Source organism: Bacillus sp. FSL K6-0073, from assembly GCF_038006085.1.
GTDB classification, from domain to species: Bacteria; Bacillota; Bacilli; order Bacillales; family Bacillaceae_G; genus Bacillus_A; species Bacillus_A cereus.
This window is the reverse complement of the sequence record NZ_JBBOUN010000001.1, coordinates 3,908,707-4,024,049: the sequence shown is the minus strand read 5'-3', so window position 1 is coordinate 4,024,049 and position 115,343 is coordinate 3,908,707. Positions and strand designations below refer to the sequence as shown.

The following is a 115,343-nucleotide window of genomic DNA, read 5'->3' as shown; positions in this document are numbered from 1 at the left end:
CAGTGAAAGCGTTTCAGAATATGGTTCAAGAGAGGAAGAGGTGAACGGAATGGGTACTAAAACAAAAAAGACCCTATTTAATGTTGATGAGCAAATGAAAGCTATCGCAGCTCAATTTGAAACATTACAAATTTTAAATGAAAACGGTGAAGTTGTGAATGAAGCAGCTATGCCTGAATTATCTGATGACCAATTAAAAGAATTAATGCGTCGTATGGTGTATACTCGCGTATTAGATCAACGTTCTATTTCTTTAAACCGTCAAGGACGTTTAGGTTTCTACGCACCTACAGCTGGACAAGAAGCTTCTCAATTAGCAAGTCATTTCGCACTTGAAGCAGAAGACTTCATCTTACCAGGATACCGTGATGTACCACAATTAGTATGGCACGGATTACCATTATACCAAGCATTCTTATTCTCTCGTGGACACTTCATGGGTAACCAAATGCCTGAGAATGTAAATGCATTAGCTCCACAGATCATTATCGGTGCGCAAATCATCCAAACTGCTGGTGTTGCGTTAGGTATGAAACTACGTGGTAAAAAATCTGTTGCAATTACTTACACTGGTGACGGTGGTGCTTCACAAGGTGACTTCTACGAAGGTATGAACTTTGCAGGTGCATTCAAAGCTCCAGCAATCTTCGTTGTTCAAAACAACCGTTATGCAATCTCTACTCCAGTAGAAAAGCAATCTGCAGCTAAAACTGTAGCACAAAAAGCAGTAGCAGCAGGTATTTACGGAATTCAAGTAGACGGTATGGATCCATTAGCTGTATACGCAGCAACTGCTTTCGCTCGTGAGCGCGCAGTAAATGGCGAAGGCCCTACTTTAATCGAGACTTTAACATTCCGTTACGGTCCACATACAATGGCTGGTGATGACCCAACTCGTTACCGTACAAAAGATATCGAAAACGAATGGGAACAAAAAGACCCAATCGTACGCTTCCGTAAGTTCTTAGAAGCTAAAGGACTATGGTCTCAAGAAGTTGAAGAGACAGTAATCGAAGAAGCAAAAGAAGATATCAAACAAGCAATTGCTAAGGCTGACCAAGCTCCAAAACAAAAAGTAACTGATTTAATGGAAATCATGTACGAAAAAATGCCTTACAACTTAGCTGAACAATATGAAATCTACAAAGAAAAGGAGTCGAAGTAAGCCATGGCTCAAATGACAATGATTCAAGCAATCACTGATGCTTTACGCGTTGAAATGAAAAATGACCCTAACGTACTTGTATTTGGTGAAGACGTTGGTGTAAACGGCGGTGTATTCCGTGCTACTGAAGGTTTACAAGCTGAATTTGGTGAAGATCGTGTAATGGATACTCCACTTGCAGAGTCTGGTATTGGTGGACTTGCAGTTGGTCTTGCACTTGAAGGATTCCGTCCAGTTCCAGAAATCCAATTCTTCGGTTTCGTTTATGAAGTAATGGATTCAATTTCTGGTCAATTAGCTCGTATGCGTTACCGTTCTGGTGGACGTTGGACTGCTCCAGTAACAGTTCGTTCTCCATTCGGTGGTGGTGTTCATACTCCTGAACTACATGCTGATAGCTTAGAAGGATTAGTGGCTCAACAACCTGGTCTAAAAGTTGTTATTCCATCTACTCCATACGATGCTAAAGGTCTTTTAATCTCTGCGATTCGTGACAACGATCCAGTTATCTACTTAGAGCATATGAAATTGTACCGTTCATTCCGTCAAGAGGTACCAGAAGGTGATTACACAATTGATTTAGGTAAAGCTGATATCAAACGTGAAGGTACAGATGTATCAGTTATCGCTTACGGTGCTATGGTTCACGCTGCATTAAAAGCTGCTGAAGAACTTGAAAAAGAAGGTATCTCTTTAGAGGTTGTTGACTTACGTACAGTTCAACCATTAGATATCGAAACAATCATCGCTTCTGTTGAAAAAACAGGTCGCGTAGTTGTAGTTCAAGAAGCTCAAAAACAAGCTGGTATTGCAGCTAACGTTGTAGCGGAAATTAACGACCGTGCAATCTTAAACTTAGAAGCTCCAGTTGTACGTGTTGCAGCTGCTGATACAGTATTCCCATTCTCTCAAGCAGAGAGCGTATGGTTACCAAACCACAAAGATATTGTTGAAGCTGTAAACAAAGTAATGAACTTCTAATTTTTAGCTTTTCATGTGCAAAAGAAATCAGCACATGCTGGTTTCTTTTGTACATATTCCATAATAATGAAATGAATCAGGGGGCTGAATTCCGTGGCATTTGAATTTAAACTACCAGATATCGGTGAAGGTATCCACGAAGGTGAAATCGTAAAATGGTTTATTAAACCAGGCGATGAAGTAAACGAAGACGATGTACTTCTTGAAGTACAAAATGATAAAGCAGTAGTAGAAATCCCTTCTCCTGTTAAAGGTAAAGTACTTGAAGTACTTGTAGAAGAAGGAACAGTTGCAATCGTAGGAGATACATTAATTAAATTTGATGCTCCTGGATACGAAAACCTTAAATTTAAAGGTGACGATCATGATGAAGCTCCAAAAGCTGAAGAAGCAGCAGTAGAAGCTCCAGCAGCGGAAGCTACTCCAGCAGCAACTGCAGAAGTAGTAAATGAGCGCGTAATCGCTATGCCATCTGTTCGTAAATACGCTCGTGAAAAGGGTGTAGACATTCATAAAGTAGCTGGTACTGGTAAGAATGGCCGTATCGTAAAAGCTGACATCGATGCATTTGCAAATGGTGGACAAACTGTAGCAGCAACTGAGGCTCCAGCAGCAGTAGAAGCTACTCCAGCAGCAGCGAAAGAAGAAGCACCAAAAGCACAACCAATCCCAGCTGGTGAATATCCAGAAACTCGTGAGAAAATGAGTGGTATCCGTAAAGCGATTGCGAAAGCAATGGTTAACTCTAAACACACAGCTCCTCACGTAACATTAATGGACGAAGTAGATGTAACAGAACTTGTTGCTCACCGTAAGAAGTTCAAAGCAGTAGCAGCTGACAAAGGTATTAAATTAACTTACCTTCCGTACGTTGTTAAAGCTTTAACATCTGCATTACGTGAATACCCAATGTTAAACACTTCTTTAGACGATGCATCTCAAGAAGTAGTTCATAAACATTACTTCAACATCGGTATCGCAGCTGATACAGACAAAGGTCTATTAGTACCAGTTGTTAAAGATACAGATCGTAAGTCTATCTTCACAATCTCTAACGAGATCAATGATCTTGCTGGTAAAGCACGTGAAGGTCGTCTAGCTCCAGCTGAAATGAAAGGTGCTTCTTGCACAATTACAAACATTGGTTCTGCAGGTGGACAATGGTTCACTCCAGTTATCAACCACCCAGAAGTAGCAATCCTTGGTATCGGCCGTATCGCTGAAAAACCAGTTGTGAAAAACGGTGAGATCGTTGCAGCTCCAGTATTAGCATTATCTCTAAGCTTTGACCATCGTTTAATTGACGGTGCAACTGCTCAAAAAGCGTTAAACCAAATTAAACGTCTATTGAATGACCCACAATTATTAGTAATGGAGGCGTAATAACAATGGTAGTAGGAGATTTCCCAATTGAATTAGATACAGTCGTTGTTGGTGCAGGTCCTGGTGGATACGTTGCGGCAATTCGTGCAGCACAATTAGGTCAAAAGGTAGCAATCATTGAAAAAGCTAACCTTGGTGGCGTATGCTTAAACGTTGGATGTATTCCTTCAAAAGCGTTAATCAATGCAGGTCATCGTTATGAGAATGCAATGCATTCTGATGACATGGGTATTACTGCAGAAAACGTAAAAGTTGACTTTACAAAAGTTCAAGAATGGAAAAACGGCGTAGTTAAGAAATTAACTGGCGGTGTTGAAGGCCTTCTTAAAGGTAACAAAGTTGAAATCATTCGCGGTGAAGCTTACTTCGTAGATGCTAATACATTACGCGTTATGACTGAAGATGCAGCTCAAACTTATACGTTTAAAAATGCTGTTCTTGCAACTGGTTCTACACCAATCGAAATTCCAGGATTCAAATACTCTAAACGTGTTATCAACTCTACAGGTGCTTTAAGCTTACCTGAAATTCCTAAAAAACTTGTTGTAATCGGCGGCGGTTACATCGGTATGGAATTAGGTACTGCATATGCTAACTTCGGTACAGAAGTTACTGTAGTAGAAGCTGGCGACGAAATCTTAGCTGGTTTCGAAAAAGCTATGAGCTCTGTTGTTAAACGTGCTCTACAGAAAAAAGGTAACGTAAATATCCATACAAAAGCTATGGCTAAAGGCGTTGAAGAAACAGAAACTGGCGTAAAAGTTAGCTTTGAAGTTAAAGGTGAAATCCAAACTGTAGAAGCAGATTACGTATTAGTAACTGTAGGTCGTCGTCCAAACACTCAAGAGATCGGTCTTGAGCAAGTTGGAGTTAAAATGACTGACCGCGGCATCATCGAAATCGATGAGCAATGTCGTACAAATGTACCAAACATCTATGCGATCGGTGATATCGTTCCTGGACCACCATTAGCTCACAAAGCTTCTTACGAAGGTAAAGTAGCTGTAGAAGCAATTAGTGGCCATGCATCAGCTATCGATTACATCGGAATTCCTGCAGTATGCTTCACTGATCCAGAACTAGCATCTGTTGGTTACACTAAAAAACAAGCTGAAGAAGCTGGAATGACTGTAACTGTATCTAAGTTCCCATTCGCTGCTAACGGTCGTGCATTATCATTAAACAGCACTGACGGTTTCCTACAACTTGTAACACGTAAAGAAGATGGTCTTCTTGTAGGTGCTCAAGTTGCAGGTGCAGGTGCTTCTGATATTATTTCTGAGATTGGTTTAGCTATCGAAGCTGGAATGACAGCTGAAGATATCGCTCAAACAATCCATGCTCACCCAACATTAGGTGAAATCACAATGGAAGCAGCTGAAGTTGCTCTTGGAATGCCAATTCACATTGTAAAATAATTTAAGTAATGTAAATAGCCCTTCTCTTATTGTAAGAGAGGGGCTATTTTTATTTTCATCAAATGACTTGCAAGGTCTTTAAACGTACTTGTCGAATGAATATATAATACTTTAACAAATGATTCCGGCTTAACTTACTTCAAAGGTAATATATATCATCCTATAATATGTAATTGATTCAAACTTAACCCCATATATTAATAAAATAGAGCATGTCAAAGGAGAAGGTTCCATGAAAATATTACATGTTATATTTTATCATTTACTACTATGGAGTGGCTTTTCCACTGTATTAACATTATCGAATGGTGATAAGTTTCATTATAAAGTTATTCTTTTTTTCGTATTTCTATATTTAGCCTATGTAATAGCATATTTTGTATTGCACGTAAGAAAGCAAGCTTTATTTCTTACATGTTCGAATTGTATATTATTTTTAATCATATTATCTATTTTTTAAATTAGCGTTTATAAAAATACATTGTTCTTCCATTAAATAATTGTAACTCTCCTTCTAATTTCTTCGCTAAAAAACGGCAAAATTCATTTGCTTTCCCTTTGTCACCAAATGTTGCATTAGGTGGTAAAGAAACTTGGATGAAAGATTGTTCATTTTCTATACCAACACCAATATAAATTGAGTCATACCGGTCGTGAGTGGATTGAAGTTTTAATGTTGTTGTAGATGTATCTAAAATTTCATAAGGAAAAGCGGTATTTGTATACGTGTAATTAATTTGGGCACCAGTTTTAGAAGTAACTATTTTATAATAATGAAAAAGTTGTTTTATATCATCTATTGAAACTGATTGTTGGTTGGATTTCGGTACAAGCGTAATAAAGGCGTGTTGCATATAAGTTCCCCCTAACTTAGTAGAATACTATCATTCTACATCCTACTGAATTTTTTGACAATTAAAAGGAGTATGACATGTTTTGTTTAATATACTATTAATGAAACGTGATGTAGAAAGGTGGAAACCAATGTTTGAAAAATTGTATGATGAGCATGAAAGTGTGAAGGTACGATTTTTAGGGTTTATGACACATGATACACGTTATGATTTTGGTGTTATTTATACAAATATGTTTTTTGGAAAGCCGCTCATTGTTTGTATGCAAACAGGAAGGTCTACTTTACTCGGACGAGATGATGTAGAGAATATTCAATATATACAGGAGATTTTTAAATTAGGATCAGAAGAGGAAGCAAAGGAGTTAGCTCAGTTTTTCAAATTTCTAGTTCCGTCAACTTCTTTACATGCGGAATATGAAGAATAATTATTTTGAAACAGTCGTACTTATAAATATGGCTGTTTTTTATTTGAATATCGCATACTAATTTAAATTAAAAATATTTAATGTGTTATACTGAAAACCTATTGACGTAAAAAGTATAACATATTAAAATGAAGACAGAAAGTTAAGCGGTTACAAAAAGTTTTTGGGATTATAAACTTAGGGGGAAATGAAAAATGGGAACAATCGTATGTCAAGATTGTGAAGGTACAATTGCACACTTCGAAGATGAGAAAGTAACGGTACTTTACGGGAAATGTGGATCTTGCGGATGTGATCACACAGAGCATACAAAAGCCCAATAATTGATAGGAAATGGACAGCTAAAAGTTTTTAGGACCATAAACTTAGGGGGAAATGAAAAATGGGAACAATCGTATGCCAAGTATGTGAAGGAACAATCGGACATTTTGAAGATGAGAAAACGACGGTACTTTACGGAAAATGTGGAACAAATTGTGACTGTGCTAGAAAAGATAATGCGAAAGCTTAATGATAAATAAATAGATTACTATTAAAACTCAGGGGGAAATGAAAATGGGAACAATCGTATGCCAAGTATGTGAAGGAACAATTGGACATTTTGAAGATGAAAAATCAACAGTACTATACGGGAAATGTGGATCTCATTGCGAATGTGACCATAAAGAACATACAAAAGCTTAATAATAAGAAAAAGCGCCTACATGTGTAGGCGCTTTTTTAATAAATTGTAGTTGTATGACCAACTGTTGCAACGATTGCATCATCTCTAATTGGAATAAAACTTATGGATGTCTGTGGTGTACTAGAAGAAGCGTATTGGCTCATTATACGGCTATCGATACGGGTAATAGTATCAGTCAAGAAAGCTGAAATAAAAGCGTAAGGGACTCTTCGTTCATTTAATGAATAAATAATTTCTTCTTTTGTTTTTACACCCACGCCATGTCCGTAAAAAAAGAAATTTCCTAAATAGATTGTGTTTTCTCCTTGCCACTCAATCGTAGCTGGATTCACTTGTGGGTTTTTAAAGTAAACGAGGTCACCTGGAACAAGATCGCCACCGTTTTTTGTTATGAGCCTTAGATCTTGATCGTAGTCCCATGTATAAAGTAAAAGGTTTGCAAATAGACGATTGAAAGTTTCTTCCTCATACAATGATAGTAAAGCTTTATAAAAAATAATGATCATAGCGGTTGCGCATTCAGTTCCATATAGTTTTCCGTTTTTGAAAATATCCTGTATGGCAATAGAAGGTGGTATGTTTGGAAGAAGCTCGAATCCTCCAAGAGACGTTCTTTTCCAATACTGGGGGTTGCAAAAGGATTGTTGAAATGTACGAAACTGAAATCCACTTTGAAAAAGCTCTAGTGCAGAGATAATAATATTAACTCGTAAATTGAGATCAAAGCTGAGTTCATCAGCTGTTCGGAAGGAATAAACTTCTTGATTTCCTGCCATTATTGATAAAATTTGTTGTTTCTCTGCTGCAAATGGCTCATATTCATTTGTAATATAAGGATGTACAATAGAACGGCCTATTACAATCATAATAGTATCCCCACCTATACGTTACATTCTTAAGTATCGTATGAAGAAAAGGAAAAAAGGTGAAAAAAAAAGCCTATCAACTGATAGGCTTGTACTCTTTAATAACACGTAATGTTTGTAATGTCATATCTTCAGGACCTTGTACAGGTAAACCTGCTTCTAAGTTTTTACGAATATACTCTAAATTTTCTTGTGTAATAATTTCCCCCGGAGTAAAGATTGGAATCCCTGGCGGATAAACCATAACAAAATCAGCTATAATACGACCCGCTGCATTTTCAAATGGAATGACTTCTGTTTCCGAATAAAAAGCATCTCGAGGAGAAAGTGCTAGCACTGGAATTTCTGGAATCTCTACTTGTACTTGAACACCTTTATCTGCCCTATTTCTAAATGTTGCTGCTAAATCGTGTAAAGCTGCAATAAGTGTATTTGTATCACTTTCTGTATCTCCCAAAGTGATAAGACATAGTATGTTGTATAGATCTGAGAGTTCTACTTCAATGTTATATTGCTCTCTAAGCCATACTTCAGCTTGGTGGCCGGTAATACCTAAATCTTTTACAGATACAATTATCTTTGTAGGATCATAGTTAAAGGTAGCATCTGTACCTAACATTTCTTTTCCAGGACAGTAAAGATGCTCAATAGAATTTATAGCATCACGAACATGTTCAGCTAATTGTATTGTTTGTTCTATGAGTGCTGTTCCTTCTGTAGCAAGACGTTTTCTCGCAACATCAAGGGATGCTAACAAGATGTAAGAAGTTGATGTAGTCGTAAGCATGCTAATAATAGATTGGACATGCTTTACATTCACTAAGCCTTCTTTCACATTAAGAATAGAACTTTGAGTTAAAGAGCCTCCTAATTTGTGAACACTTGTTGCTGCCATATCTGCACCAGCTTGCATCGCTGACATGGGTAATTCATCGTGAAAATGAATATGAACACCATGAGCCTCGTCGACTAGTACAGGGATGTCATAAGAATGTGATAATTGTACAATCTGTTCTAAGTCTGCAGCAAACCCAAAGTACGTTGGGTTAATAACAAGTAAGCCCTTTGCATCTGAGTGCTCTTCAAGTGCTTTTTTGACAGATTGAATTGTGATTCCATGAGAAATACCGAGCTTCGGATCGATTTCAGGATGCATGAAAATCGGTTTTGCGCCTGAGAAAATAATAGCTGACATTACTGACTTATGCACGTTTCGTGGTACTAGGATTTTGTCACCAGGACCGCAAACGCTCATCACCATTGTCATAATAGCACCACTTGTACCTTGAATAGAAAAGAAAGTATGATCTGCACCGAATGCAGCGGCTGCTAAATCCTGTGCTTCTTTAATCATACCTTTGGGATGATGTAAATCATCGAGTGGCGCAATATTAATTAAATCAATTGCTAATGCATTATGCCCAATAAATTCGCGAAATGTAGGATCCATGCCCTGTCCTTTTTTATGACCAGGAATATGGAATTGAATTGGATTTCGCTTACTGTGCTCAACTAAAGCGGTAAACAATGGTGTTTCGTATTGGGACAATCTATACACCCCTTCTTCTTCATAATATTTAGTGTAATTTGTTTTATATAATCCTGCTCTAAAAAAGTTTAGTCTTTTTTAGAATAAGGCTTGTTTTTCTGCCATTCAAAAAATCGTTTTTGAGATGGTAGCTTCACTTTATTTTCTATAAAACAAAAGCATTATATCACCAATAATTATAGATGTATAGAAAAAAATGTTTTTAAGGTGAGTATGTTTAATAGTTAGCCTCAACTAATGAATAGAGGAAGACAATTCCATTAAAATGAATAAATAGTGTATAATGCAGAGTGGCTATAATGAAGAATAAAATATTCTCTTTAAGATAGCATAATGAAACAAGAAGAAATGATAAATGAGGTGCGAAATGGAATATCAATATCCGTTAGATTATGATTGGTCAAATGAGGAAATGGTTAAAATTGTTAAGTTTTATGAAGCGATTGAGAAAGCTTATGAAAAAGGGATTATAAGAGAAGAATTAATGGGTTTATATCGTCGTTTTAAAGAGATTGTTCCATCGAAAGCAGAAGAAAAGAAAATTGATAAAGAATTTGAAGAAGTAAGTGGATACTCTATATATCGTGCTATTCAAAGGGCAAAAGAAGTCGAAGAACAAAAGCTTGTAAAAATATAAAAAATATTTTGAAAAATAAAAACTGAAGTGATATAATGTGATAACAACTAAAAACGGACAATATAAATTGTCCGTTTTCTACTATCGATTACAAAGTGCATATAAAGGAAGGAGTGATTGCATCGTAGATTCAATCTTAGCAAGGAATTGTTCGTTGGTCATTGCTGAAAACTCCTCTGGTGATATATGAATACCAACTAATAATTCTGCCTTTTTTACAGTAGCTAATCGTTCAATCATCTTTTGTAAGTCTTCGGTTTCAAGTGTTTTATGTAATTTCACACTTGGTTTAGTATGGTCAATGGACCAAACGAAGTCATTTGGAATATTTGTTTTTAAATCATTTAAATGTTCTAAGAAGGCATGAGCCGTCTCAACTTTTTGTGGACACTCATAGATTAAACCAAAGTATATGAAGGCATGAGTACCCCATAAGCCGATTTGGAAATGCGGTAGCATTTTATATCCTCGTTTATTTGTTGAAAAAGCAACCCAAGTATCGTTTGGTGGATTGACTTTGCGGCGTGCGTGTTTTGCAACATGATAAAAAAAGTTCTCATCAGTTTGTTTGGATAAGTATTCTGCAAATTGTTCCCCTAAAGCTTCTAGCTTAGGATGAATGTTCGTTTTAATTGCACTCATTCGTTCTTCGAGACCATCAACTGTAAAGACATCAAAATCAGTTGACTTGAATGTTTGTATTGTCATGATTGTTCCTCCAACTCCTATTTTGCTTTTATTTTAGCATAGCTTGTACTATTCATAAAAAAAACAGCACAAAAAAAATTTAAATAAAAAAATATAATTTTGTTGCATAGATGATTTATCCAACATAGTATAGTATAAAACAAAAAATCAGAAAATTGAATTAATTCTAGTCCGAGGGCAGACGAATATTGGGAGGAGGCAAATAATATGAGACAGGTGATTAATGCGTTAAAGAGAACAGATGCTGAAAAGAGAATACCGGTGCTACGTTTGGAGCTAGATTATGAATTAGCAACTTTATATGATGCGATGATGGAAGATGATAAACAGAAAAAAGAAGAGTGTGTACAAAAGTTAGAAGTGTTAAGACTTGAAATGATTCGTTTAGAAGCGTAATAATAGTATATGTATAAAAAATTAGTTGGTGCGAACCTTATAAAGGGTTCGTTTTTTCTGTGAACAGTATAGATCGGAGTGTTTAAACATGCAAGAAGTATGGAAAGACATTGATGCACACGCCAAACGGTGGATTCGGGATGCAGGAGAGCATTTAATGGCATCAATGAAAAAAGCACTTATTATAGAAACAAAATCAAATGCAGCTGACTTAGTTACAAATATGGACCGAGAGATAGAACAGTTTTTAATTGGGAAAATTAAAGAAACATTCCCGAATCATAATATTTTAGGAGAAGAGGGTTATGGAGACGAGATAACGTCTTCTGACGGGGTTGTTTGGTTAATTGATCCAATTGACGGCACGATGAACTTTGTTCATCAAAAAAGAAATTTTGCGATTTCAATTGGGATTTATGAGAACGGTATCGGAAAGATTGGACTTATATATGATCCAGTGCATGATGAACTATATCATGCAGTCAAGGGATCTGGAGCTTTTTGTAATGATATATCAATTCCTCCATTGAAAAAAGGAACTGTAGAGCAAGGTATTGTAGCTTTAAATGCGATATGGCTTACAGATAATCCATTGCTTAATATGGAAAGTATGATGGCACTTGTTAAGAAAGCAAGGGGCACAAGATCATATGGCTGTGCAGCGTTAGAGATGGTATACGTTGCAACAGGAAGAATAGATGCATATGTAACGCCGAGATTATCACCATGGGATTTTGGCGGAGGACAGATAATTGTAGAAGAAGTTGGAGGTAAGGTGACGACATTCTCTGGAGCGCCACTTTCTATCATAGAGAAGAGCAGTGTGTTAGTTGCAAAACCAGGAGTGTATGAAGAAGTGTTATCGTTTATATGAGAGCAACAAAAAAAGTAAGAGGCTGTGTATAAGCTTCTTACTTTTTAGCGTTATTGTGATTTGCGCATTTTTCTTTTTGTTACAAAACCGTATCCAACTGTAACAAATGTGCCGATAATGCAAATAATAATACCGATTGGACTATTTTCAGCAATCATAATGCCGATACCGATTAAGAAAATAACACCGATAATTGCAGTTAATAAAAAGCGATATTGAATGTGTTCCATTTCTTCACCCTCCAATCTCATTTTACTTTCACAAAAGTAAGAATACAACTATATTTTCATTCTTGCTTTTATTTTAATTGCTATTGTATCCCCTTCGCTCTTATAATAGAGAAGGATTAAAAAGACATTAGGAGTTGGACATGTTGAAAAAACGACAAGATTTACGTAATATAGCAATTATTGCCCACGTTGACCATGGTAAAACAACACTTGTTGACCAGTTATTACGTCAAGCGGGGACTTTCCGTGCGAACGAACACGTTGAAGAACGCGCAATGGATTCAAATGATCTAGAAAGAGAACGCGGTATTACAATTTTAGCGAAAAATACAGCGATTCACTATGAAGATAAAAGAATTAACATTTTAGATACACCTGGTCACGCTGACTTCGGTGGAGAAGTAGAACGTATCATGAAAATGGTTGATGGTGTTTTACTTGTTGTTGATGCATATGAAGGTTGTATGCCACAAACACGATTTGTTTTAAAGAAAGCTCTTGAGCAAAACTTAACTCCAATCGTAGTTGTAAACAAAATTGACCGTGACTTCGCTCGTCCAGATGAAGTAGTTGATGAAGTAATCGACTTATTCATTGAGCTTGGTGCAAACGAAGATCAATTAGAGTTCCCAGTTGTATTTGCATCAGCAATGAACGGAACAGCAAGCTTAGATTCAAACCCAGCAAATCAAGAAGAGAATATGAAATCATTATTCGATACAATTATCGAACATATTCCAGCACCAATTGATAACAGCGAAGAGCCACTTCAATTCCAAGTAGCACTTCTTGATTACAACGACTACGTTGGACGTATTGGAGTTGGTCGTGTATTCCGCGGTACAATGAAAGTAGGACAACAAGTTGCTTTAATGAAAGTTGATGGAAGTGTAAAACAATTCCGTGTAACAAAATTATTTGGTTACATTGGATTAAAACGTCAAGAAATTGAAGAAGCAAAAGCTGGTGACTTAGTAGCTGTTTCTGGTATGGAAGACATCAACGTTGGTGAAACAGTATGTCCAGTTGAGCATGAAGATGCGTTACCATTATTACGTATTGATGAGCCAACACTACAAATGACGTTCCTTGTAAATAACAGCCCATTTGCAGGTCGTGAAGGTAAATACATTACATCTCGTAAAATTGAAGAGCGTCTTCGTTCACAATTAGAAACAGATGTAAGTTTACGTGTAGATAATACAGATTCTCCTGATGCGTGGATCGTATCTGGACGTGGGGAACTACATTTATCTATCTTAATTGAAAACATGCGTCGTGAAGGTTATGAATTACAAGTATCTAAGCCAGAAGTAATCATTAAAGAAGTTGATGGCGTAAGATGTGAGCCTGTAGAGCGTGTACAAATCGATGTACCTGAAGAATACACTGGTTCTATTATGGAATCTATGGGTGCACGTAAAGGTGAAATGTTAGATATGGTGAATAACGGAAACGGTCAAGTTCGCCTTACTTTCATGGTTCCAGCACGTGGTTTAATTGGTTACACAACAGAATTCTTAACATTAACTCGTGGTTACGGTATTTTAAACCATACATTCGATTGCTACCAACCAGTACACGCTGGACAAGTTGGTGGACGTCGTCAAGGTGTTCTAGTTTCACTTGAAACAGGAAAAGCATCACAATACGGTATTATGCAAGTTGAAGACCGTGGTGTAATCTTCGTTGAACCAGGTACAGAAGTATATGCTGGTATGATTGTAGGAGAACACACTCGTGAGAACGACTTAACAGTTAACGTTGTGAAAATGAAACAACAAACTAACATTCGTTCTGCGACGAAAGATCAAACTTCAACAATGAAGAAACCACGCCTAATGACTTTAGAAGAATCATTAGAGTACTTAAACGATGACGAGTTCTGTGAAGTAACTCCAGAATCAATTCGTCTACGTAAAAAGATTCTTGATAAGAGTGAGCGCGAAAGAGCTGCTAAGAAAAAGAAATCTGTTGAAGCGTAAAAATAAAAAAACAACGCCCTTTATAAAGGGCGTTGTTTTTTTATTTTGTTTATTTTTTAGAATATTTACTCATTTTTGTGGACAGTATTTTTTTTGCGAGTTACTCTTGTATTAAGTGTATAAAGAAAATTGCATTTTACTGCTAGGGGGGAAGAGTGTGTTAGAAAGGATGTCTTTTTTTGCAAAATTGTGTAAGGTAGATGAAAATCCAGAGTTAGGAATGTGGTTACTTTATGGGACGATTATTATATTAAGTGCTCTCGTTTATAATTTAGGATTTGCTAGAAAGTTGTCTGTACTAAAAAATATTGTGATATACATATCATTAGCAATTGGATGCACAGTATTAACCTTTTTTGCTGTGTTTTTACCTGTTGGAGAAGGACTTGTTGTAGCGGCAATTGTACTTGGAATTTATAGATTGCGTTTGCGTCAAGCGAAACAACAAAAAGCAGGATAAGGAAGGGGAGTTTTCATGCGTTCAGTACAAGATGCACTATATAATTGGTTAACAATTAAAACAGTTGCGGAAGCACGTCCAGATGATAGTGCTGCAAAAGAAACATATTTGTTATTTCAAAATATGATATATGAAGAACATAAATTAAGAAATGTGGAAGTCGAAAAGAACGAGGAAATGTATTTAATTACATATGAAATGAATGGAGAACGGAAATCTGCAAGGTTTCCGTTAGAAGCCATTGATTGTTTTTTGGATCAGATGAATCGTGAACCAGAAAAATATAAATAAGTCCTTATCTATATGAGTAAGGACTTATTTACATTTTACCAATCATCTTCGATTTTTTTATCACGATATAATCGGAAATTACCACTTGCATGACGTTCCATTGTACGCTCTGCAATTCGTTCCGAACATTCCATGCACATATATGTATGAATAGGGCGATTACGCAGTTTTTTTGCCATAGGATTTTCATCATCTAACATATCTTTTTTATCACAAATCATACATTTGACTCTCATTTCGTCACCTCAATACGAATTCTATCAGTATAAGTATATCATGGAAGTATAATGTTTTTGAATAATAGCGGGAAAAAATAATATTTTCGCAATTCAAAAAATAAGTTATGATAAGGATATACCAAGTATGTTTGGAGGTGAAAATATGGCGAATGTAGTAGAGCCTACCTTAACAGAGGATTTAGTACAAACGTTGCGTAAAGAATGTATCGTTATGATAGCAACGACAGATTTCGAAAAACAAGTTCCTAACGTAAGTGCTATTTCTTGGGTGTATGCAGTGAGTAAAACTAGTATTCGATTTGCAGTAGATCAACGTTCACGTATTGTGGAAAATATACAGCATAATACAGGTGTGGTATTGACTATAATGGCGAATGAATCCGTATTTTCTATAAGTGGTGCAGGTGAAATTTTGACAGATAGAATGGAAGGTATTTCTCTAAAATTAACTGTAATAGAAGTAAATGTGCAAGAAGTGCGTGATGTTATGTTTTATGGAGCGAAACTTGCAATTGAACCAACATATGAAAAAACATATGATCTTCGGGCAGCGAAAAAGCTGGATAATGAAGTGTTAGTAGGGATAAGAGAATTATAAAGATGCTAAATAGGAAATTTGTTTATTCACTTTTGTAATCGGTTATTGTGATTTAACGTTAATAATTATAATAAAAAGTAATATATTGAATAGAAATGAATAAAGAATAAATAAAAGGTTTAATGACTATGATTTTCGATTCTACCTCGTTTACACGGTACATATAATTATAACAATGGTTCGTCCATATTTTATGGATGAAACCCTTGTTCTACAAATTTAAAAGTGGAGTCAGGGGGTAACAGGTTGGATAAAATTTATGTGTTAGATACGAATGTACTTTTGCAGGATCCTTTATCTATTTTTTCATTTGAAACCAATGAAGTAGTGATTCCAGCAGTTGTATTAGAAGAGGTTGATTCGAAAAAACGTTATATGGATGAAGTAGGACGAAACGCTCGTTATGTATCTAAGTTAATAGATAAATTTCGTGAAATAGGAAAGCTGCATGAAAGTATCCCGCTAGAAAACGGCGGAACATTTCGTATTGAATTGAACCATCGTTCATTTGTGCAACTACAAGATATTTTTGTAGAAAAAACAAATGATAATCGAATTTTAGCTGTAGCAAAAAATCTATCTTTAGAAGAACAGGAAAAAGAGGACGGGAAGTCTGTTATTTTAGTAAGTAAAGATGTACTCGTAAGAGTAAAAGCTGATGCAATTGGTTTGAAGGCTGAAGATTATTTAAGTGATCGCGTAATTGAAGTAGAAAATATATATTCTGGTTTTTTAGAAGGATATATATCAAAAGAACAATTGGATTATTTTTATGAGAAAGGTGAATTGCCTCTATCTGAAATTGCGAATCATCCTTTTTATCCAAATCAATTTGTAGTGATGAAAGATGCATTAGGGGGCTCTAGTTCTGCTCTTGGCATTGTGGATCACTTAGGTAAGAAGGTAAAGAAACTTATTTTTCACAATGAACAAGTGTGGGGGATACGACCACGAAACGTGCAGCAAATTATGGGATTAGAATTGTTGCTTCGTGAAGATATTCCGCTTGTAACGTTAACGGGGAAAGCCGGCACAGGAAAAACGTTACTTGCGTTAGCTTCGGGACTTATGCAAACAGAAGACTTAGGGTTATATAAAAAATTACTTGTGGCAAGACCAATTGTTCCAGTCGGAAAAGATATCGGTTATTTACCAGGAGAAAAAGAAGAAAAGTTAAGACCATGGATGCAGCCAATTTTTGATAACCTAGAGTATTTATTTAATACGAAAAAGCCAGGAGAGTTAGATGCTATTTTAGCTGGAATGGGTTCGATTGAAGTAGAGGCCCTTACTTATATACGCGGGAGAAGTATTCCAGATCAGTTCATTATCATTGACGAAGCACAAAATTTAACAAAGCATGAAGTGAAGACGATATTAACTAGGGTAGGGGAAAAGAGTAAGATTGTATTGATGGGAGATCCTCAGCAAATTGATCACCCATATTTAGATGAATATAATAATGGCTTAACATATGTTGTAGAGAAGTTTAAAGAACAGCGTATTAGTGGTCATGTGAAGTTTGTTAAAGGGGAGCGATCTAATTTAGCTCAACTAGCAGCAGATTTATTGTAAAAAGGAGTGAGCTTAAGCTCACTCCTTTTCTTTAAATAATTGTAAATTTACGGATGTTACGGATTGGATTTTGTTGATTAGATCCATCATTGAAATAGAGATGAACAGGCCCGTCTTCTTTTAATGGTTTTCCTTCTTTTGAAAAGCCTAGTATAGCATTTTTGACAGTTTCTAATGGAAGTGTCATTGTATGATCTACCGTTTCAATTTCAACTTGCGTAGCGTCCTCTAAAATTTCAGCGTTAGCAAGAAATGGATGAAATGGTATACCAAATGTTCCAGTAATCAGCTGTTCTTTTTTATATTTCTTCACACTTTGTTGTATTGGAGGAAAAGCGGCACCATCACGGATTTCGCGATCCCAATGTTCTGAAGTGTTTTTTAAATAAGTTTCTAGTTCAGACGTGTTTTCTCTAGTTTCATCAAAGTAAGTTGTCAAATCTACTTTTCGATCATCAAAGATCCAAACAGTTGGATCAATAGTGATTGGAAAACGTACTTTTCCGTTAATAAATAAAATTTCGCTCATTGTTGTTCCCCCATTTGTGTTATACTCCCACTTTTCAGTATAATAGTATTAGACACTGTTGTCACAAAAAATGTTTCTATTGCAATTTATTAAAACTATCGCTAATATTAATAGATAGGATAGAGGAGAGTAGGACGGAAACGGAGGGAATCAATTTGGCGTCTGAGACAGTAGCAAATCATCAGGAAAAGGCACTAGCCCTTCTACAAGCGGATGCAGAGAAGATTTTAAGACTTATTAAGGTGCAAATGGACCATCTTACAATGCCGCAATGTCCATTATATGAAGAAGTGTTAGACACACAAATGTTTGGACTATCCCGCGAGGTCGATTTTGCGGTTCGCCTTGGTCTTATTGCAGAAGAACAAGGGAAAGCAATGTTAGGTGAGCTCGAACGTGAGTTATCTGCACTTCATGAAGCATTTACAAACAAACAACAATAACGGGTTCAAATAAGGGGGCTCAAACTAAATTAGTTTGAGCTTTTTATTTGTATAATAAAGCAGGAAGAATCAATGTACATATGGAATACAACAATAATTAAATTGAAACAGAAAGAGGAAATGAAATGAAAAAAGTATGGAAATCAATGGATTATTCATTGTTACTTCCTCTTGTTATTTTATGTGTGCTGGGGGTAATAATGGTATATAGTTCGAGTTCCATTGTTGCGATTTCGAGATTTGATAAACCAGCAAATTTCTTTTTTAAAAGACAATTAATTACTTTAGTTGTTGGGACAATGGTATTAATAATTATTGCTACTATCCCATATAAAGTTTGGAGAAAACGAATTTTTTTGTTGGGGAGTTACGGTGCTAGTGTTGCCTTATTAGCTGCAGCTGCCTTTTTCACTAAGAAAGTAAACGGTGCAAACGGGTGGATATTTGGAATACAGCCTGCAGAATTTGTTAAGATAACAGTTATTCTCGTCTTAGCTCATTTTTTTGCGAAAAGACAAGAAACGAATACACCTGTTTTCAAAGGGTCAGGTCCAGTACTTATTGGTGTTGGAATAATCATGTTTTTAATATTAAAGCAAAATGATTTAGGTACTGATTTGTTAATTGCAGGAACAGTAGGAATTATGTTTCTTTGTTCGGGAGTACAGGTTAACTTATGGATTAAACGAATTGCTTTAACTTCTATAGTATGGATTCCGGCACTATATCTTCTTGGTAATTATGCATTAAATCCATATCAAAAGGCACGTTTTTCTGTTTTCCTTGATCCGTTTAATGATCCTCAAAAGGATGGGTTTCAATTAGTGAATTCATTTATTGGAATCGCTTCTGGAGGGCTTAATGGTAGAGGATTAGGGAATAGTGTACAAAAATATGGTTATTTACCAGAACCGCAAACGGATTTTATAATGGCAATTATATCTGAAGAACTTGGTTTTATAGGTGTAGCTATCATTTTAATCTGTTTATTACTTATTATTATTCGGTCATTTAGAGTTGCGCAAAAGTGTACAGATCCATTTGGAAGTTTAATAGCTATCGGAATTGCAAGCTTGTTTGGAGTTCAAACGTTTATCAATGTCGGTGGTATGTCTGGAGTAATACCACTTACAGGAGTACCATTACCGTTTGTTAGTTACGGCGGAAGTTCTTTATTAGCTAATCTACTTGCAATGGGAATACTACTCAATATTGCTAGTCACGTGAAACGACAAGAGAAACAACAGAATGGTCTAATGAAAGAAAGAGAACAAAATGGACCACATCTTGTAGTTGTAAAATAAAAACACATTGTGCTTTAGAGCATGATGTGTTTTTTATTTTTAAGTAGTTCCAAATATGATGTACTAATTTCTTTTTCAGTTAAAAGATATATCACATTAAGTTAAATGTGATATACAATTAAGTTGTTAGAAAAGGAAGAGGTATGCTATACTATTTTTGTGAAACAAATTGCACAGAAAACTTATCATTTGTTAGAAAATAAGGTATGATGGATAAAAATAAAGTGAAGCTTTCTAAGTATAATATAATGTGGAAAGTGAAGAACTTCACGCTTTTTAAGGTGTGTATATATTTTATCTCTAGAGTGGTAGGAAAGTAGAGGGGGAAAATCATGACAAAGCTGCAACGTATTCAAAAAGTATTGGTAGCTAACCGTGGAGAGATTGCAATTCGTGTGTTTCGAGCTTGTTCGGAACTTGGATTAAAAACAGTTGCAATCTATTCTAAAGAGGATAGTGGTTCTTATCATCGCTATAAAGCCGATGAGTCCTATTTAGTTGGGGAAGGAAAAAAACCAATTGATGCTTATCTAGATATTGAAGGCATTATTGAGATTGCAAAAAGTAATCATGTAGATGCAATCCACCCTGGATATGGTTTCTTGTCAGAAAATATTCAATTCGCTAAACGTTGTGAAGAAGAAGGAATTATCTTTATCGGTCCGAAAAGTAAGCATTTAGATATGTTTGGAGATAAAGTGAAAGCAAGAACACAAGCGCAGCTAGCACAAATTCCAGTTATACCTGGTAGTGATGGTCCAGTAAATTCATTAGAAGAAGTCGAAAAATTTGCTGAAAAGTATGATTACCCGATTATTATTAAAGCATCCCTTGGGGGTGGCGGTCGTGGTATGCGTATTGTGCGTACTAGTGAGGAATTAGGAGAATCATATAATCGAGCGAAATCAGAAGCGAAAGCAGCTTTTGGTAATGATGAAGTTTACGTCGAAAAATTTGTTGAAAAACCTAAACATATAGAAGTACAAATTTTAGCAGATGAAGAAGGCAATGTTGTTCATTTATACGAGCGTGACTGTTCTGTACAACGTCGTCATCAAAAAGTTGTAGAAATTGCACCGAGTGTATCACTTTCAGATGATCTGCGTCAGCGTATTTGTGATGCTGCTGTGAAGTTAACGAAAAATGTAAACTATTTAAATGCAGGAACAGTAGAATTCCTTGTAAAAGATGATGAGTTTTACTTTATTGAAGTAAATCCACGTGTTCAAGTAGAACATACGATTACAGAAATGATTACGGGAGTAGATATTGTTCAATCACAAATTTTAATAGCGGATGGACATTCATTACATAGCAAAATGGTAGGTGTTCCGAAGCAAGAGGAAGTAGTTGTACATGGATTTGCAATTCAATCTCGTGTAACAACTGAAGATCCGCTAAATAATTTTATGCCGGATACAGGAAAAATTATGGCGTATCGATCAGGTGGTGGTTTTGGTGTGCGTCTTGATACAGGAAATAGCTTCCAAGGTGCAGTTATTACACCGTACTACGATTCTTTACTTGTAAAAGTTACAACTTGGGCACTTACTTTTGAGCAAGCTGCTGCAAAAATGGAACGTAACTTAAAAGAATTCCGTATTCGTGGTATTAAAACAAATATTCCATTCCTAGAGAATGTAGTAAAGCATAAAAACTTCTTATCAGGAGAATATGATACTTCATTTATCGATGCGTCACCTGAATTGTTCTTGTTCCCGAAACGTAAAGACCGTGGAACGAAAATGTTAAATTACATTGGTACAGTAACAGTAAATGGTTTCCCAGGAGTAGGGAAAAAAGAAAAACCAATATTCCCAGATGCTCGTATTCCATGTTTAAAACATTCAGAGCCAATCCAAAATGGAACGAAACAAATTTTGGACGAGCGTGGAGCGGACGGATTAGTAAAATGGGTACAGGATCAAAAACGTGTACTTTTAACGGATACAACATTCCGTGATGCACACCAGTCATTACTTGCAACTCGTATTCGTACAAAAGATTTACATCAAATTGCGGAGCCAACAGCGAGAATGTTACCGAACCTATTCTCAGCAGAAATGTGGGGCGGTGCAACGTTTGATGTTGCGTATCGTTTCTTAAAAGAAGATCCATGGGAACGATTACTAGATCTTCGTGAAAAAATGCCGAATGTGTTATTCCAAATGTTACTTCGTTCTTCAAACGCAGTTGGATACAAAAACTATCCAGATAATTTAATTCAAAAATTTGTGGAATGTTCTGCTCAAGCAGGCATTGATGTATTCCGTATTTTTGATAGTTTAAACTGGGTGGAAGGCATGAGAGTTGCAATTGACGCTGTACGAGACACTGGTAAAATTGCAGAAGCAACAATGTGCTACACAGGGGATATTCATGATCCACTGCGTAGTAAATATGATTTAAATTATTATAAAAATTTAGCAAAAGAGTTAGAAGCATCAGGAGCTCACATTTTAGGTATTAAAGATATGGCGGGCTTACTAAAACCAAATGCAGCATATGATTTAGTTTCTGCATTAAAAGAGACAGTGTCGATTCCAATTCATCTGCACACGCACGATACGAGTGGAAATGGTATATTAACGTATACGAAGGCAATTGAAGCAGGTGTTGATATCGTCGATGTAGCAGTGAGTTCTATGGCTGGTCAAACGTCACAACCAAGTGCGAACACGCTATACTATGCGTTAGGCGGAAACGAAAGACAACCAGATGTTAATATAGATTCTTTAGAAAAACTATCTCACTATTGGGAAGATGTACGCAAATACTATGCACCATTTGAAAGTGGTATGAATGCGCCTCATACAGAGGTATATATGCATGAAATGCCGGGTGGGCAGTATAGTAATCTTCAGCAACAAGCGAAGGCGGTTGGTTTAGGAGATCGCTTCGATGAAGTGAAAGTAATGTACCGCCGTGTGAATGACATGTTTGGAGATATTGTAAAAGTAACACCATCATCAAAAGTTGTTGGTGATATGGCATTATTTATGGTTCAAAACCATCTGACAGAACAAGATGTTTTAGAGCGTGGACATGCGATGGACTTCCCAGGGTCTGTTGTTGAAATGTTCTCTGGTGATTTAGGTCAACCGTACGGTGGTTTCCCGAAAGAATTACAAAAGATTATTTTAAAAGGGAAAGAGCCATTAACAGTAAGACCAGGTGAATTACTAGAGCCAGTAGATTTCGAAGCGTTAAAAGAAGAATTATTCCATAAACTTGGACGCGAAGTAACGATTTTTGATGTAGTAGCATATGCTTTATATCCAAAAGTATTTATGGATTATGAAAAAGTTGCTGAGCTTTATGGAAATGTATCTGTACTTGATACACCGACGTTCTTCTATGGTATGAGACTAGGTGAAGAAATTGATGTAGAAATTGAACAGGGTAAAACATTGATGGTTAAACTAGTATCAATTGGAGAACCTCAGCCGGATGGAAATCGTGTTCTTTACTTGGAATTTAACGGTCAACCACGTGAAATTATCGTGAAAGACGAGAGTGTAAAAGCAACAGTTGCACAACGTGTGAAAGGGAACCGTGAGAATCCAAATCATATTAGTGCAACGATGCCAGGAACGGTAATTAAAGTAGTTGTAAAAGAAGGCGACGAAGTGAAAAAAGGCGATTCTATGGCAATTACAGAAGCGATGAAAATGGAAACGACAGTTCAAGCGCCGTTCAATGGTAAAGTGAAGAAAGTATATGTTAACGATGGTGATGCAATTCAAACGGGTGATTTACTTATTGAATTAGATCACTAAAATAAGAAAAGAGCTGTGTAAATACAGCTCTTTTTTATTGCAAAAAATCCCTTGTCGAATTGGCAAGGGATTTTAGTTTTAAATTATTTTGTTTGTTTAGAAGTTGATTCGGCTTCTTTGGCATTCACTTTACTTCTTGTTCCTAACATAACTAAATAGCATAGTACGGCAAACAAGCAAGAAATGAATAGAGAATGTAACAATGCCATCGCTAAACTAGCGTTTGTAAATACAACTAAAACTCCTACTACAGCTTGAAGTGTAACGAGGATAAATGAAATGATCCATCCCCAATATACTACAGGTTGCTGCTTGTAATGGCGAATAGCGAGAATCATGGCGTATAGTATCCAAGCGAAAATTAACATCGCTGCAACTCTATGGCCCATTTGAACCCATTCATGTAGTTGAGTTGGCATAGGTCTGTTTTTGCTACATAAAGGAAAGTCTGGACAGGCTAAGCTAGCTCGTTCGTGACGTACTAAAGCACCTGTGTAGACGACAATATAACTGTAAATTGTTACACCATAAATATGAAATTTCATTTTTTTGTCCATAATAAGTGAACGTGCATCAAATTTTTGGTCAATTTCAAAGATAAGACACGTTAATAAAATGACAGAAGCAAATGAAATTAAGGAAATACCGAAATGGATAGCAAGTACAGCTGGCATTTGTCCCCAAACAACTGCTGCTGCTCCCATTAATGCTTGTGCAACTAAAAATACGAAGGATAAAATTGCTAACGTTTTTGTTTCACGCACATGTTTATAATATTTCCAGGACAAAATACAAAGGAGAGTGACAAGAATTCCAGCTGATCCTGATGTTAATCGGTGGCTAAGTTCAATAATAGTTTCCATTGATAAATTAGATGGAACAAATTCACCGTTACAAAGTGGCCATGATTTACCACAACCTTGACCAGAACCTGTTTTTGTAACTAAAGCGCCTCCTAATAAAACTATTAATAAATCAAGGCTTGTAATGACTGCTAACCATTTAATAAAGCGTTGCAATCTCTTTCACCATCTTTCTGCTATGAAGTTATTGCGAAATATTTTCATTCCATTATGTATAGAATAAAACGCGCTAGTTCCTATGATATATAAAAAATAATAAAATAGCAAAGAAATGGAGGGGGAAGGAAAGGGAGAGAAAATAGGTGTAAAAACAGGGTTTGAAAGGAAAAAATTAGGTGAAAAATAGGCTGTTTTGAAAAGAAATGGGGAGAATACGTGTTAAATAGGACAAAATAGTTTATTATAGAAGGTAACATCATGTTATGATAAGGACAAGTCAGAATGAAGTTTTTTATATCCGACACAAAAAGTTCATGTTTTCTTCACAAAATGTTCGGGAAATATGATTTAATATATTGGAGTATGGGCGTAGATTAGTAGTAGAATGGGTTAACAATGTTTCTACTGTAATAATATTGCTATATAGAAGCGAATTATTTCATTTGAAATAAGCGCAAAAAGAAAGATGAAAGTTTTAAGAGGGGGTTAGAGTGATGAACCATGCAACAAGTGAGCTGCATGATGAGTCCGCTGTTACAAGTGTACCGGAAACAACTCGGTTACAAGATTTATCAGCACTCGTTAAAATGGGGATTGTAAACTCAAATACACTTACTGTATTTACAGGATTTTGGTTGGCGTTACACTTTAATGGATTAAGTGTGATGGACAATCTGGATAAGCTATTTTTTACAATCGTTGGTTCAGGATTAATTATGGCGGGGGTATGTTGTTTAAATAACTACATCGATAGAGACATCGATCCGTTAATGGAAAGAACAAAGACTCGTCCAACGGTTACTGGAAAGTATAAACCAGGATTTGCACTTACATTTGGACTAGTTATATTACTTCTTGGATTTGTATTCTTATTATTAACAACACCAATGGCAGTTTTAATGGGATTTATTGGTGCTTTCACATATGTTGTCCTATATACTTTATGGACAAAGAGAAAGTATACACTAAATACTGTTGTAGGTAGTATATCTGGAGCAGTTCCACCTTTAATTGGATGGGCAGCAATCGATCCATCTTTAGGTCATCCAATTGCTTGGATGTTATTTTTAATTATGTTTATTTGGCAAATCCCACATTTCCTTGCATTAGCGATGAAACGTGTTGATGAATATCGAAATGCAGGAGTTCCAATGCTTCCTGTAGTTCATGGATTTGAAATTACGAAACGCCAAATTATGATTTGGACAGTATGTTTATTACCACTCCCATTTTATATGAGTGGACTAGGGATAACATTTATGGTAATTGCAACACTGCTTAACATCGGATGGATCGTTTTAGGATTTTATGGCTTCCGTAAGAAAGATGACATCAAATGGTCCGTGCAAATGTTTGTTTATTCCCTAAATTATTTAACAATCTTATTTGTATCAATGATTGTAGTTACATTCTTCTAAGACAACGACATAATTGGATTTCTTTACGTTGAGATTTACTTTACTTAACTATAAAGTACAATCTAATTCACAAGGAAAGTGGGGGTTGTTTGTATGAAGAAACAGTGGCGACTGCTTTCGTTCGTTTCACTGCTGGCTTTACTGTTAGGGGGATGCGGTAAAGCCTTTCAATCTACTTTAATTCCGCAAGGAGAAGTAGCAAAAATGCAATATGATTTACTTCTACTGGCTAGTGCAATCATGGTAGGAGTAGTACTAGTAGTTACTATTATTTTCTTGTATGTAATTGTGCGTTTCCGACAAAAGAAAGGTCAGGAAGATTATATTCCAGAGCAAGTTGAAGGGAATCACAAGCTAGAAATTATATGGACAGTTATTCCGATTATTCTTTTACTAATCTTAGCTGTTCCAACGGTTACATATACATTCAAACTTGCTGATGTAAGTGCGATGGAGAAAAAGAATATTGATAAAGATACTATCGTTGTTGATGTAACAGCGAATCTTTATTGGTGGGAATTTTCTTATAAATCAGAAAAGATAGTAACTTCGCAAGATTTGGTCATCCCCACAGGTAAGAAAGTGTATTTAAATTTGAAGGGTGCCGATATTAAACACTCATTTTGGGTTCCATCTTTAGCAGGGAAAATGGATACAAATACAGACAATGTGAACAAAATGTGGTTAAAGGCAGATAAATCGGGCACTTATAATGGTTTTTGTACAGAATTTTGCGGTCCATCACATTCTTTAATGCAATTTAAAGTGAAAGCTTTAGATGAAAGCGAGTACAAAAAATGGCTTGCTGATATGAAGAAGATTGATGGAAAAAAAGAAGTAGCTTCAACAAAGGCGCAAGAGGGCCAAGAAATATTTAATAAAAGCTGTATTGGTTGTCACGCAGTTGGATCTAATGATAGTAGACCACCTTCCGCTCGTATCGCACCAAACTTAGCAAACTTTGCGGATCGCGATATGGTTGCCGGTATTGCCGAAAACAATGAAGAAAACTTAAAAAAATGGCTGAAGGATCCTGAAAATATGAAGCCAGGAAACAAAATGACTGGCAAATATGGCAACTTAACGGATGATCAAATTGATGCATTAAATGCATACTTACAAACGTTAAAAGTTGAAAAGTAAAGAGGGATTATTCGCGAAGGGGAGGTTGAAAACGTGAGTTCTGTAGCAAAAAAACAGGGGATGGGTGCTGTCATATGGGATTATTTAACGACAGTAGACCATAAAAAGATTGCCATTCTCTATTTAATTGCAGGTGGATTGTTTTTTGTAATAGGCGGAATAGAAGCTCTATTTATTCGCCTTCAATTAGCAATTCCTAACAACGCTTTTCTTGTTGGGGATGCTTATAATCAAGTATTAACGATGCACGGTACAACAATGATTTTCCTCGCAGCTATGCCACTCGTGTTTGCATTTATGAACGCCGCTGTACCACTTCAAATTGGTGCACGTGATGTAGCGTTCCCGTTTTTGAATTCACTCGGATTTTGGTTATTTTTCTTTGGTGGAGTATTTTTAAATTTAAGTTGGTTTTTAGGTGGAGCACCTGATGCAGGATGGACATCTTATGCATCTTTAGCTTTAGCCTCTAAAGGTCATGGTGTTGATTTCTATGTACTCGGCTTGCAAATCTCAGGTATTGGTACATTAATTGGAGGAATTAACTTCCTTGTAACCATTATTAATATGCGCGCGCCAGGAATGACGTATATGCGTATGCCGATGTTTACATGGACAACATTTGTAACATCTTCGCTTATATTATTCGCTTTTCCGCCGTTAACTGTAGGATTAGGACTTTTAATGTTAGATCGTTTATTTGGAACAAGTTTCTTTAATCCGGCATTGGGCGGGAATACAATTATATGGGAGCATTTATTCTGGATTTTCGGTCATCCAGAAGTATACATTCTTATACTCCCAGCTTTCGGAATATTCTCGGAAATCTTCGCGACATTTTCGAAAAAACGATTGTTTGGCTATTCATCGATGGTGTTTGCGACGGTATTAATTGGATTTTTAGGATTTATGGTATGGGCGCACCATATGTTTACTGTTGGACTTGGTCCAGTTGCTAATGCTATTTTCTCAGTTGCAACAATGGCGATTGCGGTTCCGACTGGTATCAAAATATTCAACTGGCTCTTTACAATGTGGGGTGGAAGTATTCGTTTTACGACACCAATGATGTGGGCAGTAGCTTTCATTCCATCATTCGTAATGGGTGGAGTTACAGGGGTTATGCTAGCATCTGCACCAGCTGATTATCAATTTCATGATAACTATTTCGTAGTAGCGCATTTTCATTATGTAATCGTTGGCGGTGTTGTATTTGGTTTACTTGCAGGAGCCCATTATTATTGGCCACTGATGTTCAATAAAGTATTAAATGAAACATTAGGAAAGATAACGTTTTGGCTATTCTTTATCGGTTTCCATTTAACGTTCTTTATTCAGCATTTCCTTGGCTTGATTGGTATGCCACGCCGTTACTACACATATCTTGAAGGGCAAGGGTTGGAAATGGGGAATATGATTAGTTCTATCGGAGCGGTGTTTATGGCTCTTGGAACGATTGTTCTTCTATTCAATGTAATTAAAACGACAGTATCAAAAGAAAAAGCTGGTCGTGATCCGTGGGATGCACGTACATTAGAATGGACAATGCCAGCACCGACACCAGAATATAACTTTAAACAATTACCATTTGTTCGCGGATTAGATCCGTTTTGGATTGAAAAACGTGAAGGTAATAAAGAGATGACAGCAGCGGAACCAGTTGGTGATATTCATATGCCAAATCCTTCGTTTTCACCATTTGTCATTTCTTTCGGATTGTTTATAGCGGCATTTGGTGCGATGTATATGCAGGGCGGAAAAGATAAGTTCTGGTTATTAGTAGCAATTATTGGTTTAATCATTACATTTGGCGCAATGTTCCTACGTTCAGTAATTGATGATCATGGGTATCATATTCATAAAGAAGATTTAGAGGATAAGGGGGGCAAGGCATAATGCATGTAGATGAAAAATTAACGAATGAAACATTTCCAGCAGAGCCTGAAAAAGCAACCCTTGAAGGGAAAAATAAGTTTGTCGGTTTTTGGTTATTTCTTGGAGGCGAAACAGTGCTGTTCGCTTCATTATTCGGCACATATTTAGCGTTAAAGAATTCTACAAATGGTGGACCAACATCTCAAGAGATGTTCCAAATGCCACTCGTTTTTATTATGACGATGCTTTTATTAACGAGTAGCTTAACGAGTGTATATGCGATGTATCACATGAAAAACTTTAACTTTAAGAAAATGCAGCTTTGGTTACTAGTAACAGTATTGCTAGGTTTAGGGTTTTTAGGATTTGAGATATATGAGTTTTATCATTATATACATGAATTTAAGCATACTATGAGAAGTAGTGCGTTTGGCTCTGCGTTTTATGCTCTTGTTGGTACACATGGACTCCACGTATTGTTTGGGTTATGTTGGATTTTAACATTAATCTTTAGAAATGCGAAGAGAGGTCTAAATTTATACAATGCACCGAAGTTTTATGTTGCATCGATTTATTGGCACTTTATTGACGTAGTTTGGGTGTTTATTTTCACTGTAGTATATTTAATGGGAATGGTGGGATAAACAATGGCGATAAAGCAAACGAATAATCCTAAAGTTGATCTTGTTTATCGGAAGAGAAAAAGTGCGGAGGAAATGAGGCATCAAGTTATTACGTTTGCATTAATGATTTTTTTAACATTAGTTGCATTTGTAGCAGTGGCGTATCCAAAAACTTTTAGTCCGATTTTCTCTGTACCGTTTATTTTACTATTAGCAGTGGTACAAGTAATTTTTCAATTGTATTATTTTATGCATATGAGTCATAAAGGACATGAAGCAGCAAGTTTCTTTCTTTACTCTGGTCTGCTAATAGGATTAATTACAATTTTAGCTTTTATGACAATCGTGTGGATTTGAAAAGTGAAAAATAAGGGAGCTTGTGTTGTCACAGCTCCCTCTTCATATTATGAGATAACCTTACGAAGGTAGGTGTGAAAATGAGTAACTTGTGGATATTTGGTTTTCAGGCTTTATGGAGTCCAATCTTTTTATTATTTATGCTTTCAATTCTTATTGGGTACTTCTTAATTATTGGGCCATATAGAATGCGATTTGAAAATGCGACGAAGGTAAGTAAGAAGCAAATTTTTTATTTTACGACTGGTATTGTTCTTTTGTATTTTGTAAAGGGAGGACCTATTGATTTAATTGGCCATATTATATTTAGTGCTCATATGTTTGAAATGGCAGTCATGTATATTGCAGTTCCACCGTTACTGTTGCTTGGTATACCAATTTGGTTATATCGTTACATTACTTCTTTTAAGTTCGTTCAAATTATATTAAAGGCATTTGCTAAACCACTTATTGCGTTGTTTGTATTTAACGGCCTGTTTTCTTTTTATCATTTACCAGTTGTTTTTGATACAGTAAAACAAAGTCAAATAGCTCATCCTATTTGTCTCGCTATATTGTTTTTTACAGCAATCATGATGTGGTGGCCGATGTTAAATCCATTACCAGAATATCAAACGTTAAGTGATATAAAGAAACTTGGTTATATGTTTGCTAACGGCATATTATTAACGCCTGCCTGTGCGTTAATCATTTTTGCGACAGCGCCGTTATTTGCAACGTATACGGATCCAGCTGCTTGGATGAAAGCGATGGAACTATGTGTACCAGCGGACACTTTATCAGATTTGAATATAACGGGACCAGAATTTTTGCACTGGATGCCAGTCGTACAAGACCAGCAAACTGGTGGTATTATAATGAAAATTGTCCAGGAAATAGTATACGGTACAATTATAGGCTATGTATTCTTTAGATGGGCACGTAGAGAACGTGAAAAGGATAAGGAGCAGTTGCAACAATTGCCGCCGTATTTACAGACTAAGTAAAAAAGTGTATGGGATTCCATGCGCTTTTTCTTTTTTAGTTTTAGCTACCTTTAAAAAGATTGAATTTTCTAACTTTTTATGTTAAGTTAGTGTAGGCGTGTACTAAAAGTGGAGATAAAATTTACTACTAGCTTTCATGCGTAATAATTCCATATGTAGTGCAAGTTTTTTAGAGAGTTACAAATATATATTGTTATCTTTAATAAACACGAACTATTTTAAGGGGGAGTTTAAATGGGTAGTAGTGGAAGTATGGTAAAGCCGATTAGTGGTTTTTTGACAGCACTAATTCAATATCCAGTACCAGTAGTAGAATCGCGTGCAGACATTGATAAACAAATTCAACAAATCATAAAAACAATTCATTCGACCAAATCAGGTTACCCTGGTTTAGAATTGATAGTATTTCCTGAATATAGTACACAAGGGCTCAATACAAAAAAATGGACTACAGAAGAATTTTTATGCACAGTGCCTGGGCCAGAAACAGACTTATTTGCTGAGGCATGTAAAGAATCTAAAGTATATGGTGTTTTTTCAATAATGGAGAAAAATCCTGATGGTGGAGAGCCATATAATACAGCAGTTATTATTGATCCACAAGGTGAAATGATTTTGAAGTATCGTAAGCTAAATCCTTGGGTGCCAGTCGAGCCTTGGAAAGCTGGAGATTTAGGCTTACCTGTTTGTGATGGACCTGGAGGAAGTAAATTAGCTGTTTGTATTTGTCATGATGGCATGTTCCCTGAAGTAGCTCGTGAAGCGGCCTATAAAGGTGCAAATGTCTTAATTCGTATTTCTGGATATAGTACACAAGTTAGTGAACAATGGATGCTAACCAATCGCTCAAATGCATGGCAAAATTTAATGTATACATTGTCGGTAAACTTAGCGGGTTATGATGGTGTATTTTATTACTTTGGTGAAGGACAAGTATGTAACTTTGATGGGACTACTTTAGTACAGGGTCATCGAAATCCGTGGGAGATTGTTACTGCTGAAGTATATCCAGAACTAGCAGATCAGGCTAGATTAGGATGGGGATTGGAAAATAATATATATAATCTAGGTTCAAGAGGATATGTAGCAACTCCTGGTGGGGTGAAAGAAAATCCATATACGTTTGTAAAAGATTTAGCTGAAGGTAAATATAAGGTTCCTTGGGAAGATGAGATTAAAGTAAAAGATGGATCTATTTATGGATATCCAGTAAAAAAAACGATTCATTCTTAGGGAAGGGAAATAAAACAAGCGCATCATATTGATGCGCTTGTTTTTGTTAATCAATAATTTGAAATTCTTTTAACTCTTTTTCGACATTTTGTAGGAGTTGTTCGCTTTTTTGAAGTACATTCGTTGGGAAAGTCTCATCATCACCATATTCAACGCCGTGAGGATAATAATGTTTTCCTAATAAGGGGGGAAGTAGTTTTACTTCAGCGTGTCTACTGCCGATGTCACCTTCAACAGCAACTCCTTGCACTCGTAAATAATAAACATCCTTTAATATTTCAAATTTATAATCGTATGTAACTCGTTCATAATCCCACTGTCCGGCAAGTACGAAGTGGTTGTTTTCCATGATTTCAGTTAAAAGAGTTAATTCAACGACGGCTCCATTAAATTTCGTATTTGTAAATTGCATATAATACCTCCTTTTTTAATGTTACACCATTATTTTTATAATAGTATGAATAATAAGAAAGTGCAATTCATATTGAGAGAAAAGGGATAATCCAGACTTTTTTCACAAAAATATGATATAGTGAAAAGAGTACGGTACACACAAAAAGAAAGAAAAGGATTTGTGTATATCTCAATTTTATGTTTTGTTCAGGAGGTATATCGTTTGAAGAAATTATTGCGTATCGTAATGATTACATTTTTAATTTTAGCTGTTGATTTATACGGGAAATTACTCGTTTCACAATATATATTAACCCCATCTCAATCAAAGCAAGAAAATAAAATTGTGAAAAAGAAAAAGCAAATTAAGGAAGACTCCTCAGACACTGTTTTAAATATGATTGGTGAAGACTCTGAAAACTTATTAGCGAAGTGGGGAGAACCCTCTCGAATAGAGCCATCTGCATACGGATATGAATGGTGGGTATACAACCAGGATTTAACTCAGTATGTTCAATTTGGAGTTTCTGAACGTAAAGTTGTAACGGCATACGCAGCTGGTGAACAAGTTAAGGTTCCACCTTATTATATAAATGAAAAATATGAAGAAGTATATAAAAAAAGTCCGCTTTCGCATGAAATTTCATTAAAAAGAGGGAAAAATAGTTATCAATTTGAGCTATCTGATACCGAAGTCATGGAACAACCGTTAATACCTGTAGAAGATGGATGGGCGCAATTGTATTTTGATCAATTTACACATGAGCTTGTTGGTGTTCGTTATATGGATGATGAAACTTTATTACGCCAAAGACCGTATCAGCTCGTTTATTCAGGTGAATTAATAGCAGAACAACCATTGACTCCAGAAAAAATAAAACAAGTAGAAAATGGGAATATGCAACAAATTTTTGATTTAACAAATATCATTCGAAGTCGTCATAAATTACCGTTATTAACATGGGATCAGGAAACAGCAGATGTTGCTGTTGGTCACAGTAAAGATATGAAAGATAATAATTATTTTTCTCATGACTCACCTACATTAGGTACACTAGGAGATCGTTTGCAGCGCGGGAAAGTAGGATTTCAACTTGCTGGTGAGAACATAGCGGCGCAACATAGTGATGGAATTGCGGCAGTGCAAGGTTGGTTAAATAGTGAGGGGCATAGAAAGAATTTATTAAATGAACAATTTACAGGATTAGGTGTTGGTGTATACGATAAATTTTATACACAAAACTTTATTCGAAAATAAAGCGAAACTGTAAGCGGTGGGGTGTCACATTACCAAATTAGTTACTTCGTATTCACTGAATTGTAGGTGGGAATCTGACCGTATGCAAATAGCAGAAAAAAAGGTGCATGAATCGTCTAAAAATAGGCGAACCATGCGCCTTTTTTTTCTTACTATATAGTAGATATACATGGAGAGGTGAGGATTATGCCAACAACAAAAGGACCGTTACATCCATCGATTCAACAGTTTAAAGAATTTGTAAACCATCACCCTAAAATGGTTCATGAGGTTAGAAGTGGTCATAAAACATGGCAACAATTTTATGAAGAATGGTACTTACTTGGTGAAGAAGATCCAATATGGGCAACTTATAGACCGGATGGAGCGCCTGCGTTTTCTTCGGTAAAAGAAAATAAAAAAGAAAAAGATAATCGAACTGAAGAGGAAAAAACTGCTGATGTGATGGGGCAAATGCTTTCTTTTTTTAAAAAGTTGGACGTGGAACAAATGCAGAACCATTTAGCCAATGTGACGAGTGCAATTGGGAGCGTGCAACAAGTTATTCAGCAATTTCAAGGTAACCGTACGCAGCAAGAGCAAAGTACTTCAGAAAATAACCCGTTTTTCTTTCAAAAGGATTAGGGGGAAAGATGATGAGAGCAGAAATTATGGAGTTTATAAAGGCTGATGAGGATTTATCTCGCTATATTAGAGAGCAACCGTACTGGTATAGAAAATTAACACGAAATCCTGAAGAAAAAGAGGCTTTTGAGTTAGCGGCGATGCAACATTTCAAAAAAACGATACCAGATAAAGTGGAAAAGTTTCAAAATCAATTGGCCGTTGCTTCGATCATGATTGATATGTTTCAGTATATGAAGCAACAAAATGCAACCTAATTGGAAGTGAAAAATATGTCCGTCATGCAGAACTTTTGTTACAATAGAAGTTGATTATTTAAAAAGGAGTTGCAGCATGACGGAAATTTGTTTAGTACGACATGGACAAACTGATTGGAATTTTCAAGAAATTATTCAGGGGCGAGAAGATATTCCGCTTAATGAAGTTGGTAAGAAGCAAGCGAGTCAAAGTGCAGCTGCTTTACAAGAAGAAACGTGGGATATCATTATAAGTAGCCCGTTAATTAGAGCGCAAGAAACGGCTAATGAAATCGCAACGGCAGTTGGATTACAATCGATTTTATTAGATGAGCGATTTGTTGAACGGAATTTTGGAGAAGCTTCAGGGAAGCCGGTTGCGGCTGTTAGAGAGTTGATTGCTGAGGGTAAAGTAGAAGGTATGGAGCGAGATGAAGAGATTGTAGCTCGTTGCTTTGCTGCTTTAGAAGATGTTGCGACAACTCATTTTGGCAAACGTATTATTATTGTTGCTCACTCACACGCGATAAAAGCGATTTTACATGCCATTGAACCAGATGAAATTACATTTAAGACACCATTAAAAAATGCGTGTATTAGTTATGTGAAACAAAATAGTGGAAAATGGGATGTTCTTAAATATAATATAGCGGAACATATTAATGTATAAGTGTGTACGGATATAGTGTAAAAATAGTTACGTTATATCTTTCTTTTGAGTAAGTCACTTCAATTAGTAGTTCTAATCTAAATGTGGTATGATGGATACTCGGAGGTGTCTCTCATGATTGTAGCGACGCTAGAAAGCGTATTAATATTAGATAAGGCAGAGCAGCTTGCAAAAGCGATTATCTGTTCAGATATAGCAGAAGATTATCGTAAGTATTATAGAGAATTACATGAAGATATGGAACTTCAGACGCTAATTCAGCAATTTACAGCGATGAAAGAACGGTATGAGGAAGTACAGCGTTTTGGAAAATACCATCCTGACTATACTACCGTGTCGATGAAAATGAGAGAATTAAAGCGTTCTGTGGACTTACATGATAAGGTTGCAGCTTTTAAAAGAGCAGAAACTGCTTTGCAGAAGTTATTAGACGAAGTTAGTGTAGCAATCGGTTCGGAAGTGTCTTCTTCCATTAAAGTGCCAACAGGAAATCCATTCTTTGATGCTGGTGGCTGTGGTGGAGGTTGTGGTACTGGCGGAGGTTGTGGTTGTAAAAAAACGGGGTGATGTACCCCGTTTTTTAGAAGTTGGAAGAAAACGTATACAGAGTTTGTCCTGTAATGTTATAAATTTCTGATTGGTTTTCATAGAATATAAAATATATGTTTTTAAAAGGAGAAGATGGAGAAGATTATGTTCGGGCAACGACAAAGTATGATTGTTTATTTACATTCATTGAAACATGCCAAGATTTTAAGGAAATATGGTAACATACATTACATATCAAAACGATTAAAATATGCTGTAGTATATTGTGATATGGAACAAATTGAGCATATGATGCATAAGTTGAACAAACTTCCTTTTGTGAAAAAGATAGAACAGTCGTATCGCCCGTATTTAAAAACGGAATTTGAAAATTCCCGTCCTGATCGAGCAAAAGAATACGATTATAGCTAATAGAAAAAATCCCCTGCTAAATTTAGCCGGGGATTTTTCACTTGAAATAACACGTTATTTCATCGGAGGAATGAAATTGTTCATTCGTAAAATACCAATTAAATGATTAAAAAATAGTTCTTTTTCTGGGAAAGTTGTAGATGGTTTTACAGTAAAGGTAGCCACTTTTTTTCCGAGTTGTTCTGCCGTTTCTTCAAATAAAATGACACGTTTACTTTTTTTATTTTCAAATACAGGAATGCCTTCACGACATATGTATAATGGTTGGAAATCACCAGTAGTAGTTGGTTTTAATATTACAACAAGCGAACACACTTTTTTATCGTTTTTTATCGTTTCAAATTGTAACATATGTGCTATACGTTCTTGATTTGTTTTGGCAATTTCAAGTAATTCATATAAATCAGAGTAGCCTTCTCCAAGTTCTATAAAGCGTTGAATCATATCTTTTCCTCCTCTTTCTTTTACTGTACCATTTCACTTTTTAAATGAAAAGCACACAAAGAAAAAAAAACCCTGCATAGCAGGGCCCTTCTTATACTAGCATGTACTAGTAAGAAGGCAAAGGGAGAGGAGAAACCGGAGGAAGAACTTATGGGGAAACGTAAGTCTTCTCCGCGGTTGGCAACAACATCGAAGGTGATGTTGTTATAATTATTTATGTCCAATCTAAATGAAGATATACATAATGAAATTAAATTTTATGTTGGGCTTTTTATTTTTCTTTTTTTTATTTTGTGATAGGATAAAAAAGATAAAGTGGAACTAATATACATATTGGGTTCATATTAGTGAATGATGAGATGAATACATAAAAATAACGAGAGGTTATTTGAGGCCGAGTTTTTCTATAGTTAGGTGAATGTGGTTTGTTAACTGTTACCGAAGTGGGAATGGCTTTCTATAATCGCTCGATAGATTGAAATAAAGGTAGTGACAACAGATGAGAGTAGTTTCAGGAAAATGTAAAGGACACCCACTTAAAGCGGTTCCTGGTAATACAACACGTCCAACGACAGATAAAGTAAAAGAATCTATTTTTAATATGATAGGTCCTTATTTTGATGGTGGTATCGCCCTTGATTTATTTGGTGGTAGTGGTGGTCTTGGAATTGAGGCTTTGAGCAGAGGGATCGATAAAGTAATTTTTGTTGATCGGGATAGTAAAGCAATAAAAGTAATTCATCAAAATTTAGAAAGTTGTAGAGTACAGGAACAAGCTGAAGTATATCGAAATGATGCAGAACGCGCGGTAAAGGCTCTTATAAAACGTGAAATAGCATTCGATCTTATATTAATTGATCCGCCATATAAAGATCAAAAAATTGTATCTTTAATTAGTGTGATGGATCAACATGGATTGCTACATAGAGATGGATTAATTATGTCAGAGCATGGTAATGATGTAGTTTTACCTGAGTCTATAGGAAGGCTTGTAAAAGTGCGAGCTGAGAATTACGGCATTACAGCAATATCGATCTATAAGTATGAAGGTGAGGGGACAGAATGACTAGTATAGCTATTTCGTCGGGAAGTTTTGATCCAATTACCCTTGGGCATCTGGATATTATTAAAAGGGGAGCAAAAGTATTTGACGAGGTATACGTAGTAGTTTTAAACAACTCGTCAAAAAAACCGTTCTTTTCAGTTGAAGAGCGTTTAGACTTAATTCGAGAAGCAACAAAGGAAATCCCGAATGTAAAAGTAGATTCACATAGTGGACTATTAGTAGAGTATGCGAAAATGCGTAATGCAAATGCAATTTTACGTGGGTTACGAGCAGTTTCTGATTTTGAATATGAGATGCAAATTACTTCTATGAATCGAAAATTAGATGAAAACATTGAAACCTTTTTTATTATGACAAATAACCAATATTCATTTTTAAGCTCGAGCATTGTGAAAGAAGTTGCGAGATATGGCGGAAGTGTAGTAGATCTTGTACCTCCTGTTGTAGAACGTGCTTTAAAAGAAAAGTTTCAAACCCCGTTAAAGTGAACGGGGTTTTTCTTTGTTGCTACGGAAAAATAATAAAATAACATATACGTATAAACAAAATAAAGTAAATATCGGTCCATAGTGTATAAAAGATGTCCAAATTTCATGCAGTATAAAAGAAGAATTGGAAAAAAATACGGGAATATCTTTTTGCATAGGTGAAAAAGAGCTTACTTTTTCATAAAATGGTTTCCAAAATATAAAGGTAAAAATAGGAGCGAGAATACTTTGGATAATTCGTGCGAAAAAATAGGGCTTAAATCGTATGTCTGTTTCAGCTAATATGCTAGCAACTTGTGCCTGAATAGAAAGGCCGCTAAATGCTAAAATGAAGCTTGTTACCATCGCTTGCTGCAGGAGGGGTGTTTCATTTATTTGACTAATCATTTGGCTCCCGAGTGTCATTTCGAAAATGCCTGATAAAATGGGAATACTAAATTCAGTAGTTAGTTGGAAGAATGATAAAATATGTTGCATAATAAAAGAAAGAGCTGCTGTAATGTGGAATACAGTAATCATTTTATTTAACACAGAGAATAAAATAATAAATCCGCCAATCATAAGTAATGTTTGAATAGAAGAAACAATGGCATCCCCAAGTAATTTACCAATTGGTCTTTTTTCTTGTAAGCGTGTCTCGTGAAGAATTAAAAAAGGGTTTTGAAAGCGACGTTTTTTTGTAGTGTGTGTATTATTTTTGTAAGCGGTATTATCGCCGTAAAAACGCATAATTAATCCGACAGCAAAGTTACTGAAATAATGGGCAGCGGCTAATATAATTCCTAATTTCGGATTATTAAAAAAACCGATAGACACAGCACCGAAAATAAAAAGTGGATTGGAAGAATTTGTGAAAGAAACGAGGCGCTCCGCTTCAATCTGAGTTAAAAGATTGCTTTTTCGTAGTCTAGCGCTTAATTTGGCGCCTGCAGGGAAACCAGAAGCCATTCCCATCGCCCAAACAAATCCGCCTATCCCTGGAACGCGAAAAAGTGGGCGCATGAGTGGTTCTAATATAACGCCAATAAATTTTACAACACCGATACTAATTAGAAGTTCCGCAATGATGAAAAACGGTAGTAGTGAAGGGAATACAACTTCCCACCATATATTTAACCCGCGAATAGAAGCTTGCAAAGCGGCTTGGGGGTGGAGTACAAGAGAAAAGGTTAAAAATAGCGTTGATATGGTAAGGAAAGCGGTTTTCCATTTTTCATACATGTAAGTAAATCCCCCTTTGTCCCAAAAAACGTTCATTTCAGTATACGTGGATACGTAGTGAATTTAGACCATAAGTATGAAAAAGGAATGAAAAAAATTAAAGGGTGAGAAAAATGAAAGAACCAAAGATTGGTTTAGCACTTGGGTCTGGAGGAGCGAAAGGGTTTGCTCATATTGGTGTAATAAAGGTTTTAAGGGAAGCGGGTATCCCTATTCACATGATTGCAGGAAGTAGTATGGGGGCGCTAATAGGTACGTTTTATGCGGCAAGTAGTAACGTTGAAAGATTGTATAAATTGGCATCTGTTTTTAAACGGAAGTATTATTTAGATTTCACGGTACCGAAAATGGGATTTATTGCTGGAAAACGTGTCAAAGATATGATTAAAATGTTTACATATAATAAAAATTTAGAAGAGTTAGATATCCCGACGGCTGTTGTGGCTACTGACATATTGAAGGGGGAAAAAGTGGTTTTTACAAGTGGGCCAGTTGCAGATGCGGTGAGGGCTAGCATATCTGTTCCTGGAGTGTTTGTACCAGAAAAAATAGATGGAAGATTATTAGTGGATGGTGGAGTCATTGATCGCATCCCAGTATCGGTTGTGAAAGAGTTAGGGGCCGATATTGTTATCGCTGTTGATGTATCTCCAATTAAGGTGAATGGCGATGTTACGTCCATTTATGACGTAATTATGTAAAGTATTGAAATTATGCAGCATGAGCTTGTAATGAATCGGCAAATTGCATCGGATTTAATGATGCGACCAGCTGTAGAGCAATTTAGTTCACGTGCTTTTACAAACATTGAAGACATTATTCGAGTTGGAGAAGTAGAAGCAGAAAAACATGTTTCAAATATTTATTTATTAATTGAGCAGTGGAAGGAGAAACATAATGTTTAAGCGTTTTCGGTTTATATATGCAATCTTAATAGGGGTTATATTGGCGATGTTACTTGTTTACGTACGTTTACCGTATTATGTAACAAAACCAGGAATGGCTGCCAAATTAGAGCCTTATGTTCAAGTTGAGGGTGGAACGAAAGAATCTGGTGATTTTATGCTTGTTACGGTTTCAATGGGACCAGCAAATGTGGTGAATTTAATAGCGGCACAGTTTAATAAATATACACATATTTCGAAAGCGGAAGAAATATTGCAAAAAGGTGAGAGTGATGAAGAATATCAATTTCGCCAAAATTATGCGATGAAAGATTCGCAAAATGCAGCAATTTATAATGCATATAAACGTGCAAATCGCTCAGTATCTTTTGAAAATAAAGGTGTATTAGTTGCTGGTGTGGCAAAAGGAATGCCGTCAGAAGGAAAGCTTAAGCTTGGTGATGTTATTATAGCTGTTGACGGAAAAACATTTGAAAAGACGGAGCAATTTATTGAATATATGACAGGGAAAAAAGAAAACGATGCTGTAAGTATTGAGTACATGAGAAATGGAAAACAATTGAAAGAGAATTTAAATGTAAAGACGATTCCTAATGGGAATGGACGTGTCGGTATAGGTGTTTCTATCGTTACGGAAAGAGAATTAGTGGTCGATCCGAAAGTGAAAATTAATTCTCATGAAATTGGTGGACCATCCGCAGGTTTAATGTTCACATTAGAAATATATAATCAACTTGTGGAAGAAGACTTAACGAAAGGACATGAAATAGCTGGAACAGGTACAATTAATGAAAAAGGAGAAGTGGGCCCAATTGGTGGTATAAATCAAAAAGTGGTGGCTGCTAGCGATGCGGGGGCTGAAGTGTTCTTTGCGCCAAATGAAAAAGGTGCGGAGAAATCGAACTATAAAGATGCACTTGAGACTGCAAAGGATATTAAAACAAAAATGAAAATTGTACCAGTAGATACGCTGGATGATGCGTTAACATATTTAGAAAAGATGGATAAGGAAAAAACCTCTCTGAAATAGAGAGGTTTTTTTATAGGAATTTTGTAGTTGTTTCATCATAGCGAATAGGATGGTGTGTTATATCCTGTTTTAATAGTTGTGTGCGTAACGGTTCGTGCATGATGGAGAAATATACAGAGTTTGCTTTTTTCTCTATATCTAAAGCGGCATGGTCGAATGTTTTTGTATGAGTAAGGATTGGAAGTTCGATTTTTTTCTTGTTTTTTGAAAGGTAAGTTTGTCCTTTTTGTGACATGCCTAGCAGGCGAATATATGGTGCGTGTTGTTCTATATTTGCGCTACGTATTTCCTCTTTTGTTGTGTTTGTTAAAATGTGTGTACAAGCTCTTTGTAATCTAGTCCATGTATAACGTTTTGTTTTTAATGCTTCCATGAATGAATAGAAGGAGCAACTGTTTTGTATTTTTGATAAAATACGATGCTCTAAACCTTCTTCTATTTCATATATATGTCGTAAGTCCCCTGGAGACATCGTAATGAGTCTATATTTAAAAAATGAAAAGTATTGTTCCCAATTATGTAATATCCCGTAGTTTTGTTTGTAATTTGCTAAAAGCGAAGTGGTTGCCTGTGGGAGAAAAGGTTTAATTGTTGTAAATGATCCTTCTTCGCTAAAGAGTTGTTTTCGGATGCTTGTTGCGCTTGCAATATGTTGGTCATTAAATGTTTCATCATGATAATGAGAGGCAAATCTTTTTATAGTTTGAGTTTGTATAGAGCTATTTTGTGACAGAATTGCTTTCATATATTGGAAGCCTAAAATATTATTTGGTTGTGACATATCTATGTTTTTTTCAGATGTTAAAATGTGTGAGAAAGCATCCGATGTTGCTTTTGCATAACTATTACCAGCGTCCATGAATTGTTTTACAAGGTAGTTAAAAGTCTCTTCTTCGTTTTTTTGTACGGAGATGGTATTATAAAAATTTTCGATTTGTCCATCCTCACTACCGAAACAAATTTCAGAAACACGTAGGGCATTTAAAATGGAAATAGCACCATTTGCGAAGGTTTCAGCCTTTTGTGTTGCAAAGACGTATGGAAGCTCTACAACAAGGTCTACGCCGTTTGCTAAGGCCATTTTAGTGCGATACCATTTGGAAATGAGTGCGGGCTCACCACGCTGTAAAAAAGGACCACTCATAACGGCAATTATTATATCAGATTGTGTTAACTTTTTTGTCTGTTGCACATGATAAAGATGACCGTTATGAAAAGGGTTATATTCAACAACAATACCACCAGCTTTTATGGTAATCTCTCCTTTCGATGTAGCATCTTTTTGAAAAACGTGATACTCTATATATTATTTACTATGATGACTTCATTATAGTGTAAAGAAAAAACATTGACAAATATAAAATGGCTAGCTATAATTTTGTTTGTTGCCTTGAGGTGATATGATATGAAATGGTCCATCCATCAATTGAATAAATTGAGAAATAAAGGATTGACATTAGATGAGATGGTAGATGTAAGTGAGCTAAAAGAGGTCGAGAAAGATATTCGTGAAATTAATCCTGTTCATGTAACGGGAAGAGTTGATTTTGGCTCCGGTAAGTTTACGTTTCATCTACATATAACTGGAAGCATGGTTTTACCATGTTCTCGCTCTTTAGTAGATGTGACATTACCATTTGACATTAAAACAACTGAGGTGTTCCAAACTTCACAAGAAGAATTTGAAACTGAAGCTGAAATTCATTCTTTAGAAGGAGAAGTACTTGACTTACTGCCCGTAATCAAGGAAAATATACTTTTGGAGATTCCAATGCAAATTTTCAGTGATGATGTTTCTGGTGGAGCACCGACGCAAGGTCAAGACTGGCAAGTGATTTCGGAAGAAGACAAAGAAAAGACTGTTGATCCAAGATTGGCAGGACTTGCAAAGTTTTTTGACAAATAATCGGAAGACTGGTTCAGGCCTTCATATGAAAATAACTATTTCTTTTAAGGAGGTGGGAAGAATGGCTGTACCTTTTAGAAGAACTTCTAAAACAGTAAAAAGAAAGCGTCGTACGCATTTCAAATTATCAGTACCTGGTATGGTAGAGTGCCCAAGCTGTGGTGAAGCGAAATTAGCTCACCGTGTATGTAAAGCATGCGGTACTTACAAAGGTAAAGAAGTAATCAGCAAGTAATTGCGGGAAAATAAACGCAGAAGATATCTTCTGCGTTTATTTTTTTTGTCTTAATCTTTAGTTGTTGTATTCTATCTTTTCTAGTAACTGCATATGCTTAATAAAAAATGCATAGGGAGGACTAGAGAGATGGCGACAACAAGACAAGATGCTTGGACTGATGATGAAGATTTGCTTCTGGCAGAAGTAGTACTCCGGCATATTCGAGAAGGTGGAACACAACTTTCTGCCTTTAAGGAAGTGGGGAAAAATTTATCTCGTACACCAGCAGCATGTGGGTTTAGATGGAATTCTTACGTAAGAAAGCAATATAAAGAACGTATTGAGGAAGCAAAGCAACTTCGTAAAGTAGAAAATTATGAAGTGAAAGAGACAAAGGTGTTAGAACCTACGTCAATTACGTTGAATGATGTTATTGATTTCTTGCAAAATTATAAAGATGAAAACTCTTTAACGGTGTTGCAACAACAAGTTGAATCATTACAAACAGAAAGAGAGCGTCTTCTGGAGCGATTATCAGTATATGAAGAAGAGTATAGAACACTACTTGATTATATCGATCAAAAAAGAAGTGTAATGGTAGCGGAAAGAAACAATGCTCGCTCGAATGAGAAGTTAGAGAAGCTTAAGAAATAAAAAACAGCTGTTATACAGCTGTTTTTTTATTTCTTAAGCCGATTCTTCGTTTGTAACCGCATTCAAATTTGCTTCTGGCTGCCAAATATAAAAATCTCCATCAGTTACTGATACGGGGTTGAAATTTAATTTATCCCAAAAACCAGCTGAATGAATACGTGCTATCGTTTTAATAGGAAATTGCATTTGTTTCGCATGATTTACAAGCATTTGCCCGAATCCTTGTTTTTGAAAAGTTGGTAATACTTCAAGTTTATAAAGTTCTAGGTAGGGACCTGTAATTTCGAATGGTTCTCCGCCGTTTCTTTTCATATATAGACTCATACGTGCGATTAGTGATCCGCCATAATAAATACCGTAAAATGGAGATTCACTGTCGTTTTCAATAATGTTTGCTTGCAATTCTTCCAGCATAGATAGTTCCTGGGCTCCGCACCCTTTAAATTTTTTGAATTCATCTAACGTTTTATAATTGATGAGCAAGCGCTCAACTTTTGGGAATCCCATTACATCACATCCTTTTCTTGTCTCGTTGAATGCAGAAAAGTAAAAATATTTATAATAATAGTATAACTCATTTTTTTATTTTTATGAAGAAGATAGTATATTTCTTTTTTTATTTTTTTTGAGGATTTGCTAAACTAAGAGTAGAAGCGTATTAATAGGTGGTACATACATAGTGAAAAATGAGAGTATATTTGTTGGGCAGAGGACAGCGGAATTATAGGGCGTGCTCAGGTGCTTTAAAAAGATATAAAGGGGGGAAGGCAAGGGCACTTAGTGTGAATTCCTTGTGTGAAAATGAAAATTGGAATTGTCGGACCAGGTGCTATTGGTCTATTGTATACATTTTATTTACAAAAAAATAACCAAGATGTTACGTTGTTTACAAGAACAGCTAAGCAAGCTGAAGAATTAAATGAAATAGGTGTAACTTGTATTAGAGATGGAAGATGTGAAACAGTATATCCATCTGTTTTACCGATAGAAAGTATGGTAGCGCAAAATTTAGATTATATATTTATTGCTGTGAAGCAATATCATATAGATGACGTACTACCGTTTGTGGAAGGGGCATCATCATTAATCTTTTTGCAAAACGGAATGTCGCATCTTCAAAAGATGCTGAACATAGGGAGTAAAAATATAGCTGTTGGTATTGTAGAACATGGTGCGAAAAAAGAGGGAGGGCATATCGTTCATCATACTGGGATAGGGGTAACAAAATTTGGAGTGGTTTGTGGTCAATCTATACATTTTAAAAAAATATTCAATTATTTTCCTGTTGCTTATTTTCCAGTTCAAATAGAAACGGATTGGGAAGAGATTATGCATAAAAAATTAGTAGTAAATGTATGTATCAATCCGTTGACAGCACTATTGGGAGTTAAGAATGGTGAATTAATCACGAATCGTTTTTTTTATCAAATGATGGAGCAAGTGTTTCAGGAGGCAGCATTTCTTATTAGAGGAGAAAAAGAAATGGTATGGCAAATGGTACGAAATGTGTGTGAAGGAACGTCTCGTAATACATCTTCTATGCTAGCGGATGTAAGAGCGAGTAGACAGACGGAAATTAATGCGATTGTTGGATATGTATTAGAAGAAGCTAAGAAACAGCAACGACCAGTTCCGACACTTCAATTTTTGTTCGATGCAATAAAAGGTTTAGAAACAAGAGTATAAGTGTTATTCTTTGCTTTTACGTGAAACATTGACTACAATGTGGATTGGTGAGAGAACTGGATACGAAAGGAAGAATTATATGGAGATAAAAGAAATCTCTGTTCCGCAACAAGGTATTGTAGCGGACTATATGAACGGTAAAAAAGAGATACAGTCATGTTTTGATTATATGTTAACAGAAGATGCTTTTAAACAACGTTTACATGATTTGCGTGAAAGGGAGTTTTTCCGCCAAGATTTAGTAGCGCATTTATTAGAATATAATACAAAATTACAAGCGGGAGAATCTACACTTCAAAATGTAAAAGCGCTTGGAGATGAAAATACATATGTTGTTATAGCTGGACAACAAGCGGGGTTATTAACTGGACCGCTTTATACAATTCATAAAGTTATTTCAATTTTACAGCTTGCAAAGGAAAAGGAAGAAAGTTTAGGAGTTAAAGTTGTCCCTGTCTTCTGGATTGCGGGTGAAGACCATGATATGGATGAGATTAATCATACTTTTGTAGCGAAAAATAAAAAGATGAAAAAAACTATTTTTTATGACCGTAATCCGAAAAAGGCAAGTGCTTCTGAGTCTGAACTTTCTGTTGAAGATTGTAGAAATTGGATTGAAGAGATTTTTAAAACATACCCAGAAACAAATTTTACAAAAGATGTATTAAAATTTGTTGATGATGCTTTGAAAAAATCGAATACGTATGTAGATTTCTTTGCTCATCTTATTACGAAAATCTTTGCTAATTCTGGTTTAATCCTTGTTGATTCACATCATCCTGAATTAAGAAAGTTAGAAATTCCATTTTTCAAGCGAATTATAAGTAAGTATAAAGAGGTACAAAAGGGCCTTCGTAATCAGCAGGAAGTAATTAAAGAACTAGGATACAAACCGATAATTGAAACGAAGTCTCATGCAGTGCATATATTCATGGAAATAGATAATGAACGAGTATTGCTTGAAGAGCATCAAGGGAAGTTTGTTGGAAAGGATGGGGCGCATTCCTTTTCATACGAAGAGTTGATTGAAGAGATGGAGAGAAATCCGGCACGTTTTAGTAATAATGTTGTAACACGTCCTCTTATGCAAGAGTATGTATTTCCTACGCTCGCATTTATTGGAGGTCCAGGGGAATTAGCTTATTGGAGTGAATTACAACAAGTATTCCATACTGTCGGTTTTCAAATGCCACCTGTCGTTCCTCGTCTTACAATTACTTATGTGGAGAGAGATATAGCGACAGATTTATTCGATCTGCAATTGAGAGAAATTGATCCGTTTTTAAATGATGTCGATAAACTGCGTGAAAACTGGTTGTCTAATCAAATAGAGGAACCGATTGATGATCATTTTGAAAAGGCGAAAAAAGAAATTGCCGATATTCATACATCTTTACAGCAATTTGTAAAGAAAATAGAGCCAGGGTTAGGTGCGTTTGCAGGGAAAAACGAATTGAAAATTAATGAACAAATTGAACTGTTGGAAAGAATGTTGAAAAGAAATGTTGAGAAAAAGTATGAGGTTCAGCTAAATAAATTCCGCCGTATACAATTCGCACTTCGTCCATTAGGTGCACCGCAAGAACGTGTGTGGAATGTATGTTATTATTTAAATCAGTTTGGTTTGGATTTCGTTGATCGTGTAATGGAAAACCCTTTTTCTTGGGACGGAAAACATCATGTTATAAAACTATAAAATCTTGCTCTTTGGAGCAGGATTTTATTTTTATTCCGTTGAATTTACTGTGAAGTGATTTTTTTCTGAATTATCAATCAAAAAATGTTAGATATGGCAATTGTGTTGGATACTTAAATATATGACAAAATAGCACAAAATGTAAACGTATTATTCGCTTTTTCGACAGTTTTTTATTTAAATTCCCGCAAAAGATGATAAAATTTAGTATATAATAAAAGAAAATAGCGATTTGTATAGTATGTTGCCTTTGTTGGTAAGTTAAATGAGTCGTTCTTTCGTATTATTTCATTCTCTAAGCGTGAAATATGTGTTTAGAGGAAGGGATACATTCAACATAATTAATTGGAAAAAGAGTAGGTGCAACAATGTTTAAACACGTAACAGTGCTTTTAAAGGAAACAGTAGACGGCTTAGATATAAAGCCAGATGGTACATATGTAGATTGTACACTGGGGGGAGGAGGACATAGTTCTTATTTATTATCCCAATTAACTGAAGGTGGAAAATTAATAGCGTTTGATCAAGATGAGATAGCGATTCAAAACGCGAAAGAAAAGTTCTCTTCATACGGTGAACAGTTTATAACAGTAAAGAGTAACTTCCGTTATTTAGCTGAAAAACTGCAGGAAATAGGTATAACAGAAGTAGATGGCATTTTATTTGATTTAGGTGTTTCATCCCCACAATTAGATACACCAGAACGAGGCTTTAGTTATCATCATGATGCACCGCTAGATATGCGGATGGATCAAGATGCCCCATTAACAGCGTATGATGTTGTAAATAGCTGGTCATATGAACAACTTGTAAGGATTTTCTTCCAATACGGTGAAGAGAAATTTTCAAAACAAATTGCAAGAAAAATTGAAGCTTATCGTGAGAATAAAGCTATTGAAACGACAGGAGAATTAGTAGAGCTAATTAAAGAAGGTATTCCGGCTCCAGCTCGTAGAACGGGTGGGCATCCTGCTAAGCGAGTGTTTCAGGCAATTCGTATAGCTGTAAATGATGAATTAAAAGTATTTGAAGAAGCATTGGAATCTGCTATTGAGATGGTTAAGCCAGGTGGAAGGGTTAGTGTTATAACATTCCATTCATTAGAAGATCGTATTTGTAAAACAACGTTTAAGCGAAATAGTACAACGCCACAATTGCCGCCAGGATTACCGATTATTCCTGATGAATTTAAGCCGAAATTAAAGCTTATTACAAGAAAACCGATTTTACCTTCTGATATAGAGCTAGAAGAAAATAATCGTGCGCGTTCTGCGAAGTTGAGAATCGCTGAAAAACGATAAAAGGGAGAGAGAGGTATGACTAATTTAGCTGTAAAGTACAAACAACAAGCGCAAGAAGAGGTGCAAATTCAAACGCCCCCACAGCAGATGGCTAAGCCGAAGGTTAAAGCAAAAATTACAAGAATCGAAAAACTGTTGTATGTAGCGTTTATTGGCTTTTTATTGTATGCCTGTGTCGCGTTTATTGGAAATAAAGCAGGCCTTTATCAAGTTAATGTAGAAGCAGCGACGATAGAAGAAAAAATTGTACAGCAGCAAAAAGAAAATCAAGAATTACAAGCTGAAGTAGAGAAGTTAAGTCGCTATGAACGAATCGCTGAAGTTGCAAAAAAACACGGGCTAGAAATTAATGCGAATAATGTGAAAGGCCTCAAATAAGGCAATAGGTGTGAAGGAACGATGAAGAAGAATATGACTAAATTTCATACCAATAAGGGAGCAGGTTATTTTATGATATTTTTCCTCCTGCTCTTTTTGCTGTTATTAGCCCGATTTTTTTACATACAATCAACAGGAACAGTTCATAATCAGGATTTAGATGCACTTGCTAAACAAAAGCATAGTAAAAAAGGAGTTCTTGAAGCGAACCGAGGAACCATTTATGATCAAAACGGTCATGTGTTAGCGCAAGATGCAAACTCTTACAAAATGGTAGCTGCACTAAAAGGTGCTAACTCAGTTGAGAATAAAGAAGATACTGCAAAGAAAATTGCAGGAGTACTTGGAAAAGGCGAAGAGGATATTTTAGCTTCTTTAAATAAGGAAGGTAGAAGTCAAGTCGAATTTGGAACGTTAGGCAAGGATTTGACGAAAGAAAAGAAGGAACAAATAGAAGCGTTGAAGTTGCCGGGAATATCTTTTATTACAGAAAATGCAAGGGTGTATCCAAACGGTGATTTTGCATCTTACGTTATAGGTCATGCAAAACCAAATGAGAATGGAACCTCGGTAGGTCAATTTGGCATAGAGAAAAGCTTGGATAAATACTTAAGTGCTTCGAACGGAGAAGTAGCGTATACAGGTGATCGTAAAGGTGTGTCCCTTGATGGTGGAAAAGTTAATGTAAAGGCACCTAAAAATGGAGATAACGCGTATTTAACAATTGATCAACGTGTCCAAAGTTATTTAGAAGACGCGATGAAAGCAGCAAGTAAGCAATATGAGCCAGAAAGTTTAATAGGGATTGTTGCAGATCCGAAAACTGGGAAAATATTAGCGATGTCTACTAAACCTAGTTATGACCCTAATGATCGTCAAATTAAATATTTCTTCAATGATGCAATTGCCAATGCATTTGAACCTGGATCAACAATGAAAATTTTCACGTTAGCGGCAGCCATTAATGAAGGTGTGTACAAAGGGCAAGATTATTATCAGTCCGGGACATATCAAGTCGGAAATAGGAAAATAAAAGATCATAACGGTGGTGCTGGTTGGGGCTCTATCACGTTTGATGAAGGGGTAGAGCGTTCTTCAAACGTAGCGTTTGCAATTTTAGGAGATCAAAAACTTGGTCCAGAACGTTTCCGAAAATATATTCATAGTTTTGGATTAGATGAAAAAACGAACATTGATTTATCAGGTGAAGGATCGAATACAATTTTATTTGATCAGCAAATACAACAAGTGACAACAGCTTTTGGACAAGGTTCCACTGTAACACCAATTCAGCTTGTACAAGCTGCAACGGCCATTGCAAATGATGGGAAAATGATGAAACCTTATGCAATTGATAAAATTGTAGATCCGATAACAGACAAAGTAAAATTAGAACATAAGCCAGAAGAAGTAGGAAAACCTGTTACAAAGGAAACAGCAGCGCAAGTAAGACAATTATTAGAACGTGTTGTTACATCTCCGAAAGGTACAGGGACAGCTTATAAAATTGATGGATATTCAGTTGGTGGTAAAACAGGTACAGCGCAAATTCCGGATGGAAAAGGCGGCTATATGACAGGGAGACAGAATTATATATTCTCATTCTTAGGTATGGCACCAATGGACGATCCACAACTTGTTGTGTATGTAGCTGTTAAACAGCCGAAATTAAAAGATGATGAGAACGGTGCACAACCGTTAGCTGATATTTTTAAATATGTAACAAAAAATAGTTTAGAGTATTTAAAGATTAAGCCAAATGAAGTGAAAGATCCGAAAAAACATCTGAAAGAACAACAAACTACTGTTCCGGATGTAAATGGTAAAACGATGGCTGAAGCGGGGAAAGCGATTGATAAAGCAAAACTTCGTCCAATCGTACTAGGTGAAGGGAAAGTACAGCAACAAGTACCAAAAGCGACTGAACAAACATTAAAAGGCGACCGAGTCTTCTTGGTAGGAGATAAGCCTACAATGCCAAATATACAAGGATGGGCACTGCGTGATGTTATGAATTTAGCGAAGACATTACAGCTTAACTTGAAACCTTCTGGTACAGGATACGTAACAGAACAAAGTGTGGCGGAAGGAACATTATTACAACCTGGTACAGAATTAGGTGTCACACTCGTACCGCCACTCGAACCACAGCAAGAAGCAGAAAAGCCGTAATGGTAAAAGAGAATAAGTTCTAATTAAATAAGTACAAGCATATATTGGAACAAGCTAGGCGTAAGGGAGGCTTGTTCCGATATGCGTGTATCAAATGTAACAGTTAGAAAACGACTTATTTTTATACTTATATCAGGTATACTTATTTTCACGATTATCGATATTCGTCTTGGATATGTGCAATTTTTTCTTGGGAATATGTTAACGGATCGTGCGAAAGATTCATGGAGTCGTAATATTACTTTTGAACCCGAACGTGGGAAAATTTTAGACCGAAATGGTGTGGAACTTGCCACGAATAAAAGTGCTCCAACTGTCTTTGTTGTACCGAGGCAAATTGAAAAACCAGCAGAGACTGCAGAGAAGTTAGCTGCAGTATTAGGTGTGGAAAAAGATGAGATTTATAAAAGGATTACAAAAAAAGAATCGATTGTAAGGTTAGATAAAGGCGGAAGGAAAATATCACATGACAAAGCGAAAGAAGTACGAGGATTAAGTCTGAAGGGCGTGTATATCGCAGAGGATTCTATCCGGTACTATCCATTTGGAAACTTTTTATCACATGTATTAGGTTTTGCAGGTAGCGATAACCAAGGTCTTATGGGACTAGAAAAATATTATGATAAAGAGCTAAATGGGGACAAAGGTCATGTGCGTTTTTTTGCAGATGCGAAAGGACAAAGGATGCCTAATGTTGGTGATGATTTCAAAAAGCCAGAAGCCGGTTTAAATTTAGGATTAACAATCGATGCGCGTATTACAAGGATTATGGAAAGAGAAATGAATATCGCGGAGTCAACTTATAATCCTGACGGTATGATTGCGATTGCGATGAACCCTAAAAATGGTGAAGTTTTAGGGATGTCTAGTCGACCGAGTTTTGACCCAGCGGATTTTCAAAGTGTCTCTCCAGAAGTGTATAACAGAAATCTACCTGTATGGAGTACGTATGAGCCTGGTTCAACATTTAAGATCATTACATTAGCTGCAGCATTGAATGAAAATTTAGTAGACTTAGAGAAGGATACGTTTTATGATGATGGAGCAGCTGAAGTAGGTGGAGCTAGATTGAAATGCTGGAAAGCAGGAGGTCATGGCAGTCAAACGTTTTTAGAAGTCGTTCAAAACTCATGTAACCCGGGATTTATTGAACTTGGTGATCGCCTTGGTAAAGACCGATTATTTAAATACATTCGTAATTTTGGTTTTGGGCAGAAGACTGGAATTGACTTGCAAGGTGAAGGCAGTGGGATTTTATTTAATTTAGATAAAGTTGGTCCAGTAGAGCAAGCAACAACTTCATTCGGCCAAGGGGTTTCTGTTACACCGATTCAACAAGTAGCAGCTGTAGCGGCGGCTGTAAATGGTGGAACATTGTATCAGCCGTATATAGCTAAGGAGTTTATTGATCCGAAAAATAATCAAGTTGTTAGTAAAAAGACACCTGTTGAGAAAAGAAAAGTTATTTCCAAGGAAACTTCAGAAAAAGTTCGTTATGCATTAGAGAATGTTGTAGCGAAAGGTTCTGGTAAAGGTGCTTATATTGATGGATATCGTGTAGGTGGAAAAACGGGTACTGCTCAAAAGGTGAAAGATGGTAAATATTTAGAGAATAATTATATAGTATCTTTTATCGGATTTGCTCCAGCGGATGATCCAGAGATTGTTGTGTATGTTGCTGTTGATAATCCAAAAGGGGTTACACAGTTTGGTGGAGTGGTAGCAGCTCCAATTGTCGGGAATATTCTTCGAGATGCGCTTCCTGTTATGGGAGTGAAACCGAGAAAAGAACAAGTTGAGAAAGAATATAAATGGGGCGATACACCAACTGTGGAAGTTCCGAATTTAATTGGAATGAAAAAGAAAGACTTACAAACACAACTCGTCGATTTGAAGCTTGATATAAGTGGAGATGGAGAGAAAGTAATTAAACAATCACCAGAAGCGGGAGCTAAAGTAAAAGAAGGCTCAAAAATTAGAATTTACTTCGGGAATTAAAGGTAACATAGTACGTTTTATGGTACAATTGGTGGAAGTGAGTTCTTTATAGAACAGTTACTTAATTTGAGACAGTAAGTGTCTCATTCATAAATAGGTCAGTAGCACTTACCTCCTTATATAGGAGGTAATGTGTTGCTTACTAAAAAAGATAAATAAACAATGTAGAGAGGGTTTAGTGAAATGAAGTTGCATACACTTGTATCATGTTTGCATGATTTTCCAGTTGTTCCAAAAGAAAATCCAGAAATCACATCTATAGAAGCTGATTCACGTAAAGTGAAAGAGGGAAGCTTATTTGTATGTATGAAAGGATATACGGTTGATAGCCATGATTTTGCTAAGCAAGCAGCGGCACAAGGAGCGGCTGCTATTGTTGCGGAAAGACCAATTGATGTTGACGTTCCAGTTGTACTTGTGAAAAATACTTTTCGTTCGTTAGCGGTTTTAGCTGATTATTTTTATGGTCAACCGACACACAAGTTACATTTAATCGGAATTACAGGTACAAATGGAAAGACAACAACATCGCATATTATGGATGAGATTATGCGAGCACATGGTCATAAAACAGGGCTAATTGGAACGATTAATATGAAAATCGGTGATGAAACATTTGAGGTGAAAAATACAACACCAGATGCACTAACACTTCAACAGACGTTTTCAAAAATGGTTGAACAAGGTGTGGACAGCACGGTAATGGAAGTTTCGTCACATGCGTTAGATCTTGGTCGTGTACACGGATGTGATTACGATGTAGCGGTATTTACGAATTTAACACAAGATCATTTAGACTATCATCAAACGATGGAAGAATATAAACATGCAAAAGGGTTACTATTTGCACAGCTTGGCAATAGTTATAATCATAATGGCGAAAAGTACGCTGTGCTGAATAGCGATGATAATGTAACAGAAGAGTATATGAGAAGTACTGCAGCAACAGTTGTAACATATGGTATTGATACAACAAGTGACATTATGGCAAAAAATATCGTTATGACGAGTGGCGGGACTACATTTACGCTTGTCACACCATATGAAAGTGTAAATGTTACGATGAAATTAATAGGTAAATTTAATGTATATAACGTACTTGCAGCAACAGCAGCAGGACTTGTTTCGGGTGTGAAATTAGAAACAATCATTGCTGTTATAAAAGAACTAGCTGGGGTTCCAGGGCGTTTTGAAGTTGTTGATGGAGGACAAAATTATACAGTTATTGTTGATTACGCACATACGCCGGATAGTTTAGAAAATGTATTAAAAACTGCAAAACAATTTGCAAAAGGTGATGTGTATTGTATCGTTGGTTGTGGCGGCGATAGGGACCGAACGAAGAGACCGATAATGGCAAGTGTTGCAACAAAATATGCAACTCATGCAATTTACACATCAGATAATCCAAGAAGTGAAGATCCAGCGGCTATTTTAGATGATATGGTACATGGTGCAAGTGGGAAAAATTATGAAGTGATTATTGATAGAAAAGAAGCGATACACCATGCAATCACTAAAGCGAAAGCAGATGATATCATTATTATTGCTGGTAAGGGTCATGAAACGTATCAAATTATTGGTAAAGAAGTTCATCATTTTGATGATCGTGAAGTTGCTAAAGAAGCAATTAAAGGGCGTTTAAGCAACGAAGAGTAACAACGTGAGAGGAGGACTACATGTGCTTGAGCAAGGTTTATTAGTAACGGCTGGGGTAGCATTCTTAATTTCTGTTGCCCTTTCGCCATTGTTTATTCCATTTTTAAGAAAATTAAAGTTCGGACAGAGTATTCGTGATGAAGGACCAAAGTCACATCAAAAAAAATCAGGGACACCAACAATGGGTGGTATCGTCATATACGTATCTATGATGGTAACTTCACTTATTATGGCGATTAAGTTTAATTATTTAGGTGCAGAGGTTTCGTTATTACTATTAGTGACGTTTGGTTACGGATTGATTGGATTTTTAGATGACTACATAAAGGTAGTTAAGAAGAGAAATCTTGGTTTAACATCAAAACAAAAATTAGTAGGTCAGCTTGTTATTGCTATTGCATTCTTTTTAATTGGAAAAGGGCAAGCGTTCCACACATACATCATGATTCCGGGAACGGATGTTAAGTTTGAATTAGGTTGGGCGTATTTTGTACTCGTACTATTTATGCTTATTGGTGGATCAAATGCAGTTAACTTAACTGACGGTTTAGATGGTTTATTATCAGGAACAGCTGCTATTGCATTTGGAGCATTTAGTATTATTGCTGTGGCACAAGAGCAATTTGGAGTAGCGATATTTTGTATGGCAGTTGTAGGAGCTGTACTTGGATTTTTAGTATTCAATGCGAATCCAGCAAAAGTGTTTATGGGAGATACAGGTTCATTAGCTTTAGGTGGAGCCATTGCAGCTGTAGCGATTTTATTAAAACAAGAATTGCTACTTGTAATTATTGGCGGAGTATTCGTAATGGAAACTTTATCGGTTATCATTCAGGTCATTTCATTTAAAACAACAGGAAAACGTGTCTTTAAAATGAGTCCATTACACCATCATTATGAATTATGTGGTTGGTCAGAGTGGCGTGTTGTTGTGACGTTTTGGTCTGCAGGATTTTTATTAGCTGTGTTAGGAATTTATATCGGGGTGTGGATGTAATTGAAAACTGTAACTGAATTTCAAAATAAGAATATTCTTGTATTAGGCATTGCAAAAAGTGGTTATGCAGCAGCTACATTGTTACAAAAGTTAGGGGCAAATGTTATTGTAAATGACGGAAAGCCTTTAGCAGAGAATGTACTTGCTGCAGAATTACAAGCAAAAGGAATGGACGTTGTATGCGGTGGTCATCCTTTAGAATTATTAGAGAGAAATATTTCTCTTGTAGTAAAAAATCCAGGAATCCCGTATTCTAATCCAATATTAGTTGCTGCGAAAGAAAAGCAAATTCCAATTGTTACGGAAGTTGAATTAGCATATCGTATTTCAGAAGCACCATTTGTTGGGATTACGGGGTCTAACGGTAAAACGACGACGACAATGCTGACATTTGAAATGCTAAAAGAAGGACAAAAGCATCCTGTAATTGCAGGGAACATTGGAACTGTAGCGTGTGAAGTAGCACAGGGTGCAAAAGAAAATGAAGTTGTAGTTACAGAACTTTCATCGTTTCAATTGATGGGAGTAGAATTGTTCCAACCTAAAATTGCTGCGTTTTTAAATTTATTTGAGGCCCACTTAGATTATCATGGGACGAAGAAAGAATATGGTTTAGCGAAAGCAAATATTTTTAAAAACCAAACAGAAAATGATTATAGTGTAATAAATGCGGATGATGCAGATGTGATGGCTTTGTCTGCGTATTCTAAAGGTCAAAAAATCCTGTTTTCGACAACGAAAGAAATTGAAGATGGCGCGTGTATAAAAGATAACGCTCTTTATTTCAAAGGTGAAAAAGTTGTTGAAGTAAGCGATATCGTTTTACCTGGTCAACATAATTTAGAAAATATTTTAGCTGCGATGAGTATTGCGAAATTATTAGGTACTTCTAATGAAGCAATTACGGTCGTGTTAAAACGTTTTACGGGTGTAAAACATCGTTTAGAATATGTAACAACGATTAACAACCGTAAGTTTTATAATGATTCAAAAGCAACGAATATGTTAGCGACTGAGAAAGCACTATCTGCGTTTACACAACCGATTGTGTTACTAGCAGGTGGGCTTGATCGCGGAAATGAATTCGATGATTTAATTCCGTATTTCAAAAATGTAAAAGCGATTGTAACATTTGGACAAACAGCTCCTAAACTAGTAAGAGCGGCAGAAAAAGCGGGATTAGATATAATTGAAAGTGTCGATACTTTGGATGAAGCAGTGGTGAAGGCTTATGCTCATTCTAAAGATGGCGATGTTGTTCTTCTTTCTCCAGCGTGTGCAAGCTGGGATCAATTTAAAACATTTGAAGAAAGAGGAGACATTTTTATACAAGCTGTGCATAAACTTATATAAAGTAAATCAAAACATCAGTAGGCTAACACCTACTGATGTTTTGTTACATAGGGCAAAAGGTTCTGCCTAAAGAGGTGGTGTTTGTGGGTAATGAAGAAAACGCCTGATTTTATTCTCATCATCGTAACACTTTCATTGTTGACAATCGGAATGATTATGGTTTATAGTGCGAGTGCAGTTTGGGCCTCTTATAAAATGGGGGACTCATTCTTTTTTGCAAAAAGACAATTACTGTTTGCGGGTCTTGGTGTAGTAGCTATGTTTTTTATTATGAAAATTGATTATTGGGTGTGGCGTACGTATTCAAAAGTGATTTTGCTAGTTTGCTTCATTCTTCTTATTCTCGTTCTTATTCCTGGAGTAGGTCTTGTTCGAGGAGGAGCACGAAGTTGGATTGGAATCGGAGCATTTTCGATTCAACCGTCAGAATTTATGAAGTTTGCGATGATTATTTTCTTGGCAAAGTTTTTAGCAGAACGGCAAAAATTGATTACATCTTTTAAACGTGGTTTATTACCGGCTCTTAGTTTTGTTTTTCTTGCTTTTGGGATGATTATGTTACAGCCAGACCTTGGGACAGGAACGGTAATGGTTGGGACATGTATCATTATGATATTCATTTCGGGAGCGAGAGTCTTTCACTTTGCAATGTTTGGTTTGATTGGTGTAGCAGGATTTGTAGGGTTAATTGCATCAGCACCGTATCGAATGAAACGCATTACATCATATTTAGATCCGTGGTCAGATCCGCTCGGGAGTGGATTTCAAATTATCCAATCATTACTTGCAATTGGACCTGGTGGATTATTTGGGCTTGGACTTGGACAAAGTAGACAAAAATTTCTTTATTTACCTGAACCGCAAACTGACTTTATATTTGCAATCTTATCCGAGGAATTAGGTTTTATTGGTGGTTCATTTGTGTTATTATTATTTAGTCTATTATTATGGCGCGGGATTCGTATCGCATTAGGAGCGCCAGATTTATATGGTACGTTTTTAGCAGTAGGTATTGTGGCGATGATTGCGATTCAAGTAATGATTAATGTTGGTGTTGTAACAGGACTGATGCCTGTTACGGGTATTACCTTGCCGTTTTTAAGTTATGGTGGATCAAGTTTGACATTAATGTTAATGGCAGTAGGTGTATTATTAAATATAAGTCGCCATTCTCGCTACTAAACCCTGTTTATAAGACAGGGTTTTTCGTATGTGTGTAAAAATGCAATATGTATATAGAAATAAGTATAATGGAAATAAGAAAAGAGAAGCGGAGGAGTTAGTAGTGCGTGTATTAGTGAGTGGTGGGGGTACTGGTGGTCATATTTATCCAGCTCTTGCTTTAATTAGAGAAATAAAAAAGTTAAATCCAGAAGCGAGATTTTTATATATTGGTACGGAAAATGGACTAGAGAGTACAATCGTTCCAAAAGCAGGTATACCATTTCAATCTATTGTTATAAGTGGATTTAAACGAAAAATATCATTAGATAATGTGAAAACAGTAATGCGTTTTCTAAAAGGTGTACAGGATAGTAAACGATACATTCGTCGTTTTAATCCGGATATCGTAATTGGAACGGGTGGATATGTATGTGGACCAGTTGTATACGCTGCAGCCAAACTAGGTATTCCAACTATTGTACATGAACAAAATAGTGTACCAGGTGTAACGAACAAGTTTTTAAGCCGTTATGTTGATAAAGTTGCTGTTTGTTTTGAAGCAGCTATAGAGCATTTTCCAGAGTCAAAAGTGGTAATGACAGGCAATCCACGAGCATCAGAGGTAATGGATCAAAATGGAATGAAGGGGAAACGTTCAGTTGGGCTTTCTCTTCCTAAAAAGTCTGTACTTATATTTGGTGGAAGTCGTGGGGCTAGACCGATTAACGATGCCTTCGTTGAAGCAATTGAACAGTTTGGGAACAAAAGCTACGAAATACTATATGTAACGGGTGAAGTACATTATGATAAAGTGATGGAAGCCGTGAAGCAAAAAGGAAACCCAAGCAATGTTATTATTAAGCCGTTCATTCATAATATGCCAGAGGTACTAACTGGTGTAGACCTTGTTGTTTCAAGGGCTGGGGCAACAACACTTGCAGAATTAACAGCGTTAGGAAAACCAAGTGTGTTAATACCGAGTCCGTATGTAACAAATAATCATCAGGAAAAGAATGCACGTTCAGTTGTTGATAAAGGAGCGGCAAAAATGTTACTTGAAAAAGATTTAACAGCTGAAACGCTTATTCGTGATATTGATGAGATTTTATTGAATGCACAAACATTACAAAATATGAAGCTAGCGGCTAAGCAACTAGGTATTCCAGATGCAGCAAATAAGCTGTATGAAGTAATGAATAAGCTTGTAAAAAAATAAAGTGAGGCTTTAATCAGTGGGGAGTGATTCTCTCTCTTTGATTATTATCTTTCACTAATAGGATGTTTACTGACATCCTGATTCCGCCTAATTTCTTTGTTATCGCCGAATTTTGATTTAGGAGCTGTACTGCCCGTAAATAGAGGGATAACGTTAGGTGAACGCCCTGCATATTATTGTCATAAGGAGACTTAATAAGGGGGAGATTGCCTATGGAACAATTAGTAAATGAGCTTATAGAAGCAGACGTTGGTCGTGTTTTAGTTAACGAGCCGTTAGCACGTTATACAACTATGAAAATAGGTGGACCAGCGGATATTTTAATTGTGCCAAAGCATGTAGCCGGTATTGAAAAAACATTACAGTTAGTAAAGCAATACAAAACGAAGTGGACTGTAATTGGTCGCGGTTCAAACCTTCTTGTATCTGATCAAGGCATAGAAGGTGTTGTTATTCGTTTAGGAGAAGGATTAGATCACTTAGAGGTCGAAAAACATAAGGTAAGAGTTGGTAGTGGATATCCTCTTATTAAATTGTCAACTTTACTTAGTCGTCAAGGGTTAGCTGGATTGGAGTTTGCGAGCGGTATTCCAGGAAGTGTCGGTGGTGCAGTATACATGAATGCAGGTGCACATAAATCGGATATATCGAGTGTATTATCGAAGGCTCTCATTCTGTTTGAAGACGGTACAATTGACTGGTTAACGAATAAAGAACTGGAGTTTTCTTATCGGGCATCTGTATTGCAAACGAAACGTCCTGGTATTGTTTTAGAGGCGGTGTTTCAATTACAGGCGGGAAAACGTGAAGAAATTGTACGTAGTATGCAAAATAATAAAGATTACCGCCGTGAAACGCAACCATGGAATCACCCGTGTGCAGGAAGTGTATTTCGGAATCCAATCCCACATTTTGCAGGAGATTTAGTAGAAAAAGCAGGGCTTCGTGGTTATAGGATTGGTGGAGCTCAAATTTCTGAAATGCATGGCAATTTTATTGTTAATACCGGGGGAGCTTCAGCGCAAGATGTATTGTCTTTAATTGAATTAATAAAACATACAATTAAGGATAAATTTGATGTAGATATGCACACAGAAGTAGAAATCATTGGAAGATAACGGTTATTCGTTCCGCTCATTATCATTTATGTTATAATAAGAAGATAAGAACGGCATGAGGAACATGCCGTTCTTTATGTTACATAGGGGGATCGTACATGAATAATAGTAAAGTGATTAAACTACAAGATCGTGTACCAAAATTGAAAAATCAAAAGAAAAAAAACAAAAAAAATGTTAATCATCGATTGATTTTATACATATCAATTTTATTTTTATTAGTGCTCTTTTTAATTTATTTTCGGTCTCCGCTTAGTAATATAAAAAAGATTAGTGTGTTTGGAAATCACTATATGACGGATGAGCAAGTAATGAAGGATTCAGGCGTGACATATGATACAAGTTATTTCCGAGTGACAGCACATAAAGCTGAAGAAAACTTAACGAAGCGAAAAGAAATTAAAGCAGTAAATGTAAAAAAACGTTTTCCAAATAAGATTGATATTCATATCGAAGAATATTTAACGATTGGTTATATAAATAAAGAGGGAAAATTACAACCGTTATTAGAAAATGGAAAAACGCTTGATGTACTACCTAATGGAAAACTTCCTGTTGCAGCACCAATTTTTGAACCTTTTAAAGAAGAGAAAATGAAGGAGTTAATCGCTGAACTAGAAAAATTAACACCAGCTATTTTAAAATCTATTTCGGAGATTCGCTATTCACCAACGAATGCGAATGAAGATCATCTTACTTTATATATGAATGAAGGTTATGAAGTGAGCACTACGATTCAAAATTTCGCAAAACGTATGGAAGCCTATCCACTTATTTTAAAAACAATTGAGCCAGGTAAGAAGGTATTAATTGACTTAGAAGTAGGTGCATATACGAAAGAATTAGGTGCGGAAGAAAAAAAAGAATAGAATGGTAGTTTTCGTTGCTTATAGCAGAAAAAACGAAACGAATGTTCTATTATATGTATACGAATTTAGAAGAATGGTTCATTTGATGAAAAATATGTAAAAATTCTTAGATTCATACTAGTATTGGTACAAGTTTCACTTTTCTATGAGTACATCTTAGTGTAGACTTATACTTGGCGGTAAACTTTACACTCGAAATAGAATTATTTCAAGATAAGCAGTTATTCATAGTTTACTGCGATATTCTTAATTGAATGCTAAATAAAAATAAGAAAAATATAGGGTTAAAAAAGGGAAACGTATAAAGACGTTGAATATTTTTCTTATAAATAGTAAAGTTGCGATTGTTGTTCCATATATTGAGTTGTATGGTATAAATAAAGAAGGAGGTGCCAAAGAATGAACAGCAATGAAATATATGTTAGTCTTGACATCGGTACATCCAATGTTAAAGTCATCATTGGTGAAATGGTTAATGACAGCTTAAACATTATTGGTGTTGGAAATGTAAAATCAAATGGTTTAAAGAAGGGATCGATAGTTGATATAGACGAGACTGTTCGATCAATTAAAAAAGCAATTGAACAAGCTGAGCGCATGGTGGGAATCCACATTGAGCAAGTTGTAGTAGGTGTCAATGCAAACCAGGTACAGCTACTTCCTTGTCACGGAGTAGTCGCTGTTTCAAATGAAGATCGTGAAATCGGGAATGAAGATGTCTTACGCGTTCTAGATGCAGCACAAGTTGTGTCAATTGCTCCAGAACGTGAGTTTATTGATGTGGTACCTCGACAGTTCATCGTAGACGGTCTTGACGAGATTAACGATCCACGCGGGATGATCGGTGTAAGATTAGAAATGGAAGGTACACTTATTACAGGCTCGAGAACTTTACTACATAACCTACTTCGTTGTGTAGAAAAAGCAGGTCTTGAAATTGTTGATATTTGTCTTCAACCTTTAGCGGCTGCAACAGTTGCTATATCTTCAGATGAAAAAAATAGAGGAGTAGCCCTTGTTGATATGGGGGGAGGATCTACAACTTTATCTATTTTTAAAGATGGAGAGTTACAAGCGACGAGCGTATTACCATTAGGTGGAGACCATATAACGAAAGATATTGCGATTGGGTTGAAAACTTCAACAGAAAATGCAGATCAAATTAAGTTGAAATATGGACATGCTTTTTATGATACAGCATCTGAAGAAGAGATGTTTACGGTTCCTATTATGGGAAGTGATCAAACAGAACAATATTCTCAGTTGGAATTATCGGATATAATAGAGGCTCGTGTAGAGGAAATTTTAATGTTTGTTCAAGATGAAGTGCGTAAGTTAGGAGTAAAGCAAGTGGCTTCTGGTTATGTACTAACTGGCGGAATTGCTTCTATGCCAGGTGTTCTTGATCTTGCATATGATATTTTACATGAAAATGTTCGTGTAGCAACTCCTGATTATATTGGTGTGCGTGAGCCTCAATATACAAGTGGAGTTGGATTAATTAAACATTCTTATCAAAAAGCTAAATTACGTGGGAAAAATGTGCAGGAAAAGCAAGAGCATTTTGAACCAGTACCAGCACCAGCACCAACGCCGGTACAACAGCAACCCGCGAAACAAAAAACTCGTAATCAAAACAATAATAATCAAAATGATGACCGCATGATGTCAAAAGTAAAACGTGTATTCCGTTATTTATGGGATTAAAATTGGACACGAAAAATGAGGTTCTAGGGGGATTTCGACATGTTAGAGTTTGATACTACTCAAGATCAATTAGCGAATATAAAAGTTATCGGTGTCGGCGGTGGCGGAAACAATGCTGTAAACCGTATGATTGAACACGGTGTACAAGGTGTAGACTTTATCGCTGTGAACACTGATGCACAAGCATTAAATCTATCAAAAGCTGAAACAAAAATGCAAATTGGTGGAAAATTAACGCGTGGACTTGGTGCAGGCGCAAACCCTGAAGTAGGGAAAAAAGCTGCAGAAGAAAGTAAAGAACAGATCCAAGAAGCACTTCGTGGTGCGGATATGGTCTTCGTAACTGCCGGTATGGGCGGTGGAACTGGAACTGGTGCAGCTCCAGTTGTTGCTCAAGTTGCAAAAGAATTAGGTGCTTTAACAGTTGGTGTTGTAACACGTCCATTTACTTTTGAAGGACGTAAGCGTGCGACGCAAGCAGCATCTGGTATTGCAGCATTTAAAGAAAATGTAGATACTCTTATTGTAATTCCAAACGATCGCTTATTAGAGATTGTTGATAAAAATACGCCAATGTTAGAAGCATTCCGTGAAGCTGATAACGTATTACGTCAAGGTGTTCAAGGTATTTCGGATTTAATTGCAACGCCAGGTTTAATTAACTTAGACTTTGCAGACGTAAAGACAATTATGTCTAATAGAGGTTCTGCTTTAATGGGTATTGGTTCTGGTAACGGGGAAAATCGTGCTGCAGAAGCTGCGAAAAAAGCGATTTCTAGTCCATTACTAGAAACATCTATTGATGGAGCTCAAGGTGTTATCATGAACATTACGGGTGGCGCTAACTTAAGCTTATATGAAGTACAAGAAGCGGCAGATATTGTAGCTTCAGCTTCAGATCCAGAAGTAAATATGATCTTCGGTTCTGTTATTAACGAAGGATTAAAAGATGATATCGTTGTAACTGTAATTGCAACTGGTTTTGATGATAGCATTGCAACTCAACCACCAAAACCAATTATTCGTCCGAATGCGAACCACACGCAACAACAGCAACAACCAGTAGCTCAACCTTCAAAACAACGTGAAGTAAAACGTGAAATGAAGCGTGAAGAGCCAGTTGTACATGAGCGTCATTCAGATTCAGATGATATCGATATTCCAGCATTTTTACGTAACCGTCGTAGACGATAAAAAAAGGAGCTTTCATGCTCCTTTTTTGTTTTTTAAATGGAAAAGACCTGCTAAGCAGGTCTTTTTTTTATTTGGTATATTTTGTTGGTGAAAATAAGAGTATATCATTCTATGAATTTGTACTTTTATTTTTTACCGACAGATTATGTCTAGAAATCACAAAATAACAAAAAAACACCTCCGCAAATTGACACACTTTCCTATTGGATATGCATTATACTAGTCTCAACTTGAAAAAAGAGGTGAATTGTTTGGTTGTTTACGCCGACGTTGTTTGGTTGTTAAACGCCTGCATTGATTTTCTTTTGCTTTTATTAACAGCTACCGTGTTAAAAAAGAAAATCAAAAAATGGAGGCTTGTGTTAGGGGCATTTATAGGTTCAACTATTGTTATTTTTGCCTTTACTCCTTTTGCTTCTATGATGACACATCCAATTATGAAACTACTGTACTCATTACTTATTGTGTATACAGCATTTGGGTTTACAACATTTAGAAATTATGCACAAACTGTTTTTACTTTTTACTTTGTAACCTTTATGGTTGGCGGAGGATTAATTGGAACTCATTTCTTTTTGCAAACGAATGAAATGGTAAATGGATTGGTTCAATCTCAGTCAATTTCTTACGGTGATCCAATTAGTTGGTTATTTGTTATTTTTGGTTTTCCAGTAATTTATTATTTTTCTAAAAAGCGTATTGAAAGCGTAGAGGTCACGAAAATACACTATGATCAAATTGTGAAAGTAAAAATTCAATTAGCAGAAGAAGAACTAGAACTGGCAGGTCTTATTGACAGTGGGAACCAACTTTATGACCCATTAACAAAAACACCCGTTATGATTATGCATGTTTCATCATTAGAACATTGCTTACCATCTTGGTTAACAGAACAAATTTATTCCAAAACAGAAATTCCTCAAATACCAGAAAATGATTCTGGTTGGGCGACAAAATTACGCTTAATTCCTTTCCGTGCAGTAGGAGTAGAGAGTCAATTTTTGTGGGCAATTAAGCCTGACAGTGTGCAAGTTGACCATGAAGGTAGTTCTATTGTTGTAAACAAAGTATTAATTGGATTAAATACACAACAGCTGTCTACTAATGGGGAGTATCAATGTATTGTGCATCCAAAAATATTAATTTCGCAAAAAATGGTAATCGCTTAATAATGAGAGGCGGGATAATATGATGAAATTAAAATTTTATTTAGTATACCTTTGGTATAAAGTATTGCTGAAATTAGGAATTAAGACCGATGAAATTTATTATATTGGTGGAAGTGAAGCGTTGCCACCACCGTTAACAAAAGAAGAAGAGGAAGTTCTTTTGAATAAATTGCCAAAAGGAGATCAGGCAGCAAGGTCATTACTTATTGAACGTAACTTAAGGCTCGTTGTATATATAGCAAGAAAGTTTGAAAATACAGGGATAAATATTGAAGATTTGATTAGTATCGGAACAATCGGCCTTATTAAAGCGGTAAATACATTTAATCCAGAAAAGAAAATAAAATTAGCAACATATGCATCGCGTTGTATAGAAAATGAAATTTTAATGCATTTACGTCGAAATAACAAAAATCGTTCGGAAGTTTCTTTTGATGAACCACTAAACATTGATTGGGATGGGAATGAACTGTTATTGTCTGACGTGTTAGGTACAGATGATGATATTATTACAAAAGATTTAGAAGCTACTGTAGATCGTCACCTTTTAATGAAAGCATTACACCAATTAAATGATCGTGAAAAACAAATTATGGAACTTCGGTTTGGGCTTGCTGGAGGAGAGGAAAAGACGCAAAAAGATGTGGCTGATATGCTTGGGATTTCACAGTCATACATTTCGCGTTTAGAAAAAAGAATTATAAAAAGATTACGAAAAGAATTTAATAAAATGGTGTAAAGAATAAGACCAGCCGTTATGTAGGCTGGTCTTATTCTATTTAGTTGTATTAGGAAAGATAATTTAAATAACAAATCGTGAAAAAACCACATGCATAAAATCCCCTTCAAAGGAAATACTTTACACTGTACAGCAACTCCCGATAGGAGGGAACACTTTGACGAGAAACAAAGTAGAAATTTGCGGTGTTGATACAGCTAAACTTCCAGTATTAAAAAATGAAGAGATGCGTAAATTATTTCGTGAAATGCAAAGTGGAGAGATAAGCGCAAGAGAAAAATTAGTGAATGGAAACTTACGTCTTGTACTGAGCGTCATCCAAAGATTTAATAACAGAGGAGAATATGTTGACGATTTATTTCAAGTTGGTTGCATCGGACTTATGAAATCAATTGATAATTTTGATTTAGGCCAAAATGTAAAATTTTCAACGTATGCTGTGCCGATGATTATTGGGGAAATACGCAGATATTTGCGTGATAATAATCCGATTCGCGTATCGCGCTCATTGCGAGATATTGCGTATAAAGCTTTGCAAGTAAGAGAAAAGTTGATTGCAGAAAATTCAAAAGAACCAACAGCAATGGATATTGCAAAAGTGCTAGAAGTAACTCATGAAGAGATAGTATTTGCTTTAGATGCAATTCAAGATCCAGTCTCATTATTTGAACCGATTTATAATGATGGGGGAGATCCTATCTTTGTTATGGATCAGTTAAGTGATGAAAAACAAAAGGACGAGCAGTGGGTTGAAGAATTAGCATTGAAAGAAGGAATGAAGCGTTTAAATGATAGAGAGAAAATGATTATTAGAAAACGTTTCTTCCAAGGAAAGACACAGATGGAAGTTGCAGAAGAAATTGGGATTTCCCAAGCGCAAGTATCACGTTTAGAGAAGTCAGCCATTAAACAAATGAATAAAACGATTCAAGGATAAGGTCTCACCAATTATGGTGAGACCTTTTTATATGTAATATGGTTTGTGCTCATAGTAGGGGATTAGTGTTCATATAATTTCGTATAGGTGGCTTCCTGTAAATATGAGAAACAGTTTCCAATTTGTCATATAAGGGAGAGGATGAAAATGGTGATACGAATTTCAGAGTTACAGATGAAGGATGTTATAAATATTTCAGATGGAAAAAGGATTGGGAATATTGGAGATATTGAAATTGATATGAACACAGGGAAAATTTGTTCTGTTATTATTTCCAAACAGACACGTATGCTAGGTATTTTTGGAAAAGATGTTGAGATTGTAATTCCTTGGAAGGAAATTGTGAAAATTGGGGAAGATGTCATACTTGTAAGAGTAAATCCTGTTAATTCTGTAACAGAATCAATACAAACACCGACAATTTCATAAAGAATATTACAAATTCCTCTTTTTTTTCTGTTAGGATTATGAAAAAATAAAAGTATGGTAAAATAGACAGGAAGTACCATGCTTTTTTCTGTTATTTTAATTAAAAGGAGCCGCTTTATTATGAGAGAACCATTTAAATATGTGGACGGTATACTGTATTTACAAGCGTGGAAAGAACTTGGAAACATTACTGCTGGATTTACGACAAAAGATGGTGGGATAAGTACGGGCTCCTTTCATGCGATGAATTTAGGATTACATGTGAATGATATCGTGGAGAACGTTCATGAAAACAGACGCATTTTAGCAAATAAGTTACAAAAACCATTAGAAAACTGGATTTGCTCTGAACAAGTTCATGCTCATCATGTTGAAAAAGTAGGGCAACAGGAAAAGGGAAGTGGTGTCTATTCATATGAGGACGGCATTTCAAAAACAGATGGCATTTATACGAGCAATGAAGATGTTCTGTTAACGTCTTGTTACGCGGATTGTGTTCCGCTCTATTTTTATGCACCATCACATGGTATGATAGGACTTGCGCATGCTGGATGGAAAGGTACTGTACAAGAGATTGCAAAGGAAATGATTCAAAAGTGGAATGCAGAAGGTATTTCAAGTGATGAAATTCATGTTGCAATTGGGCCGTCGATCGGATCTTGTTGTTATGTTGTGGATGATCGTGTATTAACAGCAGCACAGGAAGTAGTTAGGGGTGCTGTTCCTCATCAAAAAATTTCTGACGGGCAGTACGCAATTAATTTAAAAGAAATTAATCGTATATTATGTGTACAAGCAGGCATAAAAGAAGAGCATATTGTAATGTCATCTCTTTGTACAAGCTGTGAAGAGCAACTATTTTTCTCTCATCGTCGTGATCAAGGTAAGACAGGAAGAATGTTGAGTTTCATAGGTTTTAAGGAGGAAGAAAGCAAGTGACAGTACAAGAAAATTTAGTAATTGTAAACGAAGCTATTAAAGAATCTTGCGCTCGAGCTGGACGTTCGTTGCAAGATATTAAACTTGTTGCAGTTACAAAAACTGTAGGGATTGAAAAAACAAACGAAGTAATTGAAGCTGGAGTTATCGATTTAGGTGAAAATAGAAATGAAGGTTTCTTACAGAAATACGAGCATTTCGGTTCAAAAGTTAATTGGCACTTTATTGGCTCATTACAAACGAGAAAAGTAAAAGAAATCATTAATGAAATTGATTATTTACATTCGTTAGATCGTCTTTCACTGGCGAAAGAAATTCAGAAACGTGCTGATAAGAAAGTGAAATGCTTTATTCAAGTGAAAACCTCATCTGAAGAATCGAAGCAAGGATTGGCAATAGAAGAGGTTGTTTCTTTTATTCAAAGTTTGCAAGAATTCGATAAAATTGAAGTGGTTGGACTAATGACGATGGCTCCATTTACAGAAGAAGAGGAAGAAATCAGACGCTGTTTTAAGGAATTACGTATGCTGCAAACAGAGGTGCAGGAGCTAGAGTTATTACATGCGCCATGTAAAGAATTATCAATGGGAATGTCCAACGATTACAAGATTGCAATTGAAGAAGGGGCTACATATATTCGTTTGGGAACGATTTTAGTAGGAAAAGCGTAAAAGGAAGGAGAATCTTATTATGAGTTGGTCAAAAGTAAAATACTTCTTTTTTGATACACCGGAAGAAAAAGAAGCAGCTCAATATGGTTATGAAAAGGAGCAAACAGACATGAAAAAGCAGCAAGATCCACCAGAACAACAAGACGTTACGTTTCCGAAAGCGCAACCGAAGCAAAATGTTGTGAGTATTGAAACAGCAAAACAATCTTCAAAAGTTGTTTTATTAGAACCACGCACATATTCGGAAGCACAAGGGATTGCGGACCACTTAAAAGGTAGACGAGCTGTTGTAATTAATTTGCAGAGAATGTCTACTGATCAAGCGGTACGTATCGTTGACTTTTTAAGTGGTACTGTATACGCTATAGGCGGGGACATTCAAAAAATAGGGCCGAAAACATTTATGTGTACACCTGAAAATGTAGATATTGTTGGTGCGATTTCAGAGTTATTCGGTGAAGAAGAAGAAACAAATATAAAGAGGTGGTAATACGCCATGACAACAGTTTTTATAGTGTTAAGTTATGCTATCGAGATTTACTCGTGGGCACTTATTATTTACATTCTCCTATCATGGTTTCCTGGTGCGAAGGAATCATCTTTTGGAGAGTTCCTGGCACGTATTTGTGAACCGTATTTAGAACCGTTCCGCCGCTTTATTCCGCCGCTTGGAATGATTGATATTTCTCCAATCGTTGCGATCTTTGCGTTGAAACTTGCTAAAACTGGTTTGTTCAGTTTATTAAGCTATTTCTTATAGTAAGAAGGTAAATACATGAGCATCTACGAACATTTTAGGCCTGATGAGGAGGTCTTTGTGGATAAAGTGCTAGAGTGGAAGCGAGCGGCGGAGTACCATCAAGTGAAGTTAACGGATTTTCTCGATCCTAGGCAACAACAAATTGTTTCTATGGTAATAGGACAAGGTGATGTTGCTGTGCAATTTGGTGGTGCAACGCCTAATGCAGAGCGTAAAAGAGCACTTATTTATCCAGACTATCTAGAATTAAATGAAGAAGAATTTCAAGTAGAAGTATTAGAAATTGACTATCCTTCCAAGTTTTATACGCTAGAACATAGGCAAATATTAGGTACATTTATGTCTCTTGGTTTAACAAGAGAAAAATGTGGTGATATTTTGCTGCAAGAAAATCGTGCCCAAATTGTAGTTGCGAAAGAAATTGTATCGTATATTGAGATGAACTTACAATCAATAGGGAAAGTAAAAGTCTCTTTAGCGTCAGTGCATGGAGAACAAATTCTACAGATACATGAAACGTGGGGAGAGAAATCTGGAACGGTTTCTTCACTTCGTTTAGATGTTATGTTAGCTGAAATGTTACATTTATCTAGACAGAAAGTACAACCTTTCATAAAAAATGGTTTAGTAAAAGTCAATTGGAAAACAGTGGAGCAAACTTCTTATGAATGTTATCCAGGAGATGTTTTTTCTGTTAGAGGATATGGCCGAAGTAAATTATTTTCTGTAGAAGGTAGAACAAAACGCGACAAATGGAGAATTTTGTATGGTATACTAAAATGATTGGTTTTTTAGAAGGAAATCCTCCTATTTTGTCGAAGAAAAGATATAATTGAAAGAGGAAATTTAGATAACTACTTGGAGGTGGCGTTGTGCCGTTAACACCATTAGATATTCATAACAAAGAATTTGGTCGCGGATTCCGTGGCTATGATGAAGATCAAGTAAATGAGTTTCTTGATCAAATTATCAAAGATTATGAATTGGTCATTCGTGAGAAAAAAGCTTTAGAAGAAAAAGTTGCGCAGTTAGAAGGGAAGTTAGATCATTTCTCTAATATTGAAGATACGTTAAACAAATCTATCGTTGTTGCACAAGAAGCAGCGGAAGAAGTAAAACGTAATGCGCAAAAAGAAGCGAAATTAATTGTGCGTGAAGCTGAAAAGAATGCTGATCGTATTATTAACGAAGCATTAGTAAAATCAAGAAAAGTTGCTTTTGATATTGAAGAGCTAAAGAAACAAGCGAAAGTATTCCGAACTCGTTTCCGTATGTTATTAGAAACACAGCTTGAGATGTTAAACAACGATGATTGGGATAAACTAATTGAATTAGAAGACGAAGTAGATGAACTGTTGAAAAAAGAAGAAACAGTGTAAGCTTGACGTTTTTCTCATTATTACATATAATTTTAAACAACATATTTATTAAGAAAAACGAAGATAGGGATAAGTACCTTTTCAAACCTTATATAGCGAACTGAGGATGGTGTAAGCTCAGGATAAGGAGATAGTGGGAATATCACCCTGGAGTTCCGCGCTGAACAAATAGAGTAAGCGTAGGCGTGTATTCGCGTTAAGAATATAAAGAGGATTCTATACATATGTATATGATCTACTAGGGTGGTACCGCGGGAGACTTTCTCGTCCCTTTTTGGGATGAGAAGGTCTCTTTTTTATTCCGTTTTTTAAGTATTTCTTTTATACATGTAAGGAGGAATTGAGCATGGAGTACAAAAATACATTACTGATGCCAAAAACTGAGTTCCCAATGCGTGGGAATTTACCAAAACGTGAGCCTGCAATGCAAGAAAAATGGGCTGAAATGAATATTTACGAAAAAGTACAAGAACATACAAAAGGTCGTCCTTTATTTGTATTGCATGATGGACCTCCATATGCGAATGGTGACATTCATATGGGACATGCATTAAATAAAGTATTAAAAGACTTTATTGTTCGTTATAAATCAATGAGTGGTTTTAGTGCGCCATATGTTCCAGGATGGGATACGCACGGTTTACCAATTGAACAAGCTTTAACAAATAAAGGTGTAAAACGTAAAGAAATGACAGTTGCTGAGTTCCGTAAGTTATGTGCAGAGTATGCATATGAACAAGTAGAACGTCAACGTGAACAATTTAAGCGTCTAGGTGTACGTGCAGATTGGGATAATCCATATATTACTTTAGAGCCAGCTTATGAAGCACAACAAATTAAAGTGTTTGGTGACATGGCGAAAAAAGGTTATATCTATAAAGGTCAAAAACCAGTTTACTGGTCTCCAACGAGTGAATCTGCTTTAGCGGAAGCTGAAATTGAATATCAAGATAAAAAATCAGCATCTATTTACGTAGCATTCCCTGTAAAAGATGGAAAGAACGTATTAGAAGGTGATGAAAAGTACATCATTTGGACAACAACACCTTGGACATTACCTGCAAACTTAGGTATTTCTGTTCATCCAGAGCTTGAATATAGCATTGTAAAAGTAAATGATGAGAAATATATCATTGCTTCTGAGCTGTTTGAGACAGTTGCAAAAACGTTAGAGTGGGAAAATGCTGAAGTTGTGAAAACAGTAAAAGGTAGCGAACTTGAGTATACAGTTGCAAAACATCCATTCTACAATCGTGATTCATTAGTTATGCTAGGAGATCACGTAACAACAGATGCAGGTACAGGTTGTGTTCATACAGCACCAGGACACGGGGAAGATGACTTCGTTGTTGGTAAAAAGTATGGATTAGAAGTACTTTGCCCAGTCGATGATAAAGGTGTATTAACAAATGAGGCACCTGGATTTGAAGGCTTATTCTATGATAAAGCTAACAAACCAATTACAGAAAAATTAGAAGAAGTAGGCGCGTTACTGAAACTAACATTCATTACACATTCATACCCACATGATTGGAGAACGAAAAAACCAATTATTTTCCGTGCGACAGCACAGTGGTTTGCATCTATTGAAGCATTCCGTAAAGAATTAATAGAAGCTGTAGCAGAAACAAAATGGGTACCAGCATGGGGAGAAACTCGTCTTCATAATATGGTTCGTGACCGTGGTGACTGGTGTATTTCTCGTCAGCGTGCATGGGGTGTGCCAATTCCGGTATTCTATGCTGAGAATGGTGATCCAATTATTACGGATGAAACAATTAACCATGTAGCAGATTTATTCCGTGAACACGGTTCTAACGTATGGTTCGAGCGTGAAGCGAAAGATCTATTACCAGAAGGATTTACACATCCAGGTAGCCCAAATGGCGAATTCCGTAAAGAAACAGACATCATGGATGTATGGTTCGATTCAGGTTCTTCTCACCAAGCGGTATTAGAAGAGCGCGAAGATTTACAGCGTCCAGCTGATTTATATTTAGAAGGATCTGACCAGTATCGTGGTTGGTTTAACTCTTCATTATCAACAGCAGTTGCTGTAACAGGTAAAGCTCCATATAAAGGCGTACTAAGCCACGGTTTCGTACTAGATGGTGAAGGACGTAAAATGAGTAAGTCGATTGGAAACATCGTCGTACCGAAGAAAATCATGGATCAATTAGGCGGAGACATTTTACGCTTATGGGTATCTTCTGTTGACTATCAATCTGACGTACGTATTTCAGATGATATTTTAAAACAAGTAGCAGAAGTGTATCGTAAAATCCGTAACACATTCCGTTTCTTATTAGGAAACTTAGACGACTTTAAGCCAAGTGAAAATGCAGTAGCTGTAGCTGAACTTCGTGAAGTAGATCGTTACATGTTAGTAAAATTAAATGACTTAATTACAAAAGTTAAAGAAGCATATGAGACATACGACTTCGCTGCTGTGTATCATGCAATTCATAACTTCTGTACAATTGATTTAAGTTCATTCTACTTAGACTTTGCAAAAGACATTTTATACATTGAAGGTGCAAACCACGAAGATCGTCGTGCAATTCAAACTGTATTATATGATGTTCTTGTTGCGTTAACGAAACTTGTAACACCAATCTTACCGCACACAGCTGATGAAGTATGGCCATATATTCCAGGCGTAACAGAAGAAAGTGTACAATTAACTGATATGCCAGAAGCTGTACAATTAGATGACGCGGAAGCGTTAAAAACAAAATGGGATGCATTTATGACATTACGTGATGACGTGTTAAAAGCACTAGAAGTAGCTCGTAATGAAAAAGTAATCGGTAAGTCATTAAATGCAAGCATTACGCTATATCCAACTGCAGAAATGAAAGCTATGTTAGAGTCTATTAGCGAAGACTTAAAGCAATTATTCATCGTTTCTGAGTATAAACTTGGTGGTATGATGGATGAAGCGCCAGCAGATGCACCGAAGTATGAACATACAGCGGTTGTTGTTGTTCAAGCAACTGGTGAAACATGTGAACGTTGTTGGGTAGTTTCAGAAACAATTGGTAAAGATGCTGAACATGAAACATTATGTGAGCGTTGTGCAACAGTTGTTAAAGAAAACTATGTAAAATAATAAAAAACTGACTGCTATTGATGCGGTCAGTTTTTTTGTTGATGGCATATCAAGATCACTTTCAGACTCTTTCCTGTGAAGGAAAAATGTGTGTGAGGTAAGCAAATAAATTTCGGACACACTAACTGTACATTACAGCTAGGAGGAATGTACACGTGAATGAAATTTACATGGAAATAAAAGAAGAATTGCAATTGATGAGAAAAGAGTTGCAAGAGAGACTAGCTAAAGAAGTAATGCACAAATATGATGTCGAGTTCAGCCAAGAGCTTGGATATGAAATTAAGGAAGAGATAAAGAAAAAATTGCTATTACATGATATAAAAGAGGATTTAAAGGATGTAGAACGCGCATTATTTAAAATGGAAATAGACATGTATGGTATTTGTGAAGAGACAGGGAGATTAATTTCGACAAAGCAAATGAAGACAATGCCGACTGCCCGTACGATTCATGAATTCTTCTACGAAAAGGTAAATGTATGAATACGCACAACGATATTATATTACCTTTTTTAAATTTATTTTATTCTTCTATAAAGGTTCATTGTGAAAAGGTAGCAGCTATGCTAAAATTTTGAGGTACACTGTCTTTGTGGGGGAAATGAAAATGATATATTATGTAATAGCGTTATTCGTCATTGCTATCGATCAAATATCGAAGTGGTTAATTGTAAAGAACATGGAATTGGGTACGAGTATTCCGATTATCGACAATGTATTATACATAACATCACATCGAAATAGAGGCGCTGCTTGGGGTATTTTAGAAAATAAAATGTGGTTCTTCTACATTATTACAGTTATTTTTGTAGTGTTTATTGTATTTTATATGAAAAAGTATGCGAAAACAGACAAGCTTCTAGGTATTTCGTTAAGCCTAATTTTGGGCGGGGCAATTGGTAACTTTATTGATCGTGTATTTAGACAAGAAGTAGTGGATTTCATTCACGTGTATATTTTCTCGTACAACTATCCAGTATTCAATATAGCTGATTCAGCATTATGTATTGGTGTTGTATTAATTATTATTCAAACATTATTAGAAGGCAAGAAAGCGAAGGAGTAATTGAATGAGTGAAGTAGTACAAGTAACAGTTGCAGCAGAGCAAAAAAACGAGCGAATTGATAAATTCGTTGCAGGGATAAATAACGAATGGTCACGTACGCAAGTGCAGCAATGGATTAAAGATGACGTTGTGACAGTAAACGGAAAAGCGGTAAAAGGGAATTATAAAGTAAAAGAAGAAGATGAAATTACAGTAACAATTCCTGAACCAGAAGAGTTAGATATTCAACCAGAGGATTTAAATTTAGAAATTTATTATGAAGATGCAGATGTGCTTGTTGTAAATAAGCCACGTGGTATGGTTGTACATCCAGCACCAGGGCATACAAGTGGTACACTTGTAAACGGCCTTATGCACCATTGTACAGACTTATCAGGCATTAACGGTGTAATGCGCCCAGGTATCGTGCATCGTATTGATAAAGATACATCTGGACTATTAATGGTTGCTAAAAATGATATGGCACATGAATCGCTTGTAAATCAGCTTGTAGCAAAAACAGTAACGAGACGTTACAAAGCGATTGTACACGGTGTGATTCCGCATGATAAGGGAACGATTGATGCTCCGATTGCTCGTGATAAGAAAGAGCGTCAAAGTATGACAGTTGATGAAAATGGTAAGAACGCTGTTACGCACTTCCAAGTGTTAGAACGCTTTAAAGACTTTACGCTTGTAGAATGTCGCTTAGAAACGGGACGTACGCACCAAATTCGTGTTCATATGAAATATATTGGCTATCCACTTGCAGGAGATCCGAAGTATGGTCCGAAGAAAACGTTAGATATGAATGGACAAGCACTTCATGCGGGTATTTTAGGCTTTGATCATCCTCGTACTGGTGAATATATTCAGTTTGAGGCACCGATTCCAGAAGTGTTTGAAGACGTATTAAATATTTTACGAAAATAGTATTGACAAATCATAAGAAAACTGAGATACTGACAACAGTTAAATAATGATCCTTTAACACAGCCCCGTGAGGTTGAGAAGGTAACGGTTTGAAATACTTAGGGTATGTTGTACCCTTTTTTCAAAAGTCCTCTCGCACACGCTGAGAGGACTTTTTTTATACCATTACTCTCACGCAAGAAAAAAGCTTGGAGGTGTAGAGCATGCAAGAGAAAGCTGTCGTTTTAGATGACCAAATGATTCGCCGCGCTTTAACACGAATTAGTCATGAAATCGTGGAACGAAATAAAGGTGTCGATAATTGTGTTCTTGTCGGAATTAAAACTCGTGGAATTTTTATTGCACAACGTTTGGCAGAACGAATTGGTCAAATTGAAGGAAAAGAAATGGAAGTTGGAGAGTTAGACATTACGTTATATCGTGATGATTTAACACTACAATCGAAAAATAAAGAACCACTTGTAAAAGGTTCTGATATCCCTGTAGATATTACGAAGAAGAAAGTTATCCTTGTGGATGACGTATTATATACAGGAAGAACAGTTCGAGCAGCAATGGATGCTCTTATGGATTTAGGTAGACCATCTCAAATCCAATTGGCGGTTCTTGTTGATAGAGGTCATCGCGAATTACCAATTCGCGCTGATTATGTAGGGAAGAACATTCCAACATCAAGTGAAGAGCGTATCGAAGTTGATTTGCAAGAGACAGATCAACAAGATCGAGTAAGCATATACGATAAGTAAAGCCCTTTTAAATGTAGTCCTGTGAGGCTGCCAAAGGGTCTTGGCTTTCATATGTCAAATTTGGCATACGAAAGTGTAGGACTCTTTGTGCACAGGCACAAAGAGTTTTTTTATTGCAAAGATTTAAACTGAAGGAGGATGTAACAATGGAACAAAAGCCAGTGTTAGACGTTAATGAAGTACCGAAACCGGGAAAATGGTTATTTTTAAGTATACAACATTTGTTCGCGATGTTTGGATCAACAGTGCTTGTTCCGTTTTTAACAGGATTGAATCCATCAGTAGCATTAATATCAAGTGGATTAGGAACGTTAGCGTTCCTTCTTATAACGAAAGGTCAAGTACCTGCCTATCTAGGATCATCATTCGCCTTTATCGCACCGATTATAACAGCGAAAACGGCAGGTGGACCGGGAGCAGCAATGCTTGGTGGTTTGCTAGCAGGACTTGTGTACATCTTAATCTCACTCGGAATTAAGAAGTCAGGATCAGAGTGGATTATGAAATTACTTCCGCCAATCGTAGTTGGTCCAGTAGTAATGGTAATCGGTCTAGCTTTAGCACATACAGCAGTTAACATGGCGATGAACGGTGCGGATGGCAAATATAGCTTTACACACTTTTCAGTAGCGTTAGTAACGTTAGCAATTACAATTATCTGCTCGATATTCGGGAGAGGGTTTTTCAGTATCATACCAGTGTTACTAGGGATTGTCGGCGGATATATCTTCGCTTACTTCCAAGGGCTAGTAGACTTAAAGCCGGTAGCTGAGGCAAAATGGTTTGTTATACCAGATTTCACAGTACCATTTGTAACATATACGCCGGAGTTTTCGTGGAAGATTGTACTCCTGATGGTACCAGTTGCACTAGTAACAATTTCAGAGCATATCGGACATCAAATTGTACTTGGAAATGTTATTAAAAGAGATTTAATTGAAAAACCAGGTTTACACCGTTCAATCTTCGGTGATGGGGTAGCGACATTAATCGCGTCACTAATCGGTGGACCGCCGAATACGACGTATGGTGAAAACATCGGTGTGCTAGCAATTACGAGAGCATACAGTGTATACTTATTCATCGGTTCAGCAGTGTTTGCAATCATATTCGGGTTTATCGGTAAGATTTCTGCACTGATTCATTCGATCCCAACACCAGTTATGGGTGGTGTATCAATCCTACTATTCGGTGTAATCGCATCAAGCGGATTACGCATGATGGTAGATGATAAAACAGACCTAAGTGACAAACGAAACTTAATGATTGCATCAGTGATACTAGTGATTGGTATTGGCGGAGCGGTACTTCACGTAGGAGAATCGTTCCAAGTAGAAGGAATGGCACTAGCAGCAATTGTAGGTGTACTATTAAATCTACTACTACCAGAAACGAAACAAATAAAACAATCTAAGCAAATTGCTTCATAATAATAACCTTTTAATTCAGTCCTGTGAGACCGAAAAGGGTGGCTTCTTTCTTGCACCCTAGTCTCACATGACTAGGGTATTTTTATACAAAGGTTGTTATAAATATACGAAAGTGGTAACATAAAAATTAGAAAGATGAGGGATGACGATGAGCCATTTGTTAACGATGAGTGAATTATCGGAAGTAGAAATTTCAGAAATCCTAAAAGACGCAGAAGATTTTGCGAATGGAAAAGAAAGCAAAACGACAGAGCAAACTTTTGTTGCGAACTTGTTCTTTGAGAATAGTACGAGAACGAGATTTAGCTTTGAGGTTGCTGAGAAGAGATTAGGACTTGATGTTTTAAACTTTTCAGCTGATGCATCTAGCGTACAAAAAGGAGAAACTTTATACGATACGATAAGAACATTAGAATCAATCGGAACAAAAGCGGTAATCGTCCGCCATGAGCAAGATCGCTACTTCGATGAACTAAAAGATCAGGTGAATATCCCAATCTTAAATGCTGGAGATGGATGTGGAAACCACCCAACGCAGTGCCTACTCGATCTCCTTACAATTAAACAAGAGTTTGGAAGATTTGAAGGATTAAAGATTGCGATAGTAGGAGATGTTCGTCATAGCAGAGTAGCGCGTTCGAATGCAGAAGCATTAACGAAACTAGGTGCAACAATCTACTTTGCAAGTCCAGAAGAGTGGAAAGATGAAGACAACACATTTGGAACATACAAACCATTAGATGAACTTGTTCCAGAAGTGGATGTAATGATGTTACTTCGTGTACAACATGAGCGTCATGATCATTATGAAACAGACATTATGAAAGAGTATCATGAGAAACACGGATTAACAGTGGAAAGAGAAAAGCGTATGAAAGAAGGAAGCATTATTATGCATCCAGCTCCTGTAAACCGTGATGTTGAAATTGCAAGTGAACTTGTTGAGTGTGAGCGTTCACGCATATTTAAACAAATGGAAAATGGAGTTTACGTAAGAATGGCTGTACTAAAACGCGCCTTACCAAATGTATTAGGAGGAATGAAACATGAATTACTTGTTTAAAAATGGTCGTTATATGAATGAAGAAGGAAAAATCGTAGCAACGGATCTTCTCGTACAAGACGGTAAAATCGCTAAGGTAGCAGAAAATATTACGGCAGATAATGCTGAAGTAATCGATGTGAACGGAAAGTTAATCGCACCTGGATTAGTAGATGTACACGTACATCTTCGTGAACCAGGTGGTGAACATAAAGAAACAATTGAAACAGGTACACTAGCAGCGGCAAAAGGTGGATTCACTACAATTTGCGCAATGCCAAATACACGTCCGGTACCAGATTGCAGAGAACATATGGAAGACTTGCAAAAACGTATTGAAGAAAAAGCTCATGTTAACGTACTACCATACGGAGCAATTACAGTACGTCAAGCTGGTTCTGAAATGACAGATTTCGAAACATTAAAAGAACTTGGAGCATTTGCTTTCACAGATGACGGCGTAGGCGTACAAGATGCGAGCATGATGTTAGCGGCTATGAAACGTGCAGCAAAATTAGATATGGCAGTAGTTGCGCACTGTGAAGAGAATACGCTTATTAATAAAGGTTGTGTACATGAAGGGAAGTTTTCTGAGAAACACGGATTAAACGGTATCCCATCAGTATGTGAATCTGTACATATTGCAAGGGATATACTGCTTGCTGAAGCAGCAGATTGCCACTATCACGTATGTCATGTAAGTACGAAAGGTTCGGTACGTGTAATCCGTGATGCGAAACGCGCTGGAATTAAAGTAACAGCAGAAGTAACACCGCATCACCTAGTGTTATGTGAAGATGATATCCCATCAGCTGATCCTAACTTTAAAATGAACCCACCGCTTCGTGGAAAAGAAGACCATGCAGCATTAATTGAAGGTTTATTAGATGGAACGATCGATATGATTGCAACTGACCATGCACCGCATACAGCGGAAGAGAAAGCACAAGGAATTGAAAGAGCACCGTTTGGAATTACTGGTTTTGAAACAGCATTCCCACTTCTATACACAAACCTTGTGAAAAAAGGAATTATTACATTAGAACAATTAATTCAATTCTTAACAGAAAAGCCAGCTGATACATTCGGCTTAGAAGCAGGTCGCCTGAAAGAAGGTAGAACAGCTGATATTACAATCATTGATTTAGAACAAGAAGAAGAGATTGACCCAACAACATTCTTATCAAAAGGAAAAAATACACCATTCGCAGGTTGGAAATGCCAAGGATGGCCGGTAATGACAATCGTTGGTGGTAAGATCGCATGGCAAAAGGAGAGTGCATTAGTATGAAAAGACAACTTATCTTAGAAGATGGAACAGTATTAATTGGAACAGGTTTCGGAGGCGAAATCGAAAAGTCAGGTGAGGTTGTATTTACAACAGGAATGACTGGATATCAAGAAACATTATCTGATCCATCATATTGCGGTCAAATCGTAACATTCACGTACCCATTAATCGGAAACTACGGCATTAACCGTGACGATTTTGAATCCATTCACCCATCTGTAAATGGTTTAATCGCAAACGAAATTTGTGATCATCCATCAAACTTCCGTAATGAAATTTCGTTAAATGATTACTTGAACGAAAGAAATATCCCAGGATTAGCAGGGATTGATACGAGAAAATTAACGAGAAAAATTCGTCAATACGGTACATTACGCGGACGCCTTTGTAATATGGATGCAGATGTAGAGTACATTGTAAGTCAATTAAAAGCGACAGTATTTACAGATCATGTAAAACGCGTATCAACGAAAGATCCATACCCAAGCCCAGGTCGTGGTCACCGAGTTGTACTAGTAGACTTCGGTATGAAACATGGTATTTTACGAGAATTAAATAAGCGTGACTGTGATGTAATTGTAGTTCCTTACAACACAACAGCAGAAGAAATTTTACGCCTTAGCCCAGATGGAATTATGTTAAGTAATGGACCTGGAGATCCGAAAGATGTACCAGAAGCAATTGAAATGTTAAAAGACATTATCGGTAAAGTTCCTTTATTCGGAATTTGCCTAGGACATCAATTGTTCGCTCTAGCATCAGGTGCAAATACAAGTAAGTTGAAATTTGGTCACCGTGGTTTAAACCATCCAGTAAAAAATCTTGCAACTGGAAAAGTAGCAATTACATCTCAAAACCACGGATACGCAGTAGAAGAAGAATCAGTTGAAAATACAGATCTTGAAATTACACATGTTGCTTTAAACGATGGAACGGTAGAAGGTCTTCGTCATAAGAAGTTCCCAGCATTTACAGTACAATACCATCCAGAAGCTTCAGCGGGACCAGAAGATGCAAATGATTTATTCGAAGATTTCTTAACAATGATTGAAAACTTCAAGAAAGAAGGGGAAGAGTTATGCCAAAACGCCTAGACATTAACACAATTTTAGTAATCGGATCAGGACCAATTGTAATTGGGCAAGCAGCGGAGTTTGACTACTCTGGTACACAAGCTTGTCAATCTCTTAAAGAGGAAGGTTACAAAGTAATCCTTGTTAACTCTAACCCAGCAACAATTATGACGGATACTGCAACAGCAGATAAAGTATACATCGAGCCATTAACATTAGAATTCGTAAGCCGTATTATTCGTAAAGAACGTCCTGATGCAATCCTACCAACATTAGGTGGTCAAACAGGTTTAAACATGGCTGTTGAACTTGCAAAATCAGGCGTACTTGACGAGTGCGGAGTTGAAATTTTAGGAACAAAATTATCAGCAATCGAGCAAGCGGAAGATCGTGATTTATTCCGTACATTAATGCAAGATTTAAATGAACCAACACCACCAAGTGAAATTATTCATAACCTTGATGAAGCATATGGATTTGTAAACGAAATTGGTTATCCAGTAATCGTTCGACCAGCGTTCACATTAGGAGGAACGGGCGGCGGAATTTGCCATAACGAAGAAGAGCTAATTGAAATCGTAACAAGTGGTTTAAAACATAGTCCAGTAACACAATGTTTATTAGAGAAAAGTATTGCTGGCTGTAAGGAAATTGAATATGAAGTAATGCGTGATTCAAATGATAACGCGATTGTAGTATGTAACATGGAAAACATCGATCCAGTTGGTGTTCACACAGGTGATTCGATTGTAGTAGCACCGAGCCAAACGCTAAGCGACCGTGAATATCAAATGTTACGTAACACTTCATTACGAATTATTCGTGCACTAGGAATTGAAGGCGGATGTAACGTTCAGCTTGCGCTTGATCCATATAGCTTCCAATACTATGTAATTGAAGTAAATCCACGTGTAAGTCGTTCATCTGCACTAGCATCTAAAGCAACTGGATATCCAATTGCGAAATTAGCAGCAAAAATTGCAGTCGGCTTAACGTTAGATGAAATCGTAAACCCAGTAACACAAAAAACTTACGCTTGTTTCGAGCCAGCGTTAGACTATGTTGTTTCAAAAATTCCACGTTGGCCGTTTGATAAGTTTGAATCAGCGAACAGAACGCTTGGAACACAAATGAAAGCAACTGGTGAAGTTATGTCAATCGGACGTAACTTAGAAGAATCATTACTAAAAGCAGTTCGTTCTTTAGAGCTTGGCATTTATCACTTAGAATTAGAGCACTTAAAAGAACTTGATAAAGAAACGATGAAAAAACGTATCATTAAAGCGGATGATGAACGACTGTTTATTGTAGCAGAAGCAATTCGCCAAGGTGTAACGAAAGAAGAAATCAATGAATGGTGTGAAATGGACTTCTTCTTCTTACAAAAAGTTGAAAACATCGTAAATATGGAACGTGAAGTAAAAGCGAACGTAGGAAATATGGAAGTACTACAAACTGCAAAAGAAATGGGCTTCAGCGATCACTACATTGCAGCAGCTTGGAACAAAACGGAGCGCGAAATTTACGATATGCGTAAAGAAAATAATATGATGCCAGTATTCAAAATGGTAGATACTTGTGCGGCAGAGTTTGAATCTGCAACGCCATATTACTACAGCACATATGCGGACGAAAATGAATCGATTGTAACAGATCGTAAGAGTGTAGTAGTTCTAGGATCTGGTCCGATCCGCATTGGTCAAGGTGTTGAGTTTGACTACGCAACAGTTCACTCAGTATGGGCAATTAAAGAAGCTGGATATGAGGCAATCATTGTTAATAACAACCCAGAAACAGTTTCAACAGACTTCAGTATTTCTGACAAATTATACTTTGAACCATTAACGATTGAAGATGTAATGCACATTATCGATTTAGAAAAACCAGAAGGTGTTATCGTTCAGTTCGGTGGACAAACGGCAATTAACTTAGCTGCTAAATTAGAAGCTCACGGTGTGAAAATCTTAGGAACATCACTTGAAGATTTAGACCGCGCAGAAGATCGTGATAAGTTTGAAGCAGCGCTAACACAACTTGGTATCCCGCAACCAGTTGGTAAAACAGCAACGACTGTAGAGCAAGCAGTAGCAATCGCTGACAAAATTGGTTACCCAGTATTAGTAAGACCATCTTACGTACTAGGTGGACGCGCGATGGAAATCGTATATCGTCAAGAAGAACTGCTGCACTACATGAAAAATGCGGTTAAAGTTCACGCAGATCACCCAGTATTAATCGATCGTTACATGGTTGGTAAAGAAATTGAAGTAGATGCAATTTCAGATGGTGAGAATGTATTCATTCCGGGTATTATGGAACATATTGAACGCGCTGGAGTTCACTCTGGTGACTCAATCGGAGTATATCCACCGCAAAGCTTATCTGCAAAACTAAAAGAACAAATTATTGAACATACAATTGCACTTGGAAAAGGTTTAAACATTGTTGGATTACTAAACATTCAGTTTGTAGTATTCAAAGATGAAGTGTATGTAATCGAAGTAAATCCACGTGCGAGCCGTACAGTACCATTCTTAAGTAAAATTACAGGCGTACCGATGGCGAATGTTGCAACGAAAGTTATTTTAGGGCAAGACCTAGTAGAGCAAGGATACGGAACTGGTTATCACCCAGAAGAGAAAGAAGTATATGTAAAGGCTCCGGTATTCTCATTCGCAAAACTACGCTCAGTTGATACAACATTAGGACCTGAAATGAAATCAACAGGGGAAGTAATGGGTAAAGACTTAACGCTTGAAAAAGCATTATACAAAGGATTAGTTGCTTCTGGAATTAACATCCCAACGCACGGATCAGTAATCATTACTGTAGCGGATAAAGATAAAGAAGAGGCAATGGAAATTGCAAAACGTTTCCACGAAATCGGTTATAACTTATTAGCAACAGCTGGAACAGCACAGTCGTTAGCTGAGCAAAATATTCCAGTGCAAGTTGTAAACAAAATTGATTCTGAAGACTACAACTTACTAGATATTATCCGTCAAGGAAAAGCACAGTTTGTAATCAATACGCTAACGAAAGGCAAACAACCAGCGCGTGATGGTTTCCGCATTCGCCGTGAATCAGTAGAAAATGGTGTGGCTTGCTTAACATCACTTGATACAACGAGAGCAATCTTACGAGTACTAGAATCTATGACATTCTCAGCTCATTCAATGAAAGAAATTACGCAAACAAAGCGTCACGAGGTGGTACATGCATGATGCAAAAGCAAAATATGATTGTCGTTAACCAAAAAGAAATCGCAAAAAACATTTACGAATTAGTGCTTCAAGGAACGTTAGTACAGCAAATGAACGAACCAGGGCAGTTTGTACACATTAAGGTAGCAGAGGGCATTGCGCCCCTTCTGCGCCGCCCGATTAGTATTTGTAATGTAAATCAAGAGAAGAACGAATTTACAATGCTATATCGTGCAGAAGGACAAGGGACAAAAACATTAGCAACTAGAAAACAAGGTGAAATGGTAGACGTACTAGGACCGCTAGGACATGGTTTTCCTGTAGAAGAAGCAGAAGCTGGTCAAACAGCTTTACTAGTAGGCGGGGGAATTGGTGTACCACCACTTTATGAATTATCACAGCGCCTCGTTGCAAAAGGGGTACGCGTAATTCACATCCTAGGTTTTCAAACGAAAGATGTAGTTTTCTATGAAGAAAAATTTGCAGAACTTGGTGATACGTACGTTGCAACAGTAGACGGTACACACGGTACAAAAGGATTTGTCACAGATGTAATTGATAATTACGGAATTGACTTTGATATTCTTTATTCATGTGGTCCGTTAGCGATGCTTCGTGCATTAGAAGGACGTTACAAAGAGAAAAAAGCCTATATTTCATTAGAAGAACGTATGGGCTGTGGTATTGGAGCTTGTTTCGCATGTGTATGCCACTTACAAGAAGATCCAAGTGGACATTCTTACAAGAAGGTGTGTAGCGACGGACCAGTATTTCCAATCGGGGAGGTTGTACTATGAACAGATTGCAAGTTGAATTACCAGGATTATCGTTAAAAAATCCAATTATACCGGCATCTGGATGCTTTGGGTTTGGTCGTGAATATGCACAGTTTTACGATTTAAGTGTACTAGGATCAATCATGATTAAAGCGACGACAGAACAACCACGTTATGGAAATCCAACGCCTCGTGTTGCTGAAACACCAGGCGGCATGCTAAATGCAATCGGACTTCAAAACCCGGGATTAGACAAAGTAATGAATTCGGAATTACCATGGTTAGAACAATTTGACCTTCCAATTATTGCGAACGTTGCAGGCTCACAAGCTGAGGATTACGTAGCGGTTGCGAAGGAAATTTCTAAAGCGCCTAATGTCCATGCACTAGAATTAAACATTTCTTGTCCGAACGTAAAAACAGGTGGTATCGCCTTTGGTACAAATCCTGAAATTGCTGCTGATTTAACGAAGCGAGTAAAAGAGGTTTCTGAAGTACCTGTATACGTGAAGTTGTCACCGAACGTGGCAAACATTGTGGAAATTGCAAAAGCGATTGAAAATGCAGGTGCAGATGGTTTAACGATGATTAATACATTGCTTGGTATGCGTCTAGATTTAAAAACAGCTAAACCAATTTTAGCAAACCGTACAGGTGGATTATCAGGTCCTGCGATTAAGCCAGTAGCAATTCGTATGGTACATGAAGTAAGCCAAGCGGTAAACATTCCGATTATCGGAATGGGTGGTATTGAGACAGCGGAAGATGTAATTGAATTCTTCTACGCTGGCGCAAGCGCAGTTGCAGTAGGTACAGCGAACTTTATTGATCCGTTCGTATGTCCGACAATTATTGAAGAGTTACCAGCATTACTAGATGAATTAGGATTTGATCACATTTCGGAATGTCAAGGAAGGAGCTGGAAGCAAACATGTCACAGTCGTTAATCGTTGCATTAGATTTTCCAGGGAAACAAGATGTAGAACAATTCTTGCGCCACTTTGAAGGGGAAAAGTTATTTGTCAAAGTTGGTATGGAGTTATTTTACAAAGAAGGCCCTGCGATTATTACGTACTTAAAAGAAAAAGGACATAAGATTTTTCTAGATTTAAAACTTCATGATATTCCGAATACAGTAAAAAGCGCTATGCGTAGCCTAGCTAGTCTAGATGTTGATATGGTAAATGTTCATGCTGCTGGGGGAAGCAGTATGATGAAAGCTGCGATTGAGGGATTAGAGGAAGGTAAGCAAGAAGGAAAAGAGAGACCGATTTGTATTGCAGTTACACAACTAACAAGCACTTCGGAAGCTATGATGAAAAAAGAGATCGGCATTGAGAAAACGTTAGAAGAAGCGGTTGCTCATTATGCAAAACTAACGAAAGAAAGTGGACTTGATGGCGTTGTTTGTTCAACACTTGAAGTTCCAAAATTACGTGAAGTATGCGGAAATGAATTTGTAACAGTAACACCGGGGATTCGTCTTGCAAGCGATGATGTAAATGACCAGGTGCGCGTAGCAACACCGAAACGTGCGAGGGAACTTGGCTCAAGCTACATCGTAGTTGGACGTAGTATTACAAAAGCAGAAAATCCGCTTGAAGCGTATAAAACAGTAAAACAACAGTGGGAAGGTGTAACAGTATGAAAAAAGAAATCGCATCGCATTTATTAGAAATTGGAGCAGTATTTTTACAACCGAACGATCCATTCACATGGTCTTCAGGTATGAAATCACCAATTTATTGTGATAACCGTTTAACTTTATCTTATCCAAAAGTACGTCAAGCGATTGCAGCTGGATTAGAAGAGTTAATTAAAGAGCACTTCCCAACTGTAGAAGTTATTGCAGGAACAGCAACTGCTGGTATTGCGCACGCTGCATGGGTAAGCGATCGTATGGATTTACCAATGTGCTACGTACGTAGTAAAGCAAAAGGTCACGGTAAAGGGAACCAAATCGAAGGAAAAGCTGAAAAAGGTCAAAAAGTAGTAGTAGTAGAGGACCTAATTTCAACTGGCGGTAGTGCAATTACATGTGTAGAAGCACTTCGCGAAGCTGGCTGTGAAGTATTAGGGATCGTATCAATCTTCACATACGAGCTAGAAGCAGGAAAAGAAAAGTTAGAAGCAGCGAACGTAGCATCATATTCTTTAAGTGATTACAGTGCATTAACTGAAGTTGCAGCAGAAAAAGGTATGATTGGACAAGCTGAAACGAAGAAATTACAAGAGTGGCGTAAAAATCCAGCTAACGAAGCTTGGATCACAGCGTAACACGAAAAAAGACGACCGCGGGGGAACGCGGTCGTCTTTTATATCATTGTTAAAACTTCAAGTAAAGTTCCATCAATATCAAAGAAAATCATATTACAATCTCCTTAATTACTTAGCGCTTTCTGCAAGCTCATATCCTCTTACAAACAATAAAGTCATATAAGAAACAATAAATGAGAAGATGCTGTACATGCCAACCCAAAAGAAAAATTTTGGAGTAAAGGCGATAACACCTATTATTAAAAAACTAGCAAACGTTACAATCGGCATTACGTAATACGTTTTCGTCTTGCGCGTTCCAATAACAGAAACGATAAAGATAAGTAATGGACAAATTAATAAGACGAAAATCAATTCATTCATAGGTATGTCCCCTTTTCTAATTGCAGTAATCTGTTTCTCGTAAACGTTTTGAAATAATTACTCTCCTAATATAATTTCGCTAAGTAATAACGAATCCCTCTTGAAAACTGATAATTCATGATGAATTTTACAAGCAAAAAACGTAAGCAAGAGAACACTTGCTTACGTTATAGGATAAACATCGCAACGATCGTGGTGACAATTAAACCGATAACAACCGGTAAAAAGTTTCGGCGTGCAAGTTCAAATGGATCGACTTTATAAATCGCAGCAGCAGGAATAAGTGCCCAAGGAATTAACGTCCCGCCCCCGGTCCATATAGCCGCAATTTGTCCGAGTGCTGTTAATGTAGCTGTTCCATGACCTAAAGCTGTTCCGAAAAGGTTTGCAATGGAACCAGCAAGCGATATACCGGAAAAACCAGATCCATCTAAGCCTGTTATGACACCAACGATAGTTAATGTTCCCGCCGATACATATTGGTTTAAAGGAACCGTTTGAGATAAGGCAATCCCTAAGTCGTTAATGATTCCATGTGAACCTTTCGGTAAATAGTCTCCGATAATTTTTACAAAGCCGCTATCTCCTAAATAAAAGAGTGCAGCAATTGGAATAACTGGGCCGAAAATTTTAAATCCAAATTGGAGCCCTTCTATAAAATAATCGGTCGTTTTAGTCAGCCCAGTTCCTTTGTAGGCGATGAGTGAAATGATGATAATCATAATAACAGTTGTTCCGCCGATAAGTGCAGTTGCGTCGCTTCCTTGTAGTTTAAATTGAATCATGCAAAGGATATCAATGATATATACGATAGGGATACATATAGCGAGCCATTTCTTTGTGCGAGGAGATAATGAAGTGAGCGTTTTAGAAGACTCAGTTGATGGAATAGATTCTTGTATAGATAAGCCTGTATGAAATTCTCTTCGTAAGAAGAAAAAAGCGACGGAAGTTGTTACAATGCCCATAACGATAACGAGTGGAATACTTGCAGATACGACGCTGGAAACAGGGAGACCAGCCGCGTCTGCAGTTAATTTCGATGCACCTTGAATAACGAAGTCACCAGATAAGGCAATGCCGTGTCCAAATAAGTTCATAGCAATTGCAACCCCAATTGGAGGAAGGCCGACACGTACAGCAACCGGTAATAAAATAGCTCCCATTAAGGCGACAGCTGGAGAAGGCCAAAAGAAGAAAGAAATGGTCATCATTAAAAGGCCGATAATCCAGTAGGCGAGTGTAGGTGTACGAATCATTTTTGTAAATGGTGAAATCATCGTATCATTTATGCCAGTATGAACGAGTAAATTGCTCATTGATACGATAATGGAGATGATTAATATAGTTGGTAATAGCTCAGTAATGGCGTAAATGAAACTTTGAAAAATCCCACTAATGGCAAGAGGGATAGAACTTGTTGCAGTTAATGCTAATAAAAAGATAAAAACGATACAAATGATAGTCGTATCTTTTCGGAGAATAAAAAAGGTAATAATAGTGAGTAAACAAATAATGTAGAGAGCGTGTAATAGCGTTAATTCAACTCCCATAACATTCACATCCTTTAGGCATTCGTGTAGTTTATTGTATGAAAGCAGTGAAAGTATGTGAGTATAGGAAAAAGAAAAAAGTGAAATTTCATGTACTGTAATGATAAGAATAAAAAATGGATGATACAATACAATTAATCCTAAAAATGGGATTTGAGGAGAAGGGGAATGGGGAAGTACGAATGAGAGAAAAAATAGGATATTATGGTGTGCTAGTTTGTTTACTATTATCAGTTATTTCAGGACAATTTCTTAACAGTGAATGGGTACCAGTTATATTATGTATAGGAGTATTGATTTTTGCTCCTATGTATCGCTGGAATGAATGGAAAGCATATAGTCGAAAAAAGAAAATGGTTTTCAGCATCGAATTTGTCATTATAATCAGCACAATTCCGTTTTTGTTATGGAATGGAAAGGAAATGAGATAATAGATGGAATTGTAATGTTTCAAGGGTGGTTGTTTATTGCGAAAATGCTATATTTAATATGCATTTTAATGTTGGTAGTGGTAGTCACTAAAATAGTAAACGAAAAGCTATTCGTTAATGAATAAAAGGAAATGCCACCTTATTCGGTGGCATTTTTTTCTATGATTTCAACAAGGAATAACAATTAGTTCCCGATTTGATTTTGTAATAACTTCATATCCGTCTTTCGTGATAACGATATCATCTTCAATTCTACAGCCGCCCCAGTTTGGTATGTAAATACCAGGTTCAACGGTAACGACCATACCTTCTTCTAAAGTAGCTTTACTTTCTTGGGATAAGCGAAGAGGTTCATGTATTTCTAACCCAAGACCATGACCAGTAGAGTGTCCAAAATATTGACCATATCCATGCTCAGTAATGTAATCTCTCGTTATATCATCGATACTTTTCGCAGTTTCTCCAGGCTTAATCGCTTCAGTCCCACGTTTTAACGCTTCTCGTACAACATTGTATATTTTTTTGAATTCTTCCGATGGTTCCCCGATTGCTACAGTACGTGTTATATCGGAACAATATCCGTCGTAAAGTGCACCGAAGTCTAATGTAACGATATCGCCTCGTTCGATTATTTTATTTGATGCAACTCCATGGGGAAGTGAAGAACGAACGCCTGAAGCTACAATGATTTGGAAGGAAGAAGATGTAGCCCCTTTTTTTCGCATGAAAAATTCTAATTCATCTCGAACGTCAGTCTCGCTTATTCCAGGCTTTAGAAATGTAACAATATGGTGAAATGCTTGATCAGCGATCGTAGCTGCGATTTTCATTGTTTCTATTTCAGATGTGTCTTTAATAAGGCGAATATTTTCAATGATCTCACATACTGGAACCATTTCTGTATGTATATATTTTTGTAGTTTCTTAAATTGTTGCAAAGTCATATTATTGTCTTCTATACCAAGTTTTTGAATGTTTAATTTTGATACTTGATTTGCAACTTCTTCTTCTAAATTTCCTTTATCCATAATAATTTCTGCTGCTTTTATTTCCGTTTTTGCTTGATCTACGTAACGGAAATCGGTAATAAAAATAGCTTTATGCGCAGAAATTAAGACAACGCCTGCGCTACCTGTAAAGCTTGTTGCGTATTGACGGTTTTCTTTCTTTGTAATAAGTAACCCGTCGATTCCGTAATTATGTAGTTGTTTTTGGATGTTAGTTATTCTTATATTCATTTTAATTCCTCCTTTTTACATTAATAAAGCAAGAATTGTGCCAATATATTTATTTAGAATAAAAGAGAAGAGGGTAGCTGTGTGTCAAAAAAACTAGACGGATGTAAAATAAATATATATAAAATTTTTACAGTAAGTTTTTATGTGAATAAACAATAATGTAAACTTGCAAACAAAATCTTTTTAATTTAAATATTATATTTTTTGTATAAATAAATTAAAAAATTGGTATAATAAGGGATTGTTACGTTTTTTTGTAGGTAAAGAGATGTAACGAAAAAATTGGGTTAAGGAATGTGAATGTATGAAGAAATTAAGTAAAGTAATGTCATTTTGTTTGGCCGCTAGTATGCTTGTTATAACGGGGTGTGAAACAAGTGAAAACAAAGTTCAAGTGAATAAAATGATTGACCAGCTTGATGAAGCGCCAGAAGTGACAGAAAAAGAAGCAAAAAAGATTGTAAGAAAGAATGTAGATGGAATAGCAAACGCGTTTAGTGAGATGGAAAAAGAAAATGGATGGAGCCGAAATAATCCTGGGGATTTAGAGACAGTTAAAAAAGGAGTTAAGGGATTAGTTTCAGAAAAGTTTGTAGAGAATCAGCTTCCTGAATTGCTTAATAACTTTAATAGATCGAGAGAGACTGATATGTTACCATTCCCAAATTATTTTCAATCTGAAATAAGATTTTCTTCTTCACAAGATAAAGAAAATTTAACGGTACATACATTAAGTTTAGAAGATGAAATAGGTCATGCGGCCCAAGAATGGGAATTTCATTTGGTGTATAAAGAAGGGGAATGGTTAATGGATAAATGGTCATTCGTTTTTCCTGAAGATTTAAAACTTACAAAAGAAGAAGCAAATAGAATTTTACAAATGCCAGACGATAAGAATGTGTCATTTGTAAGTGAAGAAAATAGTGGCGATAAGAAATATATATTCAAAGATAGTAACGGATTAATTACTGTAAATGCGAAAACATCTCTTATTTCATACAATGTAGATGAAAATAGGTATGAAAAAGTAACGAAAGAAAGAAATATTCAAGAAACAGAACAAGTACAGAGAAAGGATTCCAGTGCGTATACAGGCTCAAAAGACGAGAAACAATCGCAAAAAGAATCTTCTTCAAAGATAGATAGAGCAAATGTTTTAAGCGAATTAGCTGCTATAGATAAACAAGAAAAACATACGAATGCTATGTCAACCAATGATATAGTAAATGAAATAGAAGGAAATTATGAACTGTGGGATAATAAACTAAATGAAATTTACAGTACATTAAAAAGTACGATGTCAGCTGATGCGTTCCAGTCGTTAAAAACGAAACAAATTGCGTGGGTTAAAGAAAAAGAAAGTAAAGTTAAAGCAATTGGTACTGATACAAATAACGGAACGATGAGGCGTATCGAAGCCTCAGAAGAGAAATATAAGATGACAAAAGCAAGGTGTTATGAATTAGTAAATGGGTATATGAATTAGTGTGAACGAATATAAAAAAATGCGTTGCTTATAAGCAACGCATTTTTTTATTTACGCTTTTAATTTCATTACAATATCAACATCTGGTGTTACATATACGGTTTGCTGATTGTCGTACGTAACAAAACCAAGTTTTGCACCACTCGGTTTTTTGACATGGCGTATTTTGGTGAAATCAACAGGTACAGAGCTAGACTCTTTCGCTTTACTGTAATAGGCAGCAATTTTGGCAGCTTCTAGTAAAGTTTCTTCAGCAGGCTCTAAAGAACGAATGACAACGTGAGAGCCAGGTATGTCTTTCGTATGTAACCAAATTTCATCACGGCGGGCAAACTTCGTTGTTAAATAATCATTTTGTTTATTGTTTTTACCAACGAAAATCTCTGTGCCATCACTTGCTACATATTTATCTAATACTGGTTTAGTAGGCTTTTTCTTTGCGTTTTTCGTTTTACGATTGCGCACATAACCTTCTTCAGCTAATTCCTCACGAATTTCTTCAATATCTTTTGAAGAAGCAGCTTCCATTTGTTGAAGTAAGCTATCAAAATAAAGAATTTCTTCATTTGTTTTTTCGATTTGTTCTTCTACAACAACAACTGAATTTTTTGCTTTTTGATACTTTTGGAAATAGCGTTGTGCATTTTCAGATGGTGTTTTTAAAGGATCTAATGTAATTTTTACAGTTCCACCATTCTCATCGTAATAATTAACGACCTCAATATCTTTATCGCCCTTTTTTAAAGCGTACATATTGGCTGTAAGTAGCTCTCCAAATAGTTGATATTTATCTGCTTTTCCAGCATCTTGCAGTGTTTTTTCGAGTTTAATGAGTTTTTTCTCGTTTTTATTTTTTTCGTTTTGCATAAAGCGTTCTAAATCATGAGCTTGTTGTTTTACACGATCACGTTCTGCTTTGCCAAAGAAGAAACGATCTAACAATTCGCTCACTGATGAGAATGTTTTTTCTTCTCCTTGCAAGTGTGTAAGAGGGAAAAGATAAAAGAATTCTTTTCCCTTTGCAGTAATCATTGTAGGTGTATATGCATGAGATAGTAATGGTGTTTGTATAGAGAAAAATGCTTCTGATAATGCTTTCTCGTTTACCATACCGGCTTTCTTTACTACTTCTTTTGCAAATAATGGGGATATTCCCATGAAAGCACCGACGAGTTGTTTATCCATATTTCCAGATAGAAAGTCTAGCGGTCTAATAAAATCATCTGCAGTTTCAATTTGCAGAGGATTGATTTTATGTTGGGCTGGTGGCGCGACGTACTCAGCACCAGCATATACAGTTCGGTGACGGTTTACGGCTAATGAAACGTGTTTTAAGCTATCTAAAATCACGTTTGTTTTCGTATCTAATAAGATAATGTTACTATGTCGTCCCATTATTTCAATTACTAATGTTTTTAATGATTCGTCTCCGATTTCATTACGACTGCGAACTGTAATTTGAATAATGCGTTCTAAGTCGATTTGTTCAATTTTTTCAATAAATCCACCTTCTAAATGTTTGCGAAGAAGCATACAGAACATCGGCGGTATTGCTGGCGAATCGTAGTTTTGATTCGTTAAGTGCATACGCGCATATGTAGGATGAGATGAAAGAATTAGTTTTTGGTTCTTTCCATTCGCTCGAATATGTAATAAAATCTCGTATTTTGAAGGTTGATATATTTTGGAAATTCTTCCTGTGTAAAGAGAATTTTCAATTTCATGTGTAATCGCTCTTGTAAATAATCCATCGAATGCCATAAATGAACACTCCTTTCTAACTAAATGTTAATTATAGCATTTTTTTGGACGAGGCTGAATAAGCTTTCAATAGAGTATGTCTGGAATCAGGAGGTCGATAGCAGGATGAACTGGTATGGAATGCGAGCACATGAAGTGGAAGAAAGAACGAATACGAATGTAAAGGTTGGACTTACAGAGAAAGAAGCAGAAGGGCGAGTAAAGAAATTTGGTACTAATGAATTAGAAGAAGCAAAAAGGCCTTCTGCACTAATGGTATTTTTAGCACAGTTTAAAGATTTCATGGTACTCGTTTTGTTTGGAGCAACAATTGTTTCTGCGTTTTTAGGTGAATACATTGATTCTATTGCTATTGTTGCCATTGTTATTATCAATGGTATTCTCGGCTTTTTTCAAGAAAGAAAAGCTGAAAAATCATTGGAAGCTTTAAAGGAACTAGCCGCTCCGCAAGTTACTGTAATGCGGAATGGAAAGTGGGTAAAAGCACCATCTAAAGCACTTGTTTTAGGGGATATTATTAAGTTTTCCAGTGGTGATCGTATTGGGGCTGATGTGCGTCTTGTTGAGGCATCAAGTTTATATATTGAAGAGTCTGCTTTGACAGGGGAGTCCGTACCTGTACAAAAGAAGGTAGAAGCATTGCAAGGGCAAGATGTTGCAATTGGGGATCAAAAAAATATGGCTTTTATGGGGACAATGATTACGCGAGGATCTGGTACAGGAGTTGTTGTAGCAACTGGTATGAATACAGCGATGGGGCAAATTGCAAATATGTTGCAAAATGCAGAGCAAATGGAAACGCCACTGCAAAGAAGGTTAGAACAGCTCGGAAAAATATTAATTATTGTAGCTCTTATTTTGACAGCGCTCGTTGTATTGGCTGGTGTGTATCAAGGGAATGAAGTATATCATATGTTTTTAGCTGGCGTATCGCTAGCTGTTGCGGCTATTCCAGAAGGATTGCCAGCAATTGTTACAGTAGCTTTATCACTTGGTGTACAGCGTATGATAAAAAAGAGAGCAATTGTAAGGAAGTTACCGGCCGTAGAAACGTTAGGCTGCGCTTCTGTTATATGCTCTGATAAAACGGGAACAATGACGCAAAACAAAATGATGGTAACACATATGTGGTCAGGCGGAGAATTGTGGAAAGTGACAGGGCAAGGATATGAACCTAATGGCTCTTTTATGAAAGGTGAAAAAGAAGTGAATCCAGCTAAGACAAAATCACTTTATCAGCTACTTACATTTGGTTCACTATGTAACAATGCAAATATTATTCAAAAGAAAAAGGCGTACGTATTAGATGGAGATCCGACAGAGGGAGCGCTTGTAGCTGCAGCAATGAAAGCCGGGATAACACGTGAGGCATTAAAAGGGAAATTTGAAATTATTCGTGAATTCCCCTTTGATTCAACTCGAAAAATGATGAGTGTTATTGTACGAGATCGAGAGGGGAAAAAGTTTATTGTTACGAAAGGAGCACCGGATGTTCTTTTGCAACTGAGTCAAACAATCTTATGGGGGGATAAGCAGCAGCCGTTAAGTGAGCTATATAGAAAAGAAGTACAGGCGGCTATTCATAGCTTAGGTAGTCAAGCGCTTCGAACAATTGCAGTTGCGTTTAAACCTTTAAAAGTCACGGATTCTATTGAACATGAAAGAGACGTTGAAAAAGATTTTATGTTGGTTGGAATACAAGGTATGATTGACCCGCCAAGGCCAGAAGTGGCGCAGGCGGTAAAAGAGTGTAAAGAAGCTGGTATTCGAACAGTAATGATTACAGGTGATCATAAAGTGACAGCAATGGCGATTGCTGAACAATTAGGAGTTTTACCACCAGATGGACGCGTTGTTGAAGGAGTAGAACTCGCGAATATGGATGTGGAGGAATTAGAAAATGTTGTAGAAGATACGTATGTATTCGCTCGTGTATCACCTGAGCATAAATTGAAAATTGTTAAGGCACTGCAAAATCAAGGACATATAGTAGCGATGACAGGTGATGGAGTGAACGATGCTCCAGCGATAAAAACAGCGGATATTGGGATAGCGATGGGAATTACAGGGACAGATGTTGCGAAAGAAGCCTCTTCACTTGTTTTACTAGACGATAATTTTGCTACAATTAAATCAGCAATTAAAGAAGGAAGAAATATATATGAGAACATACGTAAGTTCATTCGCTACTTATTGGCGTCAAATGTTGGAGAAATTTTAGTTATGTTATTTGCGATGTTACTTGCATTACCACTGCCGATGGTTCCTATTCAAATTTTATGGGTGAACTTAGTTACTGATGGTTTACCAGCGATGGCATTAGGTTTGGATAAGGCTGAAGGAGATGTGATGAAGAGAACACCGCGTCACCCGAAAGAAGGGGTATTCGCTAGAGGGCTTGCGTGGAAAATAATAAGTCGAGGGTTTTTAATTGGGGCAGTGACGTTAGTGGCGTTTATTATTGCGTATAACCAACATCCAAATGAACTGAAATATGCACAAACTGTAGCGTTCGCGACGTTGGTACTTGCTCAGCTTATTCATGTATTTGATTGTCGTAGTGAGCATTCTGTCTTTCACCGTAATCCATTTGGGAACGTGTATTTAGTAGGGGCGGTTATTATTTCGTTACTACTCATGCTAGTGGTTATATATTATCCACCGTTACAACCAATCTTTAGCACAATGCCGATACAAGCAAGAGATTGGTTATTAATTGGAGGTTTGTCATCAATTCCGACTTTCTTACTAGTAGGTTCTTTATTAACAGGGAAAAAGGCTAAGAAGAAAAAGCCGATATTATATAAGAAGGGATTAAACTTGAAATAGTCAATGTTATGAAAATGTGATATAATTTACAGAAGGTAGTAGAGCCTTGTCTCTATTACCTTTTTCATTGAGTTATTTTATGGCTTGGATGTGATAAAAATGATTTCTAGTATGACAGGGTTTGGAAGATCGAAAGTAGAAAGTGATACTTTTCAAATTACAGTAGAAATGAAATCGGTGAACCACCGTTTTTTAGAGATGAGTATTCGACTTCCTAAGCAAATGATGGTATTTGAGGACAAAATTCGTAAAATAATTGCACAGCAAGTTCGACGTGGACGCATTGAAGTGTCTATTAGTATAGCGGGTGAAGGACTTGTTGAAAGAAAATTAAGTGTGAATTGGTCACTTCTTGAGCAGTACCAATCGATGATGGAAGATATAAAAGGGAAATTTCAATTACAAGATTCTATTACACTTCAGCAATTAATGGCAATGCCAGAAGTAACAGCAATTGAAGAAATAGAAAATGTAAATGAACATTTTGAGAACAGTTTATATGAGGCTGTTCGTCAAGCTGCTCATATGTTGAAAACGATGAGAGATGGCGAAGGAGAACGATTACATAAAGATATAGCGTATCGTTTACAAGAGATTAGCAATTGTGTAAATGCAATTATTCCACATGCACCAATTGTTACACAAAAATATCGTGAACGATTAGAAAATCGCTTAAAAGAATTACATAATCAAGATCTAGATGAACAAAGATTGCTAACAGAAGTCGCAATCTTTGCAGAGCGTTGTGATATTCATGAAGAGTTAGTTCGTTTGCAAAGTCATTTAGAGCAATTTCGTGAAACATTGCAGATTGAAGAGCCTGTTGGAAGGAAAATGGATTTCATCGTGCAAGAGATGCATAGAGAAATTAATACGATTGGTTCTAAGGCAAATGACTTAACAATTTCAAAATATGTTGTAGAAATGAAAAATAACCTTGAAAAAATTCGTGAACAAGTACAAAATATTGAGTAGCTTTCAAAAAATATATAAAGTTATACGTGGTGGAGAAATCGGATAGACTTACTAGGAGGCGCAAACTATGGCCATGCGGTTTTTAAATATTGGATACGGAAATATTGTATCTGCTCATCGAATTATTGCTATTGTAAGTCCGGAGTCAGCTCCTATTAAACGAACAGTACAAGAAGCACGCGAACATAATGCTTTGCTTGATGCTACGTATGGGAGAAAAACAAGGGCGGTTATTGTTATGGATGATGGGCATGTTGTATTAAGTCCAATTCAACCAGAGACGATTGCACATCGTTTGAATAATAAAGAAGATTTAAGTGAGGAAGGGTAGGTTTTACATATTTATGAGAAGTAGAAGAGGATTGCTCATCGTTCTTTCAGGGCCTTCTGGGGTTGGAAAAGGGACGGTTCGTAAAGAGCTGTTTAGCCATGAGGATACACGTTTTCAGTACTCTATTTCAGTAACGACACGTAAGCCGCGTGAAGGTGAAGTAGATGGTGTGGATTATTTCTTTAAAGAAAGAGAAGAATTCGAGGAAATGATTCGTAATGAAAAATTACTTGAGTGGGCTGAGTTCGTAGGTAATTATTACGGAACACCGATTGACTATGTTGAAAAAACATTACAAGAAGGAAAAGATGTATTCTTAGAAATTGAAGTGCAAGGAGCAATTCAAGTTAAGAAAGCTTTCCCAGAAGGTGTATTTATTTTCTTAGCACCTCCAAGTTTATCTGAACTAAAAAGCCGTATTGTCGGACGTGGTACAGAGACTGAAGATGTTATTGAAAATCGTTTAACTGTAGCGAAAGAAGAAATCGAGATGATGGACGCTTACGACTATGTAGTAGAAAACGATCAAGTTGAATTAGCTTGTGATAGAATTAAAGCAATTGTGGTTGGCGAACATTGCCGCCGCGAAAGGGTAGCAAAATATTATAAAGAAATGACGGAGGGTCTATAATTATGTTAAATCCATCAATTGACTCATTACTACAAAAAATCGATTCTAAGTACACATTAGTAACAGTAGCTGCAAAACGCGCGCGTGAAATGCAACTTGCTAATAACTGTGTTGTAGAAAAACCTGTTTCTCATAAATGTGTAGGTAAAGCATTAGAAGAAATCGATGCAGAAGCATTAAGCTACGTACCAAGTGAAGATAAAGTAGCTGAATAAGCCTTTGCCTTCGACAAAATAAAACATAGACTTTATAATTTTCTATGTAACGGTAACAACCTATTTACAAGTAGGTTGTTATTTTTTTACGAAAGGAATGAAATATTGGTACTGACGAGCTGAGAATTCTATTTCAGTATTATAAGTTTGAAAAAGAAAGAGGACGAGTCATATGCTAAAAGGGAAAAAGATACTTCTATGTGTAACAGGAGGCATTGCGGTTTTTAAAGCAGCTGCGTTAACGAGTAAATTGACACAATCTGGCGCGATTGTAAAAGTAATGATGAGTGAGTCGGCAATGAAGTTTGTTACGCCTCTTACATTCCAAGCGCTTTCTCGCCATGATGTATATACGGATACATTTGATGAGAAAGACTCAGCTGTTATTGCTCATATTGATGTAGCAGATTGGGCGGATGTTGTACTTGTCGTACCTGCTACTGCCAATTGTATTGGAAAGTTAGCTGGTGGTATTGCAGATGATATGATTACAACTACTTTGTTAGCTACTACAGCTCCGGTATGGATTGCGCCTGCTATGAATGTGCATATGTATGAAAATAAAATAGTTCAAAAAAATATGATGACATTGAAAACGCTAGGATATACATTTATTGAGCCTGGGGAAGGCTTTTTAGCATGTGGATATGTAGCGAAGGGACGACTAGAAGAACCTGAAGCAATTATCGCACGGTTAGAGGAAGCTTTCTCAGAACACAAACCATTGCAGGGCAAAAGAATATTAATAACTGCTGGCCCAACACGTGAAAAGGTTGATCCAGTTCGTTTTATGACAAATTTTTCTTCTGGAAAAATGGGGTATGCGATTGCGGAAGTGGCAGCGAATTTAGGCGCTGATGTTATACTCGTTTCAGGACCGACAGCATTAAATCCACCGTTACATGTAACGACAGTGCAAGTGGAATCTGCACAAGATATGTTAGAAGTGGTTCTTCAACATTATCAAAACGTAGACGTTGTCATTAAAACAGCAGCAGTTGCAGATTATCGTCCGAAATATGTTCATGAGAATAAAATGAAAAAGCAAAATGGTGATGCTGTCATTGAACTTGAAAGAACGGTGGATATTTTAAAAACGTTAGGTCAGAAAAAGGATAAACAGTTACTTATCGGTTTTGCTGCTGAAACGACAAATGTAGAGGAATATGCAACGAAAAAACTACGTGAGAAAAATGCAGATATGATTGTCGCGAATGATGTAAAAGCGCAAGGAGCTGGATTTGGCACGGATACGAATATTGTAACAATGTATAGAAAAGATGGAAAAGTTATTGAGTTGCCACTTTTAATGAAAAAAGAGGTAGCTCGTGAAATATTGAAGCAAATTGAAATGATGTTAGAAGATGATCGTTTATGAAATTTGCAAGTGTCATTGTTGATGTACCTGCCCGTCAGACAGATCGACCATTTGATTACATTATCCCTAAAAAATGGGAAGATATTGTACAGACAGGAATGCGTGTAGTAGTTCCGTTTGGCCCAAGAAAATTGCAAGGTTTTATTATTGGGATTAAAGATTCGGTGGATGTAGAAAGTAAGAAGTTAAAGACAATCCATGAAATATTAGATGTAACACCGGTTTTAAATGATGAATTATTAAAGCTTGGATATTGGCTTACAAGTGAAACGTTATGCTACATGATTTCAGCTTTTCAAGTGATGCTTCCAACTGCGATAAAAGCAACGTATAAAAAACGTCTACAACTTTGTAAACAGGAAGAAATAGCACCTGAAATACTATATTTATTTCAGGATAAAGAAGCAATTGATTTTGAAGTAATCGAGCAACAGCCACATTTATACCGAGCTATTCAACAAGAAATTAAAAATGGTACGGTTGAAGTCGTTTATCAAGTGAAAGATAAAGTACAAAAGAAGAAGCAAAGAGTGGTTCAGCCGGAGTTGCCAGAAGATAAATTGGAATTAGCGGCATTTGAACTGAAAAGTAAAAAACAACAAGATGTACTTTATTATTTTGTGGAAAATTATAAAAGTGCACCGTTGAAAGTAATTACAGAAGAGTTACAAATAACAGATGCTCCAATAAAAGCACTTGTTAAAAAGGGATTCATTTCAGAAAAGTATGTGGAAGTATACCGAAATCCGTATGACGATGATGATTTTGAACAAACAAAACCATTTCCACTTACGGAGGAACAAAAACAAGTTATTACACCGATTTTATCATCAATTACAAATGAAACTTATAATCCATTTTTACTATATGGTGTTACAGGAAGTGGAAAGACAGAAGTATATTTACAATCTATAGCAGCAGTGCTCAAGAAAGGAAAAGAAGCTATCGTTCTTGTTCCTGAAATTGCACTAACGCCCCAAATGGTGGATCGTTTTAAAGGTAGGTTTGGCTCACAAGTTGCAGTTCTTCATAGTGCGTTGTCTGTTGGAGAAAAGTATGACGAGTGGCGTAAGATTTTAAGAAAAGAAGTGAAAGTTGTAGTTGGTGCGCGTTCAGCTGTTTTTGCGCCTTTTGAGAATTTAGGGATTATTATTATTGATGAAGAGCATGAATCAAGTTACAAACAAGAAGATAATCCGAGGTATCATGCAAGAGATGTAGCTGTCTGGAGAGGACAATATCATAAATGTCCTATCGTTCTTGGTAGTGCGACACCAACACTTGAATCGTTTGCAAGGGCGAAAAAAGGTGTTTATGAACTATTAACAATGGAAAAACGTATGAATGAACAAGCTTTACCAACGGTAGAGATTGTTGACATGCGAGAAGAACTTCGTGACGGGAATCGATCAATGTTTTCTAAGGCGCTGCATGAAAAAATAGCAGATCGATTAGAAAAGAAAGAACAAATGGTACTCTTTTTAAATAGAAGAGGTCATTCTACATTTGTTATGTGCCGTGATTGTGGGTATGTTGTTCAATGTCCGCATTGTGATATTTCATTGACATATCATAAAATGAATCATCGTTTAAAATGTCATTATTGTAGTTACGAAGAGAATATGCCAACTGAGTGTCCAGCTTGTCAAAGTACATACATTCGTTTCTTTGGTACAGGTACACAAAAGGTAGAAGAAGAAATTACAAAACTATTTCCAGAGGCACGAGTCATTCGAATGGATGTAGATACGACAAGTCGAAAAGGAATGCATGAAAAATTATTAAAGGCGTTCGGGGAAGAAAAAGCAGATATATTACTCGGAACACAAATGATTGCTAAAGGATTAGATTTTCCGAAAGTAACGCTCGTTGGGGTTTTAACTGCAGATACGATGCTTCACTTACCTGATTTTCGGGCGAGTGAAAAGACATATCAGCTATTGACGCAAGTAAGTGGACGAGCAGGTAGACATGAATTGCCAGGGGAAGTTGTGATTCAAACGTATACGCCAGAACATTACAGTATAGAGTTAGCGAAGAACCAACAATATGATGTGTTTTTTGACCAAGAAATGCAAATGAGACGAACAAGACAATATCCCCCATATTACTATGTTGTACTCGTAACTGTATCTCATCCTGAATTATTAAAAGCGGTACAAGTGACGGAAAAAATTGCCTCGTATTTACGAACGCATTGCTCACAGCAAACAATGGTGCTAGGACCAGTTGCTTCAGCGATTCCAAGGATAAAAGATAGATATCGTTATCAATGCATGATAAAATACAAACGGGAACCAAACTTAAAGAACGTGCTCAAAATGGTAAATGAACATTATCAAGCAGAAATGCAAAAAGAGCTACAAATCTCAATTGATTTTAATCCAACAATGTTAATGTAGCGGAGGGAAATATGGCAGTTTTAGAAATAATAAAGCATCCAAATGAAGTGTTAGAAACACCATGCGAAAGAGTAATTAACTTTGATAAAAAGTTAGTGAAATTGTTGAAAGATATGCATGAAACAATGTTAATTGCGGACGGAGTCGGTTTAGCTGCGCCTCAAGTAGGTGTAAGCTTGCAAGTAGCGGTTGTTGATGTCGATGATGATACTGGGAAAATCGAGTTAATCAATCCATCAATATTAGAAAAACGTGGTGAACAAGTAGGTCCCGAAGGCTGTTTAAGCTTCCCGGGACTTTATGGTGAAGTAGAACGTGCCGATTATATTAAAGTAAGAGCACAAAATCGCCGTGGGAAAGTATTCTTATTAGAAGCGGAAGGATTTTTAGCGCGTGCAATTCAACATGAAATCGATCATTTACACGGTGTTTTATTTACATCGAAAGTGACAAGATATTATGAAGAAAACGAACTAGAATAGGTGTTAAAAGGAGCGGTTTTTAAATGATAAAAGTAGTGTTTATGGGAACACCGGACTTTTCAGTGCCGGTGCTTCGTCGTCTTATTGAAGATGGCTATGAGGTAGTAGGTGTTGTGACGCAACCTGATCGTCCAGTAGGTAGAAAAAAAGTATTAACACCTACACCTGTTAAAGTTGAAGCGGAAAAACATGGTATCCCTGTGTTACAGCCGTTAAAAATTCGTGAAAAAGATGAATATGAAAAAGTATTGGCATTAGAGCCAGATTTAATTGTAACAGCTGCATTTGGGCAGATTGTACCAAATGAAATTTTAGAAGCACCGAAGTATGGATGTATTAATGTTCACGCTTCTTTACTTCCTGAACTTCGTGGTGGTGCACCAATTCATTATGCAATTATGGAAGGTAAAGAAAAAACAGGTATTACAATTATGTATATGGTAGAAAAATTGGATGCTGGTGATATCTTAACGCAAGTGGAAGTTGAAATTGAAGAGCGTGAAACGACAGGCTCATTATTTGATAAATTAAGTGAAGCAGGAGCACACCTTCTATCTAAAACAGTACCTTTATTAATCCAAGGTAAGTTAGAACCGATTAAACAAAACGAAGAAGAAGTAACGTTTGCGTACAATATAAAACGTGAGCAAGAGAAAATTGATTGGACAAAAACAGGTGAAGAAGTATACAATCACATTCGCGGATTGAATCCATGGCCAGTTGCTTATACAACTTTAGCAGGACAAGTTGTTAAAGTATGGTGGGGAGAAAAAGTGCCTATAACTGAACCGGCTGAAGCAGGTACAATTGTTGCAATCGAAGAAGATGGTTTTGTTGTAGCAACGAGTAATGAAACAGGTGTTAAAATTACTGAATTGCAACCTTCTGGTAAAAAGCGTATGAGTTGTTCACAATTTTTACGTGGAACAAAACCTGAAATTGGAACGAAGTTAGGAGAAAATGCATGAGGCAAAATGTTCGTGAATTAGCTCTTGATGGTTTAATTCAAGTGGAAAAAAGTGGTGCATATAGCAACTTACTTTTAAATAATCTAATTGAAAAAAGTGCAATTGATAGAAAAGATATTGGTTTATTAACTGAAATTGTATATGGAACGATTCAACGTCGTGACACATTAGATTATTATTTACAGCCTTTTCTAAAAAAGAAGGTTGAGGCGTGGGTAAGAGTATTGCTTCGCTTATCTTTATATCAAATGATTTATTTAGACCGAGTGCCAGAAAGAGCGGCTATTCATGAAGCGGTTGAGATTGCAAAGCGTCGCGGGCATAAAGGAATTGCTGGTATGGTGAACGGTGTATTACGTTCGATTCAGAGAGAAGGTGTACCTTCTGTAGATGAAATCAAGGATCCAGTAGAACGTCTTGCAATTACAACAAGTCATCCAGTTTGGCTTGTCCAAGAGTGGACTTCAGAATACGGTTTAGAAACTGCAGAAAAAATGTGCGAAGTAAACATGTTACCACCTGTACCAACAGCGCGTGTGAATGTTGATAAGGTAACGGTAGAAGAAGCGATTGAGTTGTTGGCAAGTGAAGGTATAGAAGCAAAACGTGGTGACTTATCAGATGATGCAATTCAGATTGAAAGAGGAAATGTAGCGCATACAGAAGCGTTTAAAAAAGGATTTCTTTCTATTCAAGATGAAAGTTCTATGCTTGTAGCACGCGCTTTAGAACCGAATACGGGAGATGCAGTTCTTGATAGTTGTGCTGCTCCAGGCGGAAAAACAACGCATATCGCGGAACGATTAAAGGGAACTGGTAAGGTCATGTCCCTTGATTTACATGCACACAAAGTACGTTTAATTAAACAGCAAGCAGAGCGACTTGGTCTAGAAAATGTCGAAACTAAAGCGCTAGATGCTAGAAAAGTGCAAGAACACTTTGCGAATGAAACGTTTGATAAAATATTGGTAGATGCACCGTGTTCTGGATTTGGTGTAATTAGACGTAAACCTGATATTAAGTTAGGAAAAGATAAAGGCGATAGTGAAAGATTATCGACGATTCAAATTGCAATACTAGAAAAAATAGCACCATTATTAAAACAAGGTGGTCGTCTTGTTTATAGTACGTGCACAATTGAGAAAATAGAAAATGAACAAGTAATAGAGAAATTTTTACAAGAACATCCTGAATTTGAATGGGATACTACGCTTAAAGAGCGTATGCCAGAAAAATTAACTCCGTATATTGATGAAGGTCAAGTACAAATTTTACCGCATTATTTTGCGACGGATGGCTTTTATATTGCTTGTTTAAGGAAGAAGGTGTAGCATCATGGAAACGACTGTAAGAAAACAAAAGAAAAATTTAGAAACGAAGAAACCATCAATTTACTCTTTACAACTTCATGAAATGCAAGATTGGTTAAAGGAACAAGGAGAACCGAAGTTCCGTGCTGGACAAATTTTTGATTGGTTATATAAAAAACGTGTAAAAAATTATGAGGATATGTCAAACCTTTCTAAAGGATTGCGTGATAAATTGTCGAATTCCTTTGATATTACTACTTTAAACACGTTAGTAAAACAAACGTCTTCGGATGGAACAATTAAATTCTTATTCCAATTATATGACGGATATTCTATTGAAACGGTATTAATGCGACACGAATATGGAAATTCCATTTGTGTAACAACGCAAGTTGGTTGTCGTATTGGGTGTACGTTCTGTGCTTCGACACTTGGTGGATTAAAGCGAAACCTAGAAGCTGGAGAAATCGTAGCGCAAGTAGTAGAAGTTCAGCGCGCGCTTGATGAAACAGAAGAACGTGTAAGTTCTCTTGTTGTTATGGGGATTGGAGAACCATTTGATAACTATGATAATTTAATGGGATTCTTACGCATCATTAACCATGAAAAAGGACTTCATATTGGTGCGAGACATATGACTGTTTCGACGAGTGGAATTATCCCGAAAATTTATAAGTTTGCTGAAGAAGATCTACAAATTAATTTTGCGATTTCATTGCATGCTCCAAACTCAGAATTACGTTCAAAATTAATGCCGATTAACCGTGCTTATAAATTACCAGATTTAATGGAAGCTATTAAATACTATGTAAATAGAACAGGGCGTCGTATTACTTTTGAATATGGATTATTTGGAGGAGAAAATGACCAAGTAGAGCATGCTGAAGAGCTTGCTGCGCTCTTAAAAGGTGTAAAATGTCATGTGAACTTGATTCCGGTAAACTACGTACCTGAACGTGATTATGTACGTACGCCACGTGAACAAATTTTCTTGTTCGAGAAAACGTTAAAAGATCGTGGAGTAAATGTAACGATTCGCCGTGAACAAGGTCATGATATTGATGCAGCCTGCGGTCAGTTGCGTGCGAAGGAGCGCAAAGAAGAGACGAGGTGACGAGATGAAAGCCGTATTTCTATCGGATAAAGGAAAAGTTCGTCAACATAATGAAGATAGTGCAGGAGTTTTTCACAATTTAGATGGAAATGTATTAGCGGTAGTAGCAGATGGAATGGGAGGTCATCGAGCTGGTGATGTAGCTAGCTCGATGGCCATTCAATTATTCCATGATTATTGGAAGCAAACACATAATATGAATGAGCCGAAAAAAGTAGAACAATGGTTACATACTAGTGTTGGGATTATTAATGAGCGTATATATGAATACGCTCAGCAAAATGCAGAATGTAATGGTATGGGAACAACGCTTATAATAGCTGTTTGTACACCAAGCTTTGTGACAATAGGGCATATAGGAGATAGTCGTTGCTATATGGTATCAGAAGGAGAAATGACGCTAGTAACGGAAGATCATTCGCTTGTAAATGAGCTTGTGAAACATGGTGAAATTTCAAAGGAAGACGCAGAGTATCATCCGAAAAAGAATGTGTTATTAAGAGCATTAGGAACAGAAGAAAAAGTTGGGTTAGATGTTAAAACGTTGGTGATTGAGGAAGATGATCAATTACTTCTTTGCTCTGATGGGTTATCAAACAAAGTTTCTATTGATGATATGCGACAAATTTTACAGTTAAATGAACAGCTTGAAGGTAAAGGGCAGTGTCTCATTCAATTGGCAAATGATCGCGGTGGAGAAGATAATATCACACTTGTTCTTATTGATTATGCGGGTTCGACAAACGAAAGTAGGTGAAGTGCAACGTGCTGATTGGAAAACGCTTAAATGACCGTTATAAGCTGCTGAAAATGATTGGTGGTGGCGGAATGGCCAATGTATATTTAGCTCATGATGATATACTTGGCCGAGATGTAGCGGTAAAAATATTAAGACTCGACTACTCAAATAACGAAGAGTTTATTAAACGTTTCCATCGAGAAGCGCAGTCTGTTACAACGTTGTCGCATCCAAATATTGTGAATATGTATGATGTCGGAGAAGAAGATGGTATATACTATCTTGTTATGGAATATGTACCAGGGCAAACATTGAAGCAATACATAATTGAGCGAGGGATGTTACCTATAGGAGAAGCTCTTGATATTATGGAGCAGTTAACATCCGCTATGGCACATGCCCATCATTTTGAAATTGTGCATCGTGATATAAAGCCGCACAATATTTTAATTCGAGCTGATGGAATAATAAAAGTAACAGATTTTGGAATTGCGACAGCTACAAGTGCAACAACAATTACACATACAAATTCAGTGCTCGGTTCAGTCCATTATTTATCACCAGAACAGGCACGTGGCGGGATAGCAAATAAACAATCAGATATCTATTCTCTTGGGATAGTTATGTTTGAATTGTTAACAGGAAGACAACCGTTTTCTGGCGAATCTGCTGTTGCCATAGCTTTAAAACATTTACAAAGTGAAATCCCATCACCAAAAAGATGGAATGAAAATATTCCGCAAAGTGTTGAAAATATTATATTAAAGGCAACTGCAAAAGATCCGTTTCACCGATATCAATCTGCCAATGCGATGAAGCGAGATATTGAAACTGCGCTATATCCAGAGAGGATAAATGAGCAACCATTTTACATACCGGAAGATATGGAAGCGACGAAAGCGATTCCGATTATTCAACAAGAACAATTATTTGAAAATGTAAGTGATGAAACGATTGTTTTAAAAGGGAGTAAGGTGGAAGAACCGATAAGAGCAGAAGCAGCTGAGTTAGATAAGAAGAAAAAACGGAGTAACAAGTGGCTTAAAGTTTTAATTTCAACATTTTTATTTTTAGCAATAGGAATAACATTAGCACTTACGGTTATTCCAGGATTATTTATTCCGAAAGATGTGAAAGTTCCTGATGTGGCTGGTATGAAATACACGACAGCTGTAAATACATTAGTAGAAAAGGGCTTTGAGGTGACGGAGCCTAATATTGTATATACAGATGATGTTGAAGTTGGGGATGTAATAAAAACGGACCCTGTAGCAGGAAGAGTCGTAAAAGAAAACGCTAAAATTACTATCTATCAATCAGGTGGAAAAAAGAAAAGTAAGATGGCAAATTTCACAGGTCAAAACTTTGAGAGTGTAAAAGCTGAGTTAGAAGAAAAATATAAACAAGTTACGGTAAATTATATTGAAAATGATAAGCCGAAAGGTGAAATTGTAGAACAAATTCCGACGCCTGATCAGATGGTTATAGAAGCGGAGCAAGAACTGAAAATCTGGGTAAGTAAAGGGCCTTATCAAATTAGACCAGGTGACTTTTCGGGGTGGACTGAAAATAGTGTAACTGGTTATTTGAATGAGAGAAAACTAACGTCAGATATAAAACGAGAGTATTCAGATACAGTCGAAAAAGGACTTGTAATTTCGCAATTTCCAAAACCAGGTACACCATTAAAAGAGGGAGATAAAGTAACTATTATTATCTCTGATGGTCAAAAGCCTAAAGTGACTAAAACGGTAAAAGTGGACAATATCTCTATCCCATATGAGCCTGCTGTAACAGGTGAAAAAAAGCCGCAAACAATAGAAATTTATAAAGAAGACATGCAGCAAAAAATGGATAGACCGGTTGAAACGAGAACAATTACTGAATCAGCGACTATTTCTTTAGAATTTGTAATTCAAGAAGGTTCAAAGGGACACTATAAAATTGTACGGGATGGAGTAACGATTATTGATAAAGAAGTACCATATCCAACTCAATAATAGTGAAAGTCTACTTATTATTATTATTGCCTGTTATGCTGTCTACAAAGTGGACGGTATAGCAGGCAAAAATATATGATTCAAAAAGCTAGTAAAGTGATGCAGCTGTAAATATTTTTTTGCATTTAATGGGAAATTCAATGTATATTAGCGAAAGTATATATGGTAGGTTTTGAAATCGTTATTTGGAAAATTTAAATCCATTCATTTTTAAATTCAGCATCACCTTATACAAAAAAGGAGAATTCTATGCCAGAAGGAAAAATTATAAAAGCTTTAAGTGGGTTTTATTACGTGCAGCATGAAGAAGGGGTTACGCAATGTCGTGGGCGAGGTGTATTTAGAAAAAATAAAATTACACCACTTGTAGGAGACCAAGTTGTTTTTCAGGCAGATAATCCAACTGAAGGTTATGTGTTTGAAGTGTTTGATCGAAAAAATGAACTTGTTAGACCTCCTATTGCTAATGTCGATCAAGCGATCCTTGTGTTCTCTGCAGTAGAACCAGATTTTAATCCTGGACTGTTAGATCGATTTTTAGTGCTGATTGAATATCATAACATTAAGCCAATTATTTGTATTAGCAAGATGGATTTAGTAGATGAAAAGATGAAAGCAACTGTTGAAGCTTATGCGAATGATTATCGTGAGATGGGTTATGATGTTTTATTTACTTCTATTAATACGTCAGAAAGTATTGATATATTAAAACCATACTTAGAAAATTGTGTTTCTGTCGTTGCGGGTCAATCTGGTGTTGGGAAATCTTCAATGCTTAATGTGCTACGTCCAGAATTAGAGCTGAAAACAAATGATATTTCCTCCCATTTAGGACGCGGGAAGCATACGACAAGACACGTAGAATTAATTGCAATTGGGAGTGGGCTAGTAGCAGATACACCGGGTTTTAGTTCACTAGATTTCATTGATATAGAAGTAGAAGATCTTACATATTGTTTTCCAGAGTTGAAAGAAGCGAGCCAATACTGTAAATTTAGAGGGTGTACACATCTTTCTGAACCGAAATGTGCGGTGAAAGCTGCGGTTGAAGAAGGGAAGATTACAGAATATCGCTATAAGAACTATAAACAATTCGTAGAAGAAATTAGAGAGAGAAAGCCGAGGTATTAGTTATGATTAAAATTGCACCATCGATTTTATCAGCAGATTTTTCAAAATTAGGGGAAGAGATTAAAGATGTAGAAAAGGGCGGAGCGGATTACATTCACGTTGACGTAATGGATGGACATTTCGTACCAAATATTACGATTGGACCGTTAATTGTAGAAGCAATCCGTCCGATTACATCATTACCATTAGATGTACATTTAATGATTGAAAATCCTGATAACTATATCCCGACTTTCGCACAAGCGGGAGCGGATATTATTACTGTTCACGTAGAGGCGTGTCCGCATCTACATCGTACAATTCAGTTAATTAAATCTCATGGTATTAAAGCGGGCGTTGTATTAAATCCACATACGCCAGTTTCAGTGATTGAGCATGTATTAGAAGATATAGATATGGTATTACTTATGACAGTAAACCCTGGATTTGGTGGACAGAAGTTTATCCATTCTGTATTACCGAAAATTAAACAAGTTGCAGACATGGTGAAAGAGCGCAATCTAGAAGTAGAAATTGAAGTTGATGGTGGTGTAAATGCTGAAACAGCAAGACTTTGTGTGGAAGCAGGAGCAAATGTACTTGTAGCTGGGTCAGCAGTATACAATCAAAAAGACCGCGGTGAAGCAATTCGCGTAATTCGTGGGTAGTGATGAACTTTTATCCTAGTAAGGTATTTATAGGATAGGATAAAAATATGTAAAAAGGCAATCTACCGAATGGCAGATTGCCTTTTTACAATGGAAGGAGAAGAAAAAATGATTATTCATATTTTGGCAGGAGGACCTTCGGAATATTGCGCAGATTTTGCTCGATACGAGAATGAGGAAGTAGTGTGGGCAGCGGTTGATAGGGGAGTATACCGTCTATTAAAGAAAGGGATTATCCCGGCTGTTGCGTTTGGAGATTACGATTCAGTTACTGAAGAAGAATTAGTATGGATGGGACAGCAAACGAACGAATTACATATTGTTCCGCGGGAAAAAGATCAAACGGATTTAGAAATTGCAATCAACTGGGCATTAGAACAGAAGCCGGCACTAATTCGTATTTTTGGTGCTACTGGTGGAAGGCTTGATCACGGTTTGGCAAATATACAGATGCTTTTAAAAGGGTTAGAAGTAGAGATAGAAATGTGTATTGTGGACAATAAAAATGAAATAACAGTTAAAAAAATGGGTACACATATAATTGAAGAAAATAAAAATTTTCCTTATGTATCTTTTGTACCAGTTACTGAAATAGTGGAAGGGATTACATTGTTTGGTTTTAAGTACCCTCTTACTAATAAAACAATAGAGTGGGGATCAACACTTTGTATTAGTAACGAACTCGTTGAGGAAAAAGGTACTTTTTCATTTACTTCTGGCATATTAATGTTGATAAGAAGCACTGATTGAAGAAACAATTTTGCTCCTTACATCATATAGTGACCAAGTGGAGTAATGGGGATTAGGAGGGAAACCATGAGATTTTATACAATTAAGTTACCTAAATTTCTTGGTGGAATAGTTCGTGCAATGTTAAATACCTTCAAAAAAGATTAAAAAAAGCACCTATCACCGGTGCTTTTTCCATTGTTATAGTAAAAAAAGAGCCTATCGGCTCTTTTTTTTATTATTAAACACGTTCGATTTTGCCAGATTTTAATGCTCTAGCAGAAACGTAAACACGTTGAACTTTTCCGTCGATGCGTACGCGAACTTTTTGAAGGTTAGCGCCCCACTTACGTTTTGTAGCGTTCATTGCGTGAGAACGAGAGTTACCAGAACGAGCTTTTCTTCCAGTAATAGCACAAACACGAGCCATTTATATTTCCCTCCCTTGATACCTTACCATACGTAATTTTTCAATGTTAGTCTTTTATGCGATGCTAAAAACACTACTATAATTTAACACAACTAAAAAGAGAATGCAACACCGTAGAAAAAAGAAATCAAGAAAATTTACTTGACACTATATGTCAATGAAGAAAAGTTGAAATCCATAAAAATTGCTTGACATATTATAGTGGTACATGTTGTATAATAACAATGGACTATTTTGCTCATCATAAAAAAGTGTAATTTAAAACATAAAATATGAGAGTGAAAAGAAAGAACGATGGAATTTTCTTTAAAAAGATTATATGATAGTAACTAAAGTAGTCTAGCTCACTTTCACCATTTATGAAGGGGGAAACGAGATGTCAATTGAAATTAAAACGAAGTACGGTCAAATTGATATTAGTACAGATGTAATTGCAACAATTGCTGGAGGTGCCGCGGTAGATTGCTACGGTATCGTAGGTATGGCATCAAAAAATCAGTTAAAAGATGGATTAACAGACATTTTACGAAAAGAAAACTTCACTAGAGGTGTTATTGTTCGTAAAGATGAAGATGAAGTACATATTGATATGTATATTATTGTGAGCTATGGTACGAAAATTTCAGAAGTGGCACATAATGTGCAGACGAAAGTGAAATATACATTAGATCAAACTGTAGGACTAGCAGTAGATTCTGTAAACATCTACGTACAAGGAGTTAAAGTAATAAACTTGTAATGTGCATTAAGGAGGAAAATCTGTGTCAATTCAAAAAATTGATGGAAAACGTTTATCACAAATGATCATGCAAGGAGCGAATAATTTAACAAACAATGTTCAGCTTGTTGATGCATTAAACGTATTTCCAGTTCCAGATGGCGATACCGGTACAAACATGAACTTATCTATGACTTCAGGTGCGCGTGAAGTGAAAGCAAACCCTTCGCAGCATGCTGGTAAAGTCGGCGTAAGTTTAGCCAAAGGATTATTAATGGGAGCTCGTGGTAACTCTGGAGTTATTTTATCTCAGTTGTTCCGTGGTTTCTCTAAATCCATTGAACAAAAAGAAGAATTAACAACAGTTGATTTTGCTGCAGCACTAGAAGCTGGAGTAGAGGCGGCTTATAAAGCGGTTATGAAACCGATTGAAGGAACGATTTTAACGGTTGCAAGAGAAACGGGTAAATATGCAGTAACAGTTGCGAAAAAACAGCGCGACTTTGTTTTGTTTATGGAAGACGTTGTGAAAGAAGCAAACGCATCGTTAAATCGTACGCCAGATTTATTACCTGTATTAAAACAAGTTGGCGTTGTAGATAGCGGTGGTAAAGGTCTTGTAGTGGTATACGAAGGATTTTTAGCTGACTTAAAAGGAGAAACGATTTCTTCTGATGCACCGACGCAACCATCTATGAATGAAATGGTACGCGCAGAACATCACCGTAGTGTACAAAGCCAATTGAGTACAGAAGATATTAAGTATGGATATTGTACGGAGTTCATGGTGAAATTAGAGGCTGAAAAGGTGAAAGAGCATAATTTCTCTGAACAAAAATTCCGTGAAGATATTAGTGTATATGGTGATTCTCTACTAGTTGTGTCTGATGATGAAATTGTAAAAGTTCATATCCA

General features: G+C 36.5%; 116 protein-coding genes, 2 pseudogenes and 1 other annotated feature (1 of these 119 running past the window's edge). Of the genes and pseudogenes, 100 read left to right on the top strand and 18 right to left on the bottom strand.

From position 1 onward, the window contains the following. The first annotated feature begins 49 nt into the window (after nt 1-49). The 5 genes from pdhA to MHB52_RS20620 all read left to right on the top strand — a co-directional run bounded on the left by pdhA (nt 50) and on the right by MHB52_RS20620 (nt 5,407). Entirely contained in the window at nt 50-1,165 is a 1,116-nt protein-coding gene (gene pdhA / locus MHB52_RS20640; RefSeq protein WP_000536895.1) for a pyruvate dehydrogenase E1 component subunit alpha, read from the top strand. A 3-nt stretch (nt 1,166-1,168) separates the two neighbouring features. Further along, a complete protein-coding gene (pdhB, locus tag MHB52_RS20635; RefSeq protein WP_000068168.1) occupies nt 1,169-2,146 on the top strand; it encodes a pyruvate dehydrogenase complex E1 component subunit beta in 978 nt (325 codons plus the stop codon). 93 nt (nt 2,147-2,239) lie between these two features. Beyond that, a complete protein-coding gene (gene pdhC / locus MHB52_RS20630) occupies nt 2,240-3,529 on the top strand; it encodes a pyruvate dehydrogenase complex dihydrolipoyllysine-residue acetyltransferase (protein WP_000863419.1) in 1,290 nt (429 codons plus the stop codon). A 5-nt stretch (nt 3,530-3,534) separates the two neighbouring features. Continuing rightward, nucleotides 3,535-4,947, top strand: coding sequence for a dihydrolipoyl dehydrogenase (lpdA, locus tag MHB52_RS20625; RefSeq protein WP_000260104.1), 1,413 nt, complete (start codon nt 3,535-3,537; stop codon nt 4,945-4,947). A 232-nt stretch (nt 4,948-5,179) separates the two neighbouring features. Beyond that, nucleotides 5,180-5,407, top strand: coding sequence for a hypothetical protein (locus MHB52_RS20620; protein ID WP_000697469.1), 228 nt, complete (start codon nt 5,180-5,182; stop codon nt 5,405-5,407). A 1-nt stretch (nt 5,408) separates the two neighbouring features. Here the strand turns inward: MHB52_RS20620 and MHB52_RS20615 are convergent, their stop codons facing one another. Continuing rightward, entirely contained in the window at nt 5,409-5,801 is a 393-nt protein-coding gene (locus tag MHB52_RS20615; RefSeq protein ID WP_001163292.1) for a DUF1885 family protein, read from the bottom strand. A gap of 130 nt (nt 5,802-5,931) precedes the next feature. Here MHB52_RS20615 and MHB52_RS20610 point away from each other — a divergent pair, with 130 nt between their 5' ends. The 4 genes from MHB52_RS20610 to MHB52_RS20595 all read left to right on the top strand — a co-directional run bounded on the left by MHB52_RS20610 (nt 5,932) and on the right by MHB52_RS20595 (nt 6,912). Continuing rightward, on the top strand, nt 5,932-6,228 hold the full coding sequence (locus MHB52_RS20610) for a DUF3055 domain-containing protein (RefSeq protein ID WP_033683945.1): 297 nt from the start codon (nt 5,932-5,934) through the stop codon (nt 6,226-6,228). Between the two features lie 194 nt (nt 6,229-6,422). Next, on the top strand, nt 6,423-6,551 hold the full coding sequence (locus MHB52_RS20605) for a GapA-binding peptide SR1P (RefSeq protein WP_000536778.1): 129 nt from the start codon (nt 6,423-6,425) through the stop codon (nt 6,549-6,551). A gap of 59 nt (nt 6,552-6,610) precedes the next feature. Beyond that, complete coding sequence (locus tag MHB52_RS20600; protein ID WP_000536803.1) at nt 6,611-6,739, top strand: GapA-binding peptide SR1P; 129 nt, start codon at nt 6,611-6,613, stop codon at nt 6,737-6,739. Between the two features lie 44 nt (nt 6,740-6,783). Further along, complete coding sequence (locus MHB52_RS20595; RefSeq protein WP_000536796.1) at nt 6,784-6,912, top strand: GapA-binding peptide SR1P; 129 nt, start codon at nt 6,784-6,786, stop codon at nt 6,910-6,912. A 36-nt stretch (nt 6,913-6,948) separates the two neighbouring features. Here MHB52_RS20595 and MHB52_RS20590 read toward each other — a convergent pair whose 3' ends face one another. Both MHB52_RS20590 and speA read right to left on the bottom strand, forming a co-directional pair. Next, nucleotides 6,949-7,779 (bottom strand): protein-glutamine gamma-glutamyltransferase, encoded by an 831-nt coding sequence (locus tag MHB52_RS20590; RefSeq protein ID WP_000635337.1) that lies wholly within the window; start codon nt 7,777-7,779, stop codon nt 6,949-6,951. A 76-nt stretch (nt 7,780-7,855) separates the two neighbouring features. After that, nucleotides 7,856-9,328, bottom strand: a complete 1,473-nt coding sequence (gene speA, locus MHB52_RS20585; protein ID WP_000084905.1) for an arginine decarboxylase — start codon at nt 9,326-9,328, stop codon at nt 7,856-7,858. Between the two features lie 367 nt (nt 9,329-9,695). On the opposite strand from speA, the gene MHB52_RS20580 reads away from it, so the two are divergent. Then, a complete protein-coding gene (locus tag MHB52_RS20580; RefSeq protein ID WP_061663488.1) occupies nt 9,696-9,965 on the top strand; it encodes a UPF0223 family protein in 270 nt (89 codons plus the stop codon). 81 nt (nt 9,966-10,046) lie between these two features. Here MHB52_RS20580 and MHB52_RS20575 read toward each other — a convergent pair whose 3' ends face one another. Next, a complete protein-coding gene (locus tag MHB52_RS20575) occupies nt 10,047-10,673 on the bottom strand; it encodes a YktB family protein (protein ID WP_000155317.1) in 627 nt (208 codons plus the stop codon). 207 nt (nt 10,674-10,880) lie between these two features. On the opposite strand from MHB52_RS20575, the gene MHB52_RS20570 reads away from it, so the two are divergent. Next, nucleotides 10,881-11,069 carry a hypothetical protein gene (locus tag MHB52_RS20570; RefSeq protein WP_001250164.1) on the top strand — a complete coding sequence of 63 codons (189 nt, stop codon included), beginning with the start codon at nt 10,881-10,883 and terminating at the stop codon, nt 11,067-11,069. 88 nt (nt 11,070-11,157) lie between these two features. Further along, nucleotides 11,158-11,943: an inositol monophosphatase family protein gene (locus MHB52_RS20565; protein ID WP_001158703.1), complete on the top strand. Its 786-nt coding sequence runs from the start codon at nt 11,158-11,160 to the stop codon at nt 11,941-11,943. A gap of 50 nt (nt 11,944-11,993) precedes the next feature. On the opposite strand, the gene MHB52_RS20560 is transcribed toward MHB52_RS20565, so the two are convergent. Continuing rightward, entirely contained in the window at nt 11,994-12,173 is a 180-nt protein-coding gene (locus MHB52_RS20560) for a DUF5325 family protein (RefSeq protein ID WP_000400127.1), read from the bottom strand. A 140-nt stretch (nt 12,174-12,313) separates the two neighbouring features. Between MHB52_RS20560 and typA the strand changes: the two genes are divergently transcribed. The 3 genes from typA to MHB52_RS20545 all read left to right on the top strand — a co-directional run bounded on the left by typA (nt 12,314) and on the right by MHB52_RS20545 (nt 14,909). Further along, nucleotides 12,314-14,158: a translational GTPase TypA gene (gene typA / locus MHB52_RS20555; RefSeq protein ID WP_000914759.1), complete on the top strand. Its 1,845-nt coding sequence runs from the start codon at nt 12,314-12,316 to the stop codon at nt 14,156-14,158. Nucleotides 14,159-14,315: 157 nt separating this feature from the next. After that, on the top strand, nt 14,316-14,618 hold the full coding sequence (locus tag MHB52_RS20550; RefSeq protein WP_000893662.1) for a YlaH-like family protein: 303 nt from the start codon (nt 14,316-14,318) through the stop codon (nt 14,616-14,618). A 15-nt stretch (nt 14,619-14,633) separates the two neighbouring features. Next, nucleotides 14,634-14,909 carry a hypothetical protein gene (locus MHB52_RS20545; RefSeq protein ID WP_001258147.1) on the top strand — a complete coding sequence of 92 codons (276 nt, stop codon included), beginning with the start codon at nt 14,634-14,636 and terminating at the stop codon, nt 14,907-14,909. Nucleotides 14,910-14,944: 35 nt separating this feature from the next. On the opposite strand, the gene MHB52_RS20540 is transcribed toward MHB52_RS20545, so the two are convergent. Next, nucleotides 14,945-15,145: a YlaI family protein gene (locus MHB52_RS20540; protein ID WP_002082250.1), complete on the bottom strand. Its 201-nt coding sequence runs from the start codon at nt 15,143-15,145 to the stop codon at nt 14,945-14,947. Between the two features lie 145 nt (nt 15,146-15,290). Between MHB52_RS20540 and MHB52_RS20535 the strand changes: the two genes are divergently transcribed. Together MHB52_RS20535 and MHB52_RS20530 are read left to right on the top strand one after the other, a co-directional pair. After that, on the top strand, nt 15,291-15,746 hold the full coding sequence (locus MHB52_RS20535) for a pyridoxamine 5'-phosphate oxidase family protein (protein WP_000024595.1): 456 nt from the start codon (nt 15,291-15,293) through the stop codon (nt 15,744-15,746). A gap of 246 nt (nt 15,747-15,992) precedes the next feature. Beyond that, the gene (locus tag MHB52_RS20530; protein WP_000358083.1) at nt 15,993-17,321 is read left to right on the top strand and encodes a PhoH family protein; all 1,329 of its coding nucleotides are present in this window, start codon (nt 15,993-15,995) and stop codon (nt 17,319-17,321) included. A 31-nt stretch (nt 17,322-17,352) separates the two neighbouring features. Here the strand turns inward: MHB52_RS20530 and MHB52_RS20525 are convergent, their stop codons facing one another. Further along, entirely contained in the window at nt 17,353-17,850 is a 498-nt protein-coding gene (locus tag MHB52_RS20525; RefSeq protein WP_001289809.1) for a hypothetical protein, read from the bottom strand. A 155-nt stretch (nt 17,851-18,005) separates the two neighbouring features. On the opposite strand from MHB52_RS20525, the gene MHB52_RS20520 reads away from it, so the two are divergent. From MHB52_RS20520 to pyc, 3 genes are all read left to right on the top strand, one after another. Then, a complete protein-coding gene (locus MHB52_RS20520) occupies nt 18,006-18,293 on the top strand; it encodes a YlaN family protein (protein ID WP_000135694.1) in 288 nt (95 codons plus the stop codon). A 125-nt stretch (nt 18,294-18,418) separates the two neighbouring features. Beyond that, entirely contained in the window at nt 18,419-19,597 is a 1,179-nt protein-coding gene (locus MHB52_RS20515) for an FtsW/RodA/SpoVE family cell cycle protein (RefSeq protein WP_061663489.1), read from the top strand. Between the two features lie 332 nt (nt 19,598-19,929). Beyond that, nucleotides 19,930-23,376, top strand: a complete 3,447-nt coding sequence (gene pyc, locus MHB52_RS20510; RefSeq protein WP_000164087.1) for a pyruvate carboxylase — start codon at nt 19,930-19,932, stop codon at nt 23,374-23,376. 83 nt (nt 23,377-23,459) lie between these two features. Here the strand turns inward: pyc and ctaA are convergent, their stop codons facing one another. Next, a complete protein-coding gene (ctaA, locus tag MHB52_RS20505; RefSeq protein ID WP_001188744.1) occupies nt 23,460-24,395 on the bottom strand; it encodes a heme A synthase in 936 nt (311 codons plus the stop codon). 497 nt (nt 24,396-24,892) lie between these two features. Here ctaA and ctaB point away from each other — a divergent pair, with 497 nt between their 5' ends. The 7 genes from ctaB to MHB52_RS20470 all read left to right on the top strand — a co-directional run bounded on the left by ctaB (nt 24,893) and on the right by MHB52_RS20470 (nt 32,033). Next, entirely contained in the window at nt 24,893-25,816 is a 924-nt protein-coding gene (gene ctaB, locus MHB52_RS20500; protein ID WP_001015064.1) for a protoheme IX farnesyltransferase, read from the top strand. 93 nt (nt 25,817-25,909) lie between these two features. Beyond that, on the top strand, nt 25,910-26,959 hold the full coding sequence (gene coxB / locus MHB52_RS20495; RefSeq protein WP_000745268.1) for a cytochrome c oxidase subunit II: 1,050 nt from the start codon (nt 25,910-25,912) through the stop codon (nt 26,957-26,959). Nucleotides 26,960-27,019: 60 nt separating this feature from the next. Further along, nucleotides 27,020-28,855 (top strand): cytochrome c oxidase subunit I, encoded by a 1,836-nt coding sequence (gene ctaD, locus MHB52_RS20490; RefSeq protein ID WP_153579316.1) that lies wholly within the window; start codon nt 27,020-27,022, stop codon nt 28,853-28,855. Continuing rightward, nucleotides 28,855-29,478 (top strand): cytochrome c oxidase subunit III, encoded by a 624-nt coding sequence (gene ctaE, locus MHB52_RS20485; RefSeq protein WP_061663490.1) that lies wholly within the window; start codon nt 28,855-28,857, stop codon nt 29,476-29,478. Before ctaD ends, ctaE begins: the two co-directional genes overlap by 1 nt. A gap of 3 nt (nt 29,479-29,481) precedes the next feature. Continuing rightward, nucleotides 29,482-29,814, top strand: a complete 333-nt coding sequence (gene ctaF, locus MHB52_RS20480; protein ID WP_000985706.1) for a cytochrome c oxidase subunit IVB — start codon at nt 29,482-29,484, stop codon at nt 29,812-29,814. Nucleotides 29,815-29,894: 80 nt separating this feature from the next. Then, nucleotides 29,895-30,800: a cytochrome c oxidase assembly factor CtaG gene (gene ctaG, locus MHB52_RS20475; protein ID WP_000069021.1), complete on the top strand. Its 906-nt coding sequence runs from the start codon at nt 29,895-29,897 to the stop codon at nt 30,798-30,800. Between the two features lie 234 nt (nt 30,801-31,034). Continuing rightward, nucleotides 31,035-32,033, top strand: a complete 999-nt coding sequence (locus MHB52_RS20470) for a formamidase (RefSeq protein ID WP_000535802.1) — start codon at nt 31,035-31,037, stop codon at nt 32,031-32,033. A gap of 46 nt (nt 32,034-32,079) precedes the next feature. Here the strand turns inward: MHB52_RS20470 and MHB52_RS20465 are convergent, their stop codons facing one another. After that, complete coding sequence (locus MHB52_RS20465) at nt 32,080-32,445, bottom strand: YugN family protein (protein WP_001160947.1); 366 nt, start codon at nt 32,443-32,445, stop codon at nt 32,080-32,082. Between the two features lie 204 nt (nt 32,446-32,649). Between MHB52_RS20465 and MHB52_RS20460 the strand changes: the two genes are divergently transcribed. From MHB52_RS20460 to MHB52_RS20435, 6 genes are all read left to right on the top strand, one after another. Continuing rightward, nucleotides 32,650-33,684: a CAP domain-containing protein gene (locus tag MHB52_RS20460; RefSeq protein WP_000735378.1), complete on the top strand. Its 1,035-nt coding sequence runs from the start codon at nt 32,650-32,652 to the stop codon at nt 33,682-33,684. Nucleotides 33,685-33,870: 186 nt separating this feature from the next. After that, a complete protein-coding gene (locus MHB52_RS20455; RefSeq protein WP_001143324.1) occupies nt 33,871-34,308 on the top strand; it encodes a YlbD family protein in 438 nt (145 codons plus the stop codon). Nucleotides 34,309-34,319: 11 nt separating this feature from the next. Then, entirely contained in the window at nt 34,320-34,565 is a 246-nt protein-coding gene (locus tag MHB52_RS20450; RefSeq protein WP_001200990.1) for a YlbE-like family protein, read from the top strand. A gap of 76 nt (nt 34,566-34,641) precedes the next feature. After that, the gene (locus MHB52_RS20445) at nt 34,642-35,214 is read left to right on the top strand and encodes a histidine phosphatase family protein (RefSeq protein WP_000134947.1); all 573 of its coding nucleotides are present in this window, start codon (nt 34,642-34,644) and stop codon (nt 35,212-35,214) included. 114 nt (nt 35,215-35,328) lie between these two features. Beyond that, entirely contained in the window at nt 35,329-35,781 is a 453-nt protein-coding gene (locus tag MHB52_RS20440) for a YlbF family regulator (protein WP_000634366.1), read from the top strand. 126 nt (nt 35,782-35,907) lie between these two features. Then, nucleotides 35,908-36,174: a YlbG family protein gene (locus MHB52_RS20435; RefSeq protein WP_002082261.1), complete on the top strand. Its 267-nt coding sequence runs from the start codon at nt 35,908-35,910 to the stop codon at nt 36,172-36,174. A gap of 54 nt (nt 36,175-36,228) precedes the next feature. Here MHB52_RS20435 and MHB52_RS20430 read toward each other — a convergent pair whose 3' ends face one another. Next, nucleotides 36,229-36,618: a DUF7147 family protein gene (locus tag MHB52_RS20430; RefSeq protein WP_000616017.1), complete on the bottom strand. Its 390-nt coding sequence runs from the start codon at nt 36,616-36,618 to the stop codon at nt 36,229-36,231. Nucleotides 36,619-37,117: 499 nt separating this feature from the next. Between MHB52_RS20430 and rsmD the strand changes: the two genes are divergently transcribed. Together rsmD and coaD are read left to right on the top strand one after the other, a co-directional pair. Then, complete coding sequence (gene rsmD / locus MHB52_RS20425; protein ID WP_001266980.1) at nt 37,118-37,684, top strand: 16S rRNA (guanine(966)-N(2))-methyltransferase RsmD; 567 nt, start codon at nt 37,118-37,120, stop codon at nt 37,682-37,684. Beyond that, entirely contained in the window at nt 37,681-38,172 is a 492-nt protein-coding gene (coaD, locus tag MHB52_RS20420) for a pantetheine-phosphate adenylyltransferase (RefSeq protein ID WP_000200599.1), read from the top strand. The genes rsmD and coaD overlap by 4 nt, the downstream gene beginning before the upstream one ends. Here coaD and ylbJ read toward each other — a convergent pair. After that, nucleotides 38,164-39,393 (bottom strand): sporulation integral membrane protein YlbJ, encoded by a 1,230-nt coding sequence (gene ylbJ, locus MHB52_RS20415; RefSeq protein WP_000273085.1) that lies wholly within the window; start codon nt 39,391-39,393, stop codon nt 38,164-38,166. The two genes, coaD and ylbJ, sit on opposite strands and share 9 nt — an antisense overlap. 113 nt (nt 39,394-39,506) lie before the next feature. On the opposite strand from ylbJ, the pseudogene MHB52_RS20410 reads away from it, so the two are divergent. Both MHB52_RS20410 and MHB52_RS20405 read left to right on the top strand, forming a co-directional pair. After that, nucleotides 39,507-40,298, top strand: a pseudogene (locus MHB52_RS20410) (patatin-like phospholipase family protein). Beyond that, nucleotides 40,291-41,328 (top strand): SepM family pheromone-processing serine protease, encoded by a 1,038-nt coding sequence (locus MHB52_RS20405; RefSeq protein ID WP_016118562.1) that lies wholly within the window; start codon nt 40,291-40,293, stop codon nt 41,326-41,328. Before MHB52_RS20410 ends, MHB52_RS20405 begins: the two are co-directional and overlap by 8 nt. 10 nt (nt 41,329-41,338) lie before the next feature. Here the strand turns inward: MHB52_RS20405 and MHB52_RS20400 are convergent, their stop codons facing one another. Further along, the gene (locus MHB52_RS20400) at nt 41,339-42,520 is read right to left on the bottom strand and encodes a nucleotidyltransferase (RefSeq protein ID WP_061663491.1); all 1,182 of its coding nucleotides are present in this window, start codon (nt 42,518-42,520) and stop codon (nt 41,339-41,341) included. Between the two features lie 213 nt (nt 42,521-42,733). Between MHB52_RS20400 and MHB52_RS20395 the strand changes: the two genes are divergently transcribed. The 3 genes from MHB52_RS20395 (at nt 42,734) to MHB52_RS20385 (ending at nt 44,105) form a co-directional block, all read left to right on the top strand. Further along, entirely contained in the window at nt 42,734-43,234 is a 501-nt protein-coding gene (locus MHB52_RS20395) for a YceD family protein (protein WP_000872149.1), read from the top strand. A 61-nt stretch (nt 43,235-43,295) separates the two neighbouring features. Continuing rightward, nucleotides 43,296-43,469: a 50S ribosomal protein L32 gene (rpmF, locus tag MHB52_RS20390; RefSeq protein ID WP_001984764.1), complete on the top strand. Its 174-nt coding sequence runs from the start codon at nt 43,296-43,298 to the stop codon at nt 43,467-43,469. Nucleotides 43,470-43,598: 129 nt separating this feature from the next. Continuing rightward, nucleotides 43,599-44,105 (top strand): RsfA family transcriptional regulator, encoded by a 507-nt coding sequence (locus MHB52_RS20385; protein ID WP_000246468.1) that lies wholly within the window; start codon nt 43,599-43,601, stop codon nt 44,103-44,105. A gap of 33 nt (nt 44,106-44,138) precedes the next feature. Here the strand turns inward: MHB52_RS20385 and MHB52_RS20380 are convergent, their stop codons facing one another. Beyond that, nucleotides 44,139-44,612 (bottom strand): N-acetyltransferase, encoded by a 474-nt coding sequence (locus MHB52_RS20380; RefSeq protein ID WP_000506695.1) that lies wholly within the window; start codon nt 44,610-44,612, stop codon nt 44,139-44,141. Between the two features lie 294 nt (nt 44,613-44,906). Here MHB52_RS20380 and panE point away from each other — a divergent pair, with 294 nt between their 5' ends. From panE to pyrE, 39 genes are all read left to right on the top strand, one after another. Next, entirely contained in the window at nt 44,907-45,791 is an 885-nt protein-coding gene (panE, locus tag MHB52_RS20375; protein WP_016118560.1) for a 2-dehydropantoate 2-reductase, read from the top strand. 79 nt (nt 45,792-45,870) lie between these two features. Beyond that, nucleotides 45,871-47,487, top strand: coding sequence for a bacillithiol biosynthesis cysteine-adding enzyme BshC (gene bshC / locus MHB52_RS20370; protein WP_000403029.1), 1,617 nt, complete (start codon nt 45,871-45,873; stop codon nt 47,485-47,487). Between the two features lie 368 nt (nt 47,488-47,855). Further along, nucleotides 47,856-48,788, top strand: a complete 933-nt coding sequence (gene rsmH / locus MHB52_RS20365) for a 16S rRNA (cytosine(1402)-N(4))-methyltransferase RsmH (protein ID WP_000472508.1) — start codon at nt 47,856-47,858, stop codon at nt 48,786-48,788. A gap of 15 nt (nt 48,789-48,803) precedes the next feature. Next, nucleotides 48,804-49,166, top strand: a complete 363-nt coding sequence (ftsL, locus tag MHB52_RS20360) for a cell division protein FtsL (RefSeq protein WP_000182804.1) — start codon at nt 48,804-48,806, stop codon at nt 49,164-49,166. Nucleotides 49,167-49,187: 21 nt separating this feature from the next. Then, a complete protein-coding gene (locus MHB52_RS20355) occupies nt 49,188-51,338 on the top strand; it encodes a penicillin-binding protein (protein WP_000739958.1) in 2,151 nt (716 codons plus the stop codon). 81 nt (nt 51,339-51,419) lie between these two features. After that, nucleotides 51,420-53,336 carry a stage V sporulation protein D gene (locus tag MHB52_RS20350; RefSeq protein ID WP_001266237.1) on the top strand — a complete coding sequence of 639 codons (1,917 nt, stop codon included), beginning with the start codon at nt 51,420-51,422 and terminating at the stop codon, nt 53,334-53,336. A gap of 183 nt (nt 53,337-53,519) precedes the next feature. Next, nucleotides 53,520-54,995 carry a UDP-N-acetylmuramoyl-L-alanyl-D-glutamate--2,6-diaminopimelate ligase gene (gene murE, locus MHB52_RS20345; RefSeq protein ID WP_000766319.1) on the top strand — a complete coding sequence of 492 codons (1,476 nt, stop codon included), beginning with the start codon at nt 53,520-53,522 and terminating at the stop codon, nt 54,993-54,995. Between the two features lie 22 nt (nt 54,996-55,017). Continuing rightward, a complete protein-coding gene (mraY, locus tag MHB52_RS20340; protein ID WP_000893060.1) occupies nt 55,018-55,992 on the top strand; it encodes a phospho-N-acetylmuramoyl-pentapeptide-transferase in 975 nt (324 codons plus the stop codon). Further along, a complete protein-coding gene (gene murD, locus MHB52_RS20335; RefSeq protein WP_000860128.1) occupies nt 55,993-57,345 on the top strand; it encodes a UDP-N-acetylmuramoyl-L-alanine--D-glutamate ligase in 1,353 nt (450 codons plus the stop codon). Nucleotides 57,346-57,435: 90 nt separating this feature from the next. Beyond that, complete coding sequence (spoVE, locus tag MHB52_RS20330; RefSeq protein WP_000753520.1) at nt 57,436-58,527, top strand: stage V sporulation protein E; 1,092 nt, start codon at nt 57,436-57,438, stop codon at nt 58,525-58,527. 103 nt (nt 58,528-58,630) lie between these two features. Continuing rightward, nucleotides 58,631-59,725: an undecaprenyldiphospho-muramoylpentapeptide beta-N-acetylglucosaminyltransferase gene (gene murG / locus MHB52_RS20325; RefSeq protein ID WP_021728036.1), complete on the top strand. Its 1,095-nt coding sequence runs from the start codon at nt 58,631-58,633 to the stop codon at nt 59,723-59,725. A gap of 212 nt (nt 59,726-59,937) precedes the next feature. Continuing rightward, nucleotides 59,938-60,843 (top strand): UDP-N-acetylmuramate dehydrogenase, encoded by a 906-nt coding sequence (gene murB, locus MHB52_RS20320; protein ID WP_000437024.1) that lies wholly within the window; start codon nt 59,938-59,940, stop codon nt 60,841-60,843. Nucleotides 60,844-60,941: 98 nt separating this feature from the next. After that, on the top strand, nt 60,942-61,712 hold the full coding sequence (gene divIB, locus MHB52_RS20315) for a cell division protein DivIB (RefSeq protein ID WP_001065789.1): 771 nt from the start codon (nt 60,942-60,944) through the stop codon (nt 61,710-61,712). Between the two features lie 399 nt (nt 61,713-62,111). Then, nucleotides 62,112-63,419: a cell division protein FtsA gene (ftsA, locus tag MHB52_RS20310; protein ID WP_001087557.1), complete on the top strand. Its 1,308-nt coding sequence runs from the start codon at nt 62,112-62,114 to the stop codon at nt 63,417-63,419. A 39-nt stretch (nt 63,420-63,458) separates the two neighbouring features. Further along, nucleotides 63,459-64,613, top strand: a complete 1,155-nt coding sequence (ftsZ, locus tag MHB52_RS20305) for a cell division protein FtsZ (protein ID WP_000888984.1) — start codon at nt 63,459-63,461, stop codon at nt 64,611-64,613. Between the two features lie 251 nt (nt 64,614-64,864). After that, nucleotides 64,865-65,782: a sigma-E processing peptidase SpoIIGA gene (gene spoIIGA / locus MHB52_RS20300; protein WP_061663492.1), complete on the top strand. Its 918-nt coding sequence runs from the start codon at nt 64,865-64,867 to the stop codon at nt 65,780-65,782. A gap of 19 nt (nt 65,783-65,801) precedes the next feature. Further along, the gene (gene sigE / locus MHB52_RS20295; RefSeq protein WP_000976948.1) at nt 65,802-66,521 is read left to right on the top strand and encodes an RNA polymerase sporulation sigma factor SigE; all 720 of its coding nucleotides are present in this window, start codon (nt 65,802-65,804) and stop codon (nt 66,519-66,521) included. Between the two features lie 157 nt (nt 66,522-66,678). Next, nucleotides 66,679-67,458: an RNA polymerase sporulation sigma factor SigG gene (gene sigG, locus MHB52_RS20290; protein ID WP_000197755.1), complete on the top strand. Its 780-nt coding sequence runs from the start codon at nt 66,679-66,681 to the stop codon at nt 67,456-67,458. 147 nt (nt 67,459-67,605) lie between these two features. Next, the gene (locus tag MHB52_RS20285; RefSeq protein WP_000236745.1) at nt 67,606-67,887 is read left to right on the top strand and encodes a YlmC/YmxH family sporulation protein; all 282 of its coding nucleotides are present in this window, start codon (nt 67,606-67,608) and stop codon (nt 67,885-67,887) included. A gap of 120 nt (nt 67,888-68,007) precedes the next feature. Further along, entirely contained in the window at nt 68,008-68,826 is an 819-nt protein-coding gene (gene pgeF, locus MHB52_RS20280) for a peptidoglycan editing factor PgeF (protein WP_001209006.1), read from the top strand. Next, on the top strand, nt 68,823-69,497 hold the full coding sequence (locus MHB52_RS20275; RefSeq protein WP_000218007.1) for a YggS family pyridoxal phosphate-dependent enzyme: 675 nt from the start codon (nt 68,823-68,825) through the stop codon (nt 69,495-69,497). Before pgeF ends, MHB52_RS20275 begins: the two co-directional genes overlap by 4 nt. A gap of 19 nt (nt 69,498-69,516) precedes the next feature. Continuing rightward, nucleotides 69,517-69,987: a cell division protein SepF gene (locus tag MHB52_RS20270; protein WP_000119129.1), complete on the top strand. Its 471-nt coding sequence runs from the start codon at nt 69,517-69,519 to the stop codon at nt 69,985-69,987. Nucleotides 69,988-69,993: 6 nt separating this feature from the next. Beyond that, complete coding sequence (locus tag MHB52_RS20265; protein WP_000214233.1) at nt 69,994-70,257, top strand: YggT family protein; 264 nt, start codon at nt 69,994-69,996, stop codon at nt 70,255-70,257. A gap of 15 nt (nt 70,258-70,272) precedes the next feature. Beyond that, nucleotides 70,273-71,040 (top strand): YlmH family RNA-binding protein, encoded by a 768-nt coding sequence (locus MHB52_RS20260; protein WP_016118557.1) that lies wholly within the window; start codon nt 70,273-70,275, stop codon nt 71,038-71,040. Between the two features lie 89 nt (nt 71,041-71,129). Continuing rightward, entirely contained in the window at nt 71,130-71,636 is a 507-nt protein-coding gene (gene divIVA, locus MHB52_RS20255) for a septum site-determining protein DivIVA (RefSeq protein ID WP_001131611.1), read from the top strand. Nucleotides 71,637-71,687: 51 nt separating this feature from the next. Continuing rightward, nucleotides 71,688-71,911, top strand: a binding site (T-box leader). Nucleotides 71,912-71,982: 71 nt separating this feature from the next. Next, nucleotides 71,983-74,748 (top strand): isoleucine--tRNA ligase, encoded by a 2,766-nt coding sequence (gene ileS2 / locus MHB52_RS20250; RefSeq protein ID WP_000455920.1) that lies wholly within the window; start codon nt 71,983-71,985, stop codon nt 74,746-74,748. Between the two features lie 155 nt (nt 74,749-74,903). Continuing rightward, nucleotides 74,904-75,233 (top strand): molecular chaperone DnaK, encoded by a 330-nt coding sequence (locus tag MHB52_RS20245; RefSeq protein ID WP_001002956.1) that lies wholly within the window; start codon nt 74,904-74,906, stop codon nt 75,231-75,233. A 124-nt stretch (nt 75,234-75,357) separates the two neighbouring features. Next, nucleotides 75,358-75,816 carry a lipoprotein signal peptidase LspA gene (gene lspA, locus MHB52_RS20240; RefSeq protein ID WP_061663493.1) on the top strand — a complete coding sequence of 153 codons (459 nt, stop codon included), beginning with the start codon at nt 75,358-75,360 and terminating at the stop codon, nt 75,814-75,816. A gap of 4 nt (nt 75,817-75,820) precedes the next feature. After that, nucleotides 75,821-76,729, top strand: a complete 909-nt coding sequence (locus MHB52_RS20235) for an RluA family pseudouridine synthase (RefSeq protein WP_000005830.1) — start codon at nt 75,821-75,823, stop codon at nt 76,727-76,729. Between the two features lie 203 nt (nt 76,730-76,932). Further along, nucleotides 76,933-77,475 (top strand): bifunctional pyrimidine operon transcriptional regulator/uracil phosphoribosyltransferase, encoded by a 543-nt coding sequence (gene pyrR / locus MHB52_RS20230; RefSeq protein ID WP_001156491.1) that lies wholly within the window; start codon nt 76,933-76,935, stop codon nt 77,473-77,475. 146 nt (nt 77,476-77,621) lie between these two features. Further along, on the top strand, nt 77,622-78,905 hold the full coding sequence (gene uraA / locus MHB52_RS20225; protein WP_000435931.1) for a uracil permease: 1,284 nt from the start codon (nt 77,622-77,624) through the stop codon (nt 78,903-78,905). Between the two features lie 148 nt (nt 78,906-79,053). Continuing rightward, nucleotides 79,054-79,968, top strand: a complete 915-nt coding sequence (pyrB, locus tag MHB52_RS20220) for an aspartate carbamoyltransferase (RefSeq protein WP_000018845.1) — start codon at nt 79,054-79,056, stop codon at nt 79,966-79,968. Further along, complete coding sequence (gene pyrC, locus MHB52_RS20215; protein ID WP_001108366.1) at nt 79,952-81,238, top strand: dihydroorotase; 1,287 nt, start codon at nt 79,952-79,954, stop codon at nt 81,236-81,238. The genes pyrB and pyrC overlap by 17 nt, the downstream gene beginning before the upstream one ends. Further along, nucleotides 81,235-82,332 (top strand): carbamoyl phosphate synthase small subunit, encoded by a 1,098-nt coding sequence (locus MHB52_RS20210; protein WP_061663494.1) that lies wholly within the window; start codon nt 81,235-81,237, stop codon nt 82,330-82,332. The genes pyrC and MHB52_RS20210 overlap by 4 nt, the downstream gene beginning before the upstream one ends. Beyond that, entirely contained in the window at nt 82,317-85,535 is a 3,219-nt protein-coding gene (gene carB, locus MHB52_RS20205; protein ID WP_001126104.1) for a carbamoyl-phosphate synthase large subunit, read from the top strand. Before MHB52_RS20210 ends, carB begins: the two co-directional genes overlap by 16 nt. Continuing rightward, entirely contained in the window at nt 85,532-86,311 is a 780-nt protein-coding gene (gene pyrK / locus MHB52_RS20200) for a dihydroorotate oxidase B electron transfer subunit (protein WP_000983368.1), read from the top strand. Before carB ends, pyrK begins: the two co-directional genes overlap by 4 nt. Next, nucleotides 86,308-87,237: a dihydroorotate oxidase B catalytic subunit gene (gene pyrD, locus MHB52_RS20195; protein ID WP_001081049.1), complete on the top strand. Its 930-nt coding sequence runs from the start codon at nt 86,308-86,310 to the stop codon at nt 87,235-87,237. Before pyrK ends, pyrD begins: the two co-directional genes overlap by 4 nt. Further along, entirely contained in the window at nt 87,222-87,938 is a 717-nt protein-coding gene (pyrF, locus tag MHB52_RS20190; RefSeq protein WP_000083505.1) for an orotidine-5'-phosphate decarboxylase, read from the top strand. Before pyrD ends, pyrF begins: the two co-directional genes overlap by 16 nt. Further along, entirely contained in the window at nt 87,935-88,567 is a 633-nt protein-coding gene (gene pyrE / locus MHB52_RS20185) for an orotate phosphoribosyltransferase (protein WP_000711449.1), read from the top strand. Before pyrF ends, pyrE begins: the two co-directional genes overlap by 4 nt. A gap of 108 nt (nt 88,568-88,675) precedes the next feature. Here the strand turns inward: pyrE and MHB52_RS20180 are convergent, their stop codons facing one another. Then, nucleotides 88,676-88,930, bottom strand: coding sequence for a YbeF family protein (locus tag MHB52_RS20180; protein WP_001003933.1), 255 nt, complete (start codon nt 88,928-88,930; stop codon nt 88,676-88,678). 167 nt (nt 88,931-89,097) lie between these two features. Then, complete coding sequence (locus MHB52_RS20175) at nt 89,098-90,483, bottom strand: hypothetical protein (protein ID WP_061663495.1); 1,386 nt, start codon at nt 90,481-90,483, stop codon at nt 89,098-89,100. Between the two features lie 182 nt (nt 90,484-90,665). On the opposite strand from MHB52_RS20175, the pseudogene MHB52_RS20170 reads away from it, so the two are divergent. Then, a pseudogene (locus MHB52_RS20170) lies at nt 90,666-91,039 on the top strand (YoqO family protein). A 42-nt stretch (nt 91,040-91,081) separates the two neighbouring features. Here MHB52_RS20170 and MHB52_RS20165 read toward each other — a convergent pair. Continuing rightward, nucleotides 91,082-92,152 (bottom strand): M24 family metallopeptidase, encoded by a 1,071-nt coding sequence (locus MHB52_RS20165; RefSeq protein WP_044795365.1) that lies wholly within the window; start codon nt 92,150-92,152, stop codon nt 91,082-91,084. Nucleotides 92,153-92,456: 304 nt separating this feature from the next. Here MHB52_RS20165 and MHB52_RS20160 point away from each other — a divergent pair, with 304 nt between their 5' ends. Continuing rightward, a complete protein-coding gene (locus tag MHB52_RS20160) occupies nt 92,457-93,638 on the top strand; it encodes a lysozyme inhibitor LprI family protein (protein ID WP_000736523.1) in 1,182 nt (393 codons plus the stop codon). A 51-nt stretch (nt 93,639-93,689) separates the two neighbouring features. On the opposite strand, the gene MHB52_RS20155 is transcribed toward MHB52_RS20160, so the two are convergent. Further along, a complete protein-coding gene (locus MHB52_RS20155; RefSeq protein ID WP_061663123.1) occupies nt 93,690-95,399 on the bottom strand; it encodes an Rqc2 family fibronectin-binding protein in 1,710 nt (569 codons plus the stop codon). A 105-nt stretch (nt 95,400-95,504) separates the two neighbouring features. On the opposite strand from MHB52_RS20155, the gene MHB52_RS20150 reads away from it, so the two are divergent. The 17 genes from MHB52_RS20150 (at nt 95,505) to spoVM (ending at nt 113,448) form a co-directional block, all read left to right on the top strand. Further along, a complete protein-coding gene (locus MHB52_RS20150; RefSeq protein ID WP_001104775.1) occupies nt 95,505-98,228 on the top strand; it encodes a calcium-translocating P-type ATPase, SERCA-type in 2,724 nt (907 codons plus the stop codon). Nucleotides 98,229-98,327: 99 nt separating this feature from the next. Then, entirely contained in the window at nt 98,328-99,203 is an 876-nt protein-coding gene (locus MHB52_RS20145) for a YicC/YloC family endoribonuclease (protein ID WP_000625869.1), read from the top strand. 67 nt (nt 99,204-99,270) lie between these two features. Next, complete coding sequence (gene remA, locus MHB52_RS20140; protein WP_001251456.1) at nt 99,271-99,534, top strand: extracellular matrix/biofilm regulator RemA; 264 nt, start codon at nt 99,271-99,273, stop codon at nt 99,532-99,534. A gap of 13 nt (nt 99,535-99,547) precedes the next feature. Next, nucleotides 99,548-100,165 (top strand): guanylate kinase, encoded by a 618-nt coding sequence (gmk, locus tag MHB52_RS20135; RefSeq protein WP_001257741.1) that lies wholly within the window; start codon nt 99,548-99,550, stop codon nt 100,163-100,165. Between the two features lie 2 nt (nt 100,166-100,167). Continuing rightward, nucleotides 100,168-100,380 (top strand): DNA-directed RNA polymerase subunit omega, encoded by a 213-nt coding sequence (gene rpoZ / locus MHB52_RS20130; RefSeq protein WP_000933960.1) that lies wholly within the window; start codon nt 100,168-100,170, stop codon nt 100,378-100,380. 172 nt (nt 100,381-100,552) lie between these two features. Further along, nucleotides 100,553-101,758 carry a bifunctional phosphopantothenoylcysteine decarboxylase/phosphopantothenate--cysteine ligase CoaBC gene (gene coaBC / locus MHB52_RS20125; protein ID WP_061663124.1) on the top strand — a complete coding sequence of 402 codons (1,206 nt, stop codon included), beginning with the start codon at nt 100,553-100,555 and terminating at the stop codon, nt 101,756-101,758. Continuing rightward, complete coding sequence (priA, locus tag MHB52_RS20120; protein WP_016118548.1) at nt 101,755-104,160, top strand: primosomal protein N'; 2,406 nt, start codon at nt 101,755-101,757, stop codon at nt 104,158-104,160. Before coaBC ends, priA begins: the two co-directional genes overlap by 4 nt. 11 nt (nt 104,161-104,171) lie before the next feature. After that, on the top strand, nt 104,172-104,642 hold the full coding sequence (def, locus tag MHB52_RS20115; protein WP_000279455.1) for a peptide deformylase: 471 nt from the start codon (nt 104,172-104,174) through the stop codon (nt 104,640-104,642). 23 nt (nt 104,643-104,665) lie between these two features. Next, a complete protein-coding gene (gene fmt / locus MHB52_RS20110; protein ID WP_000598804.1) occupies nt 104,666-105,610 on the top strand; it encodes a methionyl-tRNA formyltransferase in 945 nt (314 codons plus the stop codon). Beyond that, nucleotides 105,607-106,941: a 16S rRNA (cytosine(967)-C(5))-methyltransferase RsmB gene (gene rsmB / locus MHB52_RS20105; protein ID WP_001249666.1), complete on the top strand. Its 1,335-nt coding sequence runs from the start codon at nt 105,607-105,609 to the stop codon at nt 106,939-106,941. Before fmt ends, rsmB begins: the two co-directional genes overlap by 4 nt. A 4-nt stretch (nt 106,942-106,945) precedes the next feature. Further along, entirely contained in the window at nt 106,946-108,034 is a 1,089-nt protein-coding gene (gene rlmN, locus MHB52_RS20100; RefSeq protein WP_000450541.1) for a 23S rRNA (adenine(2503)-C(2))-methyltransferase RlmN, read from the top strand. A 4-nt stretch (nt 108,035-108,038) separates the two neighbouring features. Continuing rightward, entirely contained in the window at nt 108,039-108,791 is a 753-nt protein-coding gene (locus tag MHB52_RS20095) for a Stp1/IreP family PP2C-type Ser/Thr phosphatase (RefSeq protein WP_000648703.1), read from the top strand. Nucleotides 108,792-108,799: 8 nt separating this feature from the next. Further along, nucleotides 108,800-110,773, top strand: coding sequence for a Stk1 family PASTA domain-containing Ser/Thr kinase (pknB, locus tag MHB52_RS20090; protein ID WP_000904748.1), 1,974 nt, complete (start codon nt 108,800-108,802; stop codon nt 110,771-110,773). Between the two features lie 249 nt (nt 110,774-111,022). After that, nucleotides 111,023-111,904 carry a ribosome small subunit-dependent GTPase A gene (rsgA, locus tag MHB52_RS20085; protein WP_061663125.1) on the top strand — a complete coding sequence of 294 codons (882 nt, stop codon included), beginning with the start codon at nt 111,023-111,025 and terminating at the stop codon, nt 111,902-111,904. A 2-nt stretch (nt 111,905-111,906) separates the two neighbouring features. Continuing rightward, complete coding sequence (rpe, locus tag MHB52_RS20080; RefSeq protein ID WP_000589974.1) at nt 111,907-112,551, top strand: ribulose-phosphate 3-epimerase; 645 nt, start codon at nt 111,907-111,909, stop codon at nt 112,549-112,551. A gap of 69 nt (nt 112,552-112,620) precedes the next feature. Next, nucleotides 112,621-113,301: a thiamine diphosphokinase gene (locus MHB52_RS20075; protein ID WP_033683160.1), complete on the top strand. Its 681-nt coding sequence runs from the start codon at nt 112,621-112,623 to the stop codon at nt 113,299-113,301. A gap of 66 nt (nt 113,302-113,367) precedes the next feature. Then, the gene (spoVM, locus tag MHB52_RS20070; protein ID WP_001213599.1) at nt 113,368-113,448 is read left to right on the top strand and encodes a stage V sporulation protein SpoVM; all 81 of its coding nucleotides are present in this window, start codon (nt 113,368-113,370) and stop codon (nt 113,446-113,448) included. 73 nt (nt 113,449-113,521) lie between these two features. Here spoVM and rpmB read toward each other — a convergent pair whose 3' ends face one another. Next, nucleotides 113,522-113,710, bottom strand: coding sequence for a 50S ribosomal protein L28 (gene rpmB, locus MHB52_RS20065; RefSeq protein ID WP_000124776.1), 189 nt, complete (start codon nt 113,708-113,710; stop codon nt 113,522-113,524). 376 nt (nt 113,711-114,086) lie between these two features. Between rpmB and MHB52_RS20060 the strand changes: the two genes are divergently transcribed. Beyond that, complete coding sequence (locus MHB52_RS20060) at nt 114,087-114,449, top strand: Asp23/Gls24 family envelope stress response protein (protein WP_000021109.1); 363 nt, start codon at nt 114,087-114,089, stop codon at nt 114,447-114,449. A 22-nt stretch (nt 114,450-114,471) separates the two neighbouring features. Next, on the top strand, nt 114,472-115,343 hold the 5' portion of the coding sequence (locus MHB52_RS20055) for a DAK2 domain-containing protein (RefSeq protein ID WP_000027129.1). It continues 805 nt past the right edge of the window; 872 of the gene's 1,677 nt are visible here — the first part of the coding sequence; its start codon is at nt 114,472-114,474; its stop codon lies off the right edge, out of view.

Coding starts and splice junctions, on each gene's coding strand:
- pdhA (WP_000536895.1), top strand. CDS start 50: ATGGGTACTAAAACAAAAAAGACCCTATTTAATGTTGATGAGCAAATG.
- pdhB (WP_000068168.1), top strand. CDS start 1,169: ATGGCTCAAATGACAATGATTCAAGCAATCACTGATGCTTTACGCGTT.
- lpdA (WP_000260104.1), top strand. CDS start 3,535: ATGGTAGTAGGAGATTTCCCAATTGAATTAGATACAGTCGTTGTTGGT.
- MHB52_RS20620 (WP_000697469.1), top strand. CDS start 5,180: ATGAAAATATTACATGTTATATTTTATCATTTACTACTATGGAGTGGC.
- MHB52_RS20615 (WP_001163292.1), bottom strand. CDS start 5,801: ATGCAACACGCCTTTATTACGCTTGTACCGAAATCCAACCAACAATCA.
- MHB52_RS20610 (WP_033683945.1), top strand. CDS start 5,932: ATGTTTGAAAAATTGTATGATGAGCATGAAAGTGTGAAGGTACGATTT.
- MHB52_RS20605 (WP_000536778.1), top strand. CDS start 6,423: ATGGGAACAATCGTATGTCAAGATTGTGAAGGTACAATTGCACACTTC.
- MHB52_RS20600 (WP_000536803.1), top strand. CDS start 6,611: ATGGGAACAATCGTATGCCAAGTATGTGAAGGAACAATCGGACATTTT.
- MHB52_RS20595 (WP_000536796.1), top strand. CDS start 6,784: ATGGGAACAATCGTATGCCAAGTATGTGAAGGAACAATTGGACATTTT.
- MHB52_RS20590 (WP_000635337.1), bottom strand. CDS start 7,779: ATGATTGTAATAGGCCGTTCTATTGTACATCCTTATATTACAAATGAA.
- MHB52_RS20580 (WP_061663488.1), top strand. CDS start 9,696: ATGGAATATCAATATCCGTTAGATTATGATTGGTCAAATGAGGAAATG.
- MHB52_RS20575 (WP_000155317.1), bottom strand. CDS start 10,673: ATGACAATACAAACATTCAAGTCAACTGATTTTGATGTCTTTACAGTT.
- MHB52_RS20570 (WP_001250164.1), top strand. CDS start 10,881: ATGAGACAGGTGATTAATGCGTTAAAGAGAACAGATGCTGAAAAGAGA.
- MHB52_RS20565 (WP_001158703.1), top strand. CDS start 11,158: ATGCAAGAAGTATGGAAAGACATTGATGCACACGCCAAACGGTGGATT.
- MHB52_RS20560 (WP_000400127.1), bottom strand. CDS start 12,173: ATGGAACACATTCAATATCGCTTTTTATTAACTGCAATTATCGGTGTT.
- typA (WP_000914759.1), top strand. CDS start 12,314: ATGTTGAAAAAACGACAAGATTTACGTAATATAGCAATTATTGCCCAC.
- MHB52_RS20545 (WP_001258147.1), top strand. CDS start 14,634: ATGCGTTCAGTACAAGATGCACTATATAATTGGTTAACAATTAAAACA.
- MHB52_RS20540 (WP_002082250.1), bottom strand. CDS start 15,145: ATGAGAGTCAAATGTATGATTTGTGATAAAAAAGATATGTTAGATGAT.
- MHB52_RS20535 (WP_000024595.1), top strand. CDS start 15,291: ATGGCGAATGTAGTAGAGCCTACCTTAACAGAGGATTTAGTACAAACG.
- MHB52_RS20525 (WP_001289809.1), bottom strand. CDS start 17,850: ATGAGCGAAATTTTATTTATTAACGGAAAAGTACGTTTTCCAATCACT.
- MHB52_RS20515 (WP_061663489.1), top strand. CDS start 18,419: ATGAAAAAAGTATGGAAATCAATGGATTATTCATTGTTACTTCCTCTT.
- pyc (WP_000164087.1), top strand. CDS start 19,930: ATGACAAAGCTGCAACGTATTCAAAAAGTATTGGTAGCTAACCGTGGA.
- ctaB (WP_001015064.1), top strand. CDS start 24,893: ATGAACCATGCAACAAGTGAGCTGCATGATGAGTCCGCTGTTACAAGT.
- coxB (WP_000745268.1), top strand. CDS start 25,910: ATGAAGAAACAGTGGCGACTGCTTTCGTTCGTTTCACTGCTGGCTTTA.
- ctaD (WP_153579316.1), top strand. CDS start 27,020: ATGGGTGCTGTCATATGGGATTATTTAACGACAGTAGACCATAAAAAG.
- ctaE (WP_061663490.1), top strand. CDS start 28,855: ATGCATGTAGATGAAAAATTAACGAATGAAACATTTCCAGCAGAGCCT.
- ctaF (WP_000985706.1), top strand. CDS start 29,482: ATGGCGATAAAGCAAACGAATAATCCTAAAGTTGATCTTGTTTATCGG.
- ctaG (WP_000069021.1), top strand. CDS start 29,895: ATGAGTAACTTGTGGATATTTGGTTTTCAGGCTTTATGGAGTCCAATC.
- MHB52_RS20470 (WP_000535802.1), top strand. CDS start 31,035: ATGGGTAGTAGTGGAAGTATGGTAAAGCCGATTAGTGGTTTTTTGACA.
- MHB52_RS20465 (WP_001160947.1), bottom strand. CDS start 32,445: ATGCAATTTACAAATACGAAATTTAATGGAGCCGTCGTTGAATTAACT.
- MHB52_RS20455 (WP_001143324.1), top strand. CDS start 33,871: ATGCCAACAACAAAAGGACCGTTACATCCATCGATTCAACAGTTTAAA.
- MHB52_RS20450 (WP_001200990.1), top strand. CDS start 34,320: ATGAGAGCAGAAATTATGGAGTTTATAAAGGCTGATGAGGATTTATCT.
- MHB52_RS20445 (WP_000134947.1), top strand. CDS start 34,642: ATGACGGAAATTTGTTTAGTACGACATGGACAAACTGATTGGAATTTT.
- MHB52_RS20440 (WP_000634366.1), top strand. CDS start 35,329: ATGATTGTAGCGACGCTAGAAAGCGTATTAATATTAGATAAGGCAGAG.
- MHB52_RS20435 (WP_002082261.1), top strand. CDS start 35,908: ATGTTCGGGCAACGACAAAGTATGATTGTTTATTTACATTCATTGAAA.
- MHB52_RS20430 (WP_000616017.1), bottom strand. CDS start 36,618: ATGATTCAACGCTTTATAGAACTTGGAGAAGGCTACTCTGATTTATAT.
- rsmD (WP_001266980.1), top strand. CDS start 37,118: ATGAGAGTAGTTTCAGGAAAATGTAAAGGACACCCACTTAAAGCGGTT.
- coaD (WP_000200599.1), top strand. CDS start 37,681: ATGACTAGTATAGCTATTTCGTCGGGAAGTTTTGATCCAATTACCCTT.
- ylbJ (WP_000273085.1), bottom strand. CDS start 39,393: ATGTATGAAAAATGGAAAACCGCTTTCCTTACCATATCAACGCTATTT.
- MHB52_RS20405 (WP_016118562.1), top strand. CDS start 40,291: ATGTTTAAGCGTTTTCGGTTTATATATGCAATCTTAATAGGGGTTATA.
- MHB52_RS20395 (WP_000872149.1), top strand. CDS start 42,734: ATGAAATGGTCCATCCATCAATTGAATAAATTGAGAAATAAAGGATTG.
- rpmF (WP_001984764.1), top strand. CDS start 43,296: ATGGCTGTACCTTTTAGAAGAACTTCTAAAACAGTAAAAAGAAAGCGT.
- MHB52_RS20385 (WP_000246468.1), top strand. CDS start 43,599: ATGGCGACAACAAGACAAGATGCTTGGACTGATGATGAAGATTTGCTT.
- MHB52_RS20380 (WP_000506695.1), bottom strand. CDS start 44,612: ATGGGATTCCCAAAAGTTGAGCGCTTGCTCATCAATTATAAAACGTTA.
- panE (WP_016118560.1), top strand. CDS start 44,907: ATGAAAATTGGAATTGTCGGACCAGGTGCTATTGGTCTATTGTATACA.
- bshC (WP_000403029.1), top strand. CDS start 45,871: ATGGAGATAAAAGAAATCTCTGTTCCGCAACAAGGTATTGTAGCGGAC.
- rsmH (WP_000472508.1), top strand. CDS start 47,856: ATGTTTAAACACGTAACAGTGCTTTTAAAGGAAACAGTAGACGGCTTA.
- ftsL (WP_000182804.1), top strand. CDS start 48,804: ATGACTAATTTAGCTGTAAAGTACAAACAACAAGCGCAAGAAGAGGTG.
- MHB52_RS20355 (WP_000739958.1), top strand. CDS start 49,188: ATGAAGAAGAATATGACTAAATTTCATACCAATAAGGGAGCAGGTTAT.
- MHB52_RS20350 (WP_001266237.1), top strand. CDS start 51,420: ATGCGTGTATCAAATGTAACAGTTAGAAAACGACTTATTTTTATACTT.
- murE (WP_000766319.1), top strand. CDS start 53,520: ATGAAGTTGCATACACTTGTATCATGTTTGCATGATTTTCCAGTTGTT.
- spoVE (WP_000753520.1), top strand. CDS start 57,436: ATGAAGAAAACGCCTGATTTTATTCTCATCATCGTAACACTTTCATTG.
- murB (WP_000437024.1), top strand. CDS start 59,938: ATGGAACAATTAGTAAATGAGCTTATAGAAGCAGACGTTGGTCGTGTT.
- divIB (WP_001065789.1), top strand. CDS start 60,942: ATGAATAATAGTAAAGTGATTAAACTACAAGATCGTGTACCAAAATTG.
- ftsA (WP_001087557.1), top strand. CDS start 62,112: ATGAACAGCAATGAAATATATGTTAGTCTTGACATCGGTACATCCAAT.
- ftsZ (WP_000888984.1), top strand. CDS start 63,459: ATGTTAGAGTTTGATACTACTCAAGATCAATTAGCGAATATAAAAGTT.
- sigE (WP_000976948.1), top strand. CDS start 65,802: ATGATGAAATTAAAATTTTATTTAGTATACCTTTGGTATAAAGTATTG.
- MHB52_RS20285 (WP_000236745.1), top strand. CDS start 67,606: ATGGTGATACGAATTTCAGAGTTACAGATGAAGGATGTTATAAATATT.
- pgeF (WP_001209006.1), top strand. CDS start 68,008: ATGAGAGAACCATTTAAATATGTGGACGGTATACTGTATTTACAAGCG.
- MHB52_RS20270 (WP_000119129.1), top strand. CDS start 69,517: ATGAGTTGGTCAAAAGTAAAATACTTCTTTTTTGATACACCGGAAGAA.
- MHB52_RS20265 (WP_000214233.1), top strand. CDS start 69,994: ATGACAACAGTTTTTATAGTGTTAAGTTATGCTATCGAGATTTACTCG.
- MHB52_RS20260 (WP_016118557.1), top strand. CDS start 70,273: ATGAGCATCTACGAACATTTTAGGCCTGATGAGGAGGTCTTTGTGGAT.
- ileS2 (WP_000455920.1), top strand. CDS start 71,983: ATGGAGTACAAAAATACATTACTGATGCCAAAAACTGAGTTCCCAATG.
- lspA (WP_061663493.1), top strand. CDS start 75,358: ATGATATATTATGTAATAGCGTTATTCGTCATTGCTATCGATCAAATA.
- MHB52_RS20235 (WP_000005830.1), top strand. CDS start 75,821: ATGAGTGAAGTAGTACAAGTAACAGTTGCAGCAGAGCAAAAAAACGAG.
- pyrR (WP_001156491.1), top strand. CDS start 76,933: ATGCAAGAGAAAGCTGTCGTTTTAGATGACCAAATGATTCGCCGCGCT.
- uraA (WP_000435931.1), top strand. CDS start 77,622: ATGGAACAAAAGCCAGTGTTAGACGTTAATGAAGTACCGAAACCGGGA.
- pyrB (WP_000018845.1), top strand. CDS start 79,054: ATGAGCCATTTGTTAACGATGAGTGAATTATCGGAAGTAGAAATTTCA.
- pyrC (WP_001108366.1), top strand. CDS start 79,952: ATGAATTACTTGTTTAAAAATGGTCGTTATATGAATGAAGAAGGAAAA.
- MHB52_RS20210 (WP_061663494.1), top strand. CDS start 81,235: ATGAAAAGACAACTTATCTTAGAAGATGGAACAGTATTAATTGGAACA.
- carB (WP_001126104.1), top strand. CDS start 82,317: ATGCCAAAACGCCTAGACATTAACACAATTTTAGTAATCGGATCAGGA.
- pyrK (WP_000983368.1), top strand. CDS start 85,532: ATGATGCAAAAGCAAAATATGATTGTCGTTAACCAAAAAGAAATCGCA.
- pyrD (WP_001081049.1), top strand. CDS start 86,308: ATGAACAGATTGCAAGTTGAATTACCAGGATTATCGTTAAAAAATCCA.
- pyrF (WP_000083505.1), top strand. CDS start 87,222: ATGTCACAGTCGTTAATCGTTGCATTAGATTTTCCAGGGAAACAAGAT.
- pyrE (WP_000711449.1), top strand. CDS start 87,935: ATGAAAAAAGAAATCGCATCGCATTTATTAGAAATTGGAGCAGTATTT.
- MHB52_RS20180 (WP_001003933.1), bottom strand. CDS start 88,930: ATGAATGAATTGATTTTCGTCTTATTAATTTGTCCATTACTTATCTTT.
- MHB52_RS20175 (WP_061663495.1), bottom strand. CDS start 90,483: ATGGGAGTTGAATTAACGCTATTACACGCTCTCTACATTATTTGTTTA.
- MHB52_RS20165 (WP_044795365.1), bottom strand. CDS start 92,152: ATGAATATAAGAATAACTAACATCCAAAAACAACTACATAATTACGGA.
- MHB52_RS20160 (WP_000736523.1), top strand. CDS start 92,457: ATGAAGAAATTAAGTAAAGTAATGTCATTTTGTTTGGCCGCTAGTATG.
- MHB52_RS20155 (WP_061663123.1), bottom strand. CDS start 95,399: ATGGCATTCGATGGATTATTTACAAGAGCGATTACACATGAAATTGAA.
- MHB52_RS20150 (WP_001104775.1), top strand. CDS start 95,505: ATGAACTGGTATGGAATGCGAGCACATGAAGTGGAAGAAAGAACGAAT.
- MHB52_RS20145 (WP_000625869.1), top strand. CDS start 98,328: ATGATTTCTAGTATGACAGGGTTTGGAAGATCGAAAGTAGAAAGTGAT.
- remA (WP_001251456.1), top strand. CDS start 99,271: ATGGCCATGCGGTTTTTAAATATTGGATACGGAAATATTGTATCTGCT.
- gmk (WP_001257741.1), top strand. CDS start 99,548: ATGAGAAGTAGAAGAGGATTGCTCATCGTTCTTTCAGGGCCTTCTGGG.
- rpoZ (WP_000933960.1), top strand. CDS start 100,168: ATGTTAAATCCATCAATTGACTCATTACTACAAAAAATCGATTCTAAG.
- coaBC (WP_061663124.1), top strand. CDS start 100,553: ATGCTAAAAGGGAAAAAGATACTTCTATGTGTAACAGGAGGCATTGCG.
- priA (WP_016118548.1), top strand. CDS start 101,755: ATGAAATTTGCAAGTGTCATTGTTGATGTACCTGCCCGTCAGACAGAT.
- def (WP_000279455.1), top strand. CDS start 104,172: ATGGCAGTTTTAGAAATAATAAAGCATCCAAATGAAGTGTTAGAAACA.
- fmt (WP_000598804.1), top strand. CDS start 104,666: ATGATAAAAGTAGTGTTTATGGGAACACCGGACTTTTCAGTGCCGGTG.
- rsmB (WP_001249666.1), top strand. CDS start 105,607: ATGAGGCAAAATGTTCGTGAATTAGCTCTTGATGGTTTAATTCAAGTG.
- rlmN (WP_000450541.1), top strand. CDS start 106,946: ATGGAAACGACTGTAAGAAAACAAAAGAAAAATTTAGAAACGAAGAAA.
- MHB52_RS20095 (WP_000648703.1), top strand. CDS start 108,039: ATGAAAGCCGTATTTCTATCGGATAAAGGAAAAGTTCGTCAACATAAT.
- rsgA (WP_061663125.1), top strand. CDS start 111,023: ATGCCAGAAGGAAAAATTATAAAAGCTTTAAGTGGGTTTTATTACGTG.
- rpe (WP_000589974.1), top strand. CDS start 111,907: ATGATTAAAATTGCACCATCGATTTTATCAGCAGATTTTTCAAAATTA.
- MHB52_RS20075 (WP_033683160.1), top strand. CDS start 112,621: ATGGCAGATTGCCTTTTTACAATGGAAGGAGAAGAAAAAATGATTATT.
- spoVM (WP_001213599.1), top strand. CDS start 113,368: ATGAGATTTTATACAATTAAGTTACCTAAATTTCTTGGTGGAATAGTT.
- rpmB (WP_000124776.1), bottom strand. CDS start 113,710: ATGGCTCGTGTTTGTGCTATTACTGGAAGAAAAGCTCGTTCTGGTAAC.
- MHB52_RS20060 (WP_000021109.1), top strand. CDS start 114,087: ATGTCAATTGAAATTAAAACGAAGTACGGTCAAATTGATATTAGTACA.